The sequence below is a fragment of the Oligella urethralis DSM 7531 genome (assembly GCF_000372065.1).
Taxonomy (GTDB): Bacteria; Pseudomonadota; Gammaproteobacteria; order Burkholderiales; family Burkholderiaceae_B; genus Oligella; species Oligella urethralis.
Map to the genome: position 1 here is coordinate 1 of NZ_AQVB01000004.1, position 115,343 is coordinate 115,343.

Below are 115,343 nucleotides of genomic sequence, written 5' to 3' on the forward strand. Positions count from 1 at the left end.
ATCCCGATTCTTTCTACGGCCACAGCTCATATTTGAGCTTGTTGATAACGGAATCTAGTTTCTGTCGGGATGTTTCGTCCAGTGAGTCAAACCCACGGTCGTAAGCCCAATAAATTGCAGCTACTTCTTCTGCTGTTACTTCTATTGTTACCTCAGCGTCTCTTGCAACATGTGAGTAGTCAGGTTTGTCAAACATGAACTGCTGATCTCCATAAAAAAACCGCCTAGTTGGCGGTTTAAATTTTTTATTTTGTCTATCTATCTATGTCTTTCTCAATGTCAATTAGCATTGGTATTTGTTCAATAATTTTAGGAATTGATTGTTGGATCGTTTCCCAAACGATTTCCATATTCATTTCAAAATAACCATGTGCTATTCGATTTCTCATCCCTCTCATGGCTGTCCATCTTAAATGTTCAGTATTTTGAGTGAATTCAGGGTGTAAACTCAAAAGCTTGTTGGCATTTTCTCCAATAATCAAAAGATTTAGGATCACAGCTTGTGAGGTCTTTGTGTCTTTTATAAACTCATCTAAATCTAGATCTTTCGTATAAGAGTCAATGTAGTTAGCTGCTTGAAGAATTTCTTCTAAATACACATTAAGATCTTTTTGTTTTCTCATAAAGGGATGGCCTCTTTTAATACAACTTCCACAAAGTGCTTAGAAATGTCCTTTGATGTTAAAAGATCGACTTTAACGCCTAAAAGTGTTTGCAGCTCATCCTGAAAACCACCAAGATCTAAAAGTGTAGTGCCTTTGTGAGCGTCAATTAAAAAATCAATATCACTGTCTTCATTATCAGTTCCTTTGGCAACCGAACCAAAGACTCTAAGATTATCAAGAGTTTTGTATTTATCTAATATTGAATAGATTTCATGGCGCTTTAGCTGGATAAGTTCAGATGGTCTCATAATTGCCTCCATGCTTTAATCAATACTCTTATTTTATCAAAGATAGTAAAGAGTACTTACCAAAGCAGACTGGATCACTTATAGTGTCCAGTCTCTTTTCTGCCGCCTGTTCCAGCCTGTCATCTTGATTACTGACGTTTCGCTAGTCGTTCCCTCGTTATCCTGTATTCTATCTATATAGAGCAGGGAGGCCTAGCCATTTCGTCACGTGATTATCCTTTGATACTGTCTCTGCGACAATACCATTGTCCACCATCACACAAGAGTATTTCGGTGGGGTGGTTGCGTAGCCACCACGTCGGAGCGGACTCTTAATTCTTTGGTCGCCGGTTCAAGTCCGGCTGGGGGGACCAGTCACCTATATTTGATGATATGTGATCAAATTTAATTAAACCCAATTTTCTTCCTAAGCCTTTGCTTTGTAAGGGTTTAATGTCAAATAGTATATTCAATATAATTGTTCTAAATACACTTACAGCGAGCTATTTTTGTAGGTATTTTTAGCTATCAATACCTACTTCAACGCTGTATTCATGCTTAACTTTTCCCCAAAAAATCAAATTAAGACCCGAGCAGGTTTTTACTGGGTTAATACAGTTAATTGCAAGGGGGCTTTTGGAGTGCTTCAAAGCGAAAAATTTTTGATAAGCCTATGTCTTGGGACTTTAGCAGTCCAATTGCTCAGGGTTAATATTAAGCGCTTTTGCTATTTTCGCTCTGGCTGACAACGTAGGGGTTGTGGAGTTCTCAAGCTGGGAGTAAGCAGACTGAGAGATGCCTATATTTTCAGCCGCTTGAGCTTGAGTAACACCTAAGTATTCTCGCCAGGCTTTTGCCGGTGAGTAGCCCTTATCAAATATGAGGTCGACAACTTGACTAGGTACACCATGCTCAAGATTTATTTTGGGCTGCTGTATAAGCTTGGGCTGCTGTATAAGCTGCAAGTAGTCTTCATAAGGAAGGACGACATACTCAGGCTCTCCTTGCTTATTACGGATAATTTGTTAGTTAATATGTGCGTTCATCGCGTTTTCACCTCTTCAATAGACACGATACTGATAACGGTATCGTAGTTAATGTTATCTATGCCGGCACTCATCAATTTGGTGGTACTATTTGGTCAAAGAAGCGTAAAAAAGAAATGATCGGACAGCTAGTGTGACATAGGGGACATCATGGAGGTATTTTCAATACAGATATGCTTAAAAATAATTTCAGATTAGATATTCTTTTTTTGGTAGTTTCAATGGTGTGTGTGCAGTCATATCAACAATTTTAATGAAGCCATCACCCTTGATATAATGGAGAACATATTCTGATGTAAGGTAGCCGTGTTTGCCGCTCTTATATTCAGGAATGCCGATATGATAATGCCATAGGTTGTAGTTCTGAGCATACTGAACCTTACACGACCAGTTGGGGTCATCCTTAGGTACAGCATCAGGCATTTTATTTCTTCCCGGAAGTCCAGAAAATCCGTAATTAGCTACATGCCTAGCAAAGTCTCCGATTTTTTGGATGTCTTTTTCTGGGAAATTTTGCATTTCCTTTAAGAAAATCTCACCGAAGTAGACAGCGATCGACATCTTTAAATGCTCTTAACCCAATCAATAAAGGACTCTTGATCAATATCACTGGGCATTTTTACAAAATTACCTTCGACTCTAGTTCTCATCCTTTCAATATCAAAATTGAAGCTGTGTTGTGAAACTTTATTGAAGAAAAATTCTTTGATGTAATCATTGTCCATAATGCCACCTTTAGGTGTATTCAAAAAAGGGGCCTCTTCATGGGTCATATCACGTAGTTTCCACGCTTCATATTGGCCGTATTCACGCCTGACGAGATGAAGAATGCATAATTCATCGTCATTATATTTGTTGATTTCTAAATGAGAAGGGGGTAATGGGCTACGACCATGAGCTTTGTATTGATGATAAATTGATTCTACTACTGGACCGTGATTCCAACATGATATCTCTTCATCAAAAAGCTTGCAGTCAAGCAAGGCTAGTGTATACCCTTGTCCGTAATATAATAGTTTTTGTAATTTGAGGTTGGTGACTACTGATTCCCCATCTTCTTCATCAATAGGGGAAAGGAAGAAATCAGCCACATCTTTAGCGTTTAGCATGACATTTCCTTTGTTAAACCGTGTAGCATTCGCCAGATATTTTTCAATTGTAATACTAAATCAAATGACTGGACAACTCGCTTGATAAATACCACAATGGGGGGTGTTTCTAATGGTTGTATCACTTTTCTAAACTCCTCAGAGTTTACGATGTTCAGAAATGCACTTCTTCAGTTAAAGAAAAAAACATTGACAGGCACAAGTACTCAAGTTTATGGTGTGGCTGTCGTCACAGGATACTCAAAAAGTGATGTGTTCGATATAGTTTTTATTTTGATTCATGCAGAGGTATCACTAATATTTCTATTGCTGATTTATTGTTTTGTGAAAATATTTTTTGGTGGATATCTGCATAAAGAGTGACTTCTGGTAACCATTCTCTAAATTCTTAAATCATGAGATCGTTGATGACTCCCATTAAGGATGCTGGCGTAATGCTAGATGCCCACCATGTTTTTTTTGGCTTTGTTGAGCGGTGATGAAGTTGTTGAATTGAAAACACGCAGCCTAGCCCAATTATAACAATCAGATACTACAGAGCTCTTAGGGAAAATAAAGGTTTAAGTCCCACAGTTCACCGTCCAAGCTGTCCTGACGAGACTTTTTTGGGCTAAGGATAAAACCCAAGCACCGTATTTTCCTCTCCCTCAATGATATAAGCTTTTTTAAAATAGCCAGGTAAATGCTAGCTCTTGCCAAAAACAAGGTCATTTTCTTCTTTGTACCCTAAAGACAGGAGATATTTCTCAAACTCCATGACGTCTTTCCTGCCAAGATATGCGATTTCAATATTTTCTGAACTTGGACTCTGAGGATAATAAGAAATCATTGCGTGGGCAGTTAACCCTGGTGCATTTTTAATTATGTCTGGGGTGAACATCTCATGAGGGATTCGATTCAATCGCGTGTAATGTTGGGAGTTAAATGAAAATACGTATGGGCCATACAAAATCGTCCACCGAGTGGCAATCACAATACAACAAAACAATACGACCCACTTAAACCATTTAAGGATTTTGTTTAATGCAATCAGACTCTTATCTTAATTCATTTGGAAAATCCCTCACACTAAACGCATGCTATGCTATAGCAATATCTTACACCCTCATAGAAAAGTTAACCGTCAATGACTGGTTTGAGAGGGCTACCAATCTCGGTGCTTGCGTCTAGCTTTGTTATATTTTTTATTGTTTTTTTCAATCTGCTTCAGGGCCTTTTTTCTAGCTTTTTCACGTTCTTTGTGGTGTTTCTTATCATATTTTTTTGAATGGACTGGATGATTGTGACGCTCCCAATGACCATAACCTTTGTTATGTACACAAGCACTTAATAGTAAAACAGAAAGACTGGCAACCAGAATAATCGCTCTCATGATTCGCCTCCATGCGTGTTAGATCCTAGGGTAATCATAGTGATTTTAGATATTAACGTCTGTTAACTTTGTAAGCAAAGCTTATGTTTGTAGCCTTGATTTTTAGTCCTTGAGCTATGATAACGATTGGTTTTTTAATTTAACTTTCAACTAACAAAAGAGATCGTTAATGCTCACTTGGCAACAATGGAAAGAAATTAATCGCAATAAGATCCAACATATTGTCGGTTATGAAGAGCGTTTTGTTGACGAAATTTTAAGTCACATCCCAGAAATTACCCCCGCTGATGTATTTGCCCAATACCATTTTAAAGATAATCAAGAAGGTAATCGTTATATCGACTTTATGATTAAAAACGATGCCAAGGGGTATCGACTGCCGATAGAGCTTGATGGTTATGACAAAATTAATAATAAGGGTTACGCTAGATTCAATGATTTTCTTGAGCGCCAAAATGACTTAATCCAGCTTTTTGGCATGGTGCTACGTTATACCAATAAAAAGGCGTTCGCAGAACAAGAAAAAGTAATTTCTGAGATCCGACGAGCCTTAACTACTCAAGCTGAACATCTAATTACTGAGCAGTCTAAGCAGGCACAGGTGAGTTTGTTAATTGCAGAGTATGAGGAAAAGCTCGCTGCGTTTGAAAATGAGCTACAAGAACGCCCGCTGACTAAAACCACGCTTTCTGAAAATAAACTAATTGAAGCTAAAGAAGAGTTGGCACGTTTCAAATCTGAGCATAACCAGGAATTAAAGCGCTTGCAGACTGAAATTAGCAGTATGAAAGAGACTCAGCTGCAACAATTAGATTCAGTTAAAAAGGAAGTGAAAAAGCAGTTTAAACTGTTAGTTGGTGCTGTAGTAGTGGCCTCATTGGCTGTGGTGCTGTTGGTGTTTTTTAATAGTCGAGGTGGTATTGGCGCATCCTCTACACCAGTTGAAAGGCTTAAGCAAAGCACATTAGCAGGCGATGCGCCGACAGCATCATCAACACCAAAGCAAGGTCCGTTGAAAGCAAGTCAAGCGCGTTTTCATGTGGGTGAGAATCAGACTGTTTGTGGCAAGCTTGTGCATATACACGAGTTTGCTCATGGGCTTTATTTGAATCTGGATAAAGCATATCCTCATGCCCCTTTAACCATTGTGGTTTGGGATAAAAATCCATCGCTACTGCAAAAGGCACGTTCATTTGCGGGTAAGACCATCTGTGTCTGGGGTGAGATTCGTCAGTTTAATGGTCAAATACAAATTAATTTAAATTCGGAGAAACAGCTTCAGTAATTGACTAATTAACAGAAAATATGAAGCATCTAGCAACATCTCGTGCGTTCAAGATTATATTTCCCTTAGGTAAATAATTTAATTTTTACAGTAGTTCTTGCTACATCGACTCATTAGGTCCTTCCATTCTAAATCAATTATGTTTGCTCATGATTAACTACCACGTTGGTGGTTTTTTCATTTGTAGACTTGCCAGTTTCGCGTAGCAATACCCGTCTAGCGATGAAATCTACTGTTGGCTGAAAAAAGCTTTATCCAAACTCGTTTATAAATGTAATTAATTATTGCAAATAATAATGATTCTTGATATCATTTCAATAAAATACATGTATTTTATATATTCTTTTGTTGTTAATTTGAGAGGAAGGGTAATGGGTTTGCAGCGTTATTCTCAAACGAGTCCTAATTATGTTGTTAAGTCTATTTGTAGCTCAGTTTATTCAGCTCTATGGATGATGAGTTTGGGTGCAGCGAGTGCTGTTTGTTTTGCGCAGTCGGCGACATCACAGGAAAATATTGCTTCAAATGAACCGGTCGCATTGCCATCGCTAGATTTGGAGATTCAATCAATACGCGGCTTGTCGGTACCTATAACGCCTGCTACGATGGAGCAAAGTTATGGCTCGACCAAAGGAGGGGCCAATGTGATCACACCTAGTAGTACAGGTAGTCAAGCAACACTTAGAGAGGTTATGGGCACTCAACCAGGCATAACCATGTTGGATTTCTTTGGCGGTAATGATCACCCGGTTATTTCTATCCGTGGTTCGGGAATACAAAGTCAACCGTTGGCACGAGGAATCACCGTGTTGGTAGATGGTTTGCCGTTAAACGATGCGGATGGCTCCTTTCACACGGGTTTACTGGAGCCTCGCAATAGCAGCAAGATTGGTGTGCGTCGTGGAGCGAATGCCTTAAATCCTTTTGCGCAAAACTTAGGTGGTGAGATAGATTTTTTAAGTCATACAGGGGCCACTGAGAGGGGTAGCTTAAATACTCAATATGGTAGTCATAACACGGTAGCTAATCGTTTGGCGATTGGTCGTGCTTTTGATAGATGGGATTTTCATGTGGCTTATTCTGATCAGCGTACTGATGGCTTCCGTGAACACAGTAAACAGCGTCGTCAGGCCTTTAGAGCTAATCTCGGTGTTTATGATAGTGGTTGGGAAAACCGTACTTGGCTTGCATATACTAATCAGCATTTCGAAATCCCAGGACCGATTAGTCGCAATATGGTGTTTGATGATGACCAATATGACAAGACCACCGATAATTTACCTTTAAGACCATTACAGACGAACCCTAGACGTCATACTGAGGGTTTGCGTTTATCAAATTTGACTACTTTACAACTAGATCGTTGGACTCATAGCATTGGTGTATATCTTCAAAGAACGGATGACTACTTTAGGACACCGGCTCAAGTCTGGGAAATGGATAGTAACACGCTTGGCTTGCAGTACATGGTTGATGCGCAATTTAAGCAGCTTTCACTTGGTGGTGGCCTAAGCTATGCTCATACCAGTGGTGATTTTTCCGTGTATGGCAATGTGAATCAGCCCTTACCGCCGCTTCGACTGATGCATCCTCAGGATTATGATATCAAGGCTAATTATTTTTCTGCTCAGTTGCGTGGCGCTTGGGAGTTTGTACCTCATTGGAAGCTGAGTACTCAGCTACAATTTGTGCACACGGGACGTGATGTGAATGGTATGCGTAGTGGGTTAAATGGCATGCAGTCACATAATGATAGTTGGAGCTGGGTCTCGCCTAAAATTGCCTTATCATGGGAGCCTAATGACGCAACGTTAGTCTTTGCTAATGTTAGTGCAAGTCGTGAGGCACCGACATTGAGAGACATGGTGCAGTTCGCTGGTCCTGCTGGTGCGCCAGTTTTAGGTCCTAATGGTCGGCCTATGTTTAGACGTGGTTTGACTTATGTGCGTGAGCTTGAACCACAGCGTAACCTAAGTTATGAGATTGGTACACGAGGTTTATTTAGTCAGCAATATGGGTGGGATATTACGCTTTATCATGCTGATATTGAGAAAGAGCTAATTGCTTATTCGCCCGATGGTGCTAATACCTTTACCTATAACTATGAGGGTGATACCCGCCACCGTGGTGTGGAATTAGGTTTAAGTGCCAAGTGGGATTTAGGGACATCAGGTAATTTGGCAGGGCGAGTCGCTTATACTTACAATAATTTCGAGTTTCGAGATGGAATGTACTCTGGTAATGATATTGGTGGCTTACCTCGTCATTACTTGAGTGCTAATTTGGATTATCGTTATCGTGAGTTTGAAGTAGGTGTCAATGTTCGTGGTTCCTTGGGCTCGACCTATGCGGATCATGCTAATACTCAGAAAATGGGTAGTTATGCAATCTTAGGTGCTCACTTTAGTTACGATTTTGCCAAAGACTCTAATTTTTATGTGCAAGTGGATAATATCACTGATAGGCGTTATATCTCGTGGACTTTGACGCCAGCCATGGCATCAGCCCAAAACGCTAATAATCAAGCAATGTATTTCCCGGGTAATGGTCGTACCATCACCGCAGGTTTGAATTTTAGATTCTAAGAAATTAATTATCCTAACGCTCACCCCTTATCGTTGATTGGGGGTGAGTTTTTATTAGGACTTAATTGCGAGGACTTGGTTGAGTCGCTTCAGTTTGTATAAAAATTCGTAGAAATACTGGGATATACATGATAAAGGCGATGATGATCAAGGCACTAGGAATGGCTAAGCTAAAAAGGGCATAGTCCCAACCAAAGCTTAGGCTCATTGAACGCAATAGAGCGGCCGCTAAAATCGCTGCTAAGCCCCATTGACTAGTCCAGGGAAATGGTAGTCCGCGACCGCTATGAATCAGTCCAGCAATGTTAAATACCTGCAGCGCCATAAAAATAAAGCCTCCGATGAGTATTAAATGCAGTGCTTGCTTTGGATTGCCCCAAGATAGGATGCCGCTTAGTCCCATCCAGCTATAACCAAGGCCAATACAGAGTAGCGTCAAATAATGCCAACGGACAAAGGAGGCATGCCATAGAATGCAGTGATGCCAATCACGAAGACGAGCAATCATGGAAAGACCAGACGCCAATGCTAACCAACTAGAAAAAACAGGGTCATTAAAGAAGAGTAAACTGAATACGTATAAGTACATGCAAATAATATTCAGGTTTCTATAGTAGGGATTTTGTATGTAACTTAGTTTATCTGCCTTAGGACCAGCTTGTTTTAAAGAGTGAGAGCCCATGGCCATGCCGATACGAAAAATGATCAGGGAGACCCCAATGATATAAGCGTGAGCTAGCGCAATAATAAAAGTCCATTGACCGCTAAGTCCATAAGCAGTAGTTAAGGCAGTAATCAGCGATAACATCAAACAGACACTAATTTGTCGCCTATTGCGATCCTGAAAGGTGGCATAGATAGTAAAAGCGGTGAGTATGAACCAAAACAGGCTCATTATTTGTGCGCTGCGTTGCAAATCGACGAAACTTAATACGATGTTACTGAGCCAGAGCAACAGGGTGAAGGCAGATAAGCGACGTAATGAGTGGGTAAAATGAGTCCACTCGGGGACCGCAGTGAAAATAAATCCTGCAAAGGCGGCAGCACCAAAAATATTTAAATACCCGTATGCATGGTAGCTCAAGGGATTGATGTGAGTTGTTAAAGTAGGTCCGCCTAAAAAGGCACTTAGGCCGACGGTAAGCCATAAAGAAGCAATGAAAATGATGCTTAATGAGGCCAACAAAAAGTAGAGACGGAAAGGGTTACTAAAAAAATCATGAATGATTTCAGTTAGTGATTTTTTTCTAGTCATGGTAGGGCTGCCAAAAAGGTTGAGCTAGATAATGTTGCACGAAACGCTCATTGCGTTTTGATCTTGGCTGATCAAGTTCAATCATGGTCTGATTGCGCGCAGGCTTGTGGGGTAAAATATAGATTTTGTCAGCTAACTGTAGCGCCTCAAAACGGTCATGGGTGACCATCACGATACTCATACTATTGCTAATATATTCCTGAAGCCAAGTGTAGAGCTGTAGTTTTAACTCATAGTCCAATGCGCTAAACGGTTCATCTAAGAGTAGCAAATCAGGTTCGCAAAGTAGAGCCCTGACCAGAGCTGCTCTTTGTCGCATCCCACCCGAGAGTTCGTCGGGGTATTTATCGTAGTCTTCGGCATGCAGATGAAGTTTGGTCAATAAGCGTTGTGCTTCTTGATGGGTGGCGGCAGACTTAGGATTAGGGTGAGTTAATAAAATATTGTCCCAGAGACTGCGCCATGGCAATAGTCGGTGCTCTTGAAATAGATAGCGCAAACGAAGAAAAGTACTGTCGATTCGACCACGATCGGGGCTAATTAAACCTGCAATGAGTCTTAAAATAGTGGTTTTGCCACAGCCAGAAGGTCCATACAAACAAACAACCTCACCCGCATTTAGCTCGAGATTGAAGTCCTCGACAATGGATTCACCCATTAGATTTTTATGGAGTTGATGTAGTTGCAAACTAGCCACGACCTTGATCCCATGGTAAGAATATGATTTTTAAGGGCTCGACTAATAAGTACTCCACGAGATAAATAATGAGTAGCAAAATAACTATATAGGCCATCACGACTTCGGTTTCCAGCATTGTGCGAGCAAGACCAATTTGTGCACCTATACCATCAGGTGAGCCAAGTAACTCAGCCATAATGGCGATTTTAAGTCCCATCGCAAAGGCGATATTGAATGCGGGTAATAAATGTGTGAGCAAGTGCGGCCAGTAGAGGTGATATAGGCGTTTATCAAAGCGGACTTTATAGACACTCATTAGCTCTTCGAGATTGCGGTCAATTGACAGCATACCCTGCAAGGCAGAGGCGAACATTAATGGAGTGACAGCGATATAGGTGGTAAAGATGGTACTGCTATCACCCACGTTAAACCAGAAAATGGCTAATACTACCCAGATAATGGGTGGTATGCCCAAGAGCATACTGATAAGGGGGCGACAGAAAAGCGCCATGGTTTTGGAGACACCAGTCAGCAATCCTAAAACCACGCCAGAAGCAACAGCGGCACTAATAGCAATGCTCGCTCGAAAGAGTGTTTGAGGTATTTCTGCTAGCTCATAATGTTGCAGTAGTGAAATACTGCGTTCAAATACTGCGATGGGTCCTGGCAGCACAAGAGTGCCTAAGGTGACCGAACCCCAATGCCAAAAGGCACAGACAACAGCGATGACCGCCAGTGCGGTCCATACTCCCCAACAGTATGAGAGGAGTTGGACACGACGCGATTGACGGATGGGACGACCGACATATAAAAGCATAATTAGAGCTTCAGAATAAAATTCTCTTTAGGCATGCTGTTGCCGAGAATTTGCGGATTTAAGTTATAGAGAGTGTTGAAAAAAAGCATTAAATCTTCACGAATCTCTGCCGCCGCCGCAACGGTTAAATTAGCGTGAGGAATTGCAGCCTTAATCGCTGGCGATGGTATGTCTAGAAGTTTGTTACCGATTTTTGAGGCTTCCGCCGAGTTTGTCAGCGTCCATTGTAAAGATGATTGCAATTCAGTTTGAAGATGCTGTAAAAACTCCTGGTTTTGCTCATAAAATGCATGTGTAACTAGTAATCCTGCCTGGGGTAAACCTTGGGATTTTCCATCGTGGAGATTGCGCCATATTTCTCGTAGATTAAGAACACGTGCAGCTGACTTGCTTTTGCCTTTCATCATTGCGACTGAGGTTAAGGGCTCATTTAAAAGGGCAAATTCGGCACGATCATTGAGCCAATAAGTCAAGGCTTCTGCTGGGGTAGCTGTATAGTTGATTGCGATTTTTTTAAAATCTACGCCTTGTAACTTACAAAGCGCTTGTAGAACTAAATCAGGCATGTCATTGCGAAGCGGTACAGCAATAGAGCGACCCTCTAAGTCTTTAAGGCTGGATATGCTGTCTGCAGAACCAATGATATCAACCAGACCCCATGTCATGATGTTGACTAGTTTGACATCAAGTCCCCGGTTGCTTAGGTTGACGGCAACATAACTCGGCACGATACTTGCCTGAATGCTGCCGTTAGCTAAGCCAGCCCTTAGTACATCGGGAGTGCGCCATGTCTCTACATTAAATGTTTGTTGCATAGCTGATAGACCTTGTTGCTGTCGATGTCTTGCTACTCCAAGGAGTAGGGATGGCAAAGCACCTGGTCCATAGATGGTAATAGGTGAAGGTGTGTCAGCCCACGCAAAAGGAAATTGACTGCCAAACGCTGCAGCTCCAGCGAATTGAATAAATTGTCGTCGATTCATCAAAGGAATGCCTCCAGAGAATGTGTTGCGTATAAACATCTATATCATATACATTTTATCATAAATAATAATGATAATGAGAATTATTAATAATTACTTAATAGATGATTCTGATTCGATATAAACAAACGAAGGGCAGCTAACTTTCGGCGCCATTTTAGGCTTAGTAACAAATACTATTATTGCTACCCATTCTTAGTAAGCCGCCCATCACTACACCATGAATGCGGATAGGTGGGAGGGCCTCACGAGTTCGGATATCGTGACGATAAACCATGGGTAGCCCTTCATCCAGCGTGTAAAATAGTGTTTTACTGTCCCCAGTGACCCACATATCCACGACTTCCCAGGGTGATGGTACATAGGTGGAGTCTTCAGGGTCATCATAGGATTGAAAGACAATCCCTTTATCACCACCTAAAATCCAGGTGTTTTCAAGCCAGCCACTGCGGAAAATTTTTGGAGAAAAGTTGCGATGATGTTTTTCTTGTAAATAGTAATGCTCAGGTTCATCTCCTTTATCTAAATCAAACATCACCACATGTGCAGAGGAGTCTGAAAAAAGGATGCGACGCGAGTAAAAATCAATATAGGGTACAACCTGGGGTCTATAGGTGGAACCAGCGGTGTGCATGGGTCCCGTAGAGAGGATTTTGCCATCTTTAGGGAAATAGAGTAAGCCACGTGAGCCATCTTTGGCTGTTAGTGCTACCATAAAGTCTTCAGGACTAGCAATTCCGTCATCTAGGCCTGAGCCTGATGGGATGTGAGCCGATAAGTCGATGGTTTCCCATGGTTTATCGTGAGGATCCAGATAGGAATGACGATACATTACTGGTTTTTCTTCATCAAGAATCCAGTAACTTTGGCTATAAGAACTGAAGAGTAAGTTGTAGTAGGCATAAATATGCGTATTACGATGCTCAGAATCGAAGCGTTCTGGATAAATATGAAGTTCGCCTGTTTCGTAGTTCAGCATACCGACCTGATCTCGTAGAGCGATGGCTACTAGCTTGGATTGTGGTACGAAAAAGGCTTGATAAAGTGGTGAGGGTAGTTCTATGTCTTTGCGAGTCCGTGTTTCTAATTCATATAGAACCAGACGAGAAGCTTCATAGTCACCGACCACCATCATGGAGTCGTCGCGAGCCATTTCAAAGGTGCGGGGGCGTATGCCAAAGTTTAATAGTGCTAACCTCTCGCCGGTATTAACATCATAAACAGTGATGAAATAGGAACTGGAGTCGGCAATAAATAGATAGCGAGTGGGGTGATAAAGTGAATCGCCAACCCCTAGCTTGGTTAATTCAGAGGCGCCAGGTTTAAGTAGTTGGGCAGCAGCGGTTCCTGTTGCACCAAGACCGACTCCAAGACTAGCTAACCATTGAATAAATAATCGACGATTCATTGATTTTCTCCAGTAGACGCCATTAAAAAGCGCATGCATGCTTTATTGCCAAGCTAAATCAGCTTATATTCTAATGAGTAGCTTTTTTTACAGCGTGTTCCTTCATGACCTCATTCAGTGATTTGACTATGGCCTCGCAACTAACACTTTTTCCATTGCTAAGCTTAAACGTCATGGTATGAGTTTCACCAATTTGTGGGGTCTTGTCCTCTGGGATACTCATGATCATCACGTGGTCTCCGCCTTTACGGAAGAAGCGTTGACCCTCTGTGAGACTTTTGTCTTGTAATGGGCCCATTGTCATCACATTGTCGACCATGCTCATTTCGTGAAGCTCAACGTGATCGGTGATGCTAGGGAGGAGAGCCTCAAGAATCTCTACCGTCTCACCTTGATGTTCAAAGGTGGCAAATCCGCCAGTCATGGCGCGGCCAGGTAAAACTTCCTGAATAACACAATCACTCACGGTGGTCGTGCTTGTATCTGTTGCCGCTAAGGCTGCGGTGCCAAAAAAACCAATGGCGAATAAACTACTGGCTAATATGGAATATCTCATCTCTGTTCCTTTATAACTGTTGTTGCACGCATTGTGCGTAGTTGTCTAATGAAGCAGTATCAGTAATAATGCCGCTTTTTATACCCACAATGCTGTCATTAACAAATAAAGCATTGAAGGGTAAGCCCATACCCCCTAGTTGTCGTAATAAATTAAAGTTTTCGATTTGATATTTGGGTAGATGGCTAAAGCCCTGTTCTTCAAAGAAGCTGTTGATTTTCTCAATACTATCACCCACATTAATGGTAATAATATCTAATTCGTTTTGTAATGCAGCCCATTTCTCTAGTAGTGGGAGTTCTTGACGGCAGGGAGCACACCAGAGTGCCCATAAGTTAAGTAATTGCGTGTTAGCTTCTGGCTCAACGCTTAAATTCAACTCACTGAGTTTACTGCTTTGTTCAGTGGCGGTAAAGCCTTCGGGTAAATCACAGGTACTAACGGCGCTGTTTGTGATAGCTATTGATGTTGATGTGATATCTTTTGTGGCGGTGGAGGATGCTTTGCTAAGGTGTTGATCTAGCACTTTGACTAAGTCATCACCACCGATTTGGTAATCAAAAACATCCAGTATTTCACGTTCAGGTGTGATTAGATAAATCATAGCACTGTGATAAACGGTGTAACTCATGCCGGGCTCAGGATTATCAATGCGTTGACCATTAAGGCGATAACCAAAGGTTGCCCCTAATTGTTTGGCAACATCTTCTATATCTTTCATTTCCCCGCTTAGTCCGACAATACGCTCATCAAAATATTGAGTGTAGGCATTAAGGCGGTTAATTTCATCATTGACAGGATCAATAGTCAAAAATAGGGGTTGCAACATATCAGCATGCTGGAGTCGCTTCATGGCGTAGCCATACTCGTATAAAGTGGTAGGGCATATATCAGGACAAGAGCTATAGCCTATGGAGAGTAATAAATACTTTCCAGGGTAGCTTTCATGGGTGACCGGACCATGTTGGTCAAATAAATTAAAGGTGAGGGTTTCTGCTTTGGCTATGATGTGAGAAAAGGAGAAAAAGGTCAAAACCGAAAGCAATAAAAGTTTTAGTAAACCTAAGGGGCTTCGCTTGTGTCGGTGTATAGACTTCATGGTTTTCTCCTTTTTAGAACTGCGCAGTCTAAAACTAGATAGACTCGCTGACGGTTCCGTACTCGGAGGCAGCCAGCGAGCTAATATAGAAGGGATTTACTTCTGTGCTGCAATATCATCCCACTTTTTGTGAGCACCTTCTTTAAAGAGGTGAGGGGCAGTGATTTGTTTCATATACTTGTTGTTCCACTCACCATCAACCTTGATTTCCAGGGCCGCTCCCAAGTTAACTGATTCAATTAAGTTGTGATTCAGGTAAACATAGACACCGGGTTGCTTGAAGGTGTACATAGCAGCACCTGCAGAACCGGCAGCAATAGACCAAGTCTCAAGACCAGTCATCGGCGTTTCGTGGAGATTACCCCTTTCCCAAACATATTCACCGTGACCACCAATTAAGTGCGGATAGGTGAAGCGGTTAGCCTGAGAGTGGATTAGCATAATCGTTTCACCCACGTTAGCAGTTAAGGCATTGTCGCCAGTGTAAGCACCTTTACGGTCACCAAAGGTGATATGCGAAGGGATTAAGCTATTCATGGCTAAACGGTCATCAGGGTAGGATTCACCAGCTGTTGCATAGCGCTTGTACTCACCGTTTTCATCTTTAGGAATATAGAAATCCTGTTCACCAATATAGAAAGCTTTGTCGTATTTTAGCTGGTTACCATCTTTATCACGTAAACCCTTTTCTGGAATGACCATGATGGCACCGTTCATACCGTGGGTAACGTGCCAAGGGATCATAGCACCACCAGGCGCACAGTGATAAATGTGTACCCCTGGCTTGTCAGCCTTAAATCGTAAAGTTACCTCTTGACCTGGCGCCACAAAGGTTAGATCACCGCCACCCAAAGCACCAGTCGCAGCGTGGAAGTCGATATTGTGAACTAATTCGTTTTTAGATAAGTTAATCAGTTTTAGCTCAACATAGTCGCCTTCATGTACCACAATCATAGGACCTGGTACCGAGCCATGGAAAGTAAAGGCCCACATGAAGACACCAGGCTCAACCTCAATTTCTCGTTCATCAATGTACATTTCAATCTCGACAATGCGCGGGCTGTCGGGACGCTCTAAACTATGCTCAGGTAGGAAAGGAGGTTTGACAAGCTCTTGGGTGACACGTGGTAGCTTGTCAACTTCCGGAGCATCAATTACTTCATAGCCTGGCAAGCCACCTTTGTTAACGGGTGCTGAGGCGTCTTGTGCCATGACCCAAGGGCTAAAGCTCATGGTGCTAGCTAATGCGATTAATAAAAGTTTTTTCTTCATATTCCTATCCTTAAAAAGATAAGTTGTAGGGGAGTACTACTATTTTTCATCTCATATAGAGGTGCATTAAAAAACTGACTAGTTATTTGTATTTTATATGAAATACGCATCCCATTAATATGTATCTAATATGTATCTTTATGTTAATAATCTTACGCTATGAACCTGCTGTAAACAATGTGTAATGATTTGAAAAATTGATCTAGATCAAGCTATTTGGTGTTGTTTTATGGAAATTTTTTGTGTCCAATAAATTCATAATCTATGGTGCTATGTTTTGTTTAGCAAAAAAAACGAAGAGGGTTAACAATAGCGATATGAAAGTCGATTTCAAACTGATTGGGCTTGAGTAAAGTTCAGTTTTTTAACTCAGGATGCACGATAACCATCCCTTAAATTGAACCAAGAGCGATATAGATGGACTTGTTGACGATGCGCTGATTCTCCCTAACCTTCAGCACAATGCAATCCAGGTAGACGATAGGGTAGATGGCGCCCAGCGGGCGATTCTGCCATTCGGTTAACTCATCAATCACCTTATCCGTGACATGGCTGATTAGGGTGGCGGAGACGTCCACATCGTAGCATTCCTGCAAGGTATCGGCAATCGCACGGGTCGTCATGCCCTTGGCGTACAAGGCGATAATTTGCTCATCCAAGACGCCGGTGCGTGTCTGGTTCTTCTTGATGATTTGTGGCTCAAAGGTGCCGTTACGGTCTCTAGGAATGTCCAGCTCAACCTTGGATTGATTGGTCTTAAGCGTCTTCTTGCTGTAACCGTTGCGGCTATGGCCGTCCGTTTTAGTGTTTTAGTGCTAATTGCTTGATTAACGATTGAATGATGTCGTCTTGAGTCATGTAACTTCCCATGTGAAATACTCACATGAAGGATATCGGATTAAAGGAAGTTACATAAAATTATTTACAGGCTCTAATTTGTTAATGCCAATTGAGCGATATAACCAGAACGACTTTTGCCAGCTTCTTTTGCTTTGGCATCAATCCTAGCCAGTATGCGTTTAGGCAATGTGATATTAACTCTTTCGATATGATCATCAAATAAGTCTGGATTAATCTCCACGATAGCCCATATCCAGTCTTTATAATCAGGATCATCCTTATATTTATCAATAGAACTAGCTTTCGGAACTACTTCACCATTATCCAAGGCTTCCTCAATCCACAACTCTATTGCCTCTTTGGCATTTTCAATTGCCTCATTCACACCTTCATCAGCGGCCGAAAAACACCCTGGCAAATCAGGAACCACTACGCCCCAAGCCGTGTGCTCATCACCGGGTTCAATAACAATAGGATATTTCATTCTTTAACTCCTTTTATTTCAGACCTGCCTGTTTAAGCAATTTATTAACGATGCCTTTACCCAAATCTTTTTTAGGGTGCGGAACGCTAATATGGCCAGGCAATGTTGGGTGACGGAAAACATGATGCGAGCCCCGTACATTCCTAAGCTGCCAGCCATTTGCCTCAAGGTGTTTGATAAGGTCTTTGCTATTCATGGTGTGTATTATACACATAAAATAAATTCAATACAAATAAGGTTTAGCCTTATGTGTCTTTTCTAAGCGCCGCCTTGGAACTTAAAATGGCAGCAGTTTCATCTTTTAAAAGAAGAAATATCACCCACAAAAAATTAGCAACAGTGTCAAGCGATACCCCCTCTAAATTAATACAGCTCAACTGTAGAAGTTTCCTTACCATTAATTTATAGTTAGGCGTTTTACGATGAGAAAACGCAAGAGTGAAGAACAGTTCAGAGAGGCTCTAGCGGCATAAAGTGAGCAGAAAGTGCTTGGTCATTAAAGCCTTTTCTTAAACGACTCTGCCACTAGGTAAATTTGCGTCAGTTTATTGATTTAATAAGCTTTATCCTTATAAACGTAGTATAATTCTCTTTTGCGCCAGGAGAGATTCATGCGTTTACTTCAAAAAGCGTTGACCTTTGATGATGTATTATTGGTTCCAGCGTATTCAAATGTGTTACCCCGTGACACGTCTTTAAAAACTCAACTCACTCGTAATATTAGCTTAAACATTCCCTTAGTTTCCGCGGCCATGGATACCGTGACCGAAGCTCGTCTAGCCATTGCCATGGCACAAGAGGGTGGTATCGGTATTATTCATAAAAATATGTCGGCCGATGCGCAGGCAATTGAGGTGGCTCGTGTTAAGCGTCATGAGTTTGGTATTGTGGTTAATCCATACACTCTCACGCCTGATATGACGGTGCGTGATGCGATTGCTTTACAAAAGGAACACGGTATTTCCGGCTTACCCGTGGTTGAGGGTAAAAAGGTAGTCGGCATCGTGACGAATCGCGATACTCGATTTGAGGATCGTCTAGACGCTAAAATCAGTGAGGTGATGACACCTCAGGATCGTTTAGTGACGATGCTTGAGGGCGGTACGCTTGAAGAAGCGCAAGCCTTGATGCATAAGCATCGTTTAGAGCGAGTTTTGATTGTTAACGAGGCCTTTGAATTACGCGGTCTTGCGACGGTCAAAGATATTTATAAAAGCACTGAAAATCCTAATGCTTGTAAGGATGAGCTCGGACAGCTTCGAGTTGGTGCGGCGGTTGGTGTTGGTGAGGGCACTGAGGAGCGTATCGAGAAGTTAGTCGCTGCCGGTGTGGATGTGATTATTATCGATACTGCACATGGTCATTCCCAAGGTGTTATCGAACGTGTCCGGTGGGTTAAGGAAAATTATCCGCAAGTCGAGGTTATCGGTGGTAATATCGCCACCGGCGAAGCGGCTTTAGCCTTAGTTGAAGCGGGAGCTGATGGGGTTAAGGTTGGTATCGGTCCAGGCTCGATTTGTACCACTCGTGTTATTGCCGGTGTGGGTGTGCCTCAGATTACGGCCATTTCGAATGTTGCTAAAGCACTTGAGGGTACCGGTGTGCCTTTAATTGCCGATGGCGGTATTCGCTACTCTGGTGATGTGGCTAAGGCCCTTGCGGCTGGTGCTTCAACCTGCATGATGGGTGGTATGTTTGCCGGTACTGAAGAGGCACCGGGTGAGGTAATTCTATTCCAAGGTCGTAGCTATAAGTCATACCGTGGTATGGGTAGTTTAGGGGCAATGGAAAAAGGCTCGGCTGATCGCTATTTCCAAGACCCAGCCAATAACGCTGATAAATTGGTACCAGAGGGTATTGAAGGGCGCGTACCTTATAAGGGTAGCGTGTTAGCCATTATCTACCAGTTAATCGGTGGTATTCGTGCATCCATGGGTTATTGTGGTTGCGCAACCATTGAGGATATGCACACTAAATCTCAGTTTGTCGAAATCACCGCCGCGGGTGTGCGTGAGTCACATGTGCACGATGTACAAATTGTGAAAGAAGCGCCTAACTATCGTGCTGACTAATCTTGTCCTTTTGTGGAAATAATCATGATGCATCAAAAGATTTTAATTCTTGATTTTGGCTCACCTCTCACTCAATTGATTGCGCGCCGTGTTCGTAAGGCGGGTGTGCTTAGTGAGGTTTTTCCCGCAGATGTGGATGAGAGCTTCTTGCGTGAACAAATCAATCAGCAGGGTGTCAAGGGGATTATTTTATCCGGCGCTAACCCTGACGATGTGACGACTGCGCAGGGAGTGACTCTATCGCCATTCGTATTTTTAGCAGATGTACCTGTACTCTCTATTGGTCACGGTATGCACGTGATGGCAAAGCAACTGGGCGGTGAAGTGGCTGCCGTTGAAGAGCAGCGCTTCAGTCAGGTGCGTGTTAACACGAAGGGTAATAGTCCTTTATTTGCCACCTTATCTGACGGTCGTTCGGCTGAAGGCTTAAATCAGTTAGATGTTTGGATGAGTGAAGGTACTCAGCTTACTGAGTTACCTGCCGGCTTTACGGTGATTGCAACAGCTAAAAACTGCCAAATAGCCGCTATCGCAGATGAGCTGCGTGGCTTTTATGGGTTACAGTTCCATCCGGAAGTTAGCAATACCAAGCAGGGTGAGGCTTTACTACGTCGCTTTGTGCTTGATATTTGCGAATGTGATGGTGATTGGACAATGGCCTCTTATGCCGAGGAAATGATCGATCGTATCCGTGAAGAGGTAGGTGACGAGCAGGTCCTGTTAGCCCTATCAGGCGGGGTGGATTCTTCAGTGGCGGCGGTTTTAATTCATCGCGCTATCGGTTCTCAACTGACATGCGTGTTTGTAGACCACGGGATGTTGCGCCTCTTCGAAGCGAAGCAGGTGATGGATGTGATGCGTGAGCACTTGGGCTTAAATATCATTCATATTAATGCGGTTGAGCGCTTTATGAATGAGCTCCAAGGGGTAACTGATCCAGAGCAGAAGCGTAAGATTATCGGTCGTGAGTTCGTCGAAATCTTCCAAGAAGAAGCGGCGAAAATGCCCAATGCTAAATGGCTTGCTCAAGGCACGATTTATCCTGATGTGATTGAATCGCTTGCCGGTAAGCACGGTGTTGCGGTGAAGTCTCACCATAATGTCGGCGGCTTGCCAGACACTTTAAGTATGAAGCTTTTAGAGCCACTACGTGAGTTGTTCAAAGATGAGGTTCGTGAGCTTGGTGTTGCCTTAGGTCTACCTGAGAAAATGGTTTATCGCCATCCATTCCCAGGTCCTGGTTTGGGCGTACGTATCCTAGGCGAAGTGAATCAGGATTATGCGGATATTTTACGTCGTGCTGATGCAATTTTTGTTGAGGAACTGCGGAACGCAATTGACGCTGAAACGGGTAAAAATTGGTACGATCTGACCTCGCAGGCCTTTGCCGTATTCCTACCAGTGAAATCGGTGGGGGTGAGTGAGGGTATTCGAGTGTATGACTATGTGGTGGCATTGCGTGCAATTCAAACCAATGACTTTATGAATGCACGTTGGGCACCTTTACCATATGAGTTGCTTGCATATATCTCAGACCGCATTATTAATGAGGTGCGTGGTATTAGTCGAGTGGTTTATGATATCTCAGGTAAACCACCAGCAACGATTGAATGGGAATAGTTACTCGCTCAAGTCAAACTCCTTAGTATGACTCGCAACGATTCAAAGTGCTTCACGCTTTGATCGAAGTAATTGACGGTAAATCAAAAACGGATGTGATGTTTTTGTTTTACCGTCTTTTTTATGATGTTAAGGCATACAGCAACACGTCCTCATCACTTTAATTCATGGCGACCACTTCCAACCACCAAACTAATGCCACGAGTGTGCTCAGTAGTACCGGTGGGGTGATGATAAGGCCGATTTTCATGTATTGGCCCCAGCTGATACGATAGCCTTTTTGCGCTAATATATGTAGCCACAGTAGGGTAGCTAAACTGCCAATCGGTGTGAATTTAGGTCCTAAATCATTGCCGATGATATTGGCATAAATCATTAACTCCTTGGTGCTTGCAGCGATATTTGCCTGTTCGATTGCTAAAGCGCCGACGAGGGTAGAGGGGAGGTTATTGACAATTGAGGCAAAGATGGCACTCAGAAAACCCGTGCCGATGGTGGCAATAAAGTCACCTTGGCCTGCGAGCCATTGCAAAGCCATTGCCCCATAGTTGCCTAGCCCCGCATTACTTAGCCCGTACACCACTAAATACATGGCGAGTGAGAACCACACGATTTGCCATGGCGCATATTTTAAGACCTGACCGAGGGGAATGGCCGCATCCTGGCCACGGTTCCAGCAGCGACCAGCAATGATAATTAATAATAGGGCGGCGCTACCTGTGACGAGAGAAATGGGCACATTAAGGGGGCCGGTAATAAAATAGGCAAGTAATAGCAAGGTCAAAATAGGAAAGCTCGCTTTAAAAAGCAAGGGATCGCGAATTGCTGAACTGGGTACGTCCAGCGTTGCCACATCATAGCGTTTGGGGATATCCTTTCTAAAAACAATCCACAGCACGCCTAAGGTAGCGGCTAAGGAAGCAAGATTGACTGGCACCATGACTATTGCGTATTGAGCAAAGCTGAGACCGAAGAAATTGGCGCTGACAATATTGACTAGATTGGAAATCACGAGTGGTAGGCTCGTGCTATCCGCCACAAAACCCGTGGCGATAATAAAAGCAAAGGCGGCCTTAGGGGAAAATTTCATTTGCAGCAAAATAGCGATCACAATGGGTGTGAGTAGTAGCACCGCACCGTCATTAGCGAAAAATGCAGTCACCACCGCACCAAGCAAAATTATCAATGGAAATAGTTGATGTCCACGACCATTACCCCAACGTGCTATATATAAGGCAGCCCAGGCAAAAAAGCCAGCTGCGTCTAAGATAAGGGAAATAATTATCAGTGCGACGAAGGTTAGGGTTGCATCCCACACAATTTGCCACACCACAGCCACATCAGACCATTCAACCACGCCTAGCATAAGTGCAAGTATCGCACCCCCGCCGGCACTCCAGCCGATGCTCAAGCCTTTAGGTTGCCAGATAACAAGACTCAGGGTGAGGATAAAAATCAGTAGCGCAAGCATAACAAAAGCGGTGGGTAGTAGATAAAATAAGTGCGTAGCCTTAATTAATTCAGCTTAAGGCTGGCTTCCTGTCCCGGCTGCCTGCTCGCCTTAGTCACTTCCTGTTGTAATCGTGACTTGGCCTCAGCCAATAAGCGAATGACTTTAATGTGTTGCCACAGGGCTTTAGCTTCAGGATAATGGGTTGACATCATGGCGAGCCATTGTTTATAGCGTCCGAGTAGGCGTGATTCGGTGGTCTTCGGACCATAGAGTAGCGCTCGGCCATCTAGAAAGCGTAGCTGCATCTGCACCAAATCAAACCAGCTAAATAGGTGACTGTCCGAATCTTGACGTATGCAATGTGTGATGTCGGGCGTGGTGACGGCAGCACGACCAATCATTAAATCCTTGCAACTCGATTCGGATTGACATTGCTTGGCATCGGCATTATTCCAAATTTCACCATTGGCAATTACATTAATTTTAAGTGCCTCACGGATAGGACGTACCTGGTCCCAAAAAGCAGGGGGTTTGTAGCCTTCAGCCTTAGTTCTTGCATGCACGGTAAGCCAGGCAGCGCCAGCATCCTCAATGGCATGGGCATTGTCCAAGGTAAAATTACGATCCATATAACCCAGACGCATTTTGGCGGAGACTGGCACCTCAGCTGGAACGGCCTCACGCACGGCTTTTACCAGTTGATAAATGGTTTCAGGCTCATCTAAGAGCACTGAGCCGCCACGATGTCGATTAACGGTTTTGGCGGGGCAGCCAAAATTCATATCAATGGCGGGCGCACCTAATTCGACCGCTCGATAGGCATTGGCAGCTAGCATATCTGGATTATTGCCCAAGAGCTGTACGTGTACGGGGGTGCCAGCCGCTGTTTTGCCGCCATTTGCCAATTCCGGGCAAGACAGATAAAACGTGCTTTTAGGTAATAAGCTGTCGGTGATGCGTATAAACTCTGTCACGCACCAGTCAAAAGCGCCTGTCGCACTGAGTAAATCACGCATTAATGGATCGGTTAAGCCCTCCATCGGGGCAAGAACAAGTTTCACCATTGAGGAAAAATCAAAACCCTTATGTTTGAAGCTGTTAGTATAGCTAAGTTAATAGCCAATCATTGTTTTTCAAAACAAAGCGACACAAATAGTAGGAGTAAGGATTATGCCACTACAAGCCGGTATTTATCGTCATTATAAGGGGCAGTTGTATCAGGTTTTTCGCGTAGTAAAGCACAGTGAAACAGAAGAGGACTTAGTCTATTACCAATGCTTATATGGTGACTATTCCTATTGGGTGCGACCATTGGCGATGTTTACTGAGGAAGTACGTGATACCGAGGGGCGCAGGGTACCTCGTTTTGCATTAATTAAAGCGCTCTAAGCATTGCTAGTTGTGGAACTTAAGTGCTCACAAGGCAAAACGCGGAGCCCCTCTATCCCTTAACAGTTAATTACTGAGTAGCAGGGAGTGACAAGACCTGCAGCCCGAAACAATGGTTTGACTTTAAAACAACCAGGTGTTTGGCTGATTAATGACTTTATTATCCACAAACAACACCATGCCTTTCACGATACGAATCACGTACCATACGGCGGTTAAGAAGGCAAGCAGGATACCGATAAAAATGAAGCTTAAGATAAAACTGATAAAGCTATATAAAATAAAGATCCAAAAGGTACGGATTAAGTAGGTGATGTGACTTTCATAGCGTGTGTTCTGATATTCATCACGCTTGAGGTAAGCCATCACCACACCAGCTAAGGTGACAAGACCGCCAGTTAAAATGCCGACGGCAAAGATAATATAAGTGATCAGCAAATAGTTTTTTTGCTTTTCAGTGACTTGCTTGTAATTAGTTAATTCGTGTGTAAAGTCTTGCATTGTTGATTTTCAGTAAAAAGCGCAAATGCTCTTATCCACATTTGCGCAACAAGTCTGTTTATTTTTTCATCATGTCAAAGAATTCGGCATTATTTTTGGTTTCTTTGATTTTGCCTAAAATAAACTCCATGGCCTCAACCTCATCCATATCGTGGATGAATTTACGCAGAATCCATACTTTTTGTAAGTCTTCTGGCTTCATTAATAGCTCTTCGCGACGGGTGCCGGATTTGTTTAAATTAATGGCCGGGTAAAGACGTCGCTCCGCTAAGCGGCGTTCTAGATGTACCTCGCAGTTACCGGTACCCTTAAACTCCTCATAAATCACGTCATCCATGCGACTACCGGTTTCAATCAGGGCGGTGCCGATAATGGTTAAAGAGCCACCTTCTTCGACATTACGCGCGGCACCGAAAAAGCGTTTAGGACGGTGTAGGGCATTTGCATCCATACCGCCGGTAAGTACCTTGCCGGAGGCAGGAATCACCGTGTTATAAGCACGTGCTAAGCGTGTAATGGAGTCTAAAAGAATAATCACATCCTTTTTTAGTTCGACTAGACGCTTAGCCTTTTCAATCACCATTTCTGCTACTTGTACGTGACGTGTGGCAGGCTCATCAAAGGTGGAAGCCACCACTTCACCGCGCACCGTTCTTTGCATTTCAGTGACTTCCTCTGGACGCTCATCCACTAACAAGACGATTAAGGTAGCATCAGGGTAGTTGGTGGTAATCGAATGTGCAATATGCTGCATCATCACGGTTTTACCAGATTTTGGTGGGGCTACAATGAGCGCTCGCTGGCCCTTGCCGAGTGGCGCAAAAATATCCAAAATACGGCCCGTGTTGTTTTCTTCACTGCGAATATCACGCTCTAAAATCAGTGGCTCATCAGGATGCAGGGGCGTCAAGTTTTCAAACATCATGCGATGCTTAACACGCTCCGGTGCAACACCGTTTACCTTTTCTACCTTGACCAGGGCAAAGTAACGCTCATTGTCCTTGGGCACGCGCACCTCACCCTCAACGGAGTCACCGGTGTGAAGATTAAAACGGCGAATTTGTGAGGGTGAAATATAAATATCGTCTGTATTGGCTAGGTAGGAAGTCTCTGGAGAGCGTAAAAAGCCGAAACCGTCTGGCAAAATCTCTAACACGCCATCTCCGAAGATTTGCTCACCAGCTTTAGCGCGCTTTTTCATAATTGCAAACATGAGTTCTTGCTTGCGAAAACGGTTAGCATTATCAATATCTAATTGTTGAGCCAGTTCCAGTAACTCGGTGACGTGTAAAGACTTTAGTTCGTTTAAATGCATTGTTTTGATATGTTAATGAGTTAATTCAATTGGCAGCCGAGTGAATTCGGCTGCGCGCAGTGTAATAAGGTCAAAAAATAAAGGATTAGAGGGCCTGCTCAATCAAACTGGCAAGTTGTTGCTTATTGGCAGCACCAACCTGTGTTGCCAGCTCCTGACCGGCTTTAAAGGTTTTTAAGGTAGGAATACTACGGATGCCGAAACGGGCGGCGACCTGCGGGTGCTCCTGTACGTCAACCTTGACGATGCGCACTTGCTCGGCATAATCCTGCGCTAGCTCATCTAATACCGGCGCAATTTGTCGGCAAGGACCGCACCAAGGAGCCCAGAAATCAACTAATACAGGTACTACGGATTCTAAGACATCAGCATCAAAGCTTGCGTCTGTGGCATGAATGATATTGCTCATAATTTATACTCTTTAATCTATGTTGACAGCACACGTCACGTTATGCAGCTGAGGCACTAGCGACGAAGCCGTCATGCTATATATAGCAAATCCTGTCCACCTAAAGAAGACAAGGGAGTGTCTACAAATGGGAATCTAATTTGGTCTGCGAAATGATTGAGACCATAGAATAATGCTTATTACAATCTGAAGACTCACGCGAGGTGAGAAAAGCATTTATTATTTAATGTGGTTAGAATAACATTAAAATCTGCACAATGTTGCTGAATGGGTGCAGATGCCCCACAAATTTCTCATATAGACTATAAAATGTCTTATTTTTACACTTTCAATCAATTCATCAGTTAAGCGGTATGTCCCAACAACAAAGCTACGAAGAAAGCTCGATTCAGATACTTAAAGGCTTGGAACCAGTGCGCGAGCGCCCGGGCATGTACACCCGTACAGAATCACCGTTGCATATTATCCAAGAGGTTATCGATAATGCGGCGGATGAGGCCTTGGCAGGCGTTTGCCAGCATATTACCGTCACCTTGCATCAGGATCAGAGTGTGAGCGTCGAGGATGATGGTCGCGGCATTCCCGTGGGCTGGCACAAAGAAGAAAATGCACCGGTGGTGGAAATTGTGTTTACTCGGCTCCATGCGGGCGGTAAATTCAATAAGGATAGTAATTCAGCCTATGCTTTCTCAGGTGGCTTGCATGGCGTGGGCGTATCAGTGACGAATGCGCTGTCCAAACGTTTGGAGGTGGTGGTCACCCGTGGCGGTGAGCAGCACCAATTGGTTTTTGCCGACGGCGGTCATGTGGCTGAGCCTTTAAAAGTGATTGGCAAAGCACCCGCGCGTAAATCGGGCACCTTCGTGCGTGTGTGGCCTGATGCTAAGTATTTTGATAGCCCGACGATTCCAGTGGCCGATTTGCAACGTTTATTACGTAGTAAGGCGGTGTTATTACCGGGCGTTTCGATTACCCTGGTCAATGAGAAAAATGGTCAAAGCCTTAATTGGTGCTATAGCGACGGTTTACGTGGTTATCTTGAAGAGGAATTGGCTGGGGATGAGTTATTGATCCCGATGTTTGAGGGTAAGCAGTTTGCCGCTGCGGATGATGAAAGTTTTGCCGAGGGCGAGGGTTGTGAGTGGCTTGTGGCTTGGACCATTGAGGGTGCTGTAGCGCGCGAGTCTTATGTTAATCTTATTCCTACCCTAAGCGGTGGTACCCATGAGGCGGGTCTGCGTGAGGGCTTATTTAATGCACTGAAGACCTTTATTGAGCTACACAATTTATTACCCAAGGGTGTGCGTTTATTAGCAGAGGATTTATTTGCGCGAGCGAGTTTTGTGTTATCGGTGCGCATGCTGGATCCGCAGTTTCAGGGCCAAACCAAGGAGCGTCTAAATAGTCGTGACGCCGTGCGTTTAGTTAGTAATTACGTCAAAAGTGCCTTTGAATTATGGTTGAATAGCAACGTCGACTGGGGGCGTTCACTGGCAGAAATGGTGATTCGTCAGGCGCAGGCACGTGCTCGTTCAGCCAAAAAGGTGGAAAAGCGTAAGAGCTCTGGCGTTGCGGTGCTACCCGGTAAATTAACCGATTGTGAGTCCGATGATCCAACTCGCACGGAGGTGTTTTTAGTGGAAGGGGATTCCGCTGGTGGTTCTGCTAAAATGGGTCGCGATAAAGAGTTTCAGGCGATTTTGCCATTGCGTGGTAAGGTACTAAATGCGTGGGAAGTGGATCGAGATCGCTTATTTGCGAATAAAGAGATTCATGATATTTCGGTGGCGATTGGTGTCGATCCGCATGGCCCCAAGGAATCGGTTGATTTATCGGGTTTACGTTATCGTCGTATTTGCATTTTGTCGGATGCGGATGTGGACGGTTCTCATATTCAAGTGCTGTTGTTGACCTTATTCTATCGTCATTTTCCTAAACTGGTGGAAAATGGCTTTGTTTACGTGGCGCAGCCGCCTTTATTCCGTGTTGATGCACCGGCACAAGCAAAGCGTCCAGCGCGTAAAATTTATTGTTTAGATGAACGTGAATTAGACTCAACGGTGGATAAATTAATCAATCTTGAGGGTTATAAAGAGGCAAGTCTTAGCATCAGTCGCTTTAAAGGTCTGGGTGAAATGAGTCCGGAGCAGCTTTGGGAAACCACGATGAATCCAGATACACGCCGTTTACTGCCAGTAAATTATGGCGAATTTAGCCCTGAAGACACCATGAAAATGTTTGATATGTTGATGTCTCGCGGTGAGGCGCAGCAGCGTCGCGCTTGGTTAGAGGAAAAGGGCAATCTTGCCGACCTTGATATTTAAACTGAATTAAAGTATTCAATGACAGAGCAAAACAATTTATTTGATGTGCCCGAAGAAGAGGGCGTGACGCTTGGTTTATATGCTGAAAAAGCTTATTTAGACTATGCGGTTTCAGTGGTCAAAGGGCGTGCTTTACCAGATGTGAGTGATGGTCAAAAGCCGGTACAGAGACGTATTCTGTATGCCATGAATGCGATGGGGCTTAAGAATCATGCCAAGCCGGTCAAATCTGCCCGTGTGGTTGGTGATGTACTGGGTAAGTATCACCCGCACGGTGATCAGGCAGCTTATGATGCCATGGTACGGATGGCACAAAGTTTTACCCTGCGTTATCCACTGGTTGATGGACAGGGTAATTTTGGTTCCCGTGACGGTGATGGTGCGGCCGCTATGCGTTATACCGAGGCACGGCTCACGCCAATGGCTGAGCTGCTGTTAGAGGAGTTAGGCGAGGGCACGGTCGATTTTATTCCTAACTATGATGGCAGCGAAAAGGAGCCCGTACTGTTGCCAGCACGCTTACCGATGATGCTCTTAAATGGTGCCTCTGGTATTGCGGTGGGGATGGCGACGGAGATTCCTTCGCATAATTTACGTGAAATCGCAGCTGCTTGTGTGGCCTTATTGAAAAAGCCCAACATGGTAATTGAGGAGTTACTGAGCTTTGTGCCCGGGCCTGATTTTGCAAATGGTGCGCAAATTATTACCGCTGCTGAGGAAATTGCCGAGATCTATAAAAGTGGTCGTGGTTCGATTAAAGTACGTGCCCGTTGGGAGTTTGAGGAGTTGGCTCGTGGTCAATGGCAGTTAGTGGTTACAGAGCTGCCGCCTAATACCAGCGCTCAAAAAATTCTTGAAGAGATTGAGGAGATCTCTAATCCGCGCGTGCGCACGGGTCGTAAGGCACTGACCTCGGAGCAGCAACAGGCTCGCTCTGCTATGTTGTCGTTATTAGATTCGGTGCGTGATGAATCGGGTAAGGACGCAGCGGTACGTCTTGTGTTTGAGCCTAAAACGTCCAAGGTCAGTCGTGAGGACTTTGTTAATCAGCTATTAGCTAAAACCAGTATGGAGGGTAATGCTAGCATTAACCTAGTCTGTATTGGGATTGATGGGCGGCCACGTCAACGCAATTTATTGGAAATTTTAACGGAATGGTTGCAATTCCGTACCACCACTGTAACGCGTCGAACCCAATATCGTTTGGACAAAGTCAGCGATCGTATCCATGTGTTGGAAGGTCGTATGGTGGTTTATCTTAATGTGGATGAGGTTATTGCCACCATTCGTGAGTCCGATGAACCACGACCTGCCTTGATGAATCGTTTTAATCTGAGTGAGCGTCAGGCCGAAGATATTTTAGAAATGCGCCTGCGTCAATTAGCCCGTTTGGAAGGCTTTAAAATTGAGCAGGAATTAGAGGAAAAACGCAAAGAACAAGCGGAATTACAGCATCTCTTAGCAAATCCGGCAGCCATGCGCAAAATGATGATTAAGGAAATTGAAGCGGATGCCAAGAAATACGGCGATGAACGTCGTACCATCATTCAAGAAGCCGAAAAAGCCGTTTTGGAGATTAAGGTGGCTGATGAGCCAGTGACGGTCGTTATTTCGCAAAAGGGCTGGATTCGTTCACGTCAACATCATGGACACGATCCGCAGCAATTTAATTTTAAAGCCGGTGATAAGCTCTACGATACCTTTGAAGTACGTACCGTGGATCAGCTGATTGCGCTTTCTAATGTGGGCCGAGCTTATACGGTTGAGGTAGCGGATTTGCCGTCGGCACGTGGTGACGGGCAACCGATCACCGCCATGGTAGATAGTGAGTCTAATACGAAAATTAACCATTTTATTGCAGCAGATAAGGCGCAACAGCTATTGTTGGTGCAAGAGCATGGGGTCGGTTTTATAACAACGATAGAGGATATGGTGAGTCGTCAAAAAGCGGGTAAGCAGTTTGTGACGCTTGAAACGCCACTATTAAAGCCCTTGTTCGTTAAGCCAGACGATCGCTATCTCGCCTTATTGAGTAAAAAAGGTCGTTTTTTAATCATTGCTTTGTCGGAAGTAAAAAAATTAGCAGGCGGTGGTTTAGGGACAATCTTAATCGGTCTCGACGATGATGATAAGCTAAGTCAGATCGTAGCCTTTGGTGAAAATGGCTTAGCCGTGAGCGGCACTTATCGTCGTAAAGCAAGTACAGACGTTTTAAGTTTAAATGAGCTGGAAGTATATATAGCTAAGCGTGCACGCAAGGGTCGTGCCTTAGATGTGAGGCTTAAGGATATTAGCTTAAGTCGTGCGCCTGAGGGTGGCACGAATGAAGCAAGCGAATAAGTACAGCTTGCCTAATCAGACAAAAGGAATGTCATGTCATATAAAGTGGAAGTGATGCCGAGTGGGCATCAGTTTACGGTAAAAGAAGGTCAAATTATTTTAGATGCCGCCTTAGATGCGGGTGTGATTTTACCTTATAGCTGTCGTAGCGGTTCGTGTATCAGTTGTAAGGGTAAGGTAGTGGCAGGTGATTATGACCCGGGTATTGGAACCGAGCAGATGATGTCGCCTGATGAAATGGCTGAGGGCTATACTCTGTTTTGTCAGACGACGGCACAATCCGATTTAGTGATAGAAAGTCTAGAGGTGCGCTTAGAAACCGATATCATTACTCGTAAAATGCCCGCGCGTGTGCTTAAAATGGACAGGCTCAATGATGATGTGATGTTGGTACAGTTGCAAATGCCTTCAACTGAGCCTTTTCGTTATTATGCCGGTCAGTATTTAGATTTTATCTTTAAAGATAATGTGCGCCGTTCCTATTCGATTGCGGTGGCACCCGAAGAGGGTAAAGTGCTGGAGCTGCATATACGTCATATGCCAGGTGGTATGTTTACGGATCGTCTGTTTGGGGTGGGCGAGCGACCGATTAAAGAGCGTGAGATTCTGCGGATTGAGGGACCTTTGGGCACCTTCTTTTTGCGTGAGAACTCGGATAAGCCAATGATTTTTGTGGCTAGTGGTACCGGTTTTTCTCCAATCAAGGCGCTCATGGAGGATATTATCGCCAAAGACATCCAACGACCTATTACCTTTTATTGGGGTGGTCGTCGACCTAAGGACTTGTATATGAATGCTTTGGTCGAGCAATGGGCTGCGGATTTGCCGTTTTTTAATTATATTCCGGTGGTATCGGATGCCTTGCCAGAGGATCAGTGGCAGGGTCGTACTGGTTTTGTACATCAAGCCGTCTTAGATGATGTTGAGGATTTATCTGGCTATCAGGTGTATGCCTGTGGGGCGCCGATTGTGGTTGAAAGCGCACGTAAAAGCTTCATCAATGAAAAGGGACTACCTGAAACGGAGTTCTTTGCCGATGCCTTTACTTCGGCTAAAGACGGGGCTTAAGGCCTCTCTATGTCAGGATAGTTGTCACCCTCTAAATTTAAATCAAGAGAGCGGTAAGGATACTATTTATGAGTCGTTATTCACTAGAGCGTAAGAACGCAGTGATTAATAAATTTCATAGTGACAACACATTGAGTCTTAGCGAACTAGCTAGGCAAGAAAGCATTCCTACCTCAACCCTTTAAAATTGGCTGAAACAAGTCAATTTAGTAGGTAATGCCATGTCAAAAAAACGCAATTCGGATAACTGGTCTGCTGAGACCAAACTGGCGACTGTGATAGAAACCGCCTCGCTTTCGGAGATTGAGTTGAGTGCTTATTGCCGAGAAAAAGGTCTTTACCCTGAGCAACTTAAGCGATGGAAGTCGGAGTGTCTACAGTCGTTTGACCAAAGCAAAGCGCAAGCTCAAGCGCTTCGTAAAGAGCTTCAAGCCACACGTCAAGAAAACAAGACATTGCAACGTGAGATTAGACGTAAGGAGAAGGCGTTAGCGGAGGCAGCAGCATTGTTGATGTTGCGAAAAAAGCTCAATGCGCTTTGGGAGGAAAACGAGGACGAATGACCTCACTCTCAGAGCGCCAACATGTGGTCAGCTTGATTCAAGCCGCTCACCGCCAAGGAGCACGTCTAGCCAGGGCGTGCGAGGAAGCCGGTCTTGCGCTGCGTAGTTATCGTCGTTGGGTAAAGGATGGCGTTGTTCAAGCCGATAAACGCCCGACAGCCGTTCGGCCTAAGCCAGCAAACAGTTTGAGTCAGGAGGAACGAGAGCTGATTCTGACGGTCTGCAATCGTGCAGAATACGCCAACTTGCCACCCTGTCAAATCGTGGCTGATCTACTTGACAAAGGTGCTTATATCGCTTCTGAAGCAACCTTTTACCGCACGCTTCGGTAAGCAAACCAGCTGCATCACCGAGGTCGCAGCCGTGCGCCTAAACCGAGCCATCAACCGACAACGCATCATGCGACCGGTCCACGTCAAGTGTGGTGTTGGGATATCACATACTGCCCGTCACGTGTACGGGGTCAATTTTATTATCTTTACCTCGTTGAAGACATCTATCGCCGTAAAATCGTGGGCTATGAGGTGCATGAAACAGAAGACTCAGCGCTTGCGGCAGCACTCTTACAGCGTTGTGTCTTGAGCGAGGGCTGCCTGCATCAGCCCTTGGTGTTGCACTCTGATAATGGTGCACCAATGAAGGCTCAAACCTTACGCATTCAGCTAGAGGAACTGAGCATAAAGGCTTCCTACAGTCGCCCACGCGTCAGTAATGACAATCCCTTCGTAGAGTCACTCTTTAGGGTCATGAAATACTGTCCTCAATGGCCATCATCAGGCTTTGCTTCCTTAGATGACACCAGAGCGTGGGTCTTACGCTTTGTGCAATGGTACAACACTGTGCATCGTCACAGTCAGCTTAATTACGTGACACCACAGCAACGCCATGAGGGCAAAGACCGTGAAATACTAGCAAAGCGGCACAAAGTGCTAGCGAATGCCAAAAGAGATAATCCAATGCGCTGGGGTTCACGTGCAGTAAGAAACTGCACCCCTTTAGGTGTCGTCACGTTAAATCCGGAGAATGATATTAAAGTAAAAAAAGCAGCTTAAAATTTATGTATGAGTGACAACTATCTTGACAAATACCGAGGCTAAAAGAGACTGCTGTACTGTTTAACAAGTGATAGGGGCGTGAGACTAATCCGCCCCTTTTTGATTGTCTTGTGAGTACCGCTAGCCCAGTGGAACAAGCACTTCCTAAAATCAGTATTAATCATTCTTTATTAGGACAAAAATGTCCTAAGGCAACGCAGCGCTCCCATCTTCTTGCACACTGTTAGTAACTGCTTTTGAAGGAGATGATGTGGCGCTTGCTGTTTTGAATAGTTGCGCACCCATTGGGATGACTTCCACCTTGGTGCGTACAGAGGTTCATATAGGCCCCGGCCTACCTAGTTTTTTAGTCGTCGGTCAGGTGAGTACTGGGGTTAAAGAAAGTCGAGATCGCGTGCGTACCGCCATTCTTAGCTCTGGTTTTGAGTTTCCGCTCGGTCGTATTACAGTTAATTTATCACCCGCCGATTTACCTAAAGACTCTGGCCGCTTTGATTTAGCGATTGCGTTGGGGGTTTTAATGGCTACTGGACAATTACGCCTTTCGCGTGAGCAGCATCAGCGTCTGCCACATTTATACTTTGTCGGTGAATTGTCATTAACGGGCGCTTTGACTGCTATCCAATCACCATTAATTTTGGCTTTGTCCATCTATAAAAGTGATCCTGAAGCGGTCTTGATTATGCCTAAAAGCGATGCGGCGATGGCGTCCTTGGTCGAGGGCTTAAGCGTGATAGGTGCAGATAGTCTGGGCGAGGTGGTGGCGTACTTGGCAGGGAAGCGAGAGCTGACACCATACACTGCCGATAGACTTGATGCGGTGGTGGGCGTTGCGAGTGATGCTGCTGCTATGATGCTAGAACCAGGGCTATGTTTATCTGATGTGCGCGGTCAAGCGCAGGCGTGTTATTTGTTGGAACTAGCAGCAAGTGGTGGGCATAGTCTTTTATTTAGTGGACCTTCTGGTGTGGGTAAGACGATGTTGGCACAGCGCTTACCAACGATTTTGCCAGATTTAACTAATCTACAGCGGCTAGAGCGTATCGCCATTCAAAGTGTGTCAGCGAATGGCATTGTGGATAGGGGCTATAGACCATCATTTAGGGCACCGCATCACTCCATTTCCGATCCAGCCCTGTTAGGGGGTGGTGTGCATGCCTATCCAGGCGAGTTGAGTTTAGCGCATCACGGGGTGTTATTTTTAGATGAGTTGGCCGAGTTTAAGCGTAGTACTTTAGAGGCCTTGCGAGTGCCGCTGGAATCGGGTGAGATCAGTGTTGCACGAGCACATTATCAGCAGCGTTATCCGGCGAAGTTTCAATTCGTTGCAGCGACTAATCCTTGTGCTTGCGGTTATTTAGACCACCCGGAGATTGATTGTACTTGTACGCATCGTGCGATTAATCAGTATCAAGCGCGTGTTTCTGGCCCTTTATTGGAGCGCATTGATATTCACTATAAATTACCGCTGCTCAGTGGCAGTTACTTAGAAGCTGAGCCGGCCGAGACTTCAGTGCTGGTGCGGGAACGAGTCAGTTTGTGTAGAGCACATCAATTACAACGTCAAGGCGTACTTAATGTGGATTTAAATACACTGCAGCTGACTGAGTTTTGTCGCTTACGGCCTAAGGATCAGAGCTATTTAGAAATTACAGCGCAGCAAAAGGCGTGGTCGGCCCGTATTGTGCAGTCGGTACTTAAGCTTGCACGTAGCGCCGCTGATATGCGAGGCGCAGAGCTAATTGAAAGGGAGGATGTAGCGCTAGCGATTGCTTGCAGACAGCCTTTTTCAAAAAAGGAAGAGGCGAGGCTCTATTGGTATGAAGCGAGAAAAGGCACGGCTATCCATCATTGATTTAGGTGCTAGAATAGCATTTTAAATGTTAATTTATACTGTGTAGGACTCCATCATGCGCCCATTAGACGGTATTAAAGTGTTAGAGTTGGGGCAGTTAATTGCCGGACCTTTTACCACCAAAATTCTTGCCGAATTTGGTGCTGAAGTGATCAAAATCGAGCCGCCATTGAGCGGTGATCCGCTGAGAAAGTGGCGTTTATTACATGAGGGTACCTCCGTTTGGTGGGCCTCTCAATCGCGTAATAAGAAATCCGTCACGGTGAATTTACGCTCCCCAGAGGGGCAGGCAATTATTCGACGACTAGTTAAAGAGGTTGATATTCTCGTGGAGAACTTCCGCCCCGGTGCCCTAGAAAGTTGGGGCTTGGATGAAGACACGCTAAAAAGTATTAATCCAGCCCTAATTATGGTTCGGATTTCCGGTTATGGACAGACAGGGCCTTATCGGGATAGACCCGGCTTCGGTGTGGTAGGCGAAGCGATGGCGGGGTTTAGGCATCTAAGTGGGGAGCCGGGTAGACCGCCGGTACGTGTGGGTATTTCGATTGGCGATTCTTTAGCTGCCTTGCATGCGGTGATTGGTGCCTTGATGGCCTTACGTCATCGTGAGGTACAACAGGGCGGTGGTCAGGTGGTTGATGTGGCCTTATATGAATCTGTGTTCAATATGATGGAGAGTCTGGTCGCCGAATACGCACATTTTGGTGAGGTACGACAGCCTGCTGGTAGTAGTTTGCCAGGCATTACACCAAGCAATGCCTATTTATGTGCCGATGGCAAATACGCCTTAATCGCCGGCAATGGTGATAGTATTTTTAAGCGTTTGATGTTGTTGATAGGACGACCGGACATGGCAGAGGATCCGGCTTTTGCGCATAATGACGGTCGTGTTGCTGAAGCGGAATACATTGATGGCGTTATCGCTCAATGGGCGGCTCAGCATAGTTTGGATGAGGTCTTGCAGGCATTGCATGAGCACAGAGTGCCGGCGGGTAGAGTATATGATGTGGCAGATATTTTTAAGGATCCGCATTATCAAGCGCGTGAGATGCTCATTCAAGGAGAGTTAGAGGATGGTACAGCGGTGACCTTACCGGGTATCCTACCCAAACTGAGTAAAACTCCCGGCGGCGTCGAGCGTAAGGCGCCTACATTAGGGCAGGACACGAATGAGGTTTTGCTTAGCTTGGGTTTTGATCAAGCAACACTTCATCAGCTTCGAGAGCAGGGTGTGATCTAGCAAGGGTGTTGTGCTTCAATACGATGGTTGCCTAATACAGCTTGCTAGGCACAGTGTCTGGCGTTACAGCTAGACCCTAAGCTACTCCAATTGGATCCGGTTTTTATCAATAATTTGTTTATAGCGTTGACTATCCTTTGCGATCAGCTGAGCCATTGCCGCAGCGCTACTGGCTTTGGGGATAAAGCCGGCTTGCGTGAATTTTTGCTGCACTTGATCGTCTTTTAGAATAGCAGCAATTTCCTCCGTCATTCTTTCGATAATGGCATCAGGGGTGTGCTTAGGACTGATCAGAGCGACCCATGAGGAAAGATCAAAGTGTTGATAACCAAGCTCTGTCATCAAGGGGATGCTAGGCTCATCAGGCCATTTGCTCTTAGCCGACAGCGCTAGCACCTTTAGCCGACCCGCTTTTACATAAGGCATTGGCACTAAAATCGGGTCAAATACCATATCGACTCTACCGGCTAATAAATCGCTAATAATCGGTGCGCTGCCACGATAGGGAATATGTGTCATCTCGAGTTGATTAATATTGGCAAAATGCAAGGCAATCATATGGGCACTGGAGCCGGTGCCACTTGAGGCAAAGTTTAAATGATGCTTTTTGCCATAATCAACAAGCTCAGCCACATTATCGACTGGCAGCGCCTTAGAAACAAATAAAAACATAGGCAGCTCGGCCAGTTGCGTTACTGGCGCAAAGGACTCCTCATTGTAGGGGAGTTGATACAAATGAGGGTTGACCGCATGCGCAGCAATCACCGTGGCAAAATGATAGCCATCTGCCGGCGAGCGAGCTAATTGCGCTGTACCGATGGTGGCGTTGGCGCCCGGACGATTATCAATGATAATGCGTTGACCAAGTCGTTTGGAGAGCTCATTCATCACTATACGAGTGACCGTATCGGTTGCACCGCCAGGTGTATAGGGTACAATCACGGTAATTGGTTTTTGATGAGGCCAGTTAGTATCAGTTGCAATGCTTTGCTTGATGCTTGCACTATGCTCACTCGCATAAGCGCCACCTAGCATCAGGCTTAAGAGGCAAACACAAGATGTGCGTAAAAGCTGTTTGATCATGTATTATCACCGGACAGTCAAAAGCATCATGATAAATTTCAATTGCTAAGGTCTCAAGGCATAAAAACCACAATATTTATGCAAATTCAACGAAGATAGGCGAAATTAAGCCATTGCCTGATTAATGCTTATAAGATATGGCAAGTTTGCTAGACAGCTCAGTTGCTTGATGATATGATATTAGGCTTGTTGAATTATCTATTTATCGCAATTTCTTTGCGGATTTTTGGTATTCACAACACGCTTCATCGAGTTTGGGCTCGTTTGCGCCAGTCCTAACTGCATAGTCTTAAGAGATTTCAGTTATTCCTAGCCTAGTCATAAGGTAGTGATACTTTATGTGAGCCCTTATTTTATGGAGCTTATAACTCGTTATTATTAGGTCAAAAAAGTGCTGCACCTCATTGTAGCCACCTAGTTTTAGCAATCAATTTAGAGTGTTATTATGCCTAAAATTAAAACCAAAAAAAGTGCTTCTAAGCGCTTTCGCGTACGTCCGGGTGGTACCGTTAAGCGTGGTTTTGCCTTTAAAAGCCATATCTTAACTAAGAAAACCACAAAAAATAAACGTCAATTACGTGGCACTACTGAGGTTCATCAGTCTGATGTACCTTCAATCAAAGCCATGATGCCTTACGCATAATTAGGAGAAGAAGATGCCTCGTGTAAAAGGTGGTGTGACTGCCCGTGCTCGTCATAAAAAAGTATTAGCTGAAGCTAAAGGTTTCCGCGGTCGTCGCGGTAATGTTTTCCGTGTTGCTAAGCAAGCGGTAATGAAAGCGGGTCAATACGCTTATCGTGACCGTCGCAACAAAAAACGCACTTTCCGTTCACTTTGGATTGCTCGTATTAACGCAGCGGTTCGTGAGCACGGTGTGACCTATAGCGCCTTTATCGCTGGTTTACGTAAAGCCTCCATCGACTTAGACCGTAAGGTATTAGCCGATATGGCGGTAAATGACAAAGCTGGCTTTAAAGTAGTGGTTGAACAGGCTAAAGCAGCCCTTGCCGCTTAAGTTAGACTGTTAAGCACGTAGATACAGTGTAGCAATTCTGTATTCATATCAAGGCGGGGTTCTATTTTAGGATCCCGCCTATTTTTTTATCAATGGTTTGGACAATGACTGAATCCTTAGACGACTTAATTAAACAAGCAGAAGAAAAATTTGCAGCAGCGCCTGATGTGGCCAGTCTGGAAAATGAAAAAGCTAAATTTTTAGGTAAAAACGGTGCCGTTACCAGCTTACTTAAGGGACTCGCCAGCTTGCCTGTTGAGGAGAAAAAAGCAGTCGGCCAGCGCATTAACCAAATCAAACGAGAGATTGAGGCTTTGCTGACTGCGCGTCGCGAACGTTTTGCCGAGGAGCAATTGGCGCAGCGTCTGGCAGCTGAAAAAATTGATGTGACCTTACCCGGCCGTGGTTTAAATCGCGGTGGATTGCATCCAGTAATACAGTCGACTTTAAGGATTGAGGGTATTTTCCGTTCCATTGGTTTTGATGTGGCTGATGGTCCTGAGATTGAGACAGACTGGTATAACTTTACCTCCTTAAATAATCCGCTAAATCACCCCGCACGCTCCATGCAGGATACCTTTTATATCGACCATCAAGATGAAGCGGGTTTGCCCTTGATGTTACGTACCCATACCAGTCCGATGCAGGTGCGCTATGCGCGTCAGCATAAACCACCGATTAAGGTGATTGCGCCTGGCCGTACTTATCGTGTGGATAGTGATGCGACCCATAGCCCGATGTTCCACCAGGTGGAGGGCTTGTGGCTCGATGAAAATATTTCTTTTGCCGAACTAAAAGGCGTTTATACCAAGTTTTTACAAGCATTTTTTGAGACGGACGATATTCAGTTGCGTTTCCGTTCATCTTTCTTTCCCTTTACCGAACCTTCCGCCGAGATCGATATGATGTTTAATAGCGGACCGATGAAAGGGCAGTGGTTGGAAATTTCCGGGGCGGGTCAGGTGCACCCGAACGTAGTACGCAATTTTGGCTTAGATCCAGAAAAATACATGGGTTTTGCCTTTGGTTCCGGTATTGAACGTCTCACCATGTTGCGTTATGGCGTTAATGATTTACGTTTATTCTACGAAGGTGATTTGCGTTTCTTAGAGCAATTTAATCGCTAGTTGATTTAGGTTTAAACGAAGTATTCATTTCCTATCCCATTCGTTTTTTGTAAAGAATTTACTATGTTTATTTCAGAATCTTGGTTAAGAAGTTTAATCAATCCGGACTTATCTACGGAGGACATTTGTCATCGCTTGACAATGTCAGGTCTTGAGGTTGAAGGCGTTGAAACCCTAGCGCCGGCCTTTGAAGGGGTGGTGGTGGCTGAGGTTAAAGCGATCGCAGCGCACCCAAATGCCGATAAATTGCGTATTTGTCAGGTCGATGATGGTTCCGGTGAGTTGATACAGGTCGTTTGTGGTGCGCCCAATGCCGCAGCGGGTATTAAGGTACCCATGGCGCGTGTTGGTGCAGTCTTGCCTGGTGATTTTAAGATTAAAAAGGGCAAGTTACGCGGTGAGTTATCACTCGGTATGCTGTGTTCAGCACGTGAATTAGGTATTAGTGACGAGCATGCCGGTTTGATGATTCTGGACGATAGCATGGAGGTCGGTACCGATATTCGACAAGCGCTAAATTTAGACGATAAAGTGATTGAGTTTAAATTAACACCAAACCGCGCTGATTGTTTATCCGTATATGGTGTGGCGCGTGAGGTGCAAGCCTTAACCGGTGCTAAGTTGCAAAAGCTGGATTTCACACCAGTGGAGGTGAGCTTAGACGAGTCCATGCCAGTGCGCGTGGAGGCACCGGATTTATGCGGTCGCTTTGCTGGTCGTATTATTCGTGGTGTGAATGCCAAGGCTGAGACCCCAGATTATATTAAACAACGCATTATCGCAGCGGGTATGCGTCCAGTATCAGCTTTGGTGGATATTTCCAACTATGTGATGTTGCAACTGGGTCGACCAACGCACGTGTTTGATATTAAAAACATCGATACCGCTAAGGGCTTAAGTGTACGTTGGGCTCGTGCTGGTGAAAAGTTAAAGCTACTCGTGGGTGAAGAGGTTGAGCTAAGCGAGGATACTGGTGTTATTTGTTATGAGGATAGGCCAGAGAGCATAGCTGGTGTGATGGGTGGTGATGCGACTGCGGTGGATTTGGAGACGCAGGATATTTATCTAGAAGCTGCGTTCTGGTTTCCGGATGCCATTGCGGGTCTAACCCGTAAGTATAAAATTTCATCCGAAGCGGCTTATCGCTATGAGCGTGGTGTCGACTTTTTAAATATTGTTGAGCATATTGAGTATATTAGCCGTTTAATTCTTGAGATTTGTGGCGGTCGTGCCGGCCCGGTGCAGGACCAGATCATCAATTTACCTGAACGTAAGGCAGTCTCAATGCGCTTAGACCGATGTAATAAGGTTTTGGGCGTTGAGGTTTCGCTAGAAGAAGTCAAGCAAATCTTCACTAATCTGGAGTTTGATTTTGAAGTTGATGCGGAGCAGGTCTTTACGGTCAAGGCACCTTCTTATCGTTTTGATATCGCCATTGAAGAGGATTTAATTGAAGAGGTGGCGCGGGTGTATGGCTTTGAACGTATCCCAGCCCGTGAACCAATTGCACAAGCCAGTATTTTCCCATTCCCTGAGGTACGTCGTTCAGAGCATGTTTTCCGTCATTTGATGGCGGCTATGGACTATCAGGAAGTAGTGAATTATAGCTTTGTGGATGAAAGTTGGGAGCGTAATTATCAAAATAACGATAAGCCCATCCGTCTTTTAAATCCGATTTTTGCGCAGTATGCGGTGATGCGTACAAGCTTAATTGGCGGCTTATTAAAAACCATCTCACACAATGCAAAATACCGTCAGAATCGTGTGCGTATTTTTGAGTTAGGTCGAGTGTTTTTTGATGCACCTCAGGTTGAGGCCAGTGAAACGACGGTCAAAGGCATTCATCAACCGTTGTACTTTGCGGCAGCCAGTTGGGGCTTAGCATTGCCCGAGCAGTGGGGTGAGCAATCACGGCAAGTGGATTTTTTCGATTTGAAAAATGATCTAGTAAACTTGTTGGGTTCACAGGCCAAGGACTTGCGCTTTGTGGCCGAAGCACATCCGGCCTTACACCCGGGTCGTAGTGCGACGATTTTTTATCGTGATCAAAAAATTGGTATCATCGGCGAACTGCATCCACAATGGTTAGCTGAGTTGGATCTGCCGACGGCACCTGTGGTGTTTGAAATTGACATTGCACCACTGATGGCACATGACTTAGCAGCGTATAAGGAAATTTCCAAGCAACCGGTGGTGATCCGTGACTTAGCAGTTTGGGCTCCTGCTGATATTGCTTACCAACAAGTAATGGATGCCTTAGCACCCATACAGGCTGAGGGTATTCTTCGGGATGTTACATTATTTGATGTTTGGAAGTATCCTAAATCTGAACAGAACGAACGCAGTTTAGCCATGCGCTTTATGCTGCAAGATGCCAAAGCCACGCTGGAAGATGCTCAGGTGGAGCAGTTAATGAACAAAATTCTTAATACCCTCGTTGAAAAACTGGGTCTTAGATTACGATAGTTCGGGGAGAATAATAGATGACTACATCAGTAAAGCCTTCGTTAACTAAGGCCGATTTAACTGAATTACTATATGATCGCGTCGGTGTTAATAAACGTGAGGCAAAAGATATTGTTGATGGTTTTTTTGCGCAAATCAGCGATGTATTAATCGAGGGTAAAGCGGTGAGAATTTCCGGTTTCGGTAATTTCCAATTAAGAGATAAAGCCGCGCGTCCAGGTCGTAATCCCAAGACCGGTGATTTGATTCCGATTTCTGCTCGTCGAGTGGTGACATTTCATGCCAGTCAGAAGTTAAAAGAGCTGGTTGAGGATTGTGCCGATTAGATATTATTGGCCTTTTGTAGCATTAAGGCGGGCTGTTGCTAATCTGCAATGAACCGTCTTAATCTTTTTAGAGACCGAGATTGCCGTATTAGAGGTGCACGATAATAGTCGGTTTTGTGCTACACTTTGATAAGTCAAAACAATTACAAACGCCTACCCTCAGTGGTTTAGGCTAAAGATGCGATGGAACAAACCGAAATTCAAGAAACTGTCACAGTAGAGTTACCACCCATCCCTGCTAAACGCTATTTCACCATTGGTGAAGTGGCTGAGCTTTGCCAGGTAAAGCCGCATGTGCTGCGTTATTGGGAGCAGGAGTTTACCCAGCTTAATCCGGTCAAACGCCGAGGTAATCGTCGTTATTACCAGCATCATGAGGTATTATTGATTCGGCGAATTCGTACCCTGCTATATGATGAGGGCTTTACGATTGCCGGCGCACGTAATCGCTTGGGTAATCCACGCCAGCAGGAGGAAGCAGATGCTGCGGTGCGTATTCCAGCCAATGATCTGCAAACCATCCGTGCGGAGTTGGAAGGGATCATTCAGGACTTAAATAAGCTGATTTAGATTTTTGCTATTGATCGATAGGGCGTTTGATGATTGGATCAAACGCCCTAAGTATTTGTTAAGCGTCATATTTCTGCCATAAAACCGTCATTCTGTTGTCATATGGATATGTAATGATTAACACGATTGTTGGTAAATCATTAAAAGGATCGATAGTATGAAATTAAAATTATTCGCTGCCGCTGCGTTATGTTCAGTATCTGTTATGGCTCATGCGGCTGATATGCCTAAAGCATGTGAGGATTACTTTAATGCGGTAGAAGACTTTGCAAAAAAACATCCTCAAATGGCTGATAGCTACAAACAAATGGTTGAGAGCACGAAGCAACAATTAAATACGGTGGCTGATAAATCCATGTTAGCCCCAGGTTGTGAGCAGGCTTTAGAAACCTTTAAGCAATCAACCGTTGGCATGTAAGTCATTGCTTAATTGATTGCTAATAAAATAGCAGCTGTATGGTTGAAATACAGCTGCTATTTTTTTACTGCTTAAAAAGGGAGTTTAGCTAGCGAGTTTAGCCATTTGCTCTTTAACTTGCACTAATTGCTCGCCAAATTTAACTACACGCTCTTTCTCCTGTTCTACCACAGCGATAGGGGCTTTGCTAACGAAGTTTTGGTTATTTAGCTTCGCTTGTGCCTTGGCAATTTCACCCTCTAAGCGTTGTAGCTCCTTAGTTAAGCGAGCCAATTCAGCTTCTTTATCAATTTCTACCTTAAGCATTAATTGGCTTTGTCCCAAGCTTTGTACTGGGAAGCCGAGATCAGGCAACTCGTCCACAATCTGCACCTCACTTAGCTTGGCCAATGCTCGTAAATAAGGGGCATAGCTAGTTAGCTTGTCTGCATCGCCGACGGCCAGTAGCGGTACGCGCTCAGCAGGGGAGAGCTGCATTTCGCCACGTAATACACGAATTGCCTCAATATGTGCTTGCAGATCCTCAGCCATGGCAATGGCGTTCTCATCAATTAAGCTGTCATTGGCTTGAGGATACGGTCTGATACTAATGGAGGTTTTTTGCGATTTTGTCATGACGCCGGCGGCTAGTGCCACTTTTTGCCACAATTCCTCGGTGATAAAAGGAATCACCGGGTGAGCGATGCGCAATAAGGACTCTAACACATTAATTAGGGTACGACGTGTGCCACGCTGCAACGCTTCATTTTGATTTTGTAGCTGTACCTTGGCCATCTCCAAGTACCAATCGCAATAGACATCCCATACAAAATGGTAAATGGCGTTGGCGAGGATATCGAAGCGGTAGTCGGCAAAGGCTTTAGCAACGACCTTTTTGAATTTGTGTAGTTCACTAATAATCCAGCGATCGACAAAACTTAATTCGAATTCGGATTTGTCAAGGCTATGACCCTCCACATTCATCAACACAAAGCGAGTCGCATTCCACAACTTATTGCAGAAGTTGCGATAACCCCCGCAGCGGTTCAAGTCAAAGTTCATATTGCGGCCCGGCGTGGCGTAAGCAGCCATGGTAAAGCGTAGTGCATCAGCACCATAAGGCTCAATACCGGTAGGGAAATTGGCGCGCGTGGTTTTCTCAATTTGTGCCGCTTGCTGAGGATTCATTAGACCCTCAGTGCGCTTTTTGATTAGCGTTTCTAAGTCCACGCCGTCAATAATATCGACTGGATCCAGGGTATTGCCCTTGGATTTTGACATTTTCTGACCCTGGGCATCTAAAATCAGACCATGAATGTAGACCTGCTTAAACGGGATCTGACCGGTTAAGTGCTTGCTCATCATAATCATCCGAGCAACCCAGAAGAAGATAATATCAAAACCCGTGACCAGCACATTGGATGGCATGTAGCGATTGTAATCAGGTGTTTTCTCCGGCCAGCCCATGGTAGTAAAGGGTACCAAAGCAGAGGAGAACCAGGTATCTAGCACATCCTCATCACGAGTGAGCGGGCCCTCAACACCAGCTTTTTTGGCTTGTTTTAGCGCTTCACTCTCGGTGCGAGCAACAAATACCTGTCCGTCTTCGCTGTACCACGCAGGGATCTGATGACCCCACCAGAGTTGACGCGAAATGCACCAATCCTGAATATTATTTAGCCATTGGTTATAGGTGTTGACCCAATTCTCAGGGTGGAACTTAATCTCACCACTACTCACCGCCTCTAAAGCCACTTCGGTAATGCTTTTGCCGGGGTGATAGGTGTCCTCGGGAGCGGGTTTGGACATAGCCACAAACCATTGATCGGTTAGCATTGGTTCAAGTACTGTTTTAGTACGATCGCCACGCGGCACCATTAATTTATGAGGTTTAATTTCTGCTAATAAATCTAGTTCTTTTAACGCCTCTAAAATCGCTTGACGAGCCTCAAAACGATCCATGCCCTGGTACTGTGCTGGGGCATTTTCGTTAATTTTAGCGTCTAGCGTGAGGATATCAATCAACTCCAGATGATGGCGCTGACCAACCGCATAGTCATTAAAATCGTGCGCGGGTGTGACTTTGACGACTCCGGTACCGAAGTCCTTGTCGACATAGTCATCGGCAATAATCGGAATCACGCGATTACTAATCGGTAAAATCACTTCCTTGCCGATTAAGTGCTGATAGCGCTCATCCTCAGGATGTACCATGACGGCTGCGTCACCAAGCATCGTTTCAGGGCGGGTTGTCGCAACCACGACATGGCTTAAGCCATTCACCGGCTCCACCAGCGGATAGCGAATATGCCAGAGCAGACCACTTTCCTCGGTGTTTTCAACCTCTAGGTCAGATACCGCTGTACCTAGTACGGGGTCCCAGTTAACTAAGCGCTTGCCACGATAAATCAAACCCTGTTCATATAGGCGCACAAAGGTCTCAATCACACCCTTACTCATGCGCTCGTCCATGGTGAAGTACTCACGACTCCAATCAGCTGAGGAGCCTAAGCGACGGAACTGCGACATCATGGTGTTGCCGGACTTTTCCTTCCAGTCCCAGACGCAATCGATAAACTTCTTGCGTCCTAAGTCATGGCGAGAGATTTTTTGTGCATCTAATTGGCGTTCAACAACAATTTGAGTCGCAATGCCGGCATGGTCGGTACCGGGCACAAAGACCGTGTCACAACCGAGCATCCGGTGGTAACGGATTAAACTATCCATCACCGTTTGGTTAAAAGCGTGCCCCATATGTAGGGTACCGGTGACGTTTGGTGGTGGGAATTGAATGGTATATGGCTTACCACTTTCGGGTGAGGTGGTTTGGGTAAACTGTCCCGCTTTAAAAATACCTAATTCATTCCACCGATCATACCAGGAAGATTCGATGTTTTTAGGCTCAAAACTTTTGGCAAGTTCATCGCTCAGAGGGGTTTGATTCATTTGATTACCGTCGTTAAATACTGGATTAATTCAAGTGTTATAAAATCATGCTTTTTCTTTTTAATGCTCTATTTTAAGGTGTAAGAGCAACTGTTTGCATGTTAAAATGAGTGATTCTGTAAAACAGCTCAAAAATACGCATAAATTAGTCATTAAGTAGCGAATAGTAATTTATCGAGTCGTGCCAATCCGTGCTTGATAAACAATTACTTATGGGCTTAATTGCTACGTTTATTAGCACATTATGGCATTAAGTGTAGCTTTCTTGAGCTTAAATGCTAGTTGAGCTTTTTATCTGTTTTTTACTATTAAACTTTTATTTGGGAGCAAACCATGGCGGTTGAACGTACCTTATCTATTATCAAACCTGATGCTGTCGCTAAAAATGTGATTGGTGAGATTATTTCTCGCTTTGAAAAAGCTGGTCTTAAAGTGGTTGAAGCAAAAATGGTGCAGTTATCTCGCGCTGATGCAGAGGGTTTCTACGCAGTGCACAAAGAGCGTCCTTTCTTTAATGACTTAGTTGAGTTCATGATTTCTGGTCCAGTGTTTGTGCAGGTCTTAGAGGGTGAAAATGCGATTGCTAAAAACCGTGAATTGATGGGTGCGACCAACCCTAAAGAAGCAGCGCCAGGCACTATTCGTGCTGATTTCGCTGAGAGTATTGATGCTAACGCAGTACATGGTTCAGACGCCCCTGAAACGGCTGCCGTTGAAATTGAGTACTTCTTCGCTAAGTAATACAATTTCTATTTCAATGACTGAAAAGCAAAACTTATTAGGCTTAGATTTAGACGCCCTGAGCGCCGAACTACAGGCGGCAGGGCATAAGCCTTTTCGTGCTAAGCAGTTGCTGCGCTGGGTCCATCAGCGCGGCGAAGCCGATTTTGCATGTATGAGCGATTTGGCCAAGGACTTTCGTGCTGAGCTACAAAATCGCTACACCGTAACCACGCTTACGCCTATCGTGGATAAAATTTCTAGCGATGGCACGCGCAAGTGGTTGTTCGATGTGGGTGATAATAATGCCATCGAATCCGTTTTTATTCCTGAGGATGATCGCGGTACTTTGTGCATTTCAAGTCAAGCTGGCTGTACTGTGGCATGTCCTTTTTGCTCAACCGGTTATCAGGGTTTTAACCGCAATCTCACCACGGCTGAGATAATTGCTCAGCTTTGGTATGCGCGAGCTGAATTACTCAAGAATCAATCCGCTGCACGCACCGATGGGCAATTGCCTGTTGAGCCATTACGCGTCATTTCCAATGTCGTGATGATGGGTATGGGTGAGCCCTTACTTAACTATCGCGAGTTATTGCCCGCCTTAAAATTAATGGTTGAGGATAATGCTTACGGCCTATCTCGTCGTCGGGTGACGGTTTCCACCTCTGGCGTGGTGCCGATGATGGATCGTTTGGCTGAGGATTGTCCCGTGGCTTTGGCTGTTTCATTGCATGCGCCAAATGACGATTTGCGCGACCGTTTGGTCCCTTTAAATAAAAAGTATCCTTTACGTGAGCTGCTTGCTGCTTGTAACCGTTATTTAGCACATGCGCCCCGTGATTTCATAACATTTGAATATATTATGCTTGATGGGGTAAATGACTCCGATCAGCATGCAGATGAATTAATTGCAATCGCTAAAGAGGTGCGTTGCAAATTAAATCTGATCCCATTTAATCCTTTCCCGCAATCTGGTTTAAAGCGCTCTTCCAATAATCGAGTGCGAGCTTTTGCCGAGCGTCTACAAGCGGCTGGTGTGATCACAACGACGCGTAAGACACGTGGTGATGATATTGATGCTGCCTGTGGTCAATTAGCGGGTGATGTTAAGGATCGCTCCAGAATTACTCAAAAGCGCCGTGGTGACGAGGTGATTCCCGTTGCCGATGGGGTTATTCCAATATACGAGGTACAAAAGTGAACCCTCAAGATCAAATGCCTGATTTAAGCAAAGAATCTGCGCCACAGCCCGAATTAGCGGATTCCTTAGGCGGTTTATTGCATGCCAGCCGTCTTCGTAAGAATTTAAGCTTAGAGGATGTGGCTAATGTGACTAAATATAGTAAGCGTCAATTACAAGCACTTGAAGATAAAAACTGGGATTTGTTACCTCAGGGTTTTGCTTTACGCGCCTTGGTGCGTAAGTACGCCCAGGCTTTAGACGTTGATCCTGCGTTAGCGCTTGAAATGTTGACTCGTGAGACGGGTAATAAGCCCGCTGTTGCTAAGGCCTCCAAGTCAAATTTAGTCAGTAGTCTGGATTATCGTATGTCGCCTACGCCGACCGGAGCATCTAAAGGGGGTGGTTTTTCCATTTTTACCATCATTTTCTTGTTGTTATTAGTGATTGTGATCGCGCTGGGTGTGGCGCTTTGGCAGGGCGCGATTAGCTTTGATGACCTCAATTTGGGCTTTGTCAAAGACTGGTTTGAGGCTGTTTAAACACGATGATAAAAACAAATCTTGAGTTGAGTGATAAACCATTTGCTGTTGGTCCACTAAGACGGCACCATACACACCAAGTCAACATTCAATGGCAGGACCGGATTGTTGCTGTTGGTGGCTCAGCCCCGGTGGTCGTGCAGTCCATGACCAATACTGACACGGCGGATGCGATTGCGACAGCAATTCAGGTAAAGGAATTGGCCTTAGCAGGCTCTGAATTAGTGCGTATTACGGTAAATACACCGGATGCGGCTAAAGAAGTGCCAGCCATTCGTGAGCAGCTTGATAAGATGGGCGTTAATGTACCCTTGGTGGGGGACTTTCACTATAACGGTCATAAGTTGTTAAGTGATTATCCCGAATGTGCTCAAGCTCTTTCAAAATACCGTATTAATCCCGGCAATATGGGTGGTGGCAAGCGTCGCGATGATAATTTCGCCAAAATGATTGAGGTCGCCCTCAAAAATAATAAGCCAGTACGCATTGGGGTGAACTGGGGTAGCCTGGATCAGGACTTGATGGCCAAGATGATGGATGAAAATAATCATCGTGCCAAACCTTGGGAGGCGCAGGCCGTTATGCGTGAAGCGCTGGTTGTATCGGCCATTAGCAATGCTATGCGCGCTGAGGAATTGGGTTTGGCCGCAGATAAAATTATCTTATCTTGCAAGGTCAGTCATGTGCAGGATTTAATTGCCGTTTACCGTAATCTCGCTACTCGCTGTCATTATGCTTTGCATTTAGGTTTAACTGAGGCAGGAATGGGCTCTAAAGGCATCGTCGCATCGACGGCTGCCTTAGCAGTACTGATGCAAGAGGGGATTGGTGATACCATTCGTATTTCATTAACACCTGAGCCGGGCGGTAATCGTGCTAATGAAGTGATTGTGGCACAGGAAATGCTTCAATCCATGGGACTGCGTGCCTTTACACCGATGGTGGTTGCTTGTCCTGGCTGCGGTCGTACCAGCAGTACGTTTTTCCAAGAGTTGGCGGACAGCATTCAGCAGTTTTTAAGAAAAAGTATGCCTGAATGGAGTCAACGCTATCCCGGTGTTGAAAATATGAATGTGGCGGTGATGGGATGTGTGGTAAATGGCCCTGGAGAAAGTCGCCATGCAGATATCGGTATTAGTCTACCGGGCACTGGTGAAGTGCCTGCGGCGCCAGTATTTATTGACGGCGAGCGTCGCATGACGCTAAAGGGTGAGGGTATCGCTGAAGAGTTTCAACAGATTGTCGAAGCATATGTTGAGCAGCGTTATGGTCAAAAGTCTTAATTAAAACTATTTACAAATCGTTCTTATGTCAAAAACCTTTAATAAAGTTCATGCCATTCGCGGCATGAATGATATTTTGCCCAATGAAAGTTATAAGTGGGAGCAACTAGAAAATATCATCAAATCCTTACTCGCACAATATGGATATCAAAATATCCGTACCCCCATTCTTGAGCAAACCCGTTTATTTGCACGAGGTATTGGTGAGGTGACCGATATTGTAGAAAAGGAAATGTACACCTTCACCATGAAAAAAGACGCTGATAAAGTCGACCCTGAGGATATGTTGACGATGCGTCCGGAATTTACTGCTGGCGTGGTGCGAGCCGCTATTGAGCATAATCTGTTATATGAGCGTCCGCTGCGGGCTTATGCCATGGGGCAGGTTTTTAGACATGAGCGCCCACAAAAGGGTCGTTATCGTCAATTCCACCAATTGTCAGTCGAAGCGATGGGCTTCGATGGACCGGATATGGATGTGGAAATCATCCTATTATTAGCCCGTTTATGGCGTAAATTAAAATTAACTAATATACGTTTAGAGCTTAATTGTTTAGGTCAAAGTGCTGAGCGTGCGCAGCACCGTGAGGCATTGATTGCCTATTTGGAAAAGCATGTGGCTATTTTAGACGAAGATGCTAAGCGTCGTATGTATAGTAATCCCTTGCGTGTGCTTGATACTAAAAATCCCGCCATGCAAGAGATGGCTAATAATGCACCTAAATTATTTGATTATTTGGGGGCAGAGTCTAAAGCGCATTTTGAGGCGGTATGTGAACGTCTGCAGCAAGCAGGTATTGATTATGTTATTAATCCACGCTTAGTGCGAGGTCTAGATTACTACAACCTCACAGTTTTTGAGTGGGTGACTGATGCCTTGGGTGCCCAGGGTACTGTGTGTGGTGGTGGTCGCTATGATGGTTTATTTGAGCTCTTAGGCGGTAAAGCGACCCCTTGTGTAGGCTTTGGTTTGGGCTTAGAACGTTTATTAGAGTTAGCTGATGAGCAGGGTGTATTTGAGAGTCCGCAAGAAACAGAAATTTATTTTGTGCATCAGGGCGAAAAGGCTTCACAGGTAGCTGCCTTATTGGCTGAAAAATGTCGTGATGCGGGTTGGAAGGTGATGGTTCACGCCGGTTCAAGTGGCTTTAAATCACAATTTAAACGTGCTGACCTCAGCGGTGCTCGTTGGGCGGTCGTGATCGGCGAGGAAGAATTAGCGCAGAATAAAGTAGCACTTAAGCCGTTACGTGCAACAGAAAATGGTACTATTGAACATCAGTTTGAGGTGCCTCAAGCCGATTTAGTTCAGGTGTTAGCAGAAAGGAAGTAGTAAAGCATGGCTTTTGATTTAGAAGAACAGGAAAAAATTGACCGGCTTAAGGCATGGTGGGAGCGTTGGGGTAATCTACTCAGTGGTCTGATACTTGTTATCTTATTGGCTATTTTAGGTTGGTATGGTTGGAACTGGTACCAAAGCTATCAAACACGTAATGCGCTGGCCTATTATGATATTGTAAATAGCACCTATAAAGCCAAAGATGAGGCCAGTTTACGTCGTTTGCAAGAGGCTAATCAAATCTTACAAGATAAGTACAGTGCCAATGTCTATGCCGGTCGTGCGGCCTTGTTGGCTGCACGTGCTTATGCTGATAAGGGTGATGATGCTCAGGCTGAGGCCGAGTTACAGCGTGTGTTAGATGCTGCTAATAAGCATCCAGAATTACAAGGTGCGGCCAAGTTGCAATTAGCGACCTTGTACACGAATCAAGAAAAGTATGATTCAGCTTTCAGTCTATTAACGCAGGATGTCAGTGGTTACGAGGCATTGTTTGCTGATAAACGCGGTGATATCTATTTTGCTCAAGGTGAGCTCAAGAGTGCGCTTGAGCAATGGTCTCAAGCAATACAAACTGCCGGCGTAAGCGCTGAATTCATTCAGACAGTACAGTTCAAGCTTAATGTATTAGGAGGGGTAAATGAGCAACCTCAAAGCTAAATTCAAATCAACTCGTTTATTTGCTGTGGCTGCACTGAGTGCCATGAGTTTAAGTGCTTGCGGCTTATTTTCATCCGAAAGTCGTTTTGACCCGGTGGAGTTAACGAGTTATGAGCAAACTGCACAGGGTCATCTGGTGTGGTCCCAAGCGATTGGTTCTGCGGGTGATCATGGTTTTGCTCCTATCGTGTTGGGTGATGAGGTCTTTGCAGCAACGCCAAACGGTCAAGTTGCGCGTCTAGCCCTAGCAAATGGCGCTGTTCGCTGGAATACAAATATAGGCACGCAGTTAGCGGCGGGCGTGGGTACCGATGGTCAAGTCGTTGTCGTCACCACGCGTGATGGTCGTGTTATTGCTTTGGATGCAGCCAGCGGTTCGCAGTTATGGGAAAGTAAGACCTCAACTATAAGCTCAACACCACCCGTGGTTGCCGCTAATATGATCGTTGTGCGTAATGATGATTATCGTGTCCAAGGGTTTGATCGCCAAAGCGGTGAATTGCAGTGGTCATACATGCGTACCAATGCACTGCTATCACTAAAGACTGATACCCGCATGATTGTGGTGGACAACTTAGTGATTGTGCCGGTGCCAGTAGGACGTATTGTGGCACTTAATTTAGCGGATGGTCGACCGCTATGGGATATTAAAATTAGTTCAGCGATCGGTGCGACCGATTTAGATTCGGTCATTGATGTTGTTGGTTTGCCGGTACGAGTGTCTGATGCGGTATGCGCTAACAGCTATCAAGGGGCGATTTTATGTTATCAAGGCGGTAGTGCTCAAGTGGCCCCTCAACTAAAATGGACTCGTCCTTTTTCTAGTTCGGTTGGTTTAGGCGCCTATCAAAATCGCCTATTTGCCTCTGGTATGCACGGTGAAGTGACTGCCTTAGACGGTGCGAGCGGCGAGATTATTTGGCAGGATAATGAATTGCGGAATCGCGGTTTAACTAATCCGGTTTATTTTAACAATAAAGTTTTTGTTGGTGATTACCAGGGCTATGTGCACTTCTACGAGCCTAATACAGGTCAGTTACAGGGCCGTATTTCGGTAGGCGATAGTCGCGCTATTCAATCACCGTTGACTGCCACTCCCTATGGTGTGCTTGTACAAACGGGTGGTGGTCGTTTAGTTATGCTAGGTGCGCAGTGAGGTCAACATTTAAACCTGTAGTGGCTATTGTTGGTCGTCCCAACGTTGGTAAATCCACTTTATTTAATCGTCTGACACGCTCACGCGATGCGATTGTAGCCGACTTCCCCGGTCTGACGCGCGACCGTCACTATGGTGAAGGGCGGATAGGTGATTCACCGTATTTGGTGATTGACACGGGCGGTTTTGAGCCTGAAACGAAAAGCGGTATTCTGGTCGAAATGGCCAGACAAACCGAGCAAGCCATCATCGAGTCTGATGTGGTTATCTTTTTAGTAGATGCTCGTGCTGGTATTAACAGTCATGACCATGATATTGCAGTTAAAATTCGCCGTATTGGTAGACCGGTGATTCTTGCTGTGAATAAGGCTGAGGGTATGCAAGCGGGGCAGGCTGCAGCGGAATTCTATGAGTTAGGTTTAGGTGAGCCCTATCAAATTTCCTCGGCCCATGGTGATGGTGTTAAGCAGCTGATTGATTTGGCACTCGACAAGGCACATGAAACTTATGCTAAGCACGAGGATTTAATTAGTCTTGATGCGGAAGAGTCCTCTATGGATGAGCTGTACGATCCGGAGGCAGAGCTTAGCGAAGAGGCCATTGCTGCCTTAGAACAAGAGGCAGATGCGCTTGACGTTGATGAGCTGCTGCCACATGAGGCTGAGGCAGCCGAATCTGCAACGGCGGCTTTTAACGATCATCGTATTAAATTAGCCATTGTCGGGCGTCCTAATGTCGGTAAATCCACGTTAATTAATACCTTGCTGGGTGAAGAGCGCGTGATTGCCTATGATTTACCTGGTACTACGCGTGATGCCATTGAGATTGAATTTAATCATGGTGATCGTAAATATACCCTCATTGATACAGCTGGTTTGCGCAAGCGTGGACGCGTATTTGAGAGCATTGAAAAGTTCTCTGTAATTAAAACATTGCAAGCCATTGAGGCTTCGAATGTAGTCGTTTTAGTGTTGGATGCACAGACTGAAATATCTGAGCAGGATGCGCATATTGCCGGTTTTGTTATGGAAAGCGGTCGCGCCTTGGTCGTCGCAATTAATAAATGGGACGGCTTGGACGACTATAACAAAGAGTGGATTGAGCGTGAGTTTAATCGTAAATTACGCTTTTTAAGCTTTGCCAAGATGCATAAAATCTCTGCCCTTAAGGGACGCGGTATCGGTGCTTTATTGCGTTCAGTAAATGAAGCCCATGCAGCCGCTTTTCTTAAGCTTTCTACGCCTAAATTAACCCGCATCTTGCGTGAGGCGGTCGAGCAACAAGCGCCACCCCGCAAGGGGATTTTCCGCCCTAAATTGCGTTATGCCCATCAGGGTGGTCAAAATCCGCCATTGATTGTGATTCATGGTAATCAGTTGGAAGCGGTGCCAGATTCCTATCGTCGTTATTTGGAAACGCGTTTTCGTAAGGCGTTTAAATTGGACGGCACACCGTTGAGGATTCATTTTAAATCCTCCCGTAATCCCTATATTTAAATTATAAAATAGCCTGTGAGCTCAAGGGTTTAGGCCATTTTAGTTGAATTCTATCCTGTTCATAAAGTCACGATTGAGTTAAGCATGAGTAAGTTTTGGAGCCCCTTTGTTGAGTCATTACAGCCCTATGTGCCAGGCGAGCAGCCTAAAGAGGGAGAGTTTATTAAGTTAAATAGTAATGAATCGCCGTTTCCTGCGGCGCCGGCGGTGGTGGCTGCGATTAAAGCAGCTGCGGACGGTGCATTGCAGCTATATCCACCGGCTGAGTCGGAAGAATTGCGCCAGGTAGTAGCCGATTACTACGGGATTGAAGCAGCGCAGGTATTTGTTGGAAATGGCTCCGATGAGGCTTTAGGACATGCCTTTAACGCGTTATTTCGTCATCCAGGTAAAAAACTGGTATTTCCGGATCTCTCCTATAGTTTCTACCCAGTATATGCTGGTTTATATGAGATTGATTTTGCGACGATGCCAGTGACTGAGGATTATCGTATCAATATTGATGATTACTGTGCCTTAGATCCAGCAGAGGTTTCCAGTATTATTTTTCCAAATCCTAATGCACCGACCAGTGTGGCGCTGGGGCTAGATGAGATTGAGCGTCTCCTAAAAGCGCAGCCCAATATCCTGGTGGCAGTGGATGAGGCTTATGTGGACTTTGGTGCCGAGACGGCGATCCGCTTGATTAGGGATTATGCCAATTTGATAGTTTTTCAAACCCTATCTAAATCACGTTCCTTAGCGGGTTTAAGAGTGGGTTTTGCCTTTGCCCAGGCGGATTTGATTCAAGCCTTAAACCGTGTCAAAAATAGCTTTAATTCCTATCCTATCGATCGTTTAGCACAAGCTGGGGCGATTGCTGCATTTCAAGCGGATGATTATTTTCAAGAAACTCGTCAAAAAATCATCCAGTGGCGTGATGAACTCAGTGCGGATTTAAAGGCCTTAGGTTTTGAGGTGCTGCCTTCATCGGCCAATTTCCTCTTTGTCACTCATCCTGCACATGATGCAGAGGCATTGGCGCTCGCTTTACGGGAAAGAAAAATTTTAGTGCGTCACTTTAAAACAGAGCGTTGCGCCCCATATCTGAGAATTACAATCGGTCTTAAGGAAGCGTGTGATGCTTTAGTTAAGGCCTTAAATGATTATTTTAGTGCTACCGACACTAAATAAGCCTTTAAAAAGTGTTAAAGTAATAGCTTCCATTACATAATTACAATTTTAATCATATAAATACTAACGGAGTCTCAAGCATGAGCAATAAAGGACAATCATTACAAGATCCTTTCCTAAACACACTACGTAAAGAGCATATCCCCGTATCAATTTATTTAGTTAATGGTATTAAGCTACAAGGTCAAATCGAGTCTTTTGACCAGTATGTGGTGTTATTAAAAAATACCGTGACCCAAATGGTCTATAAGCACGCCATTTCAACAGTGGTTCCTGCCCGTGCCGTTAATTTACAGGGCGAAGGGGAGCCGGAGGCTGAAGCTTAAGCTACGCCTAGCATATACAGAGAGCACTTGGTATGACGACGATTACCAAGTTTTTGTAGCCGTAATAAGCCCGCTTTTTACGCGGGCTTTTATTGTTAATAGCCTGGTATATTAGTTGATTTCTATTACTTACTATCTTGAGGGAGATTCCCATACACGCACCCACAATGCAAGCATTTATTGTTGACGTTAATCTTTATGGCGATCTTGATTTCCAAGCCCATCACGAGGAGTTAATCATGTTGGCCAAAGGTGCAGGAGCAACGGTTGTCGGCACCCTAGTGGCTAATCGAGAGCGTCCGGACCCTGCCTTTTTTATTGGTAAGGGCAAGGTTGAGGAAGCGGTGGCATTGGTCAAGGCGGCTGGTGCAGAGATTGTGATTTTTGGTCAACCCTTATCACCAGCACAGCAACGCAACTTGCAAGAGGAGTTTAATTGCCGTGTGGTCGACCGAGTGGCACTGATTTTGGATATTTTTGCCCTTAGAGCGCAAAGCCATGAGGGTAAGATTCAGGTAGAGCTTGCGCAATTACAGTACATGCGTACCAGATTAAGTATGATTTGGTCAAAGTTTGAACAGCAGCAGGGCGGTATCGGTACCCGTGGTCCCGGTGAGACTCAGCTAGAATTGGACCGACGTATTATTGGTGGACGCATTAAGGCCTTGGGCGAACGTCTTAAAAAGGTGCGTAAGCAGCGTGAGAATCAACGTCGTCAACGTATGCGTAGTGGTACCTTTATGGTGTCTTTGGTGGGCTATACCAATACCGGTAAGTCCACTTTATTTAATGCCATGACGCGGGCTGATGCGTATGCCGCCGATCAGCTCTTTGCTACGCTGGATACCACCACCCGGCGTGTTTGGATAGAAGGGGCGGGTCAGATAACTTTATCAGACACGGTGGGTTTTATTCGTGAATTGCCGACGACCTTAATTGAGGCCTTTAAGGCCACGCTTGAGGAGAGTTTATATGCGGATGTATTACTGCATGTGATTGATAGTAGTAGCCCTCAAAAAGAGGAGCAGATTTTTGAAGTAAATAAAGTTCTACAAGAGATTGGTGCGCAACACATCCCCACCATTCTTGTTTACAATAAGATTGATTTGACTGAGCAGGAGCCGAGATTGGAGTTAGATGAGTCCGGCCGCGTTAGTCGTGTCTTTTTAAGCGCCGCCGAGCGCAGTGGTTTAGAGTTTCTTAGAGAGGCTATCGTTCTAACTAAACAGCAATTAGAGAAAACTATTGATGCTAAGTAAGATTTTTAATTTAAATGATCCGGGTTGGGGCAAAAAGCCTCAAAGCGATGAGGATTCACGTGAGCCTAAGCGACCACAAGAGGGTCCTAATAGTCCACCCGATTTAGACCAGGTTTGGTCTGATGTAGAACAAAAGTTTAAATCACTCTTTGGTGGTGGTAATCGCGGCGGTTCCCCCCAGGGTCCACGACCGGCAGGCGGTCGTTCTGGCAAACCCTTATCACCGAATTTCTTCCGTAAAGGCATTGTATTTGCTTTAATTGTCGGTCTGTTATTGTGGTTGGCTAGTGGCTTTTTTATTATTCGTGAGGGTCAAGTTGGCGTTATAACCCAGTTCGGTGAGTATAAACGTACGGTGATGCCTGGTTTTCAATGGCATATCCCACAACCAATCGAAAGTGTGGAGCATGTTGATATTGCTAATGTCCGTGCCTTTTCTATTGGTTACCGTGAAAACTCTCGCAACAAGGTTTTACCTGAAGCTTTGATGCTGACCGAGGATGAGAATATCGTCGATGTGCAATTTGATGTACAGTACCGCATCAAGGCGGGTGTGGCCGATGTGGAAAATGGGGATGTTAATACCCGTGCCTTAAGTCCTGCGGCGAGTTACTTATTTGCCACCGCTGACCCTGATGAATCGGTACGACAAGCGGCTGAAACCGCTATGCGCGAGGTGGTGGGTAAGGAATCAATGAATAATATTCTTTACGAAAGTCGTACTCAAGCGGCGCAAGATGTGATGCGTTTAATGCAGGTGATTTTAGACCGGTACAATACGGGGATTGAGGTGATCACCGTGGCGATTCAAAACGTACAGCCGCCGGAGCAAGTGCAGGCCGCTTTTGAAGATGCGATTAAGGCAGGTCAGGATAACGAGCGCCAGAAAAACGAGGGTCAGGCCTATGCTAGTCGCGTCATCCCAGAGGCTCACGGTCGTGCTTCTCGCTTATTACAAAGTGCTGAGGGTTATCGTGCCAAGGTGGTGGGTGAGGCCATCGGTGAAGCCGAGCGCTTTAAGCAAATCGCGTCTGAGTATGCGGCAGCACCTGAGGTGACACGCGAACGTATGTATATCAGCACCATGGGCGAAATCTATTCTAATGCCTCTAAGGTGATGCTTGATACGGCTGAACAGCAAAATAATCCTCTGATGTTCATGCCTTTGGACAGCATTTTAAATCGCAAACCTGCTGCTACCACTCGTACTGTGCCAGCGCCGCAGCAAGCGTCTGCGAGTGATGCCTCGTCCTTTGAGCATGGCAGTGCCAATGAATCGCACAGCACCGCTAGCAGTGCCTCTACTGAGGCCGAGTATCGTAGCCGTAATTTAAGTCGTGATCGCGAAGCGTCGGCGCGCCGTTAATTAAGAGGAAGTTAGTTATGAAAAGACCTGTTTTTTGGGCAATATTACTAGGGCTTGCATTTATCATCATTTCCTCTAGTGTGTTTACGGTCAATGAGCGTAATTTCGCCTTGGTGTTTAAACTAGGTGAATGGCAGCGCACGGAGACAGAGCCGGGCCTAAAATTCAAAATGCCGGCCCCATTTGCCAATGTGGTATTCTTGGATAAGCGTATTCAGTCAATTGAATCCAGAGATGCTGAGCGCATTCAAACGTCTGAGAAAAAGAACTTAATTATTGACTCCTACGTTAAGTGGCGTATTTCTGATCCTCGTCTTTACTACATTTCTTTTGGTAACTCTACCCAAGCTGCGCAGGATCGTTTGGCCGCACAAATCCGTGATGCGCTTAACGCAGCGGTTAACGTACGAACTGTGAGAGCGGTGATTTCCTTTGATCGTGATGTGGTGATGCAGGAAATTTTGGCAAATATTTCTACTCGTGCGGCTCCGCTAGGTATCGAGGTGGTTGATGTGCGCTTAAAACGGATTGAGTTCTCAGCCGAGGTTTCTGATTCAGTCTATTCTCGTATGCAGGCTGAGCGTAAGCAGGAGGCGAATAGTCTTCGCGCCAGCGGGGCAGCAGAAAGTGAGCGTATTCGTGCGGAGGCGGATCGTCAAGTAGCCGAAATTATTGCTCAAGCGCAAGCCGAAGCCGAAGCGGTACGTGGTGCTGGCGATGCCGCAGCAACCAAAATTTATGCCGAAGCGTATTCGCAGCAGCCTGAGTTTTTTAGCTTTTTTAATAGCTTAAATGCTTATCGTTCATCTTTTGCTAATAAAGAAGATACGATCGTGGTCTCGCCGGATTCCAGCTTCTTTAAATACTTCGGTAATCCAGTTGGCGAGTAGATGGAGTAATGATGCGAGCTAGTAACTGGTTATTACCGGAATTTATTTCAGATATTCTACCGGCAGAGGCGCGTAGACTTGAGGAATTGCGTCGTCAGCTACTTGATCTGTATCGATGCAGTGGCTTTGAATTGGTGGCACCACCTTTAGTGGAGTTTACCGAGTCCCTTTTTGCTGGACAACGCAATGACTTACCACTTAAAACCGCTATACTAGTAGATCAATTGAGTGGTCGCACCATTGGTATTCGTCCCGATATTACCCCACAGGTGACGCGTATCGACGCACATTTACTTAATCGTCAGGGTGTAACGCGTCTCTGTTATTGTGGTGTGGCTTTTCATACTAAGCCCAACGATCTCATCGGGGACCGAGAATTGGTACAAATCGGTGCCGAGATATTTGGCTACGCAGGTATAGAAGCGGACTTACAGATTATCGGTTTGGCGCATCAAACCTTAAAAGTGGCCGGTATTCATAATGCGACCTTGGATTTAAATCATCCTGGCATTATGCGAGCGCTGGTAGCCTCCCATCCCGCTTTAGAGTCTGAGGCTGATAAGTTGAACGCCTTTGTGCGTGAAAAAGCCATCACTAGTTTGCGGGTCTTTTTAAATCAATTAGACGAGGTGCCTGAGGGCATCAAAAAGGCACTCTTGGCATTACCCAATCTTTATGGTGGTAAAGAGGTGCTCGAGCAAGCGCGTCAATGCTTGCCTAAGTTAGCCGAGATTGATAGCGCACTCAATGATCTTGAGCAGATTGCACAGCGTTATCCAATGCTCAGCATCGATTTAGCCGATATTAGTGGCTATGATTATCACACGGGTATTAGCTTTGCTTTATATGCCGAGGGTTGGCATAATGCCTTAGTGCGTGGTGGTCGTTATGATAAGGTGGCTACGGCATTCGGCAGAGAACGTCCTGCGACCGGTTTTAGTTTAAATTTGCGTAGTTTGGTCCAAGGATTAGCCAGCGCAGAACCTGCTGAAGCGATTAAAACGCTTTGGACTGACGATGCGGCTCAGCTCGCCATCATCCAGCAGCTGCGCCAAGCGGGGCAGATTGTGGTACAGCTTTTTCCTAACACTGAGCAAACCATTGAGGAGTATGTCTTTACGCAAGAATTGGTCTTAGATAATGATCAATGGCAGTTAAAAAGCATTAATAATTAAATTACTGCCGAATATGCAATTTTTGCGATAGACTAGCATAGTTGCGGTTTTTTTTTTATCTAAAATATGAGCAAGAACGTTGTAGTGATAGGTACCCAATGGGGTGACGAAGGCAAGGGTAAGATTGTTGACTGGTTAGCAGAATCGGTGCATGGTGTGGTGCGCTTCCAAGGGGGTCATAATGCCGGTCATACCTTATGGATTAACGGCGTTAAGACGGTATTACGTTTGATTCCATCAGGTATTATGCATCCGCATACGGTCTGTTATATCGGTAATGGCGTGGTTTTATCTCCCGAGGCATTATTTTCGGAGATTAAGGAGCTTGAGAGTGCCGGTATTGATGTGCGCTCTCGCTTAAAGATTTCTGAAGCTTGCCCCTTGATCTTGCCTTATCATGTTGCCGTGGATAAGGCGCGTGAGGCTCAAAGCGGTGCCGATAAAATTGGCACCACGGGTCGCGGTATTGGTCCGGCCTATGAGGATAAAGTTGCGCGTCGTGCTTTGCGTGTGCAAGACTTGTTTATGCCAGAGGTATTCGAGAAGAAATTACGGGCGGCGGTGGATTATCATAATTCCATTTTAGAGCATCAATTACAGGTTGAGCCTATCTCATTTGCCGAGGTTAAGGCACTCTGTGAGGAGCTGGCTGAGGTGCTTGAGCCAATGGTGGCAGACGTATCGTATCTACTTTATGAGGCCAAAAAGGCGGGTAAGCGCCTATTATTTGAGGGTGCTCAGGGTGCTTTACTAGATATTGATCATGGTACTTATCCTTTTGTAACCAGTAGTAATTGCATTGCTGGTCAAGCCTCGGCAGGGGCTGGTGTGGGTCCGCAAGAGTTGCACTACGTGTTAGGTATTACGAAAGCGTATTGTACTCGCGTGGGTTCGGGGCCTTTCCCTTCGGAGTTGTTTTGTGATATCGGTAGGCATTTAGCCAAACAGGGTAATGAGTTTGGTGCGGTGACTGGCCGACCTCGTCGCTGTGGTTGGTTTGATGCCGCCGCGCTTAAGCGTTCAGTGATTATTAATGGCATTAATGGTCTCTGTGTTACCAAGCTTGATGTGCTGGATGGCTTAGAGGAAGTCGGTCTTTGCGTTGGTTATGAAATCGACGGCAAGCGTTTAGATGTGTTGCCTTATGGTGCTCACAAGGTAGCCGAGGCACAGCCCATTATCGAAATGATGCCAGGCTGGTCTGAAAGTACTGCGGGTATTAAGCGCTATGAAGATTTGCCTGAAAATGCACGTAAACTGGTAGCACGCATTGGTGAGTTATGTGATGTACCGGTAGCGATGATCTCTACTGGTCCTGAACGTTCAGAAACGATTATGTTAGATAATCCTTTCGGTTTATAATTAGCGTTTTTTACGGATATTCTTAAGAGACAAGAGGGGTCACGTATGGGCATGCCACCAAGCACGGATAGAGACCTTTGGGTTAGTTGGAGTGATTATCACCGATTAATTGAACAACTAGCGCTGAAGGTGTATGAGTCAAAGTATCGCTTCGATGCCATTATTTGTTTAGCTCGCGGCGGTGTTAGGGTAGGTGATGTGTTATCCCGTATTTTTGATGTGCCCCTGGGTATTCTGGCGACAAGTAGTTATCGTGAGGCCGCGGGCACAGTGCAAGGTCATTTAGATATTGCTCAGTTTATTACTATCACACGTGGTAGTTTAGAGGGGCGTATTCTCTTGGTCGATGATATGGTGGATACGGGCTTTACTTTTCAAAAGGTCTATGAGCATTTGCTAAAGGAATTTCCGAGTATTGAGGAGATGCGTTCAGCCGTCCTATGGCTCAAGGGTCACGCTACTGTACAGCCAGATTATTACTGTGAGTATTTACCTACCAACCCTTGGATACACCAGCCGTTTGAGGATTATGATAGTTTACGCCCACATCAGTTAGAATCTTGGATCCGCAAGGGTACAAGTTCCGCAGATAGCTAGTTCTGTCGCTTAATCGCTCAAAACCCCTTTATTTTCTGCTTTTTAGGCGGATAAGTACTAGATTTACTTGCTTTTTCTATGGTTTTAAGCTATAGTAGAGGGCTATTATTTTAGTTTCATTTATTAAACCTTTTTAGTTGATTGTCTATGCCACAAGTACGTATTAAAGATAATGAGCCGTTTGAAGTTGCTTTACGCCGCTTTAAGCGCACAATTGAGAAAACTGGTCTTTTAACTGAGTTGCGCGCTCGCGAATTCTACGAAAAGCCTACCGCTGAGCGTAAGCGTAAAAAAGCAGCTGCCGTTAAGCGCCACTACAAGCGCATCCGCAGCCAGCAATTGCCTCCACGTATGTACTAATTGATGTACTAAACGAGTAATTATCGTTATATTATTCTGAGTTGATTCCTGAAGACTTTATACAGGAGCTACTTGCACGAGTTGATATTGTTGATGTTGTCGGCAAGTATGTTCAACTAAAAAAAGGCGGCCAAAATCTCCAGGGACTTTGCCCCTTTCATCAAGAAAAAACACCTTCATTTACCGTGAGCCCTACGAAGCAGTTTTATCACTGCTTTGGTTGTGGTGCTCACGGTACTGCTATTCGTTTTGTCATGGATCATGTGGGCCTGAGTTTCCCCGATGCCGTACGGCATTTGGCGGACTCGGTCGGTATGGTGGTGCCTCAACCGAATTATAGCCCTGAGGCGCGAGCTCGTTTTAAAGCACGTAAAACACGCTATGACCTATTGCATGAGGCCTTAGATAAGGCACAAAACTTTTATCATCATCAATTAAGTCAATATCGTCCTGCGCAGGATTATCTGATGCAGCGCGGCTTAACGCCTGAAGTTGCTCAGCGCTTTGGATTAGGTTGGAGCGGCAGCGAGCGTCAGAATCTGCGACATGTTTTTGAAGACTATGCTGATGAGCTCTTAATTGACGCAGGTATTGTTATTCAAAACGAGCAAGGCTTGCGTTATGATCGCTTTCGTGAGCGCATTACCTTTCCAATCTACAATCAACGGGGTCGTATCATCGGTTTCGGAGGTCGTGTCATTGGCAAAGGGCAACCTAAATACCTTAACTCGCCTGAGACTGAGCTATTCCATAAGGGTAGCGAGCTCTACGGTTTATGGGAAAACCGACAAGGTATTCGTAAAGCTGCCACCGTGCTAGTGGTGGAGGGCTATATGGATGTGGTGTCCTTGGCTCGCTATGGTATTGACTATGCGGTGGCCACGCTTGGCACCGCAACCACGGCCGATCATATTAATAAATTAGTCAAAGCAACGAATCGCATTGTTTTTTGCTTTGACGGCGATGCTGCCGGGCAACGAGCGGCATGGCGTGCCTTAACGACTTCTTTGCCTTTATTGCGCGATGATATTGCTTTACGTTTTTTGTTTTTACCGAAAGAGCATGATCCCGACTCCTTTGTGCAAGCCTATGGCTTAAAGAAGTTTGAAGAAAAGGTGAGTGAGGCTCAGCCTTTGTCAGCCTTTCTTTTAGAGACACTGGCAGCGGATTACAATCTAAATGAGGCAGAGGGCAGGGCGGCTTGTCTTAATGCAGCGATTAGTTTAGTGGATCAAATACCGACTTCCACGATTCGCACCCAAATTGAAAATGAATTGGCACGCTTAGTGCGTTTTACTGCCGATGAGTTTAGCGTGGTCTTACAGCGTTATCAAGCGGGTAAAAATAGTACAACTAGTGCGCACTCAATGGCATCATCTAGCGCTAGTGAGCCGCTGCCCGAGCGTGTTGCGCCGACTGCGCCGTTGTCGGAGCATGCTACTCAAACAAGGAAGACTAGCAGCTATCGTGCCACCCCCACTTACCAACGTGCTCGACCCAAAGCTGATGCTATCCGTCAGCCGATGCCTTTAGCGCGCCAGCTATTGAGCCTATTAGCGAATCATCCGAGCCTTTTGGATAAGATCGGGGAGCGACAGCTTGAAATTTTGCGTCAACATCCCCATATGGAAGTTGTCGTTGAGTTTATCAGCTTTGCTTTTCGTAGTGGGGCACGTCATATTGGTTCTCTGATACAGCAAGCAGAACATGGAAGCCCGCTTCATCAGCTCTTACTCTCATTAGGCAAAGATAGCTCAAGCATTGAGGCACTCCCAAATCCTGAGGCGGAGTGGAACGATGCACTTAAAAAGCTTGAACTGGATATTTTACAAGCTGAGATAAATACATTAATAAGCTCAGGGATGGAAACAGAAAGTGAACGGCGGCGTTATATGGCGGTGCTAGCGCGTTTTAATTTTCTAAAGTCTTAAGCAGTTCATGCTACAATATTTAGTTATTTTACCGCCGAAACTTATGTTGACAGGGTACTTATTAAATGGTTAATAAAACTAGCACTACAAAAAAAGTGGCTGCCAAAAAAGCAGCATCAAAAGCATCCGAGTCTATTGATGAGACTATCAAAACTACGACAGCGTCAACTGAGGATGTAAGCGGCGCCGTTGCAAAAAAAGCGGCAAAAAAAACTACCGCTAAAAAAGCAGCAGCTAAAAAAGCAACGGCCAAAAAAGCCACTGCAAAGAAAGCGGCAGCAAAAAAGGTTGCCGCCAAAAAAGCGGTTGCTAAGAAAGCACTAGCAAATAAAGCGGCTGCTAAAACCGTCCCTGAAATTAAAGCGGCTCCAGCTACCAGTGATGATTTCGATGATGATTTCGATGGTGAATTATCGGATGATTTCGATGCCGATGGTGATTACGATGAGTATGATGATGCCGATGAAATCGTTGACGTAGATGAGGACTTAGACGAGGTTGCGGCGACATCTACTAAGAGCCGTGCTGCCAAGGCAGGACGTAAGAGTCGTTCCGGCCGTGGCGCTGGCGGCAGTTCACGTAATGCCTCTCCTGAAATGTTGGAGGAGCGTCGTAGCCGCCTTAGACAGTTGATTAAGCTTGGTAAGGATCGGGGTTACCTGACCTTTAGTGATATTAATGACACCATGTCAGACGATCTGGTAGATACCGATGCGATGGATAGCATTATCGGCACCTTCGACGAGATGGGGATTAAGGTCTACGACCAAGCGCCTAGTGCTGAGGATTTATTACTGAGCGATGCCAATCCTATCAGCGATGATGACGATGTTGAGGATGAGGCTGAGGTTGCATTAACTACGGTAGATTCAGATTTCGGTCGTACTACGGATCCGGTGCGCATGTACATGCGTGAAATGGGTCAAATTAATCTCTTAGATCGTGAGGGCGAGATTGAAATCGCTAAGCGTATCGAAGATGGTTTAAAACACATGGTGATGGCCATTGCAACCTTCCCTGCAACCATTGAAGAAATTCTCAATAGCATCACCAAGGTACGTGAGGGTGAAGCTGCCATTGATGACTTTGTTGATGGCTTAATTAATGAAGAGGGTGAGGATTACGCAGGTTCTGGTGTCACCGCCGAGGGTGAAGAGGCGCAAACCGGTGCGATGAGCTCTAAGCAAATCGAAAATCTTGAGCTTCAAACCTTAGAAAAGTTCGATATTATTGAGCAATGCTATAAAAAAATGCAGGCCGAGGTTGATGCCGGCAATATTCGCTCCAAAGTATATTTGGAGGAGCAGGCTAAAATGCTTGATGAGTTGGTCGGTATACGCTTTACCGCAAAAATGACGGAGTCCTTATGTGACTTGCTACGTCATAAAATGGAGAGTGTGCGGGCCTTAGAGCGTTCGATTTTAGCTACGGTAGTGGACCGTGTGAAGATGCCACGTTCTGATTTTATCTCTACTTTCCATGGTAATGAGACGAATCTTGATTGGGTCCATCAGGTACTTGCTAAAAAGCCACCCTACGCAGAGGTTTTAGAACGTGCCATTCCTGATATTCAAGATGATCAGAAAAAGATTCTCGAGATCGAAGACGAGATGATGATGTCAGTGCAAGAGCTAAAAGAGATCAATCGTCGTATGGTTAATGGTGAGAATAAAGCCAAAAAGGCCAAGAGCGAGATGATTCAGGCAAACTTGCGTCTGGTGATTTCGATTGCTAAAAAGTACACGAACCGTGGCTTGCAATTCCTGGATCTGATCCAAGAGGGTAATATCGGTTTGATGAAAGCGGTTGATAAGTTTGAGTATCGTCGCGGTTATAAGTTCTCAACCTATGCTACTTGGTGGATTCGTCAAGCGATCACTCGTTCCATTGCGGATCAGGCGCGGACAATTCGGATTCCGGTGCATATGATTGAGACAATCAATAAGATGAACCGTATTACACGTCAAATTCTCCAAGAAACTGGTGCGGAACCTGATCCAGCAACAATTGCCCAGAAAATGGATATTACCGAGGATAGAGTTCGCAAGATTCTTAAAATTGCCAAAGAACCTATTTCTATGGAAACACCAATAGGTGATGACGATGATTCACATTTAGGTGATTTTATTGAAGACACAACCACCATGTCGCCGGAGGAGGCCTCTACTTATAAATCCATGCAGGAGGTATTTGATGAGGTTCTGAACTCCTTAACTGAACGCGAGGGTAAGGTACTCCGTATGCGCTTTGGTATTGGTCTAAGCTCTGATCAAACACTAGAAGAGGTGGGTAAGCAGTTTGATGTAACACGTGAACGTATTCGTCAGATTGAGGCAAAGGCCTTGCGTAAATTGCGCCATCCAAGTCGTGCAGATAAGTTAAAAAGCTTCCTAGATAGCGACAACTCTAACTAGTGATTTTTTGTTATTCATCTGATCTTAAAGCCGAGAGTGAGCCCCCTCATGACTCGGCTTTTTTACTGTATCTATGTATTACCGAGCACAACATGCAAAATGAAAATGAGATTGTGATGTCAATCAAGGGCATCAGTAAATCCTACGATAATGGCTTTACCGCATTAAAAGAAGTGAATTTAGATATCCATCGGGGCGAAATTCTAGCCCTTTTAGGTCCGAACGGTGCAGGTAAAACCACGCTTATCGGTATTATCACTGGCTTGGTCAAGGCGAGTTCGGGTGCGGTGGTAATGAATGGATTAAATACCATGCAACATCAGCGCCAATTACGTCAAAAAATTGGATTAGTGCCCCAGGAACTGCTGACAGAGTCTTTTGAAACCGTGTTAAACACGGTGCGTTTTAGTCGAGGTTTATTTGGCTTAGCGCCTAATCCCGCATTTGAGGAACAGTTGCTGAAGGATTTATCGTTGTGGGACAAGCGTCACAATAAAATTCTCAGCCTCTCGGGTGGTATGAAGCGTCGCGTGTTAATTGCTAAGGCTTTAATTCATGAGCCGGAGGTTTTATTTTTGGATGAACCAACGGCTGGCGTCGATGTGGAGTTACGCCATGATTTATGGCGTATGATACGTCGTCTTTCCCAAGACGAGGCATTAACTGTGATTTTGACCACGCATTATATTGAAGAGGCCGAAGATATGGCGGACCGAATTGCGGTGATTAATGCGGGTGAAATTATGCTGGTCGAAGAAAAGGAGAGGCTGATGCAACAGTTTGGGAAAAAAACACTGCGCATCAAGCTAAAAGAGCCACTTACCGAGTTGCCCAAAGCGTTGCAGGAGGCTGCCTTGGAATTGGTGGATAATGGACAAAGCCTGCTGTATACCTATCATCAAGATGGTGACGTGGCTAATCAAGACGGTGCTAGTTTATCAGAGCTACTCAGCTTATTATCGGCCAATGATATAGAAATTCTGGATTTGATCTCGCAGAAAAGCAGTTTAGAAGAGATTTTTGTTTCTTTGCTGGAGAATCAAGAGGGCGCAGCGAAAGCGCTTAAGGAGTAGGGATGAATTTTTTTGCAATTAAAGCGATTTATCGTTTTGAAATGGCGCGTGCTTTACGTACTTTTTGGCAAAGTATTTTTTCACCGGTGATAACGACTTCATTATACTTTATCGTTTTTGGTGCAGCGATGGGCTCTAGAATCGGTGATATCTCAGATGTCAGCTATGGCGCTTTTATTGTACCGGGCTTATTAATGATGTCTTTGCTAGGCCAAAGTGTCAGCAATGCCTCTTTTGGGATTTATATGCCGCGTTGGAATGGGGCGATTTATGAGGTATTATCAGCACCGATTAATGCAATGGAAATTATGCTCGGCTATGTCGGCGCTGCAGCCACAAAAAGTATTATTTTGGCTATTTTGATTTTAGTCACTGCTCGTCTTTTTGTGGATTATAGTATTCAGCACCCAGTCTGGATGGTGATCTTTTTACTACTGACAGTGATTAGCTTTAGTATGTTCGGATTTATCATCGGTCTCTGGGCGGATAGTTTTGAGAAGCTCCAAGTCATTCCTTTAATGGTATTGACACCCTTAACTTTCTTAGGCGGCGCCTTTTATTCAATTGACATGCTCCCTGGTAATTGGAAAACGATTGCCTTATTCAATCCGGTGGTTTATTTAATTAGTGGTTTCCGTTGGAGCTTCTATGGGGTATCTGATGTTAATCATATCTTGAGTTTTGGGATTATTCTCGCTGTATTATGTGCGTGTAGCGTATTAATCGCTATTATTTTCAAAACCGGGTATAGACTAAGACCGTAGTCATGGTAGGCGGTGGTCAATGAGTTTATCATCAGTCACCGTAAAACCACCCACTTCAAGGGGTGGATATAAGGCGACAAAGTTGCTACAATCAATCAGCTATTAAATCAAACCATCTACAAAAAACAGCTAAGACAAGTATAAATTGCGAGTACGCAGTGTTTTGGCTGGTAGATGGTATTCCACACACACTCTCAAACTAGCTCGTGTCAACAGACAATCTTAACGGTAGGGTTAGTTTGAAATAAGAATCTTAGATGCAAGGTGTGAATTGCAAGGCGGTAGCCACCTCTAAGATTTGCGGTCGGGCTTGACCGTCTAGTTGTAGGAATCCCCTCACTTTAGGGAGGGGAGGAAGTCAAAGTAATGAGCGATATTGGATTTTTCTGATATCGCTTTTTTGTTAAAAATACGTTTTCTTGTGCTTGTCTCATGAAAAAAATCGGGGTGATTTTTTTACAATTGATCGTTTTTTTCTTGGCTGTGCTGATACATATGTTTTTTTGGCTTAGGTATGAAGCATACTTTCCCGTTTATCCGGAGTGGTTTATTCATTTGTTGCTCAGAATTTGCCAAATAACTCAAAAATATTGCGGTCAAGAGACGCTTTACGACTTGTATTTCTTGAGCGGTTCCATTATTAATGTCAGCGTACTTGCGCTAAGTATCTATTTGATTTATCGTTTTTTAAAATCAAAAAAAAAGCCGATAGCAGTACTTAGTCTGTCTATCGGCTTTGCGTTTTAGTCAAAATGACAAGCTACTTATTATCTTCCACTTTACGTAGATGTGGGAAGAAGAGTACATCACGGATGCTGGCGCTATCGCTTAAAAGCATAATTAAGCGGTCAATCCCGATACCACAACCACCGGTGGGTGCCATACCATATTCTAAGGCACGAATATAATCAGCATCGTAGAACATGGCTTCTTCATCACCCGCATCTTTTGCTTCAACCTGTGCTAGGAAGCGTTGTGCTTGATCTTCAGGGTCGTTTAACTCCGAGAAACCATTGGCGATTTCACGACCTGTAATAAAGAGCTCAAAACGCTCAGTAATGTCAGGATTATCATCCGAAGCACGTGATAGTGGGGATACCTCAGCCGGGTAGTCAATGATAAAGGTAGGGTGCCATAGTTTACTCTCTGCCGTTTCTTCAAAAAGCGCCAACTGTAAAGCACCTAAGCCAGCACGACTTAATACCGGGCCATCCACTTCTGAGCCTAAGAACTTTCTTAATTCATTGCGTACAAAGTCGACGTCTTGTAATTGGGTTTCAGTGTATTCTGGCGCATGCTTTAAAATGGCTTGGATAATAGTTAGCCGCTCAAATGGCTTGGATAAATCCAGTGCTTGACCTTGATAGCTTAGTTCTTGCGTGCCTAGGGTGCGTTGCGCGACCTCGCGAATCACAAATTCGGTAAAATCCATCACCCAGCGATAATCACGGTAAGCAGCATAGAACTCCATCATGGTAAATTCCGGATTATGGCGCGGGCTGACCCCCTCATTACGGAAGTTACGATTAAGTTCAAACACACGTTCAAAGCCACCCACGATCAGACGCTTTAAATAAAGCTCTGGTGCAATGCGTAAGTACATATCCATGTCTAAGGCATTGTGGTGGGTAATAAAGGGTTTGGCCGCAGCGCCCCCAGGAATCGGGTGTAGCATTGGCGTTTCCACTTCCATAAAGTGATGCTCCGCCATGATCTGACGTAGGTTATTGAGCGCTTTACTGCGGGTGCGGAAAGTCTGACGTGTTTGCTCGTTCATAATCAGATCGACATAGCGCTGACGATAACGAATTTCTTGATCGGACAAACCGTGGAATTTATCTGGTAGTGGGCGCAAGGACTTTGAAATCAGACGCAAGCGATTAGCATGAATGGATAATTCACCGCGATTAGTTTTAAACACACGTCCTTCAACCGCTAAAATATCACCAATATCCATGTGCTTAAAGGCCTCGTAGGCCTCCTCGCCAATGGCTTTTTTATCTAAGTAAATCTGGATGCGACCGCTACTATCTTGGAGGGTTGCAAAGCTCGCTTTACCCATAACGCGCTTTAGCATCATACGGCCGGCAACCTTAGCTGGATTAGCTTGGGGGTCAAGCACTTCTTTTTCTAAATCATCATATTTAGCGTGTAAATTAGCAGCATGGTCTGCGGGTACGAAATCATTAGGGTAGGCTTGTCCCTGCTGACGTAACTCGGCTAACTTTTGACGACGTTCGGCAATTAAACGGTTCTCATCAAGTTGGCCTTCAGCAGTGGCTGTGCTATTTTCTTGTTCTGACATATTTAAATTCCTTGTTTTAAGCTGGCCTCAATAAAGGGGTCTAAATCCCCATCCAGCACCTTTTGTGTATTTGAAACTTCAACTCCAGTGCGCAAGTCCTTGATGCGACTTTGATCCAGTACGTAAGAACGAATCTGATTACCCCAACCCACATCACTTTTAGCATCTTCGACAGCTTGTAGTTCACTTTGACGCTTACGCATTTCATACTCATAAAGCTTAGAGCGCAACATGGACATGGCTTCGGCTTTATTACGATGTTGAGAACGGTCGTTTTGGCACTGCACCACAATACCTGTAGGGTTGTGCGTAATACGCACAGCTGAGTCGGTACGGTTCACGTGCTGGCCACCAGCCCCGCTGGCACGAAAGGTGTCGATACGTAAGTCGGCAGGGTTAATTTCAACTTCAATTGAGTCGTCAATTTCCGGATAAACATAAATGCTGGCAAAAGATGTATGTCTGCCCTGAGCCGAATCAAAAGGGCTTTTACGTACCAAACGATGAACCCCGGTTTCAGTTCTTAAAAAACCGTAAGCATAGTCACCCTCAATTTTGAGTGTGGCGGATTTAATACCGGCCACGTCACCATCGGACTCTTCGAGTACCTCGGCTTTAAAATCCTTATGCTCACAATAGCGCAAATACTGTCTTAATAGCATCGATGCCCAATCCTGGGCTTCGGTACCGCCGGCACCGGCCTGAATGTCTAAAAAACAGTTTAAGGGATCAGCGGGATTAGAGAACATCCTTCTGAACTCAAAATCTTCAATGATTTTGGCGTAGCCAGCCACGCTTTTTTCAAGGGCAGCAAAGGCTTCCTCATCATTTTCATCAATAATCAAATCAAGTAACTCTTGGCTATCCTGCAAATTGACTTTAAGCTTGTCTAGTACTAACACAACATCATCTAGGCTCTTTTTCTCCTTGCTGATAGCTTGAGCTTTTTCTGGCTCATTCCAAAGTTCGGGATTTTCAAGCTCTAAATTAACCACTTGTAAGCGTTGCCACTTACCCTCGTAGTCAAAGATACCCCCGTAAACCGGCTTCTCGTTCGATTAAATCATCAATTTCAGCAGCCAAACTATTTTGCTTTTCGGCTTCCATGGATTATTCCTTTAAGTGTAAAATATATTATCTCTTCTAAACCCTATATTTTACAGGGTTTAGCAGCTTTTTGGGCAAAGTAGAAACGTTTAAATGCTAAGGACTTGGTGGGTTAGAGATGTTTCTATAAGCGCCACCTACTGTACCTACCATCTCATCAATTGCGCCGCGAGGATTTGGGTGAGCGCAAGCAAGGAGCGTACTTAGCAGTCCTAGCAGTAATGCTTTAGTCAAGGTATTCATATCCATTTGAATCAAGATCGATAGGCACAAAAACTAATCACTGAACCGCTGTGTAAGCTTCTGCATGTTGTATCAGCAATTGTACATTGACTTGCCCATTCCATTCATTTGCTTTCAGCTCATAAACCACACGTGCCATCTCTGGTAGTAGTTCTGTATGATTAAACCAAATGGCGTCATATAGCACCTGATCTTTTTCCAGTCGTAGCTTTAAATGCTTATCTTTGAGGATGCGTTGGGAACGCACGATAAATACATCATTAAAGCAGGGCGGCGGAAAACCGGCACCCCATACTTGTTGATCTAGTAAAGTGGCCACTCGGCTGCTCGCATGTTCAGTAGCAAGCGGACCATCGGTTTCAATCACAGAGGCAAAGCTGCTTTTACCGCTCATCGTGATAATGGCTTCGTGTAAGGCGAGCTTAAAAGCCTCAAAGTCTTCTTGGCGAATACTTAAACCGGCTGCCATGGCATGACCACCAAATTTTAAAATCATCTCAGGATGACGTTTAGAAACCAAATCTAATACATCTCTTAGGTGTATCTCTGGAATAGAGCGTCCAGAGCCACGCAGCTCACCATTATCGGCTGGTGCAAAGGCGATTACCGGGCGCCAAAACTTTTCTTTAAGGCGTGAGGCAACGATGCCAACCACACCCTGATGCCAATCCTCCTTATAAACAGCAATGGAGGCTAAGGGGGTAGCATTTTGCTCCTCTTCTTGGGCTAATGATTCCAAGGCCTGCTCATTCATTTCCTGTTCGATATGGCGACGCTCTTGGTTGATTTTATCGAGTGCCTGAGCTAGTTGCATCGCTTCTGCTTCATCTTCGGTGATTAAGCAACGAATACCAATGCTCATATCGGCTAGACGTCCAGCGGCATTAATTCGAGGACCGATTCTAAAGCCTAAATCACTGGCACTGGCTTGATGATAACTGGTACCAGATACCTCAAACAGGGCTCGTATGCCGGGGCGCATCAGTCCTCTGCGCATGCGTTCAAGACCTTGGCTTACTAGAATACGATTATTTGCATCTAGCTTGACCACGTCAGCCACTGTACCGAGTGCCACTAAATCCGCTAAGCTGTCTAAACGGGGCTGATTAGTTGCATCAAAATGACCACGCTGCTTTAATTCGGCCCGCAACGCCATGAGTAAGTAGTACATCACCCCCACGCCGGCCAGGTTTTTTGATGGAAAATGGCAATCCGCTTGGTTAGGATTAACAATGGCTAAGGCAGCGGGCAATTCATCCCCGGGTAGGTGGTGATCCGTCACAATCACATCAATGCCTTGTGCTTGGGCATAATTCACTCCATCGACACTGGCAATGCCATTGTCCACGGTAATAATCATGTCAGGTAGCTCATCGTAACGTGCCAAAATCAGATCAATGACTTCACGTGATAGACCATAACCCGTCTCAAAGCGATTGGGTACCATGAAGTCGACAGTAGCGCCCATAGCTTTAAGCCCACAGATTGCTACTGCGCAGGCAGTGGCACCGTCACAATCGTAATCAGCGACAATCAAGAGGCGCTTATTTTGTTCAATGGCATCAGCAATCAACTGTGCCGCTTTTTGGTTTTGGCTCAGTTGCTGGGGATGGATTAATTGATTCCAACGGTAGTCGGTTTGGCTTGCGGATTGTACACCGCGCGCTGCATATAAACGGGCGAGTAGGGGGTGTAGGCCGCTCGCCTCAAGTGCTTGACTATGTGCTGTTGAGCTTTGACGCTCTTTAATTATGACTGATGCCACCATGATTTCCAATGATTTGATTGTTTAAAGGTATTGACTGTGCGTTGCCAGAGGCTCAATGGTTGAAGCTTGATTAACTGATCGTAGCCGGCCAATAAAAACCGGCTGCTTTTGGGAACCGCAGTAACGGGTCCTCGATAAATAATTGCCGCGTGGCTATCCGCTTCATCCTGCCCTGGTTTTAAACTATTAAATGGGTTATCAGCCTTGGCCTTGGCTGCGGCACGGGCGTGATGGTATTGGGCACTTTGGACCGTGTTAATATCCGCTTCAAGTTGCGGCAACAGATCAAGCCATTGGCCCCAATTCTCATTGCGATAGGCTTGCTCTAAGGTAGTAATCACGGCATAGGGAGATAAGGGAGTCGCCTGAATTTGCTTAGGATGTACACCGCCGTATAGCCACGGGCTGTTAATTTCTTTCAGTCCTTGAGCCTTGCGCTGCTGATTGACCTCATGCTCATGCCAAAGCATTTGCACTTCGTTTAGCAATTGGCGTAAGGACTGATTTTTGTCGTCTTTAGGCCAATAATCGTGTAATTCTTTATACGATAATAGATTTGGTGTGGCAATACTGCCGGCAAAGGATTGGGGCAGGGAAATGACCCAATGATCGGCATGAATTGCAATTAATTTAATTTTTTTCTCAGCAAATAGATATTTGACCGCTTCAAATAATGCTAAGCTTTGCTCTTTAGTTATCTGTAGCTCATGACTTGGGAACAAGCGTGTACTTTGGAAGTCTATGTGTATATTACAGAGGGCTAGCGTGTAAATGCCGTGATAGTCATCAATGCGTTGCGTCTGATAATCCAAACTTGGCAACGCATCCGCATAGCGTTGACCGGCAATGGGGTTAAAATCCTGCTGTTGCACCTGATAGTATTCCGCTGGGGTGCAGCCAATCAGATCACTATCAAGTTGATAGCGAGTCGGCTGATGCTGCTGTAAGCGCTTAATAAAGGCCGAGTCTTGAGGGATTTCTTTGATAAGCGCAGTTGCGATGCGCTTTGGTGGTAGTGCACCGGTAATAATAATTTCCATCATATAATTGTAATAGTTAACGCAGTAGAAAGGTTTAAAGTGTTCAAAACACCATATGAATTATGGATCGGTAGTCGTTATGCCGGTTTAACTCGTTCGCGCGGGCGCGGTAAGCGTCGTGACGGCTTTGTGTCATTTGTGGCCGGTAGTTCCATGGCCGGTATTGCTTTGGGTGTGGCCGCGCTCATCGTCGTGATGTCGGTGATGAATGGCTTCCAAGTGCAAGTCCGAGATCGTATGTTATCAGTTATTCCCCATATACAGGTCTTTCAAGCAGATGTGGATGCGGTGACAGGCTTAGAAAAATGGCAAGAAATTGCTGCTATTGCACAGCAAAACCCCCATGTTATCGGTGCCTCGGCCTTTGTTTCGTCGAGCGGTATGCTGAGCCGAGGCGATACCTTACGTGGGGTAGAAATCCGCGGTATTGATCCGCTCAATGAGCATCAGGTCTCTGATTTGCCTAAGCAAATGATTGCCGGTGAGTTGTCAAGCTTAGAAAAAGGCTCTTTTAATATTGTGCTCGGTCGTTATTTGGCTAATATGTTGGGTGCTTATGTGGGGGACACGGTGCTGTTAATGTCGCCTCAAGGCTCAATTAACCCATCGGGTTTTGCCCCTAGAATGCGCCAATTTACCGTATCCGGCATTTTCTCATCGGATCATTATGAGTACGACTCCTCCATGGCCTTTATCAGCGTGGATGATGCAGCGATTTTATTTAGGGACAAGGGCTTAGCCGGCGCCCGTTTGCGCATTAAGGATATGCTCCAGGCACAAACGGTGGCCGATGAGCTGTTAGTTTCTATGCCGGCTGGTTTGGTCGTCAGAGATTGGACGCAGGATAATCGCACTTGGTTTGCAGCGGTTAAAACTGAGAAGCGTATGATGTTTTTGATTTTAACCTTAATTGTGGCGGTGGCTGCCTTTAATTTACTGTCATCTTTAGTGATGGCGGTTAAAGATAAGCAGTCGGATATTGCGATTTTACGTACTTTGGGTGTGAGTCCTTTTTCTATCGCAAAAATCTTTTTGGTGCAGGGGTCTTTAATCGGTATTATCGGCACCTTCTTAGGTGTCGTGTTGGGTTGCTTGATTGCCTATCATATTGATGTGATTATTCCGGCGATTGAAGGGCTGTTCGGTGTGCAATTTTTGGATCCGAGCATTTACTTTATTACCCAATTACCGTCTGAGCCGGTGCCTCATGATATTTTAGTGGTGGCTGTGGTGTCTTTGGTACTGTCGTTATTGGCTACACTGTACCCAAGTATTCGAGCTTCACGTTTACAACCAGCGGAGGTGCTACGTCATGATTAATTCCGCAGCTAATCAAGCCGTGATTATCGCCAAGGATGTGACCAAGGTCTACCATGATGGTAGGGAAGAGTTGCAAATACTTAGTGGTGTTAATATCTCAGTGGCTTTGGGCGAGATGCTAGCCATTGTTGGCGCATCTGGTTCAGGTAAAAGTACCTTATTGCATATTCTTGGCTTATTGGATAAACCAAGCTCTGGTGAGGTATTGATTGACGGCCAAAGTAGTCATAATTTATCGGAGCATGAGCGTAGTCTTATCCGCAATCGTAAATTAGGCTTTGTCTATCAGTTCCATCATTTATTGCCCGAGTTCTCAGCCTTGGATAATGTCGCCATGCCCTTAATCGTACGCCGGATGCAGCGCTCAGAAGCACGCGAGCAGGCGGCTGTGGTGCTTGAAAAGGTGGGCCTAGCAGAGCGTATATTGCATAACCCAGGTCAATTATCTGGTGGTGAAAGGCAGCGTGTTGCCCTAGCACGTGCTTTAGTGACGCAGCCTTTATGTTTATTGGCAGATGAACCCACTGGCAATCTTGACAGTCGCACAGCGGCCAATATGTTTGATTTGTTGGTGCAGATTCGCCAAGATTTTAATACTGCTTTTATTATTGTGACCCACGATCAAAAATTAGCTGATTTAGCCGACCGTCAACTCCTGATGGAGCGTGGGGTGCTATCAGCCGCTAGATAAGAGTTATATTAAATTCTGATGCCTATGTTGATCGATAGCCACTGCCATTTAGATGATGCTTTGTTTGACTCTGACCGTGAGGATGTGATTCAAGCTGCACAGTCTGCTGGTGTCAAAGCTATTATTATCCCAGCAGTGATGCGGGCAAATTTTGCTGTGGTACGACAAGTGGCGCAGCAATTCGAGGGTGGTTTTTATACCTTGGGTATTCACCCGATGTGTGTGCAGCAAAGTGATGAGGAGGATTTAGACTTTTTGGCAGATGCGGTAAAGGAATCCATGTCAGATCCACGTTTTGTTGGTATCGGTGAGATAGGACTGGATTTTTTTATCAAGGACATTGCTGAGGGTGAGCCGCGTCAAAAGCAAGAATATTTTTATAATGAACAATTAAAGTTAGCTCGACGTTATGATTTGCCCGTGATACTGCATGTGCGCCGTTCACAGGATATCATTTTGAAGTATTTGCGTCGTTATGATGATTTACGAGGCATTGCGCATGCCTTTAACGGGAGTGAGCAGCAAGCTAATCAGCTGATTGAATTAGGTTATTTACTTGGCATTGGTGGCGCCATGACTTTTGAACGTGCCAAACAAATACGCGCTCACGCCACACGTTATGATTTGAGTCATTATGCCCTGGAGACCGATTCTCCGGATATTGCGCCTGCGTGGTTGGGGTCGCACACAGCCCGTAATACACCTGCTCAGGTCAAGGGGATTGCCGAAGCCTTTGCTGTGCTTAGAGGGCAGAGTTTAGCAGAGATACATCAACAAACAGGGGAAAATGTCTTAAACACTTTCCCCAAAATCAAAGCGCTATTGATTTAACACAAGTGCTGGATTAGTACATGTGTAAACCGCCGTTGATAGCGATATTGGCACCGGTCATAAAGCCTGCACTTTCAGAGCAGATATAGGCGACTAATTCACCGATCTCCTCAGGCTTACCTAAACGACGCATCGGGATTTGTGGGATGATTTGCTCATTCACAATCTCTTGAGGCATTTGAGCGACCATCTCAGTCATGATATAACCTGGTGATACCGTGTTAACGGTAATGCCTTTAGCCGCAAACTCTAAGGCTAAGGTTTTGCTAAAGCCATACATACCGGATTTAGCAGAAGAGTAGTTAGCTTGACCAAACTGACCCTTGCTACCATTGACCGAAGAAATGGTCACAATACGACCCCACTTGGATTCAAGCATATCATCAATGACTTGCTTAGTAACGTTAAATACTGAGTCTAAGTTAGTACGTAATACGGCTTCCCAGTCTTCATAAGACATTTTGCGGAATGAACGATCCTTGGTGATACCGGCGTTATTAACCAAGATATCAATTTTGAAACCATCCGCATGAATTTTTTCAACCATTTGCTGACAAGATTCAAAATCGGCAACGTCAACAGCATAGGCTTTAAAATCATAGCCGTCTTCTTTTTGCTTGGCGAGCCACTCAGTGGGATTGTCGGATACATAGTAAGCAACTAGTACTTGATGACCGCGATCGGCAAGTGAACGAGCAATAGCAGTACCTAAACCGCCAATACCACCGGTAACCAAAGCTGTTCTTTTTGTTTCACTAGTCAAAACACTTCTCCTAAAAAGGTTAATAAATAACGTGTTAATACTTATCTAAATAATAACAAGTTATTATGAAAATAATGTTGCAACGCAACAAAAGAGTTCGAAATTTATGCTTCGTCAAAGGATAAACAGGGGAGAAATTCGCCGCTTTTTGGGTTTCTATAGTACAACATACCGGAGGCGATACCAAAGTAGGCCCCGTGTAGAAATAAATCACCGCTTTCTACACGCTCCTTAACCGTTGGGAAGGTCATTAGATTATTAAGACTATGCTCAACCACACCTAATTCAATTTGACGAATCCAAGAAGCCTCATCTTCTTCAGCTTCGGGACGTGGGCCAATTTTATCCACCACACCTTTGATTTGCGACATCCATTTACCGATAAAATCACTTTTTGAAAGCGGGGCGATTTTATTCGCATAGGCGCGCACACCGCCACAGTTAGCGTGACCTAAAACCACAATATGACGTACACGCAGTGCATTAGTTGCGTATTCGACTGCCGCGGAGGTGCCATGTTGGGTGTCGGCATTAGAGTGACCGCTCTCGACTGAGGGCACTAAATTAGCAATATTACGAATGACAAAGAGTTCACCCGGTCCAGCGCCGAAAATAATCTCCGGTGCTACGCGTGAGTCACCACAGCTGATGACCATAATTTCAGGGACCTGTCCCTGTTCACCAAGTTGCTTATAGAGATGGCGCTCCTTTTCCATGCGCCCGTTAAGGAAGTCGTTATAACCGTTAATTAATCGTTGGGGAAACATAGTTAAAAAGATTAAGTTAATACCCTTATATTTTACACTGCAGCACACATTTCTCTTTAAAAAAGCCGCTTTGAATGGACAAATTTAGCCGCTGGTGAACTATGTAATTGCTGTTGCAGTAGCCTAAGCTTATGGATGACAGGGTTTGGAAAGATGGTAATTTGGTTTTTAATGATCTTGTCGGCGCTCAGTGGTTTTGTGGTAGTGCAGCAATTACCAAGTTTGGTGGCACTTACTAACTTATTGTGGGCCTTTGGCCTTTGTTTAGTGAGTGGCTTGTATATTACTTTTTTTAGTACTTGGCGTGCTGAATTACGGCAGCCCTTAGTGTTGCTTATGAGCTGTTTGTTGCTGTTTTTAATGAGTTTTACTTATGCCACGTGGCGTGCAGAAACTAGACTAGCTGATGCACTGGCGCCCCAGCATGATAATCAAGTATCTAAATTGGTAGTAGAAGTCAGTGATCTAGTGAACTACGGTGATAGCTATTTACAGTTTGCGGCGCGCGTTCTGAGCTCTAGGCCAGCAAGCGGGATTCCTAAGCAGGTGTATTTGCGTTGGTCCTTTGGCGCTTTTAGTGGACCTTATCAGCAAAGACCACCACTGCAAGAGCCCATGCCTGAAATTAAACCGGGTGAGATCTGGGAATTTGCGGTGTTATTAAGAAAACCTTATGCGGCCTTTAATCCAGGGCAAGGGGATATGCTGAGTTATCGCTTTGCGAATAATCAGCGTGCGATTGGTACGATTAAGGGGCAAGGCAAACGTCTGGCTGAGCAAGGGGATTGGCGTTGGTCTATAGAAGTAGCGCGCTGGCGTCATGAGTTACGTAAGACAATGAATCGTTACTTAGCTGATAAGCGCTATGGCGCCGTTATGATCGCTTTGGTGATGGGTGATCAAGCAGCGATTTCGCAAGAGGATTGGCGCCTATTTAATCGGGCTGGATTAACCCATTTGGTTTCAATCAGCGGCACCCATATTACGATGCTTAGTTCCTTAGCCGCTTTGCTCAGCCTAATGTTGTTACGCCGTTGCTCCTTGGCTACAAAACTGTTGGCTGAGCGTGTGGCAGCACAGCGTTTAGCGGCTATCGTTGCTCTCTTTGTTGCTTTTTTATACTGTCAAGTAGCGGGCTGGGGTGTGCCAGCACAGCGTAGCTTTTTTATGCTGTTGATTTTTTTTGTAAATTGGCTATTTGCTTTGCAATGGTCTATTCAAATGGTGCTTAGCCTAGCGGCCTTATTCATATTAGTACTTGATCCGTGGGCATTGATGAGTGTTGGCTTTTGGCTTTCCTTTGCGGCTATGTTGCTGCTAGTTACTCTTCTCAAAGAAGTGGCTAAAGGGCAGAATCTCAAGCAACGATTACAGTTCGCTATACGCTCATGGCTGCGGGCGCAGCTTGCGGTGTTTGTCGGCTTAACTCCCTTATTAGCTTTGCTGTTTAATCAAATTTCATTGATTTCACCGATAGCCAATGCCTACGCCATTTTTATCATTGGTACTGTAATCACGCCCGCAAGTTTACTGCTAGCCTTTACCTCACAATTTGATGCCTTAGCCTTTATTAACCAAGCGCTTGCTGATGCCGTGCATTTTTTATTGTACTTAACGCTGACACTCAGTGCCAAACTGGCGGCCTGGCCTTATGCCTTATTGGATGTGTCAATGCTTTCAAAAGCAGCTGTGGTGTTTGCCTCGATGGCGTTCTTGCTGTTACTTAAGGTAGGTTTATCTAAATGGACTGTGCTTGCGATGTTGTCCTTTGTGCCGATTGTTAGTGGCAGCGGTAGTACTAAGGAGCTTTTAAAGGCAGGTGAATGGCAAGCCCATGTGTTGGATATCGGTCAGGGTAGTGCAGTTTTAATCAGTACCGAAAATAAGCATTGGTTATTTGATTTAGGACCTCGTACCTCCTATGAGCATGAGGCTTCTAATCGCATTACGATACCGGTCTTAAGAGCTTTGGGTATTAAACATCTGGATTATGTTGTGGTCTCGCATAGTGACCTGGATCATGTGGGTGGTTTTTCTGAATTGATTAGTCAAGTGTCAGTCGGGCATGTGTTTGCCTCTTTTCGAGTGGATCAGTGGCTTAATCAGGAGGAACAGGTATTTGCTAAGGACTATAGTCCATTAAATTCCGCACTTAGGGCAGAGGCTTGTTATGCTGGGCAGCAGTTCGAGCACGATGGGGTGCGTTTTAGCTTTATTTGGCCAGAGCCCCTGGATATCTTACCGCTTAGCGCAAAAAGTGCCAATGCAGAGAGCTGTGTGTTATTAGTTGAGGGGCGCTACCATAAGTTGTTGCTTACTGGTGATATTGATAGCAGCGTGGAAAATAAACTGCTGGTGGCACAGCGTTTGCCACCGGTGGATGTGATGGTGGTTGCTCATCATGGTTCAAAAACCTCTTCCTCTAAGGCTTTTGTAGAGCATAGCCAAGCGACGATAGCGATTGCTCAAGCGGGGCATTATAACCGCTATCATCACCCTGATCCGCAAGTGGTCCGTCAATGGCAGCAAGCAGGGAGTCTTTTTTACAGCACCATTGATAGCGGCGCCATCCGGGTGCAGTCACGTGCCTTGGGTCTATTGCATCAAGCAGAAAAAGAGCAACGAAAGCGTTATTGGCATTAAAGGACTATAATAGAACAAGCTTAAGTTGTTAGATCAACGCTAAAATTTATAGGATAGCTCATTGAACAATAATCATTTTATGCCAGTGGATTTGCATTGCCACTCTACCATTTCAGATGGTGTTTTAGCACCTGCCGCAGTAGCTGAGCGTGCCTACCATAATGGTGTACGTTTGTGGAGTCTCACTGATCATGATGAAGTAGCAGGTCAAGCAGAAGCACAACAAGCGGCCCAGGCCTTAGGCATGGATTATGTCACGGGGATCGAGATTTCAGTGACGTGGCAGGATCGTACCTTACATATGGTGGGCTTAGCCTTTGATCCTGAAAATCAGACCCTAAATGAGGGTTTAGCGGCGATTCGTGAGGATCGTAATAGTCGCTCATTTAAAATTGCTGAAAAATTCGATGCCTTAGGTATTCCAAACACCTACCAAGGTGCTTTAGCCTTGGCTGACAACCCAGACTTAATCAGCCGTTCTCATTTTGCCCGTTATTTAGTACAGGCAGGGCATTGTAAAAGCATGCAGGAGGTGTTTGATCGTTATCTGAGTGATGATGGGCCAGCCAATGTACGAACAGCCTGGGCCTCATTACCCGAAGCCGTGTCTTGGGTGAAGGCGGCTGGTGGGGTTGCGGTGATTGCGCACCCGGGACGTTATAAGTATAGTCGCAGTCAGTTTGTAGAGTTATGGCGTACTTTTAAGGCCTTAGGCGGAGAGGGTGTTGAGGTTGTTACCGGCTCACACACACCAGATCAGTATTATCAATATGCTGATGTTTGCAGACAATACGGCTTTTTTGCTTCTGCCGGATCGGATTTCCATGGGCCTAAGGAGGGGCGTTTAGATTTAGGTCATTTACCGCCCTTACCAAGTGGCTTAACACCCATTTGGCATCATCTGGGGTACCGCCAGTATTAATTTGGATTGAATAATGAGTAAGGCGTTTGTAAAAGAAGATAGCGAGCTTGAGGATGACTTAATGACTGCGGATGCATCAATTCCGCAGGGCGTTAAAAACTATATCACGCGTGAGGGCTACAATAAAATGCGTGAGGAATTAGCGGATTTGCTCAATAATGAGCGTCCCGCTGTGGTCAATACCGTTTCTTGGGCCGCCTCAAATGGCGACCGTTCGGAAAATGGTGACTATATCTATGGTAAAAAGCGCTTGCGTGAAATCGATCGACGCATCCGTTTTCTAACTAAACGCATTGAAAGTATTGAAGTTGTGGATACGCATCTACAAACAAATCGTGATCAAGTGTTTTTTGGTGCCACGGTCGACTATATCAACCAAGACGATGAGGCTTTCAAGGTGACCATTGTCGGGATAGATGAAGCAGAGCCATTAGCCGGAAAAATCAGTTGGATATCACCGGTTGCACGTGCCTTAATGAAAGCAAAAGAGGGGGATGTGGTGTTTGTTAAAACCCCTAATGGCATGCAAGAACTGGAAATCCTTGAGGTTAGCTACCCAGAACACTAAGGTTTTGCGCTATGTGCATTGATTCTTGATGATAGATAGTTGATAATGATTCTCAATATTGTATTATTTCATCATACTTAAGTTATATTGAGGAGTGTCAATGACTAAGTTAGCAAAAGTACTGTTCGTGTCTTTTTTGTTTAGTCTACCCACTCGCTTATCGGCGTTTGAATTAAAGCACAGTGAGGGTATCGTAAAGCTTGCCGCACCCCCTCAAATCATCGTGAGTTATGATTTGGCGGTACTTGACAGTTTACATTATCTGCAAATACCAGTGGCTGGTATGCCCGATGTGCGTCAGCGTGAGCCATTTCAAAAATATGGGGAAATGCCTAGCGTTGGTAGCTTGTTTGAGCCTGATTATGATGCTTTGAATAGTCTTAAGCCTGATTTGATTTTTGCCAGTCGCCGCACTCAGGATAAGTTAAGCAAGCTGAATCAAGTCGCACCGGCTGCCTATTTGTCAACGGCGCCAGGGCAGTTTTTAAGTGATTTTAAATCGCATCATTTACATCTAGCGAAAGCTTTTTCAAAAGAAGCGGAGGTAGAGCCTAAGTTGGCAGCAATTGAGGAGGATTTAACTAAGCTACATCAACTCAATCAGGGGCGGACTGCAGCCTTATTAATGGTCTTTAATGATAGAAAAATCATCAGTCAAGGAGCCGGCGATGTGATGGCTTATGCCTTTGAGGTACTAGGACTTAGCGTCGTGCCGACTGCTAAGCCTGAGCCAGCTGCTCAAGCCAAAGCTCACCAAGCTCATTCACCAAAGAAGCGTAAGCAAGGGGCAGCTGATAATGCTTACCGACGTCATCAGCAACAACTACAAGCCATCGCCGAGGCAAATCCTGATTGGTTGCTTGTGATGGATCGCCAACAAATGCGTACTGGAAAACTGCAAGCGGATGCCATCATTCAAGCGCATCCTGTGTTAGGCAATATGGATGCGGTAGTGCATAAGCGGGTACTTTATCTTGACCCGGCTAGGTGGTATTTGATGCGAGGTGGTCTTGATAACTTGCACCAACTTATCACTACGACCAGTCAAGCGATGCAAGGAGACTAAAGCGCATTATTTTAATGACGAGCCGCCATTCTTCTTTATTAATCCGCTTTTCATCTTAAAATGATGGGTTAATTATTTACTCAATTCATGGATATAGATTGAATGTTAGATTTTATTCGTAAACATCAGAAGTGGATGTTGGTGTTCATCATTATTCTTGTGGTACCGTCTTTTGTTTTTTTAGGCGTTGCAAACTATCAAGGCATGCTAAGTAATGATGCAACACTTGCCCAAGTAAAAGAGCAAAAAATTAGCCGCGAGCTATTTAATATGGAATGGCGCGATCGTCTAAATCAGCTTAGAATCCAAGGTGGCAATCAGTTCGATATCAGTCAGGTAGATGTTCCGCAAAATCGTCGCGCCTTTTTAGATCAAATGATTAATGCACGTGTGCTGCATGAGCAAGTGCTGGCTAAGCATTACTCAGCGACTGACGATATGGTGCGCCAAGCCATTGCTGCAGATCCTCAGTTCCATGATGAGGGTCGTTTTAGTGTACAAAAATACAGTGATTTTTTACAACGCCTCGGTATTGATGCCAATATGTACCAAAATAGCGTGCGTTATAGTTTGGCCTTGGAGCAGGTGACTGAGCCTGTTACTGCTGCATTATCGGTGCCCGTAGCGGTGGAAAAGGCAGTACTCGCATCTTTATTACAAGAGCGCTCGGTACGTTTAAGACTGTTTGAGGCCTCAACATATTTTGCAGAAAATGAGCCGACAGAAGCTGAAGCAAAAAGCTGGTATGAGCACAATAAAGAGTCGCTCAAAGTTCCTGCCTCAGTGGATGCACAGTATATTATTCTGAATGAAGCGGCGGCGGTCAAGGCGGTACCTCAACCGACGGAGACCGAATTAGAGCAGTATTATGAGTCTAATAAAGCACGCTACGCATCACCGGAGCGTCGTTCCATTAATCATATTCAGTTAAATCTACCTGCCGCAGCAACACCTGAACAAGTGGCTGAGGTTGAGCAAAAAGCGACAGAGCTCAAGCAACAATTAGATGCTGAGCCAGCAAAATTTGCTGAGTTAGCGAAGCAATACTCTGATGATGCTGGTTCGAAGCAATCGGGCGGTCGTTTGGGTATGCTCGCCAAGGGAGATATTCCGGAGTTAGATGAGTTGGCCTTTAACCCCGCAGAAACCGGTATTTATGGTCCGTTGCGTATTGATAATGCCTTGCATATTATTCAGCTTGATAGCATTGAAGCCGCAGTGACAAAACCCTTTGCTGATGTACGCGATGACTTAATTCATGAAGTCCGCTTACAAGTGGCTTCCGACCGCTTTGCTGAGTTATCGAGTGAGTTAGTGTTATTGGCTAATGATGCGCATCAAAGTTTAGAAGATATTTCTACACGTTTAGAATTGCCCATTCATACGGTAAAAGGGGTAGGCCAAGCAGGCATGGTGGCTGGTGCTGAGCAAACTGAGGACACAGCTATTTTTACTAAGTACCCGCAACTGCGTGAGACCTTATTTAGTCATGCCTTATTAGAGGAAGGCGCAACCTCCGGGGTAGTGGAATTATCACCCACCGAATTGGTGGTGCTTAAAGTAAGTGAGCACACGCCAGCTTATGTACCCGAATTTGATAAGGTTAAAAATGAGGTGGTGACGGCGGTTAAAACGGAGAAAAGTCTGGCTCAAGCAAAGGCCTCTGCAGAGGAAGCAATGGCTAAGCTAAGCTCTGGACAAAGCACCTCATTAACAGATTTTGATGAGCCCATCACGGTTAGCCGCTTAATGGGCAATTTACCACAAAGTTTATTAGATGCGATTATGTCGGCGCCGGTAGATAATTTACCGTCTTATACCACCTTCTGGATCCCTCAGGGCTATGTGGTGGCTAGAATTGAGTCGGTACAAGAAAGCCAAGCAGCTGACGATGGCTTGAAAGCACAGATTGAACAGTTATTGTTGATTGGTCAACAAACGGAGCTGCAAAGACAGATGCTATATACGCTTAGAAATAATATGAAGGTCAAAGTATTTGACGAAAGTGAGCGTGTCATCAACGATGTGGGCATGGAATGATGCTGATGCCTGTGCATAGCTAATAAAAAGGGGTTGTGACGCTTTGTGTTACAACCCCTTTTTAGTGACTGCCTGTGGGCCAATATTAGTTTTTAATGCGAGTGATTCGATGGACTGCGCGAATGGTACGTAGCTTACGAATCACTTTGGCTAAGTGGTCGCGATCCTCGACTTGAATGGTGGCATGAACCTTAGAAATATTCATACCACCGTCCTTGGTGGTGATATTAATAATATTTGAATCCGCCTCGGCAATTTTAATCATTAATGCACCTAAGGCACCTTTTTCATTGTCCAAAGTGATTTCTAAGCGCGTCGATAAATGCTTAGAGGGATCCTCATCCCAGGCTACCTTAACCCAACGCTCAGGTTCTTTTTCTTTGGATCGTAAAGCGGTAGGACAGTCATTGGTATGTACGACAATACCGTAACCAGGTCGTAATACAGCCATGATCTGATCGCCGGGGATCGGCATACAACAAGGCGCTAATTGAACTGCTTGTCCTTCTTTGCCTTGGATTAAAATGGTGGAACGATAGGCGGTTGACATTTCATCTAGCACGGCGGCCGTGGTCGCCAACAGTGGATTGTCGATCAAGAAACGCCGTGCTACCACCTGTGCTAGGCGTGTGCCCAGACCAATATCTAAAAATACTTCATCAATACTCTTGGCACCGGCATTAATTGCCAAGCGATACCAAATCGGGTCTTCATCTTCAGGAACGCGAATGCCTAATTCAGCCATCGCTTGATGTAACAGCTTTTCGCCGAAGCGCATGGAGTCATTAGAATTTGATTTACGTAAAAAATTACGGATTTCTGCGCGTGCTCGTCCAGTACGTACAAACTCCATCCATGAGGTTTTAGGGGTGGCGTCCTCAGCCGTGATGATATTTACCGTTTGGCCGCTGTGCAATGGTGTATTGATGGCAACTGCTTCACCATCAATCTCGGCAGAAACAACGTGATTACCCACATCGGTGTGAATAGCATAAGCAAAGTCAACTGGCGTGGCACCGCGCGGTAATGAAATAATCTTGCCGCGTGGTGTGAGCACAAATACCGCATCGGGGAAAAGATCTACCTTAACATAATCCAAGAACTCCGCTGAGTCATGCGTTTGTTGTTGGATATCGAGTAGCGACTGTAACCATTGATGCGTTTGCTGCTGAATATCGTTAAGATTGGCTCCCTTGGATTTATAGATCCAATGCGACACCAAGCCTTTTTCAGCCATATTATGCATATCACGGGTACGGATTTGAAATTCAACGGCATTACCATGTGGACCGATTAGGGTTGTATGCAATGACTGGTAGCCGTTAATTTTAGGGATCGCAATATAGTCTTTAAACTTTCCCGGCACCGGGCGATAGAGCTGGTGTAATACACCGAGTGCTAAATAACACTCCGGCAGAGTATTAACAATCACTCTAAAACCATGCAAATCCAGGACTTCCGCAAAACTTTTCTTTTGCTCGACCATTTTGCGATGCACGCTGTAGAGTGACTTTTCACGACCATTGACCTCTGCCTCAATGCCTTGGGCTGTTAAGCTAGAGACCACGGTATCGAGGATTTTAGTTAACACCTCACGGCGATTACCCTTGGCGGCCATCATCGCTTTTTCAAGCACTTGATAGCGGAAAGGGTGGGCCGCAGCCAGACAAAGATTGTGGAATTCACGTACTAAGGTATTGAGACCAAGACGATCAGCAATAGGGGCATAAATTTCTAGGGTTTCACGTGCCACACGGCGCCCCTTTTCAGGTGTCACGCCGCCTAGAGTGCGCATATTGTGCAATCTATCCGCTAGCTTGACCAAAATAACACGTACATCCTTAGCCATGGCCAGGAGCATTTTTCTAAAACTCTCAGCCTGTTGTTCGGCCTTTGATGTAAAGCGGATTTTATCTAATTTGGTGAGGCCGTCAACGAGTTCAGCAACGTCGCTATTAAAGGCCTCAGCAATTTCCTGTTTGGTGACGTCTTGATCTTCAATGGTGTCGTGCAATAATGCTGCCACCAAAGCATTAATATCTAGCTTCCACTCAGCGCAGATCTCGCACACAGCTACCGGGTGCGTAATATAGGGAAGACCGCTATCACGCATTTGTCCTAGATGTGCTTTATCTGCAAAATGATAGGCACGGACAACGGTATCGATATCTTCATCGGATAGATAAAGACTGATTTTTTGTAAAAGATTATCAAGAATCCCAGCCTTTGCGGGATCCTTGTCCTGTGACTTAGCTTTAGCGTAGCTATTTAATAATAAGTAGTTTTGTACCGCAACTTGAAGGTTTTTTGCTTTAGGCACAGCCTTGTCCTCACGTGATGCTGAACCACGTCTAAAACGACTTAAGAAATCGCTTGCGCCTTTTTTACTCATAAGCTTGTATTATTCCAATTCATTACGCACAGTACAAATGCCACCACTTTAAGTATAAAGCATTAAAGCGGCACTTTGCGAAGCATTTCTAAACCAGTTTTACCTGCTGCAATTTCGCGCAAAGCAATCACGGTAGGTTTGTCACGGTTGACATCGACACGCGGTTCATGACCTTGTGCAATTTCACGGGCACGGTAGGTTGCTACTAGGGTTAAATCAAAGCGGTTATTAATTTTTTCTAAACTATCTTCAACGGTGATACGAGCCATATGTTAATAATTCTCATGAAAATGGGTTAAAAACTGAAGCCATTCATTAAAGATGGCTTCAATATACTGATAAAAAAGCTGGTGAAGGCTATTTATTGAGCTAAAATTCCATAACTTTGGAAGAGCTCACTATGCTTTTTTGCTTGACTGGCAAAACGCAGACGAGCAACCGCAACAATTTGTTGCAATTGCTGTAGCGCCACACTAAAGTCATCATTAATAATAACATATTCACATTTATCAGCTTGCGCTATTTCTTTGCTCGCTGCAAGGACACGACGCTCGATCACTGCCTGACTATCTTGGCCACGCTTATTTAAGCGTTCATTTAAAATTTCAATCGACGGTGGCAGGATAAAAATATCAATCACTTGTGGAAATTGCTCACGTACTTGAGCAGCACCTTGCCAGTCGATTTCCAATAAAATATCTTGTCCCTTGTCGATACGCTCCTGGACATAGGCTTTAGGGGTGCCATAGTAGTTGTCGTGCACTTTGGCCCACTCCAGCAGTTCATTATTATCTCTTAGCGTTTCAAATTCCTCGACCGAGAGAAATTTATAATGCACATTATCCTGTTCGCCGGGACGCGGCGCACGGGTAGTGCAGGAGATAGATAAGCCGATATTGCTGTCTTCCTTTAAGAGTGCACTGATCAAGCTGGATTTACCAGCACCACTGGGTGCCACAACCATAAAGACATTGCCTGGGAAATTTTTCATGGATGCTACTTTGATAATTCAATAATTCAATTAATATATTACAAATTGTACATAATTTAGATCGTTTATCGGAGTTTTAGGTGCAAAGTTGGCAAGAGTTAATTGAACATGAGCAGTCGCAAGCTTATTTTAAAAATTTATGTTTATACCTTGAGCAGGAACGTGCCGCAGGGCAGGTGATTTATCCACCGTCTGCAGAGATATTTAATGCCTTTAAATTAACTCCTTTGGAACAAGTTAAGGTGGTGATTTTAGGTCAAGATCCCTATCATGGTCCGCAACAAGCCCATGGATTGGCATTTTCAGTAAATCCAGGCATAGCCATACCACCATCGTTAAAAAATATTTATAAAGAGTTAGCAAATGATATTGCAGGCTTTACCACGCCGAGACACGGGGACTTACGCAGTTGGGCCAAGCAGGGGGTATTTTTACTTAATACGGTCTTAACCGTGCGTCATGCGGCTGCGCATTCGCATGCCGAGATTGGCTGGGAGCGCTTTACGGATGAAGTGATTGCCACCTTAAATAAGCAAAAAACTGCTTTAGTCTTTTTATTATGGGGCTCGCATGCCCAGAAAAAAGGTCGCTTTATCGATAAGCAAAAGCATTTGGTACTGACTGCCCCACATCCTTCACCTTTGTCTGCTTATCGGGGATTTTTCGGCTGTGGGCATTTTTCAAAGGCGAATAACTATTTAATTAAGCACGGTGTGGCGCCTATTCATTGGCAGCTTTAAGGAGCTCGGCCACTGCCTGTCAAGCACATTGCGTATGGATATCCATAGTTAGTTCTGTTGATTGTTGTTTGATCTGCTCTGTAGGAAACTGAAATACCAACACACATTTCAGGAGTAGAAAATGACAATATCCAAGCATCATCCCATGACAGGCGGTGCCGCTGCATTGCCTGCGCAAGGCAAAGCAACAGTGGCAGCTCGGGGTCGCAGCTTGTGGCGACAAAGTGGTCAAGCCATGACCGAATACATTATCATTGTGGCCTTAGTGGCGGTGGCTGCCATTGCTACCTATCAGCTGTTTGGTCAAGTGGTTCGTTCACAAACTGCTGCCATGGCCAAAGAACTGGCTGGTGAGGACGGTACTGCGCAATCACAGATGGCACAGTCAGCAGCCCAGTCGGCCGAGCAGCAGACGGCCTCAAAATCTTTAAAATCCTTTACTGGCAACGCGGACGCCGCTGGTGGCTAGTCATTGTTAAGTGGGTGTTGACGATGAAAGGCTTTAAGGCGCTCGCTTTGTCTTGTCCGCTTAGCTATATGCGCATGTTTAAAACACAACAGGCATTGAACCAGCAAAGCGGACAGGCATTGATACTCGGTTTAGCCATGTTACTGGTATTGGTCGTGCTTTTGATGAGCTTATTTCAACAAAGTCGACTAGTGAATGCTAAGGCTAAACAAATTCATACCGTAGAAGCGGCGGCTTATTCTGGTGCCTTAATCCAAGCGCGTGCTTTAAATATGCAGGGCTATATCAATTTGGCTCAAGTTGGTCATCAAATCGCGATGGCGCATTTAGTGACCTTAGGCTCTTGGGCCAAGTTTGCAGCCACTGAAAATCGTCAATACCTCACTGCTAATCCACCTTCTTATCTGATTGGTATGATGTTTGGCATTTCTCATCAAAATGCTTATGCGGCCTCACGTCGTGCAAGTTCAATTATTTCTTTTGCAGAACGTCACAATGAGTTAGAGCAGCGCTACGCCAAACACGATGAGATTGTGAATCAGGTGCTATTGGAAGTCGCTTACGCAATTCGAAAGCATCAAACAACGACGCGTGATGCGGCGATACATGCAGTAATTGAAGCCAATTATCCGGGTTATCAAGTGGCTATCACAGACGCTGCCCTCAGTTCAGCTACTGTTGATATGTCAAAGCAAGTACGTTGGCAGCTGACGGAGCAAGATAATCAGCATTTCACTACGGTTTATAAGCCAAGCGGTAATTATCGCTCCTTGATCACTCAGGTTGCAAAAGTATATAAATTTTTAGATCCGCGTCAGGATTTAACAAGAAATAACTGGCCTGTGAGTAAACGTTGTCCGCATTTACGCCATGAATTAAGACGTCAAGGCACTACCATTTTGAATCAGCATGGTAATTGGCAAGCTACCGATACGCAATCTTTCCATGCTTTACGCTCTAACCGTTGGATTGGCTGCTATTACCGTGAATATCCGATGGCTTGGGGTTGGGTTTCGGGGGCATTGAATACTATCCCAGAAGGTATGGAGTATAGCGAAAATCCGCCGGATGATTTTGCGAATCAAGACTTTTGGCGCTGGGTCAAAGAGGCGACACAGTGGGATTTATTAGGCGGCGTACAAAATCCTTTGGCTAACTCCCGCGCTATCAAGCAGCGCGTGCAATGGGGTGGTGGCGGTTTAGTGCCTTATGTGGATATCAATTCTGAGGCTAAGGATACATTAAGCTTTCAATTGCATTTAAGTGGGCCTGAAGTGGACGGTCAATTGATGACGGTGAGTGCCCAGGCTGAGAGTTTTTTTGAGCGTTTTAAGGCACGTACTGACGCTAAGCATGAAAAAGCCAATCTATGGCATCCCTATTGGTTAGCACGTTTAACTGAGACCGCTGAATCCTCCTCAGAAGCAGCTGCCAGTGCTAGCAAATTAGCAAATTTTAAGGAGTAGCTATGGCTAGTTATTTATTGACATCATGGCGCCATTCAAGTTTAGCAGCGCAAAGTGGTCAATCCATTGTGGAAAGCTTGGTTTTGTTGTTAGTGCTGATAGTCTTTTTTAGCGCCATCCCATGGTTTGGGCGTATTAGTGATATTGCACTACAACAGATGAATGCTAGCCGCTATGCCGCATTTCAATTAACGCGGCATGAAGAGGGTATTGATGAAGCCGATTTAAAGCACCGTTTCTTTTTATCAAAAGAACATCAGTGGCGCGATCGTGCGCATAACAAAATCATCCAGCACGATAGGATTCACGTTCAATTGGATCGCTCAAAAAAACTAGCCGCCGCAATGCAGCCGGGTGCAGATGAAATCTATGCAACAAGGCTGCGGCAAGAGTGGCAGGTTGAGGATAAGGGAGTGGCAGCGGTGCATGTGACTACCCGTCCTCACTACACCCAAGTTGACGATCGGAGTCATGTAGCGATGAGTCCAGGACTGTCATTTTTTGATCAGCAACTGCTTAATATTCAACGACATACTGCCATATTGACTGGTGCGGCGCATAGTGCCACCGATATGAATGCGCATCGCCGAACCGCAGAAAGTAATTTGGCGTGGGGTGAAGCAAGCCAAGCTTCTTATGAAAGTGGTCGTAAGGTGGCGGAGATAGCTGCGCCTATTGATGCCGCATGGAAGCGTCCTGCACCAGTTTTTGATTGGCTATCTCCTTGGGCAGGGGCATTACCCGGTCATCATTTAGAGCATGTAACAGATGGGAGTAAGTGATGCGGCTGACTTTAAATGATTGCAGAGCGCTGTTGGTCTTGCTATTGATGATGGCGAGCACACTTGGCAGGGCTTCAGAGATTGAACGAGGGGCGACCATGGTGGCGCATGAAGTAAGTCAACGCCTATCGCTGGAGCTTAGGGAAAAGGTTTTTCAAGGGCAGGTATTTTCTCAAGCACTGAGTGCCTGGCAAGTGAGTTCGGAGACTGATTTTTCTAATTTGCTGAGGCGCTTAGCTAAGCAAAGCGTTTTTCAGCAATATCACAGCATTGGCAATGTCATCATCTTAAGCGGTGAGTTGGGCAAGTATTCGCTCTTGTTGCAGCTTGAACGCATCAATTTCGACGCTTATCAGGGCCTATTAAGTGTGATGCCGGCGACTCCGTTTGCATTTCATACGAGTTCATCGGCACCGCTCTATACGCACTTAGTCAATGAGTTTAAGGAGCTTAGTCCTCAACGCTTAGCTTGGTTGCCATCATCGTCGTTGCTATTAATGAATATCCAAAGCGATAATCAGCGCTCGCAACAGATTTACTTTGATGCGATGGATATTGCATCGTTCCAGCAGCAGCTTGAGAACAATTTAATCTTAGCTGGTTGGGAGCGGAGTAACAGCACAGAGTTTGGGCTCAGTTTGTGGTCTAAGCAAGGACGTCAAGTACGTCTGTATTACAGTGCTCAGGCCGAAGGTACCGCACTGTATGTATTAAGTGATGACTTATCAAAGGATAGTTATGAAATTACAGATCAATAAAAAAGCGACGGTTGTGATTTCTTTGGCCATTTTTGCCGGCTTGTTAGCTGCTTGGTCAGCACAAAAGTACATTAATGAAAAGGTGGAAATGCTGGAAGCGCAAGCACGTGTCGAGACCGTGCAACGTGTCGTAGCAGCCTACGATTTACCTGAGGGTACAAGAATTGATTCACACCATGTAGCGGTGCGTGATATTCCCAAGGAATGGGTTGCCGGTGGCAGTATTTTGCCCGAGGAATTTATTCATATTCAGGGGCAGGTGGTGACAGCTTCGCTAAAGCGTGGTGATCAGCTTTTATGGGCAAATACGGCGCATGTTAAAAGCAAGCCTTTTTCTGACAAAATCAGCCCTGGACGTCGTGCCGTCACCATCCCAGTGGACACCATCAACTCGGTCTCAGGTATGTTGGTGCCTGGCGATTTAATTGATCTTTATGTCTCCTTTGAATATCGACGCAAGCAAATTACCGCCCCCTTATTACAGGGTGTATTGGTAATGGCTACGGGTCAACAAAGTCGTCCGGGTGTGGAGCCAGGTGATGTTAATTCAAGGTATTCCACGGTAACTCTGGATACGGCACCGGAGGAGGCGGCAAAGTTGGTAGCGGCTAGGCAAGCCGGCACCATTACGGCCTTATTACGTAATCCGACAGACGATAAAGCCGCTCAAAAAGGGGTGAGAGGTGATTTAGCCAATATGCTCGGTATTGCGACACCACCACCACCGATTAAGCGTAAACCACAGGTGATTTATGGTGATCAAAATAATAAGAAACTGCCTAATTTAGCCATTAATCCAGAGGTTGAAACGACCACCAAGGACGATCGCGGTGTCTTTGAATTACCAGCTCAGGAGGATTTGGTTAGCGCTTGGATTAACTCATTACCTAAGACCCAAATTAGTGAGGAGCTTAGCTTAAATGGCCCGCTAACTGAGGAACATGAAATGGTATTAGGCGATTAACGGTCTAGCACTTGAAATGCTTTACAAAAAGAGGAGATGTCTAATGAGTCAGTTTAAATCACATGCAAAAGAGGGATATATGCTTAAGTCCTTAAATACTATTTGTTTTTATGTTCTGACGATTTTGCTACTGCTATTCCCTGCGATTGCTATGGCGCAGCAGAAAATTAATTTAACCGTAGGGCAAATTCATGTTTTGCCATCTGAAAATATAGCGCGGGTAGCGGTAGGTGATGGAAATGTGCTAAATGCCGTAACCGATGATGATAAGGAGGTGGTACTCTTTGCCAGAGCAGCGGGAGATACCAGCTTACAGTTATGGGATGTGGATGGCAACTCCAAAAATTATCATATCACGGTAGGCTCGGCCGTGCAGAATCGCTTACAGCATGAGATTCGCAATATGTTGAATCGCATTCAAAATGTTAAAGCGACTGTACTCGGTGAAAAAGTCATCGTGGAGGGCGAAAGATTAAGTGATGCCGATAGAGAACGAGTGCAGTTATTAGCTAAGCATTACCCACAAATAATTGATATGACCAGTCAGATAGGGTGGGATCAAATGGTGTTATTGGATGTGCAGATTCTCGAAATTCCTAGAAGTTTTTTGCAAGAGCTTGGCGTCAGTTGGCAGAGCAATACGGTGGGAGGTTTTAATGCCGGTGTGGTTTGGGATAGTGTTGGTCGTAATTTATTAACGCGACCTGGTGAACAAGCGCTAGATGCCGTCTTAGCCCAAAGTCACCCCCTTGGCTATTTCGGCGTGAATGCTTTACTGAGCTCCAGTCTTAAGGCCATGACGAATGAAGGTAAGGCCGTGATGCTAGCGCAGCCTCAGTTAATGGCTCGTAGCGGTGCGACCGCTGAGTTTTTAGCTGGCGGTGAGGTGCCATATGCCATCGCAGACGGTAACGGTAATACCCAAACCGTGTTTAAGCCTTACGGCGTCAGCCTACAAATCACACCACGGATTGAGAAAAACGGTATTGTACGCTCGAGTATTAATGTGGAAGTAAGCTCCATTGATGGTTCTATGGCTTTGCAGGGCGGACCAGCGCTGAAAATTCGTCGTACTAACACGGAATTTAATGTGCGTTCGGGTGAAACCTTAGTGCTGTCCGGATTTATTTCTCGGGATCAAATGCAGAACATGGATAAGGTGCCGGGGATGGGTGATGTGCCAATCTTAAGTGCTTTATTCCGTTCTAAAAAGTTTCAAAACCAGGAAACTGAATTAGCTATTTTTGTGCGCCCGGTCGTTGTCTCCTCAGATAATGAAGATATGCAAAGACGGATTATGCGTTCACAGGCTATTGTCGATAGTAGCTTTGAACAACAACCCTTAATTAATGTAGCGATTCGCCAAGAGGCGGGTCCTAAAGCTTCGCAGATGCCAGTATCTAGTCAAGCGAAGGTGCAGAGCAGTCGTGTTGATGTGGCTAAAACCTTTGCTGCGCATCATTTTTATAGTCGCGAGCTACCGGCATTCACCGTGCCTAAAAAGTCCAAATTAATCCTTCGCTCGCTTAATTTTAAAAAACTAAAAAAAGGAAAGGCCTCATGAATCGACTATGCTTAAACTTACAATTTGAAGATGGTAGATGCGAAGAAAAGTGGTTTGACTTACCCCTTGATATCGGCAGGCATAGTCAGGGATTAGTGCTTAAAAGTTGGCGCGTGGCAAGAGAGCATGCCAAAATCGAAGCTAAGGACGGTGAGCTTTATCTACAGGATCTGGGCTCCTTGGGTGGTACGCTATTAAACTCGCAGCGTATTCATCATCTTCATCCCTTAAAGCTCAATGATCAAATCGTCATCGGTCCTTGCTTAATACGCATTGTAGCGATTGATAGTGGTCAGGAACCGGGGCACACAGACAAGGACGCCTCTGATCCTCAGAAAAACCGTGTGCAAACCACAGCAAGGCCTTTGTCTAAAGCAGACTCCGCTACTATTATGCCTCAGGCTGCACCACCCTCCGAGCGGACGAGCGGTATTGTGCAAGCGCCTGATGCTTGGACCTTGATTGCGCAACGAAATCAATTGCATAAGCTTTTGCTTGAAGCCCTCGATCTGAAGCGTAATAACATCACGGCAATGGATGATGCGCTATTACGTGAGGAAGCAGCTAAATTGCTAAACAAAATTATTCAAGCCGATAAACAGTTTAGTGAATTAAGCTATGCTCAAGAGCTATCGCAGATGGTCATTGATGAAGCAGTAGGCTTAGGTCCCTTAGAGCCATTATTACAGGATCCAAGCATTACCGAGATTATGGTAAATCGCTTTGATGAGATTTACATCGAACGCAATGGCAAGCTTGAAGCCCATCCCATGAGTTTTAGCAGTAATCAGTCGGTGATATCCATCATTGATCGCATTGTCTCACCCATCGGTCGACGGATTGATGAAAGTTCGCCGATGGTGGACGCACGCTTAAAAGATGGTTCCCGAGTCAATGCAGTGATCCCACCCATTGCCATCAAGGGGCCCAGTATCACCATCCGTAAATTTCCCCTCAGACGTCCCGCCATGGCAGATCTAGTGGCCTTGGAGTCGTTGGATAACTATATGCGTGAATTCTTGGATCTATGCGTGAAGCATCGAATGAATATGATTATATCTGGTGGTACCGGCTCGGGTAAAACCACCTTATTAAATGTGCTGTCAAATTGTATTCCTGAGGATGAGCGTATTGTGACCATTGAGGATGCGGCGGAGTTGCGTCTGAATCATCGTCATCTCATTAGCCTTGAATCACGCCCAGCAAATACTGAGGGTAGAGGGCAAGTTAGTATACGTGACTTAGTAAAAAATGCCTTGCGGATGCGACCGGATCGTATTGTGGTGGGAGAATGCCGTGGTGGCGAGGCTTTTGACATGCTTGGGGCCATGAACACGGGTCACGAAGGCTCTTTAACCACCTTACATGCGAATTCACCACGTGATGCCATTGCTCGCTTAGAAGTCATGATCTTAATGGCTGGCATGGATATACCGCTTAGTGCGATCCGTGAGCATATTGCCTCCAGTATTGATTTTATTGTACAGCAAACACGATTAAGTAATGGTCGCCGCGTGGTGTCTTCCATTGTTGAGGTGTGTGGTTTAGAAAGCGGAATTATAAAAATTCAAGAGATATTTAAATTTCAAAAGGGGGCGAGCAGTGGTTTTTATGGGCTTGGTATTATCCCGGAGCAATTTGAGCGTCTAAAGGAGCAGGGCTTGGCCTTGGATATCGAGCAGTTTAATCAAGTGACCTTGTCAACGACGCAGTCTGCGCATAGTTTGCATTGATAGTGGAGTCACCATGGTTTTGCTTAGTCTCTTTTGTGCTGCTATCTCCATTACACTAATTTGTTGGTTGCTCTTAAAGGGCTTTAATCAAGCAGCTAATCGTTATGAGCATCAGCTCAAAGAACAAATGCGGGTGCAGCTAAGTGATGCGTTTATTTTCTTTGACCCGGTGCAGCTTTGGAGTCTTTCGGTAGCTGCAACGGTTGGTGTGTTTTTTGTGTCATGGCTACTGTTTCAGTTGTGGTGGCTGTCGCTGTTATTCGCATCGCTCGTCTTTTTTATGCCTAAGTTATTGTTGTATTTGCTAAAGAAACGACGTTTACATACTTTTGATAAACAGTTACCTGACTTTTTAATGGCCTTATCCGGTGCCTTAAGAGCGGGTTCTGGAGTGCAAACCGCTATTCAATCGCTGGCTGAGGATGTGCCTTCACCCTTGGCCCAAGAGCTTTCACTGGTGCTTAGAGAGCAGCGATTAGGGGTGCCTTTTGAGCAATGTTTACAGCACCTCGCACTACGTATGCCTTCGGAAGCGTGTGAGTTATTTGTTTCCTCGCTACGCATCAGTGCTCAAACGGGTGGTAATTTATCCGAGGCGATTGAAAGAATTGCCTCTACCTTGCGTTCGCGCTTACAAATTCAGGCAAGAATTAAGGCCTTAACCTCACAAGGTAAAATGCAGGCGGTGATCATGTGCTTATTACCCATTGGCTTGATGTTTGTGTTGCATCATCTGGATCCTGAGGCCATGAGTCAATTATGGCAAAGCTATATGGGCTGGGCTGTGTTAGCAATTATCTTCTTTCTAGAGGCTTTAGGCATTTGGATGATTAGCAAAATCGTTGCCATTGATGTGTAGGAGTGTTTATGTCGCCCTTATTCATTTATTTAAGCTTGTCCGCTACTGCGCTCTGCTTAGGGCTGATGGTGTATTGGCTCTCAATGCCTGGCATTAAAGAGGATGTTGAAAAACCCCAGCAACTTGAAATTCATCGTGCTTGGGGACCAGTGTGGCCATGGATTACTTTATTCGCCAATTTAGCTAAGCCCTTTATGTCATGGCGTTATCGGCTGGCTGTGGAAAAAGCGATTATCAGGGCGGGGCGCTTGGATTCACTGGCGCCAGAGCATGTGTTAGGCATGCAAATCGGATCGGCAATGTTTGGTGCTGTAGTCGCTTATTTTCTTGCTGTAAGCCTGGACTTTTCTCAGCTAATCGCGGTGATATTGTCCTTTTGTAATGCATTATTATTTTTTTATTTGCCACGTTATCACTTAGTGCAGCAAGGCAAGCTACGGCAAAAGCAAATCCTTAAGCAGTTTCCCTTCTTTTTAGACATGATTACGCTTTCGGTTGAGGGTGGTTTAAATTTTCACGGAGCCTTGAGCCAAACCCATCACTTATTACCTAAAGGACCTTTGAAAATGGAGATAAACCATGTGCTCAGTGATATCAGGGCCGGACTTTCAAGAAACGATGCCTTAAAAGCCTTGGCACAGCGTACTGATTTAGAGGAGTTAAATCATTTGGTTTCATCCATTGCGCAAAGTCAGAGGCTCGGGGTTAGTTTAGGACCTATTCTAAGGGCGCAATCTGAACAGCGACGTAGCGAACGCTTTATGCGTGCTGAAAAGCTTGCCTTGGAAGCGCCTGTCAAAATGCTTTTTCCTTTGGTGACATGTATTTTTCCTTGCACCTTTTTAGTGATTGCCTTTCCGATTGGACTAAAACTGATGGAGGCAGCATGGTAGCTAGCGACAGACAGCAAACAATCACTTACTGCTTAAGTCCTTTGGCCAAAATAAAAGGCTTATTAACTAAAACTAGTCTGCCGGCAGGGGAGTATTATGTTTTTCCGTCGTGTCAAGCGATTCATACCTTTGGTATGCGTTTTGCTATTGACGTGATTTTTTGCAATAAAGAGGGATTAATCCTAAAGTATTGTCGACAAGTCGTTCCTAATCGTATAGTCTTTTGCAGAGATGCTTTTTTTGCGATTGAGTTGTGTGCAAATGAATTTTTAAATCAAGAGCAGCTTAAAATCATTGTAAGCACATGTTTAAAACTTGATAAATCGTATCCACAGCGTATTCGGTGGATTTAATTAGCTACACGATTTTTATAAACTAGATGGAGGGGGTATGAGTTACAAAGTACCTGTCGATGATATTAATTTTAATCTTAAAGTGATGGGTTTATTGGAGCAGATCCAAGCCTTGTCGGCTTACGAAGAGATTAGCGATGATTTGGTTGATGCCATTATCGAAGAAAATTCACGTTTAGTTGAGGAAGAAATTGCGCCATTAAATGTGGTCGGTGATCAGGATCTTCCAAGCTGTGAGCAGGGTGAAGTGAGCTTATCCAAAGGCTTTAAAGAGGCCTTAGCCTTATTCGCCGAGGGTGGATGGCAATCGTTGGCGCATGGGCCTGAGTTCGGTGGTCAAGGTTTTCCAAAGCTCATTTCTACCGTTTTATTTGAAAATCTAAACGCGGCTAATATGGCGTTTGCCTTATGCCCAATTTTGACTGATGGTTGTATTGAGGCAATCAACCAAGCCGGCACCGAAGAGCAGAAGCAATTATATATTCCACCGATGGTGGAGGGGCGTTGGACGGGAACGATGAACTTAACTGAACCTCAAGCGGGTTCTGACCTAGCGCTTTTGAAAAGCAGAGCAGTACGCCAGGACGACGGCAGTTATCGCATCAGTGGTCAAAAAATCTTTATTACTTGGGGTGAGCACAATGCCTCAGAAAATATTATTCACCTTGTCTTAGCGCGCACGCCGGACGCTCCCGCCGGGGTTAAGGGGATTTCTTTATTTGTGGTTCCTAAGTTCCTGGTCAATGAAGATGGTAGCTTAGGCAAACGCAATGATGTGGTGTGTGCCTCACTTGAGCACAAACTAGGTATTCATGGTAGCCCTACCGCCGTGATGGTTTTCGGTGACAACCAGGGTGAGGTAGGCGAGGGCGCAATTGGCTACCTCATTGGCGAAGAAAATGACGGTCTACGCCATATGTTTGTGATGATGAACGAAGCTCGCTTTGCTATCGGTTTACAAGGTACTGCAATCTCTGAACGGGCTTTACAAATGGCTTGGGCTTATGCTCAAGAACGTTTGCAGGGGAATGCGGTTGAGGGCGGTCATCGTGATACCGTTGCGATTAATCAGCATCCCGATGTACGTCGTATGTTGATGACCATTAAAAGCCTAACCGAAGGTAGTCGCGCCACTGCCCTGTATGCAGCGAGCTGTGCGGACCTGGCTAAGCATCATGAAGATAGCGAGCAACGAGCGCATTATCAAGCGATTTATGAATATTTAGTGCCAATTGTTAAGGGCTTTGCGACAGAAATGGCGCAAGAGGCTACCTCATTGGCTCTGCAAGTCCATGGCGGTATGGGTTATATCGAGGAAACCGGTGTGGCACAGCTGTACCGTGATGCGCGCATTCTGCCAATTTATGAAGGTACGACCGCCATTCAGGCAAATGACATCATTGGTCGTAAGACCATGCGTGACGAGGGCGCTGTGGCTAAATACTTTGTGGCAGAGATATTGGATACGGCTTCGCGTTTGGCAGCTCACCAGCATGCAGACTTGAAGTTCATCGGCAAAGCGCTACAAGCTGCCGCAGAATCCTATGCTAAGGTGGTTGATAGCATTTTGAGCTTGGGTGCTGAAAGTGCTATGAGGCAGGTGTTTACAGCCAGCGTATCTTATTTAATGTTGGCAGGTTATATGCATACAGGTTGGCAATTAGCCCGCCAAGCGCTCGTTGCCGCTGAGCTGGATAATGGCAATAATAAAATAGCAACAGCCTTATTTTACGCTGCACAAATTTTGCCACGTGTGGATGCATTAGCACATGCTGTATTTGACAGTGAGCAATGTGTAAGAAGCTTTGAGGGTATTGATTTTGATGCTTAATCACTCAAAGCATAGCTGCTGATCTATCAACGGGGACCTTTGTGTCCCCGTTGGCTATTTATGGCGCTAACTTGTGGACATCAAGACGATTAGCTAAACGACTTGTTGCAATAATACCGCAAGCCGCACGCAGGATAAAAATAAGCTTGCTAAAATTACTGTATAAGTGTACAGTACTAGATATCGATACAGTGGTTTTGTTCGATTATCAGGTTTAGGGTCCTGATAGGTTTGCTCAGTTGTTTATGTGCAAAGTTTAGACTGAGCAAACCACCACAGATAGACCCATTGGCAATGCCTGTTAGCAATCCTATAAGTCAATCAGGTTTAGGAGTCAGTTATGTCTAATAAAGCGCCGATTCGTAGTATTTATAGTGTAAACAAAAACGATACACAGTTACAAGCTTCACGGCATGATGCTGTGCAGGATGTTTTATCCATGCATCCAAGCTTTACCCACCAGTATAGTCACAACTATGTGACGCTTTACAAGCGCCGTCCGAGCTCATTTTTATCTAAGCTCAAATCAATTGATATGGCTAGAGTAGGTGATGTCTTAGGGGTAGTATTATGGGCGGTATCCATACCCTTTGTCTTCAGCCTAGCTGCTGTTGCGGTCGTTTAAGCTAGTAGGACTCCGACCATTCAATTACTATTACTTTATGTGCGTTCAGCGCCATGGTAATCGTGATGAAGATTAGCTATGCCTTATGCCGCCAAAGCTTAAATTGAAGTGGACAGGGCATCTTGAGGGGCTTGGGTGAGCAAAATTTCTAGCACATAATAATGCTATAAAACAGAAAGCCCCACATTATCAAAGCATTATAGGGTTTGTGAAATTCTTTATATGATCCCATCTAGGTATTGGTATGTGGGACTTGGTGCGTAAATTATTCTGAGCCTGTAAGTCCATGTTTCGGCAAAGAGCCTGTAAAAAGTCTTGAATATCCAATATTATCTTTCTAAATCGTCGTTATCTTTACTCAATCTGTATTGAATAGCGTGATTGCTTTAAGTCAAAACTGGCGATTAAATATAATGCGCTTTCACGTTCAGTCAGTTTTGCTTGATCTCTTATGTTCTCTTTGTTCTTAAGAATTTCTGTATCAGGGTAGAAATATGAATGCTTATCTTGCGGCGAATATTTACTCATTTTAATCAAAGTTATTAACTAGCTTAACAGCTTCTTCTGATGTGATTTTCTTCTCCACTAGCTTATTTAAAACCTCAAGCGTTCTTTCAGTTGGTACTATACCTTCTAAGGCTAATGAGCCTATAGCTTGATCTAATATTTTTTTTCTTTCTTCAATAGAATCTGTGTATACTGCTTGATTGCCCACTTTAAACTCCGTAATTGAAAATAATATTATAACTAGTCCCTTACTGCTTTTTAAACATCATATTGACAAAGAAAAGATGTAATGATCCAGCATAATTTTCATAACCTTTCAATATCTTAAATGTTTAGTGTTTTCGTTCATAGATTAAGTTCATTAGGGATGTCGCTGTATCTGGATAATGTCGCTCATTTATTAAATCAATTTTAATTGAAGGAAATAACTCTTCAATGTCATTTTGAAGGCCACCTAAAGTAAATAAGCATGTTCCGACAGGATAGGTAATCATAATATCTAAATCACTGTCTTCCGTATCTTCACCTCGTGATACAGATCCAAATACTCTTGCCTTTTCTATTTCTGGATATTTAGCAAAGAGCTCCAGCAATTTGCTGTAGTTTTGTTTTAAAAGTTCGGATGGTTTCACAACAAAACAAAAAACCCCATAAAATCAATGTCTTATGGGGCTTATGCAGTTCTATACAATCCTATGCAATATAGGCAATGGTAGGCGGTACCGGAGTCGAACCAGCGACCTCTACGATGTCAACGTAGCGCTCTAACCAACTGAGCTAACCGCCTATATTTGATAAGAAAATGATTATAGGGCGTACTTTTAATTTTGTCAAACTCACCAGCCGTTTTATTCAATATTTAAGGCCTGTTCACGTAATTGTTCTACATAGAGTTTCATCTCAATGACGGCGTTAGTATTGTCCAAGGATGCTGATTTGGATCCTATGGTGTTGATTTCCCTATTCATTTCCTGAAACAGGAAATCTAAACGTTTACCCAGGCTTTGCTTGTTTTTAGTGTTGTTTTTTGGAAGCGGTTTAGTCACTTCTTCTGGGTGAGGTTCAGCTGCGCTTGGGCCATCGTGTTTATTACTTAATAAAGAGCTTAATTCACTGGTATGTGATTTTAAGCGTGTGATTTCCTCGGCAATATCCACACGCATACCAAAGAGGGCGCTTTCTTGGGCGATGCGCATAGATAGCTCTTCACCCGATATTTGCTCAAAGCCATTAGGGACAACGGCTTGTAGGGCTTCTGTCAGACGTTGTTGGATTTTTTCTTTTTGTGCCTGGATTAAATCGTCTTGGCGCAGTTCAAGTTGAGTAACTAGGGCTAGAATCGCTTCGGCGTAGCCTAACATAGTATCAGCTAATCTAGCGCCTTCTCTTAAACGCATAGCCTTGAACTCCTTAATCGCTAAATGCACCGTGTCTAAACAACGCTCATAAATTAACTGCCAGCGTTGTGCTTCTTCATTTTGCTCAGCTTCCGAGCTTTGTGCTAAGGCTTGTGCTGTTTTGGCTAATTGCACAATCTCCGTAAAGCCTGGCGTCGGCATATCTGGAAAGTACTGCCGTACTTTTTTAATTTCTGTTAAGACCTGCGTCATGGCCTCCGCACTAAATTCAGTTTGCTCCTCAAAAAGCGCAGGTTTGAAGCTGATCTTTAATTCGGCTTTGCCACGCTGTAAATGTTGTGCAAGTACTTCTCGGAGCTGCTCTTCAAGTGCTTTAAAATCTTCAGGCATGCGTAAGCTCAAGTCCAAATAACGGTTATTCACGCAACGCAACTCCACTGAAAGTGTGCCGTATTCAAACTCTGTTTTGACATTACTAAAAGCAGTCATGCTGGAAATCATTTTAAGTCCCTTAAAAGTGCGGTGCCAATGGTATAAAACTCACGATAAAGCCTTATAATATGGCATATCTGAATATTTGTAAAAATTTATCGAGGAAATTATGCCTAACACACCCTTTAGTATTGATATTCAACGGCCTTCCGGACGTGAAATTTCTGCCATGCGTCAGGTTAAAATTACTCGCAATTTTACGCCTTATGCTGAGGGTTCGGTACTGATTGAAGTAGGGCAGACAATCGTACTATGTAATGCCAGTGTGCTGGATAAGGTACCACCTTTTTTAAAAGGCAAAAATCAAGGTTGGGTGACTGCCGAGTATGGTATGTTGCCGCGTTCAACCCATAGCCGTTCTGAGCGAGAGGCGGCACGTGGTAAGCAGAGTGGTCGTACTCAAGAAATTCAGCGTTTAATCGGTCGCAGTCTACGTGCGGTGACAAATCTCTCTAAGCTCGGTGAACGTACGATTCATTTGGACTGTGATGTGATTCAAGCCGATGGTGGCACCCGTTGCGCTTCAATTACTGGTGCTTGGATTGCTTTGGCAGATGCTGTATCGAAGCTGCTGAGGGAAAAGCAAATTGATGAAAACCCCTTAAATGACCGTGTTGCTGCGGTTTCTGTAGGTATGTGGCAAGGGCACCCCATTCTGGATCTCAATTATGAAGAGGACGCTTCATGTGATGCTGATATGAATGTGGTGATGACAGGCAGTGGTCACTACGTGGAGATTCAGGGCACGGCTGAGGGACAGGTTTTTTCTAAAACTGAATTAGATGCCTTATTGAGCCTAGCAGGTAAGGGCATTGCCCAACTATTGCGCGTGCAGCAAAACGCTTGGCCCCAACTATAACCGATTAATCAGCAGCTTATGTCTTTACTTACTACCCTTGATGAGATTGTTTTAGCTTCAAATAATCAGGGCAAACTCAAGGAGTTTGTCGCTTTATTTAATCAGTATGGGATTAGCATCAGAGCGCAGGGCGAGTTTCATGTCGCCGAGTGTGACGAGCCTTTTCATACATTTTTGGAAAATGCCCTAGCCAAGGCGCGTCACGCTAGTAAAGAGACGGGTTTAGCAGCGATTGCCGATGATTCAGGTATCGTTGTGCCAGCGCTTAAAGGCTTTCCTGGTGTGATGTCAGCACGCTATGCGACCTTATTCGGCGAGCCCAAGTCAGATGCTAATAATAACGCCTGTTTAATCCGTCAATTACAAGCACATAGCGACAAATCAGCGGCCTATTTAGCGGTGCTAGTCTTTGTTCGACACGCTGACGATCCGGCGCCTTTAGTGGCGCAGTCCTGGTGGCATGGCGTGATTGTAGAGGAACCGCGTGGAGCCAATGGCTTTGGTTATGACCCGCATTTTTATTTGCCTGACTATGGCCTGACGGCTGCCGAGATGGAGCCTACACTTAAAAATAGTTTAAGCCATCGAGCCGCTGCTTTAAAAAAATTAATTGCAGAAATGGATGAAGCGCAGCAGTGAAGACCATTCCAATTCACCGCTCCACCACCGTAGCTAAGGTAGCCTCTCAGCCAGGGGATTCATTAGGTGGCGTACGATCACAGTTTGTAGAGACATTGCCACCTTTGTCGCTCTATGTGCATGTGCCATGGTGTGTGCAAAAGTGTCCTTATTGTGATTTTAATTCACATGCCTTACAGGGTGGTATTCCAGAAGCGCATTATTTACAGGCCTTGGAAGCGGATTTAATACATCATTTGCCGCATATTTGGGGACGCACCATACACACCGTCTTTATTGGTGGTGGTACCCCAAGCCTCCTTTCTGCAAAAGCCATGGACCATTTGCTAAGTATGTTAAGAAATCTCTTAGGCATTGGTCCCGCGATTGAAATTACGATGGAGGCTAATCCCGGTACGGTCGAAGCGACTAAATTTAAGGAGTTTGCCGCAGCCGGCATTAATCGCTTATCACTAGGTATTCAAAGTTTTAATAACGAGCATTTGCATACGCTGGGACGTATTCATAGTTCTGAAGAGGCTATGACTGCGATTGAGATTGCACAGCGCTATTTTCCACGGATTAATCTGGATCTGATGTTTGCCTTACCTGCTCAGAGCTTGTCAGATCATGAACGCGATTTACAGCAAGCCTTAGCTTTTGGTACTGAACATTTATCACTCTATAATCTAACCCTCGAAGCAAATACGGTATTTGCTAAATATCCTCCTCCTAATCTGCCAGAGGAGGATTTGGTGGACGAGATGCTAGAGCAAAATATTGCCTTAACTTCAGCACAGGGCTTTGAGCATTATGAAGTATCTGCCTACGCCAAGGCAGGTGCCTATGCACGGCACAATGTGAATTATTGGCAGTTTGGTGATTATGTTGGTATCGGCCCCGGCGCCCACGGCAAAATCAGTTTCCCTGACCGTATTGTGCGGACGATGAATCAACGCTCACCACAAAACTGGATGGACAATGCAATTAAAGCAGATGGCTCGCATCAGGTGGAATGGCGTGAATTGCAAGCAGAAGACATTCCTTTTGAGTTTATGCTCAATGCCTTACGCCTAAGAGAAGGGGTGCCAGTAGGCTTATTTGAGGAACATACCGGTCTCTCGTCTTTACTGATGAAAAAGCCCTTGCAGCGTGCCATCGATAAGCAATTACTTGAAGACTCCGCTTTGGTATATAAAGCGACTGACTTAGGCTGGCGTTTTTTAAATGATTTGCAGGCGATATTTTTGGACTAAGTCGCATTAAAATTTGTTTACATTAATATTCAGCAAATTGTAAAAAATCCCACACAAAACCGTTCATAATATAGTGTTAGCTATTAAATTTGTTGTTTCAGGAGAATTTCATGACAACCCCCACCCAGGTGCTTGAGCTTATTGGTCAACACGAAGTTAAATTTGTGGACTTACGCTATACCGACACCGTAGGAAAAGAGCATCATATGAGCATTCCGGCCAGACATTTAGACGAGGACTATTTCGAGTCGGGCTACGCCTTTGATGGCTCCTCTATACCCGGGTGGAAGGGGGTGGAGGCCTCCGATATGCTGTTAGTGCCGGATGCTAGCACGGCGCGTTTAGATCCTTTCCGCGAAGAAACCACCTTAATCATGAGCTGTGATGTGTTGGACCCGGTCGATCTTAAAGGTTATGAGCGTGCGCCTAGATCCGTTGCTAGACGTGCTGAAGCCTATTTAAAATCCACCGGTATTGGTGATGCGGCCTTTTTTGGGCCAGAGCCTGAGTTTTTTGTTTTTGACGGTATCACCTGGAATGCAGAGCCACAGCATTGCAGTTTTAAGGTGACTACCGATCAGGGTCCCTGGGTTAGCAATGATGAGATGAATGGCCGTAATAACGGCTTTAGACCACGACATTTAGGTGGTTATGCGCCAGTACCACCGACCGATGCCTTTGCAGATTTTAGGGCTGAGGCTTGTTTACTATTAGAGCAACAGGGCGTGCCAGTAGAAATTCATCACCCAGAGGTGGCGACCGCCCAATTAGAAATTGGTACTCGTTTTTCTACCTTGGTTGAGCGTGCGGATTGGAATCAGATTTTAAAATATACTGTCCATAGTTTGGCTCAAATCTACGGCAAGACAGCTACCTTTATGCCTAAGCCGCTTTTTGGAACCAATGGTTCTGGCATGCACGTGCATCAGTCTATTTGGAAGGATGGTCAGAATATCTTCTCGGGTAATGGCTATGCCGGTTTGTCGGATACGGCATTGTTTTATATTGGTGGCGTGATTAAGCATGCACGTGCTTTAAATGCGATCACCAATCCGGGCACTAATTCGTATAAGCGTTTGGTGCCGCATTTTGAAGCACCCGTGAAGTTAGCTTATTCTGCGCGTAACCGCTCGGCTTCCATTCGTATCCCGTATGTAAGTAGCCCTAATGGACGACGTATTGAGGTGCGTTTCCCAGATCCGCTGGCAAATCCATATTTATGTTTTGCCGCTTTATTAATGGCGGGTTTAGACGGCATTCAAAATAGAATTCATCCTGGTGATCCAGCCGATAAAAACCTCTATGATTTACCCCCAGAAGAGGATGTCAAGGTGCCAACCGTGGCTTCTTCTTTGGAGCAGGCCTTAGAGGCTTTGGATGGCGATCGTGATTTCTTGTTGGCTGGTGGCGTCTTTACCGACGATCTGATTGATGCCTATATCGAGTTGAAGATGAAAGAGGTGGATAGATTACGTGTCACGCCGCATCCCATTGAGTTTGAAATGTATTATTAATTTCAATTAAGCCATTGTAAAGGACGAGTTTTGAATCAAGGCTCGTCTTTTTAAGTATTTGTACAGTATAGTAGTACTGGTACTAGTATATCGATTTGTCTTGTTACGCCTTTAAATAGTTGGGACAATTGTTTAAGAAGGTTTTTTAGCATTTGGAGATAAGCATGGCTAAAACATTGTACGACAAGTTATGGGATGAGCACGTAGTGCACCAACAGGAAGACGGTACCTGTATTTTGTATATTGACCGTCATTTATTGCATGAGGTTACCAGTCCGCAGGCGTTTGAGGGCTTGAAAATGGCTGGCCGTCAGCCATGGCGCATTAGCGCCAATTTGGCGGTAGAGGATCATAATGTGCCCACTGTGAATCGTGAACAGGGGATAGCGGATCCGATTTCCAAGCTACAAGTCGATACCTTGCAAAAAAACTGCACCGAGTACAAAATCGTTCGTTACGGTATGGATGATATTCGCCAAGGGATTGTGCATGTGACTGGTCCAGAGCAGGGCGCAACCTTACCCGGTATGACGGTAGTTTGTGGCGACTCTCATACCAGTACCCATGGAGCCTTTGGCGCCTTGGCTTTTGGTATCGGTACCTCCGAGGTTGAGCATGTATTAGCGACGCAGACCTTATTAAAGAAAAAAGATAAAAACATGCTGATTAAGGTCGAGGGTAAACTACCTTTTGGCTGTAGTGCCAAAGATCTCGTGCTACATGTGATTGGTGTGATTGGTACTGCCGGTGGCACTGGTTATGCGATCGAATTCGGTGGCAGTGCTATTCGTGATTTATCGGTTGAGGGCCGTATGACCGTCTGTAATATGGCGATTGAGGCGGGTGCTCGTTCCGGTATGGTCGCAGTGGATGATAAAACCATTGAGTACTTTAAGGGACGCCCTTATGCGCCTAATGCAGAGCAATGGGAGCAGGCGGTCGCTTATTGGAAGACCTTGGTGTCTGACGAGGGTGCGCATTTTGATAAAGTCATTGAAATTGATGCCGCCGATATTCGGCCTCAGGTGACCTGGGGTACTTCACCGGAGATGGTCTTAAGTATTGAAGACAAGGTGCCTAATCCAGCTTCTGAAAGTGATGCGGTTAAGCGCTCAGGTATTGAACGTGCTTTATCCTATATGGGCTTACAGGCCGATATGCCGATAAATGAGATTAGGATTGATAAAGTCTTCATTGGCTCCTGTACTAACTCTCGTATTGAGGATTTGCGTGAGGCTGCTGCGATTGCCAAGGGCAGAAAGGTCGCCGCTAATGTAACTCAAGCGCTAGTGGTCCCCGGTTCAGGCCTAGTCAAACAACAGGCTGAGGCGGAGGGGCTGGATAAAATTTTCTTAGAGGCTGGTTTTGAATGGCGAGAGCCGGGTTGTTCTATGTGTCTAGCGATGAATGCTGACCGTTTAGAGCCGGGTGAGCGCTGCGCCTCGACCTCTAATCGTAACTTTGAAGGACGTCAGGGCATGGGCGGACGTACCCATTTAGTTAGTCCGGCGATGGCTGCCGCAGCTGCGGTTAGTGGCCATTTTGTTGATGTTCGTCAATTAGGAGAGTAAGCATGGACGCATTTACTATTCATCAGGGCTTAGTTGCTCCCTTAGATCGTGCTAATGTTGATACGGATTTGATTATCCCCAAGCAATTTTTAAAATCCATTAAACGCACGGGTTTTGGTCCTAATTTATTTGACGAATTGCGCTATTTAGATCATGGTGAGCCGGGTATGGACAATACGAAGCGTCCTTTAAATCCGGATTTTGTGTTAAATCAAGATCGTTATCAAGGAGCATCAATTTTATTAGCTCGGGAGAACTTTGGTTGCGGTTCTAGTCGTGAGCATGCACCTTGGGCTTTGATGCAATATGGTTTTAAAGCCATTATTGCCCCATCTTATGCGGATATTTTCTTTAATAACAGTTTTAAGAATGGCTTATTACCGATTATTTTAAGTGAAGCTGAGGTGGACAAACTGTTTACAGAGGTTGAGGCTAATCCTGGCTACGAGCTTCGGATTGACTTGGAGCAGCAGGAGGTTACTGCTCCTTCAGGCGATAGCTATCGCTTTGACATTGATAGTTTCAGAAAGTATTGCTTACTGAACGGCCTTGACGATATTGGTCTAACATTGCGTGAAGCGGATAAAATTAAAGCCTATGAGGCCAAGCGCTTAGCTGAAAAGCCATGGCTTGCCAACGTTGTGGCTTAATTTAAGACGACAATTATCAATCCACAGACCTTAAGGCATTTAAGGTCTGATTTTATAAAAAGATATCGATTATGACTTTTAAAGTAGCAGTTTTACCCGGTGACGGTATTGGTCCTGAAATTATGGCGCAGGCATTGCGTGTATTAAAAGCCTTAGATTTGGATCTGAGTTTTGAAGAGGCACCCGTGGGCGGTGCCGCTTATGAGAGTGACGGTCATCCTTTACCAGAGCGTACCTTGGAGTTAGCAAAAAATGCGGATGCGATTTTGTTTGGCGCTGTGGGTGATTGGAAGTATGACTCCTTGCCGCGTCACTTACGTCCTGAACAGGCAATTCTTGGCTTACGTAAGGCCTTAGGACTTTTTGCTAATTTGCGCCCGGCCATTTTATACCCTGAATTAGCAAACGCTTCTTCTCTAAAGCCGGAGGTGGTAGCAGGCTTAGACTTACTCATTGTACGTGAATTAACAGGTGATATTTATTTCGGTACGCCACGAGGTGTGCGTAAGGTAAAAGATGGTCCATTCCAAGGTGAGGACGAGGGTTTTGATACCATGCGTTATGCTGATAGCGAGGTCCGTCGCATTGCCAAAATTGCTTTTGAAGCGGCTAAAAAGCGTCGCGGTAAGTTACTCAGTGTCGATAAGGCCAATGTACTCGAAACCTCACAATTTTGGCGCAATATTATGATTGATGAGAGTCGTCATTATCCCGAGGTGGAGTTAAATCATATGTACGTGGATAATGCGGCGATGCAACTCGTGCGTGCACCTAAGGAATTGGATGTGGTTGTGACCGGTAATTTATTTGGCGATATTTTATCGGATGAAGCGGCGATGTTGACTGGCTCTATCGGTATGCTGCCTTCAGCCTCATTAAATGAAAAAAATCAGGGGCTTTATGAGCCAAGTCATGGCTCTGCACCAGATATTGCTGGCCAGGATATTGCTAACCCCTTGGCGCAAATACTCTCTGCTGCTATGATGTTACGCTACAGCTTTGATCTGGAAGCACCAGCACAGCGCATTGAGGCTGCAGTGCGTCAGGTGTTGGCTGAGGGTTATCGCACGGCCGATATTTATGAAGCAGGTACTAACAAGGTCGGCACCAAAGCCATGGGTGATGCGGTATTAGCTGCGCTGTAGGGCTAAGCATTGTCAGTACAATTTAATCGTGACAATTAAAGCCGATTATCTACTCAGCTAGGGTGATAATGATATTATTTCAGATTAAGTATTTTTATAAGTGAGCAAATCTATGTCAAAAGCAGTTGGTCTTGTCGGTTGGCGAGGCATGGTGGGTTCGGTTCTCATGCAGCGCATGCGCGATGAGGGTGATTTTAAATTGATCGAACCGGTATTTTTCTCTACTAGCAATGTTGGTGGTGCCGCTCCCGAATGGGCTGAAGGCGCAGCGCCTTTACAGGACGCCTATGATATCGACACGCTTAAGAAATTACCCATCATTGTAACTGCTCAAGGTGGCGATTACACCAATGAGGTGTATCCTAAGCTACGCGCAGCGGGCTGGGATGGCATTTGGATTGATGCGGCCAGCGCCTTACGTATGCACGATGACGCCGTCATTGTACTTGATCCAATCAACCGTGATTTAATTGATGCTTCTCTAAGCAAGGGGGTGCGTGATTTTATCGGTGGTAACTGCACTGTTAGCTGTATGTTAATGGGTGTTGGCGGTTTATTTAAAGCCGGTCTGGTTGAGTGGATGAGTAGTATGACTTATCAGGCTGCGTCTGGTGGTGGTGCGCAGCATATGCGTGAGCTGTTGACGCAATTTGGCATTATCGGCAACTCAGTTCAATCATTATTAGATGATCCTGCCTCGGCCATTTTAGACATTGATCGTCAGGTATTAGCTACGCAACGTGATGAGAGCCTACCACAGAGTAACTTTGGGGTACCTTTAGGCGGTAGTTTAATTCCTTGGATCGATACTCAGTTGGACAATGGTCAATCACGTGAAGAGTGGAAGGCGCAGGCTGAGACCAATAAGGTGTTAGGCCGCAGCGGTGATGAGATGATTCCGATCGACGGTTTATGCGTGCGTATCGGTGCCATGCGTTGTCATAGTCAGGCCCTAACCTTCAAGCTGAAAAAGGATGTGCCTTTAGACGA

At 45.0% G+C, this 115,343-nt stretch carries 103 protein-coding genes, 1 tRNA gene and 2 pseudogenes (1 of these 106 running past the window's edge); 68 read left to right on the plus strand and 38 right to left on the minus strand.

Annotated elements, in window-relative coordinates; all coding sequences use genetic code 11:
* Window positions 1–13 precede the first annotated feature (13 nt).
* The 7 genes from A3GA_RS0103305 to A3GA_RS0103350 form a co-directional block, all read right to left on the minus strand.
* Window positions 14–196 (minus strand): hypothetical protein, encoded by a 183-nt coding sequence (locus A3GA_RS0103305; RefSeq protein WP_018025965.1) that lies wholly within the window; start codon window positions 194–196, stop codon window positions 14–16.
* Between the two features lie 58 nt (window positions 197–254).
* Window positions 255–623: a HepT-like ribonuclease domain-containing protein gene (locus A3GA_RS0103310; RefSeq protein ID WP_018025966.1), complete on the minus strand. Its 369-nt coding sequence runs from the start codon at window positions 621–623 to the stop codon at window positions 255–257.
* Entirely contained in the window at window positions 620–913 is a 294-nt protein-coding gene (locus A3GA_RS0103315) for a nucleotidyltransferase family protein (protein ID WP_018025967.1), read from the minus strand. The genes A3GA_RS0103310 and A3GA_RS0103315 overlap by 4 nt, the downstream gene beginning before the upstream one ends.
* Window positions 914–1,578: 665 nt before the next feature.
* Window positions 1,579–1,857 (minus strand): helix-turn-helix domain-containing protein, encoded by a 279-nt coding sequence (locus A3GA_RS0103320; RefSeq protein ID WP_018025968.1) that lies wholly within the window; start codon window positions 1,855–1,857, stop codon window positions 1,579–1,581.
* A gap of 270 nt (window positions 1,858–2,127) precedes the next feature.
* Window positions 2,128–2,499, minus strand: coding sequence for a hypothetical protein (locus tag A3GA_RS0103325; RefSeq protein WP_018025969.1), 372 nt, complete (start codon window positions 2,497–2,499; stop codon window positions 2,128–2,130).
* A gap of 2 nt (window positions 2,500–2,501) precedes the next feature.
* The gene (locus A3GA_RS0103330; protein WP_018025970.1) at window positions 2,502–3,047 is read right to left on the minus strand and encodes a Panacea domain-containing protein; all 546 of its coding nucleotides are present in this window, start codon (window positions 3,045–3,047) and stop codon (window positions 2,502–2,504) included.
* A 1,144-nt stretch (window positions 3,048–4,191) separates the two neighbouring features.
* Complete coding sequence (locus A3GA_RS0103350; protein WP_018025973.1) at window positions 4,192–4,419, minus strand: hypothetical protein; 228 nt, start codon at window positions 4,417–4,419, stop codon at window positions 4,192–4,194.
* 169 nt (window positions 4,420–4,588) lie between these two features.
* Here A3GA_RS0103350 and A3GA_RS0103355 point away from each other — a divergent pair, with 169 nt between their 5' ends.
* Window positions 4,589–5,704 (plus strand): hypothetical protein, encoded by a 1,116-nt coding sequence (locus A3GA_RS0103355; protein ID WP_018025974.1) that lies wholly within the window; start codon window positions 4,589–4,591, stop codon window positions 5,702–5,704.
* Between the two features lie 371 nt (window positions 5,705–6,075).
* Complete coding sequence (locus A3GA_RS0103360) at window positions 6,076–8,289, plus strand: TonB-dependent receptor family protein (RefSeq protein ID WP_018025975.1); 2,214 nt, start codon at window positions 6,076–6,078, stop codon at window positions 8,287–8,289.
* Between the two features lie 61 nt (window positions 8,290–8,350).
* Here the strand turns inward: A3GA_RS0103360 and A3GA_RS0103365 are convergent, their stop codons facing one another.
* From A3GA_RS0103365 to A3GA_RS0103420, 11 genes and pseudogenes are all read right to left on the minus strand, one after another.
* On the minus strand, window positions 8,351–9,544 hold the full coding sequence (locus A3GA_RS0103365; RefSeq protein WP_018025976.1) for an NnrS family protein: 1,194 nt from the start codon (window positions 9,542–9,544) through the stop codon (window positions 8,351–8,353).
* The gene (locus tag A3GA_RS0103370) at window positions 9,537–10,241 is read right to left on the minus strand and encodes an ABC transporter ATP-binding protein (protein ID WP_018025977.1); all 705 of its coding nucleotides are present in this window, start codon (window positions 10,239–10,241) and stop codon (window positions 9,537–9,539) included. The genes A3GA_RS0103365 and A3GA_RS0103370 overlap by 8 nt, the downstream gene beginning before the upstream one ends.
* Window positions 10,234–11,040: an ABC transporter permease gene (locus A3GA_RS0103375; RefSeq protein ID WP_018025978.1), complete on the minus strand. Its 807-nt coding sequence runs from the start codon at window positions 11,038–11,040 to the stop codon at window positions 10,234–10,236. Before A3GA_RS0103375 ends, A3GA_RS0103370 begins: the two co-directional genes overlap by 8 nt.
* Before the next feature lie 2 nt (window positions 11,041–11,042).
* The gene (locus tag A3GA_RS0103380) at window positions 11,043–12,023 is read right to left on the minus strand and encodes an ABC transporter substrate-binding protein (protein ID WP_018025979.1); all 981 of its coding nucleotides are present in this window, start codon (window positions 12,021–12,023) and stop codon (window positions 11,043–11,045) included.
* A gap of 163 nt (window positions 12,024–12,186) precedes the next feature.
* Window positions 12,187–13,431 (minus strand): YncE family protein, encoded by a 1,245-nt coding sequence (locus A3GA_RS0103385; RefSeq protein WP_018025980.1) that lies wholly within the window; start codon window positions 13,429–13,431, stop codon window positions 12,187–12,189.
* Window positions 13,432–13,501: 70 nt separating this feature from the next.
* A complete protein-coding gene (locus tag A3GA_RS0103390; protein ID WP_018025981.1) occupies window positions 13,502–13,987 on the minus strand; it encodes a copper chaperone PCu(A)C in 486 nt (161 codons plus the stop codon).
* Between the two features lie 10 nt (window positions 13,988–13,997).
* Window positions 13,998–15,086 (minus strand): SCO family protein, encoded by a 1,089-nt coding sequence (locus tag A3GA_RS0103395; RefSeq protein WP_018025982.1) that lies wholly within the window; start codon window positions 15,084–15,086, stop codon window positions 13,998–14,000.
* 96 nt (window positions 15,087–15,182) lie between these two features.
* The gene (gene nirK / locus A3GA_RS0103400; RefSeq protein ID WP_018025983.1) at window positions 15,183–16,358 is read right to left on the minus strand and encodes a copper-containing nitrite reductase; all 1,176 of its coding nucleotides are present in this window, start codon (window positions 16,356–16,358) and stop codon (window positions 15,183–15,185) included.
* Between the two features lie 401 nt (window positions 16,359–16,759).
* A pseudogene (locus A3GA_RS11240) lies at window positions 16,760–17,161 on the minus strand (IS256 family transposase); the annotation flags it as partial.
* Between the two features lie 128 nt (window positions 17,162–17,289).
* Complete coding sequence (locus A3GA_RS0103415; RefSeq protein ID WP_018025986.1) at window positions 17,290–17,682, minus strand: type II toxin-antitoxin system HicB family antitoxin; 393 nt, start codon at window positions 17,680–17,682, stop codon at window positions 17,290–17,292.
* 13 nt (window positions 17,683–17,695) lie between these two features.
* A complete protein-coding gene (locus tag A3GA_RS0103420) occupies window positions 17,696–17,878 on the minus strand; it encodes a type II toxin-antitoxin system HicA family toxin (protein ID WP_026156779.1) in 183 nt (60 codons plus the stop codon).
* A 415-nt stretch (window positions 17,879–18,293) separates the two neighbouring features.
* On the opposite strand from A3GA_RS0103420, the gene guaB reads away from it, so the two are divergent.
* Both guaB and guaA read left to right on the plus strand, forming a co-directional pair.
* A complete protein-coding gene (gene guaB / locus A3GA_RS0103425; protein WP_018025988.1) occupies window positions 18,294–19,754 on the plus strand; it encodes an IMP dehydrogenase in 1,461 nt (486 codons plus the stop codon).
* A gap of 27 nt (window positions 19,755–19,781) precedes the next feature.
* Window positions 19,782–21,374: a glutamine-hydrolyzing GMP synthase gene (gene guaA / locus A3GA_RS0103430; RefSeq protein ID WP_026156780.1), complete on the plus strand. Its 1,593-nt coding sequence runs from the start codon at window positions 19,782–19,784 to the stop codon at window positions 21,372–21,374.
* Between the two features lie 160 nt (window positions 21,375–21,534).
* On the opposite strand, the gene A3GA_RS0103435 is transcribed toward guaA, so the two are convergent.
* Both A3GA_RS0103435 and A3GA_RS11245 read right to left on the minus strand, forming a co-directional pair.
* Window positions 21,535–22,845, minus strand: coding sequence for an arsenic transporter (locus tag A3GA_RS0103435; protein WP_018025990.1), 1,311 nt, complete (start codon window positions 22,843–22,845; stop codon window positions 21,535–21,537).
* Window positions 22,846–22,889: 44 nt separating this feature from the next.
* Window positions 22,890–23,891: a tRNA dihydrouridine synthase gene (locus tag A3GA_RS11245; protein ID WP_018025991.1), complete on the minus strand. Its 1,002-nt coding sequence runs from the start codon at window positions 23,889–23,891 to the stop codon at window positions 22,890–22,892.
* Between the two features lie 106 nt (window positions 23,892–23,997).
* Between A3GA_RS11245 and A3GA_RS0103445 the strand changes: the two genes are divergently transcribed.
* Window positions 23,998–24,216 carry a DUF1653 domain-containing protein gene (locus A3GA_RS0103445; RefSeq protein ID WP_018025992.1) on the plus strand — a complete coding sequence of 73 codons (219 nt, stop codon included), beginning with the start codon at window positions 23,998–24,000 and terminating at the stop codon, window positions 24,214–24,216.
* Window positions 24,217–24,339: 123 nt separating this feature from the next.
* Here the strand turns inward: A3GA_RS0103445 and A3GA_RS0103450 are convergent, their stop codons facing one another.
* From A3GA_RS0103450 to trxA, 3 genes are all read right to left on the minus strand, one after another.
* A complete protein-coding gene (locus A3GA_RS0103450; RefSeq protein ID WP_018025993.1) occupies window positions 24,340–24,717 on the minus strand; it encodes a DUF4870 family protein in 378 nt (125 codons plus the stop codon).
* 58 nt (window positions 24,718–24,775) lie between these two features.
* A complete protein-coding gene (rho, locus tag A3GA_RS0103455; protein WP_018025994.1) occupies window positions 24,776–26,032 on the minus strand; it encodes a transcription termination factor Rho in 1,257 nt (418 codons plus the stop codon).
* 85 nt (window positions 26,033–26,117) lie between these two features.
* Window positions 26,118–26,441 (minus strand): thioredoxin, encoded by a 324-nt coding sequence (gene trxA / locus A3GA_RS0103460; RefSeq protein ID WP_018025995.1) that lies wholly within the window; start codon window positions 26,439–26,441, stop codon window positions 26,118–26,120.
* 353 nt (window positions 26,442–26,794) lie between these two features.
* Between trxA and parE the strand changes: the two genes are divergently transcribed.
* From parE to A3GA_RS0103495, 6 genes and pseudogenes are all read left to right on the plus strand, one after another.
* The gene (gene parE, locus A3GA_RS0103465; protein ID WP_018025996.1) at window positions 26,795–28,765 is read left to right on the plus strand and encodes a DNA topoisomerase IV subunit B; all 1,971 of its coding nucleotides are present in this window, start codon (window positions 26,795–26,797) and stop codon (window positions 28,763–28,765) included.
* A gap of 18 nt (window positions 28,766–28,783) precedes the next feature.
* Window positions 28,784–31,105: a DNA topoisomerase IV subunit A gene (parC, locus tag A3GA_RS0103470; protein WP_018025997.1), complete on the plus strand. Its 2,322-nt coding sequence runs from the start codon at window positions 28,784–28,786 to the stop codon at window positions 31,103–31,105.
* 33 nt (window positions 31,106–31,138) lie between these two features.
* On the plus strand, window positions 31,139–32,173 hold the full coding sequence (locus A3GA_RS0103475; RefSeq protein ID WP_018025998.1) for a CDP-6-deoxy-delta-3,4-glucoseen reductase: 1,035 nt from the start codon (window positions 31,139–31,141) through the stop codon (window positions 32,171–32,173).
* A gap of 68 nt (window positions 32,174–32,241) precedes the next feature.
* Window positions 32,242–33,788, plus strand: a pseudogene (locus A3GA_RS11255) (IS3 family transposase).
* A gap of 253 nt (window positions 33,789–34,041) precedes the next feature.
* Entirely contained in the window at window positions 34,042–35,646 is a 1,605-nt protein-coding gene (locus A3GA_RS0103490) for a YifB family Mg chelatase-like AAA ATPase (RefSeq protein WP_018026002.1), read from the plus strand.
* 52 nt (window positions 35,647–35,698) lie between these two features.
* Window positions 35,699–36,889, plus strand: coding sequence for a CaiB/BaiF CoA transferase family protein (locus A3GA_RS0103495; protein WP_026156781.1), 1,191 nt, complete (start codon window positions 35,699–35,701; stop codon window positions 36,887–36,889).
* Window positions 36,890–36,970: 81 nt separating this feature from the next.
* On the opposite strand, the gene A3GA_RS0103500 is transcribed toward A3GA_RS0103495, so the two are convergent.
* Window positions 36,971–37,972 carry a Bug family tripartite tricarboxylate transporter substrate binding protein gene (locus A3GA_RS0103500; protein ID WP_102705933.1) on the minus strand — a complete coding sequence of 334 codons (1,002 nt, stop codon included), beginning with the start codon at window positions 37,970–37,972 and terminating at the stop codon, window positions 36,971–36,973.
* 445 nt (window positions 37,973–38,417) lie between these two features.
* Between A3GA_RS0103500 and rpmI the strand changes: the two genes are divergently transcribed.
* The 7 genes from rpmI to A3GA_RS0103535 all read left to right on the plus strand — a co-directional run bounded on the left by rpmI (window position 38,418) and on the right by A3GA_RS0103535 (window position 43,895).
* Window positions 38,418–38,615 carry a 50S ribosomal protein L35 gene (gene rpmI, locus A3GA_RS0103505; RefSeq protein ID WP_018026005.1) on the plus strand — a complete coding sequence of 66 codons (198 nt, stop codon included), beginning with the start codon at window positions 38,418–38,420 and terminating at the stop codon, window positions 38,613–38,615.
* A 13-nt stretch (window positions 38,616–38,628) separates the two neighbouring features.
* A complete protein-coding gene (gene rplT, locus A3GA_RS0103510) occupies window positions 38,629–38,988 on the plus strand; it encodes a 50S ribosomal protein L20 (RefSeq protein ID WP_018026006.1) in 360 nt (119 codons plus the stop codon).
* A gap of 104 nt (window positions 38,989–39,092) precedes the next feature.
* A complete protein-coding gene (gene pheS, locus A3GA_RS0103515; protein WP_018026007.1) occupies window positions 39,093–40,115 on the plus strand; it encodes a phenylalanine--tRNA ligase subunit alpha in 1,023 nt (340 codons plus the stop codon).
* A gap of 63 nt (window positions 40,116–40,178) precedes the next feature.
* The gene (gene pheT / locus A3GA_RS0103520) at window positions 40,179–42,581 is read left to right on the plus strand and encodes a phenylalanine--tRNA ligase subunit beta (RefSeq protein WP_018026008.1); all 2,403 of its coding nucleotides are present in this window, start codon (window positions 40,179–40,181) and stop codon (window positions 42,579–42,581) included.
* 17 nt (window positions 42,582–42,598) lie between these two features.
* A complete protein-coding gene (locus tag A3GA_RS0103525; RefSeq protein WP_018026009.1) occupies window positions 42,599–42,907 on the plus strand; it encodes an integration host factor subunit alpha in 309 nt (102 codons plus the stop codon).
* Window positions 42,908–43,090: 183 nt separating this feature from the next.
* Window positions 43,091–43,477, plus strand: a complete 387-nt coding sequence (locus A3GA_RS0103530) for a MerR family transcriptional regulator (RefSeq protein ID WP_018026010.1) — start codon at window positions 43,091–43,093, stop codon at window positions 43,475–43,477.
* A 157-nt stretch (window positions 43,478–43,634) separates the two neighbouring features.
* Complete coding sequence (locus A3GA_RS0103535) at window positions 43,635–43,895, plus strand: DUF5339 family protein (RefSeq protein WP_018026011.1); 261 nt, start codon at window positions 43,635–43,637, stop codon at window positions 43,893–43,895.
* Window positions 43,896–43,979: 84 nt separating this feature from the next.
* On the opposite strand, the gene A3GA_RS0103540 is transcribed toward A3GA_RS0103535, so the two are convergent.
* Window positions 43,980–46,820: a valine--tRNA ligase gene (locus A3GA_RS0103540; protein WP_018026012.1), complete on the minus strand. Its 2,841-nt coding sequence runs from the start codon at window positions 46,818–46,820 to the stop codon at window positions 43,980–43,982.
* Window positions 46,821–47,153: 333 nt separating this feature from the next.
* Here A3GA_RS0103540 and ndk point away from each other — a divergent pair, with 333 nt between their 5' ends.
* The 21 genes from ndk (at window position 47,154) to A3GA_RS0103645 (ending at window position 69,889) form a co-directional block, all read left to right on the plus strand.
* A complete protein-coding gene (gene ndk / locus A3GA_RS0103545) occupies window positions 47,154–47,561 on the plus strand; it encodes a nucleoside-diphosphate kinase (RefSeq protein ID WP_018026013.1) in 408 nt (135 codons plus the stop codon).
* Between the two features lie 10 nt (window positions 47,562–47,571).
* A complete protein-coding gene (gene rlmN / locus A3GA_RS11260) occupies window positions 47,572–48,744 on the plus strand; it encodes a dual-specificity RNA methyltransferase RlmN (RefSeq protein ID WP_172471598.1) in 1,173 nt (390 codons plus the stop codon).
* On the plus strand, window positions 48,741–49,265 hold the full coding sequence (locus tag A3GA_RS0103555) for a helix-turn-helix domain-containing protein (protein ID WP_018026015.1): 525 nt from the start codon (window positions 48,741–48,743) through the stop codon (window positions 49,263–49,265). The genes rlmN and A3GA_RS0103555 overlap by 4 nt, the downstream gene beginning before the upstream one ends.
* Window positions 49,266–49,270: 5 nt before the next feature.
* Complete coding sequence (ispG, locus tag A3GA_RS0103560; protein WP_018026016.1) at window positions 49,271–50,548, plus strand: flavodoxin-dependent (E)-4-hydroxy-3-methylbut-2-enyl-diphosphate synthase; 1,278 nt, start codon at window positions 49,271–49,273, stop codon at window positions 50,546–50,548.
* A gap of 25 nt (window positions 50,549–50,573) precedes the next feature.
* Complete coding sequence (gene hisS / locus A3GA_RS0103565) at window positions 50,574–51,881, plus strand: histidine--tRNA ligase (protein WP_018026017.1); 1,308 nt, start codon at window positions 50,574–50,576, stop codon at window positions 51,879–51,881.
* 6 nt (window positions 51,882–51,887) lie between these two features.
* Window positions 51,888–52,547: a YfgM family protein gene (locus A3GA_RS0103570; protein ID WP_018026018.1), complete on the plus strand. Its 660-nt coding sequence runs from the start codon at window positions 51,888–51,890 to the stop codon at window positions 52,545–52,547.
* A complete protein-coding gene (bamB, locus tag A3GA_RS0103575) occupies window positions 52,528–53,703 on the plus strand; it encodes an outer membrane protein assembly factor BamB (protein ID WP_018026019.1) in 1,176 nt (391 codons plus the stop codon). The genes A3GA_RS0103570 and bamB overlap by 20 nt, the downstream gene beginning before the upstream one ends.
* The gene (gene der / locus A3GA_RS0103580; protein WP_026156783.1) at window positions 53,700–55,199 is read left to right on the plus strand and encodes a ribosome biogenesis GTPase Der; all 1,500 of its coding nucleotides are present in this window, start codon (window positions 53,700–53,702) and stop codon (window positions 55,197–55,199) included. The genes bamB and der overlap by 4 nt, the downstream gene beginning before the upstream one ends.
* Before the next feature lie 84 nt (window positions 55,200–55,283).
* On the plus strand, window positions 55,284–56,372 hold the full coding sequence (hisC, locus tag A3GA_RS0103585) for a histidinol-phosphate transaminase (RefSeq protein ID WP_018026021.1): 1,089 nt from the start codon (window positions 55,284–55,286) through the stop codon (window positions 56,370–56,372).
* Window positions 56,373–56,452: 80 nt separating this feature from the next.
* Window positions 56,453–56,698 (plus strand): RNA chaperone Hfq, encoded by a 246-nt coding sequence (hfq, locus tag A3GA_RS0103590; RefSeq protein ID WP_018026022.1) that lies wholly within the window; start codon window positions 56,453–56,455, stop codon window positions 56,696–56,698.
* 167 nt (window positions 56,699–56,865) lie between these two features.
* Entirely contained in the window at window positions 56,866–57,957 is a 1,092-nt protein-coding gene (gene hflX, locus A3GA_RS0103595) for a GTPase HflX (RefSeq protein ID WP_018026023.1), read from the plus strand.
* On the plus strand, window positions 57,947–59,323 hold the full coding sequence (gene hflK, locus A3GA_RS0103600) for an FtsH protease activity modulator HflK (protein WP_018026024.1): 1,377 nt from the start codon (window positions 57,947–57,949) through the stop codon (window positions 59,321–59,323). The genes hflX and hflK overlap by 11 nt, the downstream gene beginning before the upstream one ends.
* A gap of 17 nt (window positions 59,324–59,340) precedes the next feature.
* Window positions 59,341–60,213 carry a protease modulator HflC gene (gene hflC, locus A3GA_RS0103605; RefSeq protein ID WP_018026025.1) on the plus strand — a complete coding sequence of 291 codons (873 nt, stop codon included), beginning with the start codon at window positions 59,341–59,343 and terminating at the stop codon, window positions 60,211–60,213.
* A gap of 11 nt (window positions 60,214–60,224) precedes the next feature.
* On the plus strand, window positions 60,225–61,388 hold the full coding sequence (locus A3GA_RS0103610; RefSeq protein WP_018026026.1) for an ATP phosphoribosyltransferase regulatory subunit: 1,164 nt from the start codon (window positions 60,225–60,227) through the stop codon (window positions 61,386–61,388).
* 66 nt (window positions 61,389–61,454) lie between these two features.
* Window positions 61,455–62,750: an adenylosuccinate synthase gene (locus A3GA_RS0103615; protein ID WP_018026027.1), complete on the plus strand. Its 1,296-nt coding sequence runs from the start codon at window positions 61,455–61,457 to the stop codon at window positions 62,748–62,750.
* Window positions 62,751–62,795: 45 nt separating this feature from the next.
* Window positions 62,796–63,347, plus strand: a complete 552-nt coding sequence (locus A3GA_RS0103620) for a phosphoribosyltransferase (RefSeq protein WP_018026028.1) — start codon at window positions 62,796–62,798, stop codon at window positions 63,345–63,347.
* A gap of 147 nt (window positions 63,348–63,494) precedes the next feature.
* Window positions 63,495–63,707 (plus strand): 30S ribosomal protein S21, encoded by a 213-nt coding sequence (gene rpsU, locus A3GA_RS0103625; protein ID WP_018026029.1) that lies wholly within the window; start codon window positions 63,495–63,497, stop codon window positions 63,705–63,707.
* A 41-nt stretch (window positions 63,708–63,748) separates the two neighbouring features.
* Window positions 63,749–65,638 (plus strand): DNA primase, encoded by a 1,890-nt coding sequence (gene dnaG / locus A3GA_RS0103630; RefSeq protein ID WP_018026030.1) that lies wholly within the window; start codon window positions 63,749–63,751, stop codon window positions 65,636–65,638.
* Between the two features lie 65 nt (window positions 65,639–65,703).
* Window positions 65,704–68,052 (plus strand): RNA polymerase sigma factor RpoD, encoded by a 2,349-nt coding sequence (gene rpoD, locus A3GA_RS0103635; RefSeq protein ID WP_018026031.1) that lies wholly within the window; start codon window positions 65,704–65,706, stop codon window positions 68,050–68,052.
* A 92-nt stretch (window positions 68,053–68,144) separates the two neighbouring features.
* Complete coding sequence (locus tag A3GA_RS0103640) at window positions 68,145–69,125, plus strand: ABC transporter ATP-binding protein (protein WP_040614045.1); 981 nt, start codon at window positions 68,145–68,147, stop codon at window positions 69,123–69,125.
* A gap of 2 nt (window positions 69,126–69,127) precedes the next feature.
* A complete protein-coding gene (locus A3GA_RS0103645) occupies window positions 69,128–69,889 on the plus strand; it encodes an ABC transporter permease (RefSeq protein WP_018026033.1) in 762 nt (253 codons plus the stop codon).
* 760 nt (window positions 69,890–70,649) lie between these two features.
* On the opposite strand, the gene lysS is transcribed toward A3GA_RS0103645, so the two are convergent.
* The 4 genes from lysS to A3GA_RS0103675 form a co-directional block, all read right to left on the minus strand.
* A complete protein-coding gene (lysS, locus tag A3GA_RS0103655) occupies window positions 70,650–72,194 on the minus strand; it encodes a lysine--tRNA ligase (RefSeq protein ID WP_018026035.1) in 1,545 nt (514 codons plus the stop codon).
* A 2-nt stretch (window positions 72,195–72,196) separates the two neighbouring features.
* Window positions 72,197–73,301 (minus strand): peptide chain release factor 2 gene (gene prfB / locus A3GA_RS11265; RefSeq protein WP_102705923.1). Its coding sequence is split into 2 segments (ribosomal slippage): window positions 72,197–73,219 and window positions 73,221–73,301, totalling 1,104 coding nucleotides; the frame shifts between segments, so codons are not numbered across the junction.
* A gap of 280 nt (window positions 73,302–73,581) precedes the next feature.
* Window positions 73,582–75,312 (minus strand): single-stranded-DNA-specific exonuclease RecJ, encoded by a 1,731-nt coding sequence (gene recJ, locus A3GA_RS0103670; RefSeq protein WP_018026037.1) that lies wholly within the window; start codon window positions 75,310–75,312, stop codon window positions 73,582–73,584.
* Window positions 75,294–76,355 carry a hypothetical protein gene (locus A3GA_RS0103675; protein ID WP_244264041.1) on the minus strand — a complete coding sequence of 354 codons (1,062 nt, stop codon included), beginning with the start codon at window positions 76,353–76,355 and terminating at the stop codon, window positions 75,294–75,296. The genes recJ and A3GA_RS0103675 overlap by 19 nt, the downstream gene beginning before the upstream one ends.
* A 36-nt stretch (window positions 76,356–76,391) precedes the next feature.
* Here A3GA_RS0103675 and A3GA_RS0103680 point away from each other — a divergent pair, with 36 nt between their 5' ends.
* The 3 genes from A3GA_RS0103680 to A3GA_RS0103690 are packed head-to-tail and all read left to right on the plus strand — an operon-like array spanning window position 76,392 to window position 79,194.
* The gene (locus A3GA_RS0103680) at window positions 76,392–77,672 is read left to right on the plus strand and encodes a lipoprotein-releasing ABC transporter permease subunit (RefSeq protein ID WP_018026039.1); all 1,281 of its coding nucleotides are present in this window, start codon (window positions 76,392–76,394) and stop codon (window positions 77,670–77,672) included.
* Window positions 77,665–78,363 (plus strand): ABC transporter ATP-binding protein, encoded by a 699-nt coding sequence (locus A3GA_RS0103685; protein WP_018026040.1) that lies wholly within the window; start codon window positions 77,665–77,667, stop codon window positions 78,361–78,363. The genes A3GA_RS0103680 and A3GA_RS0103685 overlap by 8 nt, the downstream gene beginning before the upstream one ends.
* Window positions 78,364–78,387: 24 nt before the next feature.
* Window positions 78,388–79,194 carry a TatD family hydrolase gene (locus A3GA_RS0103690; protein ID WP_018026041.1) on the plus strand — a complete coding sequence of 269 codons (807 nt, stop codon included), beginning with the start codon at window positions 78,388–78,390 and terminating at the stop codon, window positions 79,192–79,194.
* 13 nt (window positions 79,195–79,207) lie between these two features.
* Here A3GA_RS0103690 and phbB read toward each other — a convergent pair whose 3' ends face one another.
* The gene (phbB, locus tag A3GA_RS0103695; RefSeq protein WP_018026042.1) at window positions 79,208–79,957 is read right to left on the minus strand and encodes an acetoacetyl-CoA reductase; all 750 of its coding nucleotides are present in this window, start codon (window positions 79,955–79,957) and stop codon (window positions 79,208–79,210) included.
* Window positions 79,958–80,061: 104 nt separating this feature from the next.
* Window positions 80,062–80,724, minus strand: a complete 663-nt coding sequence (locus tag A3GA_RS0103700; RefSeq protein WP_040614047.1) for a carbonic anhydrase — start codon at window positions 80,722–80,724, stop codon at window positions 80,062–80,064.
* Window positions 80,725–80,877: 153 nt separating this feature from the next.
* Here A3GA_RS0103700 and A3GA_RS0103705 point away from each other — a divergent pair, with 153 nt between their 5' ends.
* From A3GA_RS0103705 to A3GA_RS0103725, 5 genes are all read left to right on the plus strand, one after another.
* Window positions 80,878–83,367 carry a DNA internalization-related competence protein ComEC/Rec2 gene (locus A3GA_RS0103705; RefSeq protein ID WP_018026044.1) on the plus strand — a complete coding sequence of 830 codons (2,490 nt, stop codon included), beginning with the start codon at window positions 80,878–80,880 and terminating at the stop codon, window positions 83,365–83,367.
* A 79-nt stretch (window positions 83,368–83,446) separates the two neighbouring features.
* The gene (locus A3GA_RS0103710) at window positions 83,447–84,289 is read left to right on the plus strand and encodes a PHP domain-containing protein (RefSeq protein ID WP_018026045.1); all 843 of its coding nucleotides are present in this window, start codon (window positions 83,447–83,449) and stop codon (window positions 84,287–84,289) included.
* A gap of 13 nt (window positions 84,290–84,302) precedes the next feature.
* Window positions 84,303–84,857, plus strand: coding sequence for a transcription elongation factor GreB (gene greB, locus A3GA_RS0103715; RefSeq protein WP_018026046.1), 555 nt, complete (start codon window positions 84,303–84,305; stop codon window positions 84,855–84,857).
* Between the two features lie 100 nt (window positions 84,858–84,957).
* Window positions 84,958–85,923, plus strand: coding sequence for an ABC transporter substrate-binding protein (locus A3GA_RS11270; RefSeq protein WP_018026047.1), 966 nt, complete (start codon window positions 84,958–84,960; stop codon window positions 85,921–85,923).
* 102 nt (window positions 85,924–86,025) lie between these two features.
* The gene (locus A3GA_RS0103725; RefSeq protein ID WP_018026048.1) at window positions 86,026–87,963 is read left to right on the plus strand and encodes a SurA N-terminal domain-containing protein; all 1,938 of its coding nucleotides are present in this window, start codon (window positions 86,026–86,028) and stop codon (window positions 87,961–87,963) included.
* Between the two features lie 85 nt (window positions 87,964–88,048).
* On the opposite strand, the gene A3GA_RS0103730 is transcribed toward A3GA_RS0103725, so the two are convergent.
* From A3GA_RS0103730 to gmk, 3 genes are all read right to left on the minus strand, one after another.
* Window positions 88,049–90,355, minus strand: coding sequence for a RelA/SpoT family protein (locus tag A3GA_RS0103730; protein ID WP_018026049.1), 2,307 nt, complete (start codon window positions 90,353–90,355; stop codon window positions 88,049–88,051).
* Between the two features lie 62 nt (window positions 90,356–90,417).
* Window positions 90,418–90,624 carry a DNA-directed RNA polymerase subunit omega gene (gene rpoZ / locus A3GA_RS0103735; protein WP_018026050.1) on the minus strand — a complete coding sequence of 69 codons (207 nt, stop codon included), beginning with the start codon at window positions 90,622–90,624 and terminating at the stop codon, window positions 90,418–90,420.
* Window positions 90,625–90,716: 92 nt separating this feature from the next.
* Window positions 90,717–91,346: a guanylate kinase gene (gene gmk / locus A3GA_RS0103740; protein ID WP_018026051.1), complete on the minus strand. Its 630-nt coding sequence runs from the start codon at window positions 91,344–91,346 to the stop codon at window positions 90,717–90,719.
* A gap of 80 nt (window positions 91,347–91,426) precedes the next feature.
* Between gmk and ung the strand changes: the two genes are divergently transcribed.
* The 13 genes from ung to A3GA_RS0103805 all read left to right on the plus strand — a co-directional run bounded on the left by ung (window position 91,427) and on the right by A3GA_RS0103805 (window position 104,383).
* A complete protein-coding gene (gene ung, locus A3GA_RS0103745; protein ID WP_018026052.1) occupies window positions 91,427–92,086 on the plus strand; it encodes a uracil-DNA glycosylase in 660 nt (219 codons plus the stop codon).
* A gap of 235 nt (window positions 92,087–92,321) precedes the next feature.
* Window positions 92,322–92,555, plus strand: a complete 234-nt coding sequence (locus tag A3GA_RS0103750) for a hypothetical protein (RefSeq protein WP_102705937.1) — start codon at window positions 92,322–92,324, stop codon at window positions 92,553–92,555.
* Window positions 92,556–92,578: 23 nt separating this feature from the next.
* Window positions 92,579–94,021: a hypothetical protein gene (locus A3GA_RS0103755; protein ID WP_018026054.1), complete on the plus strand. Its 1,443-nt coding sequence runs from the start codon at window positions 92,579–92,581 to the stop codon at window positions 94,019–94,021.
* 2 nt (window positions 94,022–94,023) lie between these two features.
* Window positions 94,024–94,803 (plus strand): hypothetical protein, encoded by a 780-nt coding sequence (locus tag A3GA_RS0103760; protein WP_018026055.1) that lies wholly within the window; start codon window positions 94,024–94,026, stop codon window positions 94,801–94,803.
* Window positions 94,803–95,561 carry a hypothetical protein gene (locus A3GA_RS0103765; RefSeq protein WP_018026056.1) on the plus strand — a complete coding sequence of 253 codons (759 nt, stop codon included), beginning with the start codon at window positions 94,803–94,805 and terminating at the stop codon, window positions 95,559–95,561. The genes A3GA_RS0103760 and A3GA_RS0103765 overlap by 1 nt, the downstream gene beginning before the upstream one ends.
* Entirely contained in the window at window positions 95,542–96,525 is a 984-nt protein-coding gene (gene cpaB, locus A3GA_RS0103770; protein ID WP_018026057.1) for a Flp pilus assembly protein CpaB, read from the plus strand. The genes A3GA_RS0103765 and cpaB overlap by 20 nt, the downstream gene beginning before the upstream one ends.
* Window positions 96,526–96,568: 43 nt before the next feature.
* The gene (locus A3GA_RS0103775; RefSeq protein ID WP_018026058.1) at window positions 96,569–98,089 is read left to right on the plus strand and encodes a type II and III secretion system protein family protein; all 1,521 of its coding nucleotides are present in this window, start codon (window positions 96,569–96,571) and stop codon (window positions 98,087–98,089) included.
* A complete protein-coding gene (locus A3GA_RS0103780; protein WP_018026059.1) occupies window positions 98,086–99,822 on the plus strand; it encodes a TadA family conjugal transfer-associated ATPase in 1,737 nt (578 codons plus the stop codon). The genes A3GA_RS0103775 and A3GA_RS0103780 overlap by 4 nt, the downstream gene beginning before the upstream one ends.
* 13 nt (window positions 99,823–99,835) lie before the next feature.
* Entirely contained in the window at window positions 99,836–100,681 is an 846-nt protein-coding gene (locus A3GA_RS0103785) for a type II secretion system F family protein (RefSeq protein ID WP_018026060.1), read from the plus strand.
* A gap of 8 nt (window positions 100,682–100,689) precedes the next feature.
* A complete protein-coding gene (locus tag A3GA_RS0103790; RefSeq protein ID WP_018026061.1) occupies window positions 100,690–101,574 on the plus strand; it encodes a type II secretion system F family protein in 885 nt (294 codons plus the stop codon).
* A complete protein-coding gene (locus A3GA_RS0103795; RefSeq protein ID WP_018026062.1) occupies window positions 101,568–101,927 on the plus strand; it encodes a DUF192 domain-containing protein in 360 nt (119 codons plus the stop codon). Before A3GA_RS0103790 ends, A3GA_RS0103795 begins: the two co-directional genes overlap by 7 nt.
* 37 nt (window positions 101,928–101,964) lie before the next feature.
* Complete coding sequence (locus A3GA_RS0103800; protein WP_018026063.1) at window positions 101,965–103,758, plus strand: acyl-CoA dehydrogenase family protein; 1,794 nt, start codon at window positions 101,965–101,967, stop codon at window positions 103,756–103,758.
* Between the two features lie 340 nt (window positions 103,759–104,098).
* On the plus strand, window positions 104,099–104,383 hold the full coding sequence (locus tag A3GA_RS0103805) for a hypothetical protein (protein ID WP_018026064.1): 285 nt from the start codon (window positions 104,099–104,101) through the stop codon (window positions 104,381–104,383).
* 529 nt (window positions 104,384–104,912) lie between these two features.
* Here the strand turns inward: A3GA_RS0103805 and A3GA_RS0103810 are convergent.
* The 4 genes from A3GA_RS0103810 to A3GA_RS0103825 all read right to left on the minus strand — a co-directional run bounded on the left by A3GA_RS0103810 (window position 104,913) and on the right by A3GA_RS0103825 (window position 106,737).
* Window positions 104,913–105,098, minus strand: a complete 186-nt coding sequence (locus A3GA_RS0103810; RefSeq protein ID WP_018026065.1) for an antitoxin VbhA family protein — start codon at window positions 105,096–105,098, stop codon at window positions 104,913–104,915.
* A 124-nt stretch (window positions 105,099–105,222) separates the two neighbouring features.
* Window positions 105,223–105,522, minus strand: coding sequence for a nucleotidyltransferase family protein (locus tag A3GA_RS11275; RefSeq protein ID WP_018026066.1), 300 nt, complete (start codon window positions 105,520–105,522; stop codon window positions 105,223–105,225).
* Window positions 105,523–105,600: 78 nt separating this feature from the next.
* Window positions 105,601–105,677: transfer RNA gene (locus tag A3GA_RS0103820), tRNA-Val, on the minus strand.
* Window positions 105,678–105,738: 61 nt separating this feature from the next.
* The gene (locus tag A3GA_RS0103825; RefSeq protein ID WP_244264042.1) at window positions 105,739–106,737 is read right to left on the minus strand and encodes a YicC family protein; all 999 of its coding nucleotides are present in this window, start codon (window positions 106,735–106,737) and stop codon (window positions 105,739–105,741) included.
* Between the two features lie 112 nt (window positions 106,738–106,849).
* Here A3GA_RS0103825 and rph point away from each other — a divergent pair, with 112 nt between their 5' ends.
* The 8 genes from rph to asd form a co-directional block, all read left to right on the plus strand.
* Window positions 106,850–107,599: a ribonuclease PH gene (gene rph / locus A3GA_RS0103830; protein ID WP_018026068.1), complete on the plus strand. Its 750-nt coding sequence runs from the start codon at window positions 106,850–106,852 to the stop codon at window positions 107,597–107,599.
* Window positions 107,600–107,617: 18 nt separating this feature from the next.
* The gene (rdgB, locus tag A3GA_RS0103835) at window positions 107,618–108,238 is read left to right on the plus strand and encodes an RdgB/HAM1 family non-canonical purine NTP pyrophosphatase (protein ID WP_018026069.1); all 621 of its coding nucleotides are present in this window, start codon (window positions 107,618–107,620) and stop codon (window positions 108,236–108,238) included.
* Window positions 108,235–109,473 carry a radical SAM family heme chaperone HemW gene (hemW, locus tag A3GA_RS0103840; protein ID WP_018026070.1) on the plus strand — a complete coding sequence of 413 codons (1,239 nt, stop codon included), beginning with the start codon at window positions 108,235–108,237 and terminating at the stop codon, window positions 109,471–109,473. Before rdgB ends, hemW begins: the two co-directional genes overlap by 4 nt.
* 110 nt (window positions 109,474–109,583) lie before the next feature.
* On the plus strand, window positions 109,584–110,987 hold the full coding sequence (glnA, locus tag A3GA_RS0103845; RefSeq protein ID WP_018026071.1) for a type I glutamate--ammonia ligase: 1,404 nt from the start codon (window positions 109,584–109,586) through the stop codon (window positions 110,985–110,987).
* A 164-nt stretch (window positions 110,988–111,151) separates the two neighbouring features.
* Window positions 111,152–112,558, plus strand: a complete 1,407-nt coding sequence (leuC, locus tag A3GA_RS0103850; protein ID WP_018026072.1) for a 3-isopropylmalate dehydratase large subunit — start codon at window positions 111,152–111,154, stop codon at window positions 112,556–112,558.
* Between the two features lie 2 nt (window positions 112,559–112,560).
* Window positions 112,561–113,208, plus strand: a complete 648-nt coding sequence (gene leuD / locus A3GA_RS0103855; RefSeq protein WP_018026073.1) for a 3-isopropylmalate dehydratase small subunit — start codon at window positions 112,561–112,563, stop codon at window positions 113,206–113,208.
* Between the two features lie 71 nt (window positions 113,209–113,279).
* Window positions 113,280–114,353 (plus strand): 3-isopropylmalate dehydrogenase, encoded by a 1,074-nt coding sequence (gene leuB / locus A3GA_RS0103860; protein WP_018026074.1) that lies wholly within the window; start codon window positions 113,280–113,282, stop codon window positions 114,351–114,353.
* Window positions 114,354–114,465: 112 nt separating this feature from the next.
* A protein-coding gene (gene asd / locus A3GA_RS0103865) for an aspartate-semialdehyde dehydrogenase (RefSeq protein WP_018026075.1) crosses the window boundary here: on the plus strand, window positions 114,466–115,343 show its 5' portion. The gene runs 244 nt beyond the window's last position; only the first 878 of its 1,122 coding nucleotides appear in the window; its start codon is at window positions 114,466–114,468; its stop codon lies beyond the right edge, outside the window.

Coding starts and splice junctions, on each gene's coding strand:
- rho (WP_018025994.1), bottom strand. CDS start 26,032: ATGCATTTAAACGAACTAAAGTCTTTACACGTCACCGAGTTACTGGAA.
- A3GA_RS0103795 (WP_018026062.1), top strand. CDS start 101,568: ATGGTAGCTAGCGACAGACAGCAAACAATCACTTACTGCTTAAGTCCT.
- A3GA_RS0103675 (WP_244264041.1), bottom strand. CDS start 76,355: ATGATGGAAATTATTATTACCGGTGCACTACCACCAAAGCGCATCGCA.
- hflK (WP_018026024.1), top strand. CDS start 57,947: ATGCTAAGTAAGATTTTTAATTTAAATGATCCGGGTTGGGGCAAAAAG.
- A3GA_RS0103775 (WP_018026058.1), top strand. CDS start 96,569: ATGAGTCAGTTTAAATCACATGCAAAAGAGGGATATATGCTTAAGTCC.
- A3GA_RS0103690 (WP_018026041.1), top strand. CDS start 78,388: ATGTTGATCGATAGCCACTGCCATTTAGATGATGCTTTGTTTGACTCT.
- rpsU (WP_018026029.1), top strand. CDS start 63,495: ATGCCACAAGTACGTATTAAAGATAATGAGCCGTTTGAAGTTGCTTTA.
- A3GA_RS0103310 (WP_018025966.1), bottom strand. CDS start 623: ATGAGAAAACAAAAAGATCTTAATGTGTATTTAGAAGAAATTCTTCAA.
- rpoZ (WP_018026050.1), bottom strand. CDS start 90,624: ATGGCTCGTATCACCGTTGAAGATAGTTTAGAAAAAATTAATAACCGC.
- A3GA_RS0103790 (WP_018026061.1), top strand. CDS start 100,690: ATGTCGCCCTTATTCATTTATTTAAGCTTGTCCGCTACTGCGCTCTGC.
- A3GA_RS0103705 (WP_018026044.1), top strand. CDS start 80,878: ATGGTAATTTGGTTTTTAATGATCTTGTCGGCGCTCAGTGGTTTTGTG.
- A3GA_RS0103325 (WP_018025969.1), bottom strand. CDS start 2,499: ATGTCGATCGCTGTCTACTTCGGTGAGATTTTCTTAAAGGAAATGCAA.
- A3GA_RS0103445 (WP_018025992.1), top strand. CDS start 23,998: ATGCCACTACAAGCCGGTATTTATCGTCATTATAAGGGGCAGTTGTAT.
- A3GA_RS0103760 (WP_018026055.1), top strand. CDS start 94,024: ATGGCTAGTTATTTATTGACATCATGGCGCCATTCAAGTTTAGCAGCG.
- A3GA_RS0103685 (WP_018026040.1), top strand. CDS start 77,665: ATGATTAATTCCGCAGCTAATCAAGCCGTGATTATCGCCAAGGATGTG.
- A3GA_RS0103800 (WP_018026063.1), top strand. CDS start 101,965: ATGAGTTACAAAGTACCTGTCGATGATATTAATTTTAATCTTAAAGTG.
- ndk (WP_018026013.1), top strand. CDS start 47,154: ATGGCGGTTGAACGTACCTTATCTATTATCAAACCTGATGCTGTCGCT.
- parC (WP_018025997.1), top strand. CDS start 28,784: ATGACAGAGCAAAACAATTTATTTGATGTGCCCGAAGAAGAGGGCGTG.
- ispG (WP_018026016.1), top strand. CDS start 49,271: ATGATAAAAACAAATCTTGAGTTGAGTGATAAACCATTTGCTGTTGGT.
- A3GA_RS0103805 (WP_018026064.1), top strand. CDS start 104,099: ATGTCTAATAAAGCGCCGATTCGTAGTATTTATAGTGTAAACAAAAAC.
- A3GA_RS0103570 (WP_018026018.1), top strand. CDS start 51,888: ATGGCTTTTGATTTAGAAGAACAGGAAAAAATTGACCGGCTTAAGGCA.
- greB (WP_018026046.1), top strand. CDS start 84,303: ATGAGTAAGGCGTTTGTAAAAGAAGATAGCGAGCTTGAGGATGACTTA.
- A3GA_RS0103535 (WP_018026011.1), top strand. CDS start 43,635: ATGAAATTAAAATTATTCGCTGCCGCTGCGTTATGTTCAGTATCTGTT.
- A3GA_RS0103530 (WP_018026010.1), top strand. CDS start 43,091: ATGGAACAAACCGAAATTCAAGAAACTGTCACAGTAGAGTTACCACCC.
- rplT (WP_018026006.1), top strand. CDS start 38,629: ATGCCTCGTGTAAAAGGTGGTGTGACTGCCCGTGCTCGTCATAAAAAA.
- trxA (WP_018025995.1), bottom strand. CDS start 26,441: ATGAGCAATATCATTCATGCCACAGACGCAAGCTTTGATGCTGATGTC.
- A3GA_RS0103780 (WP_018026059.1), top strand. CDS start 98,086: ATGAATCGACTATGCTTAAACTTACAATTTGAAGATGGTAGATGCGAA.
- leuC (WP_018026072.1), top strand. CDS start 111,152: ATGGCTAAAACATTGTACGACAAGTTATGGGATGAGCACGTAGTGCAC.
- guaB (WP_018025988.1), top strand. CDS start 18,294: ATGCGTTTACTTCAAAAAGCGTTGACCTTTGATGATGTATTATTGGTT.
- parE (WP_018025996.1), top strand. CDS start 26,795: ATGTCCCAACAACAAAGCTACGAAGAAAGCTCGATTCAGATACTTAAA.
- A3GA_RS0103355 (WP_018025974.1), top strand. CDS start 4,589: ATGCTCACTTGGCAACAATGGAAAGAAATTAATCGCAATAAGATCCAA.
- A3GA_RS0103785 (WP_018026060.1), top strand. CDS start 99,836: ATGGTTTTGCTTAGTCTCTTTTGTGCTGCTATCTCCATTACACTAATT.
- A3GA_RS0103710 (WP_018026045.1), top strand. CDS start 83,447: ATGCCAGTGGATTTGCATTGCCACTCTACCATTTCAGATGGTGTTTTA.
- pheS (WP_018026007.1), top strand. CDS start 39,093: ATGACTGAATCCTTAGACGACTTAATTAAACAAGCAGAAGAAAAATTT.
- A3GA_RS0103360 (WP_018025975.1), top strand. CDS start 6,076: ATGGGTTTGCAGCGTTATTCTCAAACGAGTCCTAATTATGTTGTTAAG.
- A3GA_RS0103645 (WP_018026033.1), top strand. CDS start 69,128: ATGAATTTTTTTGCAATTAAAGCGATTTATCGTTTTGAAATGGCGCGT.
- gmk (WP_018026051.1), bottom strand. CDS start 91,346: ATGAAAAATTTCCCAGGCAATGTCTTTATGGTTGTGGCACCCAGTGGT.
- A3GA_RS0103330 (WP_018025970.1), bottom strand. CDS start 3,047: ATGCTAAACGCTAAAGATGTGGCTGATTTCTTCCTTTCCCCTATTGAT.
- guaA (WP_026156780.1), top strand. CDS start 19,782: ATGCATCAAAAGATTTTAATTCTTGATTTTGGCTCACCTCTCACTCAA.
- rdgB (WP_018026069.1), top strand. CDS start 107,618: ATGTCTTTACTTACTACCCTTGATGAGATTGTTTTAGCTTCAAATAAT.
- A3GA_RS0103315 (WP_018025967.1), bottom strand. CDS start 913: ATGAGACCATCTGAACTTATCCAGCTAAAGCGCCATGAAATCTATTCA.
- A3GA_RS0103415 (WP_018025986.1), bottom strand. CDS start 17,682: ATGAAATATCCTATTGTTATTGAACCCGGTGATGAGCACACGGCTTGG.
- A3GA_RS0103380 (WP_018025979.1), bottom strand. CDS start 12,023: ATGAATCGACGACAATTTATTCAATTCGCTGGAGCTGCAGCGTTTGGC.
- glnA (WP_018026071.1), top strand. CDS start 109,584: ATGACAACCCCCACCCAGGTGCTTGAGCTTATTGGTCAACACGAAGTT.
- A3GA_RS0103385 (WP_018025980.1), bottom strand. CDS start 13,431: ATGAATCGTCGATTATTTATTCAATGGTTAGCTAGTCTTGGAGTCGGT.
- A3GA_RS0103420 (WP_026156779.1), bottom strand. CDS start 17,878: ATGAATAGCAAAGACCTTATCAAACACCTTGAGGCAAATGGCTGGCAG.
- lysS (WP_018026035.1), bottom strand. CDS start 72,194: ATGTCAGAACAAGAAAATAGCACAGCCACTGCTGAAGGCCAACTTGAT.
- A3GA_RS0103730 (WP_018026049.1), bottom strand. CDS start 90,355: ATGAGTAAAAAAGGCGCAAGCGATTTCTTAAGTCGTTTTAGACGTGGT.
- bamB (WP_018026019.1), top strand. CDS start 52,528: ATGAGCAACCTCAAAGCTAAATTCAAATCAACTCGTTTATTTGCTGTG.
- hflX (WP_018026023.1), top strand. CDS start 56,866: ATGCAAGCATTTATTGTTGACGTTAATCTTTATGGCGATCTTGATTTC.
- A3GA_RS0103450 (WP_018025993.1), bottom strand. CDS start 24,717: ATGCAAGACTTTACACACGAATTAACTAATTACAAGCAAGTCACTGAA.
- rph (WP_018026068.1), top strand. CDS start 106,850: ATGCCTAACACACCCTTTAGTATTGATATTCAACGGCCTTCCGGACGT.
- A3GA_RS0103750 (WP_102705937.1), top strand. CDS start 92,322: ATGACCGAATACATTATCATTGTGGCCTTAGTGGCGGTGGCTGCCATT.
- leuB (WP_018026074.1), top strand. CDS start 113,280: ATGACTTTTAAAGTAGCAGTTTTACCCGGTGACGGTATTGGTCCTGAA.
- hisS (WP_018026017.1), top strand. CDS start 50,574: ATGTCAAAAACCTTTAATAAAGTTCATGCCATTCGCGGCATGAATGAT.
- A3GA_RS0103435 (WP_018025990.1), bottom strand. CDS start 22,845: ATGCTTGCGCTACTGATTTTTATCCTCACCCTGAGTCTTGTTATCTGG.
- A3GA_RS0103700 (WP_040614047.1), bottom strand. CDS start 80,724: ATGTTTCCCCAACGATTAATTAACGGTTATAACGACTTCCTTAACGGG.
- cpaB (WP_018026057.1), top strand. CDS start 95,542: ATGAAATTACAGATCAATAAAAAAGCGACGGTTGTGATTTCTTTGGCC.
- A3GA_RS0103620 (WP_018026028.1), top strand. CDS start 62,796: ATGGGCATGCCACCAAGCACGGATAGAGACCTTTGGGTTAGTTGGAGT.
- hfq (WP_018026022.1), top strand. CDS start 56,453: ATGAGCAATAAAGGACAATCATTACAAGATCCTTTCCTAAACACACTA.
- A3GA_RS0103350 (WP_018025973.1), bottom strand. CDS start 4,419: ATGAGAGCGATTATTCTGGTTGCCAGTCTTTCTGTTTTACTATTAAGT.
- A3GA_RS0103500 (WP_102705933.1), bottom strand. CDS start 37,972: ATGATCAAACAGCTTTTACGCACATCTTGTGTTTGCCTCTTAAGCCTG.
- A3GA_RS0103395 (WP_018025982.1), bottom strand. CDS start 15,086: ATGAAGTCTATACACCGACACAAGCGAAGCCCCTTAGGTTTACTAAAA.
- hisC (WP_018026021.1), top strand. CDS start 55,284: ATGAGTAAGTTTTGGAGCCCCTTTGTTGAGTCATTACAGCCCTATGTG.
- pheT (WP_018026008.1), top strand. CDS start 40,179: ATGTTTATTTCAGAATCTTGGTTAAGAAGTTTAATCAATCCGGACTTA.
- rpoD (WP_018026031.1), top strand. CDS start 65,704: ATGGTTAATAAAACTAGCACTACAAAAAAAGTGGCTGCCAAAAAAGCA.
- leuD (WP_018026073.1), top strand. CDS start 112,561: ATGGACGCATTTACTATTCATCAGGGCTTAGTTGCTCCCTTAGATCGT.
- nirK (WP_018025983.1), bottom strand. CDS start 16,358: ATGAAGAAAAAACTTTTATTAATCGCATTAGCTAGCACCATGAGCTTT.
- A3GA_RS0103475 (WP_018025998.1), top strand. CDS start 31,139: ATGTCATATAAAGTGGAAGTGATGCCGAGTGGGCATCAGTTTACGGTA.
- A3GA_RS11270 (WP_018026047.1), top strand. CDS start 84,958: ATGACTAAGTTAGCAAAAGTACTGTTCGTGTCTTTTTTGTTTAGTCTA.
- A3GA_RS0103765 (WP_018026056.1), top strand. CDS start 94,803: ATGCGGCTGACTTTAAATGATTGCAGAGCGCTGTTGGTCTTGCTATTG.
- A3GA_RS0103825 (WP_244264042.1), bottom strand. CDS start 106,737: ATGACTGCTTTTAGTAATGTCAAAACAGAGTTTGAATACGGCACACTT.
- A3GA_RS11245 (WP_018025991.1), bottom strand. CDS start 23,891: ATGGTGAAACTTGTTCTTGCCCCGATGGAGGGCTTAACCGATCCATTA.
- A3GA_RS0103725 (WP_018026048.1), top strand. CDS start 86,026: ATGTTAGATTTTATTCGTAAACATCAGAAGTGGATGTTGGTGTTCATC.
- A3GA_RS0103540 (WP_018026012.1), bottom strand. CDS start 46,820: ATGAATCAAACCCCTCTGAGCGATGAACTTGCCAAAAGTTTTGAGCCT.
- hflC (WP_018026025.1), top strand. CDS start 59,341: ATGAAAAGACCTGTTTTTTGGGCAATATTACTAGGGCTTGCATTTATC.
- recJ (WP_018026037.1), bottom strand. CDS start 75,312: ATGGTGGCATCAGTCATAATTAAAGAGCGTCAAAGCTCAACAGCACAT.
- A3GA_RS0103305 (WP_018025965.1), bottom strand. CDS start 196: ATGTTTGACAAACCTGACTACTCACATGTTGCAAGAGACGCTGAGGTA.
- A3GA_RS0103755 (WP_018026054.1), top strand. CDS start 92,579: ATGAAAGGCTTTAAGGCGCTCGCTTTGTCTTGTCCGCTTAGCTATATG.
- rpmI (WP_018026005.1), top strand. CDS start 38,418: ATGCCTAAAATTAAAACCAAAAAAAGTGCTTCTAAGCGCTTTCGCGTA.
- A3GA_RS0103610 (WP_018026026.1), top strand. CDS start 60,225: ATGCGAGCTAGTAACTGGTTATTACCGGAATTTATTTCAGATATTCTA.
- A3GA_RS0103390 (WP_018025981.1), bottom strand. CDS start 13,987: ATGAGATATTCCATATTAGCCAGTAGTTTATTCGCCATTGGTTTTTTT.
- A3GA_RS0103525 (WP_018026009.1), top strand. CDS start 42,599: ATGACTACATCAGTAAAGCCTTCGTTAACTAAGGCCGATTTAACTGAA.
- A3GA_RS0103365 (WP_018025976.1), bottom strand. CDS start 9,544: ATGACTAGAAAAAAATCACTAACTGAAATCATTCATGATTTTTTTAGT.
- A3GA_RS0103615 (WP_018026027.1), top strand. CDS start 61,455: ATGAGCAAGAACGTTGTAGTGATAGGTACCCAATGGGGTGACGAAGGC.
- A3GA_RS0103640 (WP_040614045.1), top strand. CDS start 68,145: ATGCAAAATGAAAATGAGATTGTGATGTCAATCAAGGGCATCAGTAAA.
- A3GA_RS0103375 (WP_018025978.1), bottom strand. CDS start 11,040: ATGCTTTTATATGTCGGTCGTCCCATCCGTCAATCGCGTCGTGTCCAA.